The organism is Streptomyces sp. NPDC060232 (assembly GCF_042726555.1).
In the GTDB taxonomy this organism is placed as follows: Bacteria; Actinomycetota; Actinomycetes; order Streptomycetales; family Streptomycetaceae; genus Streptomyces.
In genome coordinates this window covers 113776-228884 of sequence record NZ_JBHXAG010000001.1, presented here as the reverse complement: position 1 = coordinate 228884, position 115109 = coordinate 113776, and the positions used below count along the sequence as shown (strand labels likewise).

The window sequence follows — 115109 nt, the reverse complement described above, 5'->3', positions numbered from 1 at the left end:
CGCCGCGGAGGCGTCGGCGCCGCCCGAGGCCGTCTACCGGGCGCTCGCCGATGAAGTGGAGGGCTGGCCGCGCTGGTTCAGGGCGGTGACGCTGGCCCGCCCGACATACGGCGGGGCGGGGCGCGAGGTCAAGCTGCTGGGCGGGGTGCGCATGCAGGAGACGATCATGGCGTCGGATCCCGAACGGCGTTACGCGTACCGGGTCGACACGACCAACGCGCCAGGAGTGCGGGCCCTGTTGGAGGAGTGGAGGCTGACTCCGGCCGGCTCGGGCACGCGCGTCGGCTGGACGTTCGCGGCGGACGGCCCGGCCGTGTTCCGCCTGGCCCTGACCCTCGCCCGGCCGGGCCTGGGGCACTCCTTCCGCACGGCGGTCCGCACCCTGGACGCCCGCCTCGCGGGCGTCAGCGGCCCCGACCGCTGAGCTGCGGTCGGGCGCGGACGGCCCGGAACCCGTCGGGGTGCGCCGGACGGGCCGGTTGACCCGGGCGGGCGTCGTCGACGCCACCGCACTCCCGGCCGGCCTCCCCGGTCCACTGCGTCCTGACGCGGCCGGGGCCGCGCACTGGAACCGGTGGTGCGCGGCATGCGGGTGGGGAGTGGGGCGGCGCCTGAAGGGCGTCCGGCCGGCTCAGACGGTCGGTTCGCGCCAGACGCCGGTCGTCAGCAGAGTGTCGAGGGTCTTGGCATACGGGGCGATGTCGAGGCCCTGCGCCGCCAGCCACTCGTCGGAGTAGTACTTGTCCAGGTAGCGGTCGCCCGGGTCGCACAGCAGGGTGACGACGCTACCGGTGCGGCCCTCACCCACCATCTCCGAGACGATCTTCAGGGCGCTCCACAGGCCGGTGCCGGTCGAGCCGCCCGCCTTGCGCCCTATGGCCGTCTCCAGGGCGCGGCAGGCGGCGACGCTCGCCGCGTCCGGGACCTTCATCATCCGGTCGATGGCACCGGGCACGAAGCTCGGCTCCATGCGCGGGCGGCCGATGCCCTCGATGCGCGAGCCGCAATCGCTGCTCGCGTCCGGGTCGTTGTGGGTCCAGCCCTCGAAGAAGCAGGAGTTCTCCGGGTCCGGGACGCAGACGCGGGTGTCGTGCTGCATGTAGTGCACGTACCGCGCGATGGTCGCCGAGGTGCCACCGGTGCCGGCGGTCGCCACGATCCAGGCGGGCTCGGGGAACCGCTCCAGGCGCAGCTGCTGGTACATCGATTCGGCGATGTTGTTGTTGCCGCGCCAGTCCGTAGCCCGCTCCGCGTACGTGAACTGGTCCATGTAGTGCCCGCCGGTGCGGGCGGCGAGGTCCGCCGACTCCTCGTACATCTTCATCGGGTCGTCCACGAAGTGGCATTCGCCGCCGTGGAATTCGATGAGGCGGCACTTCTCCGGGCTGGTCGTGCGCGGCATGACGGCGATGAACGGGACACCGATCAGCTTGGCGAAGTACGCCTCGGAGACGGCGGTCGAGCCGGAGGAGGCCTCGATGACGGGGCGGCCGGGCCGGACCCAGCCGTTGCAGAGGGCGTAGAGGAACAGCGAGCGGGCGAGGCGGTGCTTGAGGGAGCCCGTCGGGTGCGTGGACTCGTCCTTGAGGTAGAGGTCGATACCCCATGCCTCGGGGAGCGGGAACTTCAGCAGGTGGGTGTCCGCGGAGCGGTTGGCGTCGGCCTGGACCTTGCGCACGGCCTCTTTCAGCCAGGCGCGGTAGTCCGGGTCGCTGCGGTCGACGTCGACGGTCGTGGCGGTCGTCCCGGTGGTGGTTCCGGTGCCGTTGGTGCCGGGTGTGCCGGTGGTGCTCATGCGCCGCGCTCCTTCATGGGTCTACTTCGCCCCTCCTTTCGCAATGTACCTCTCTCACCTGCACAAACAGTCACTTTGGGTATCCATGCGGATCGCTTTCGATCGCGTTCGGTTGCACTGTGCGGCACCGTGGGTGACCCTGGTGGAGCATTACCGAGGGTGCAGCACCCGTAACACTCATGTCGGGGAGTCGCAGCCGTGATCAGTCATTCCCGCAGGCACTGCGTCGTCGAACTGCAGGCCTTGCCGTCGCGGATCGGCCAAATCCGCAGAATCGTCTCGGCCCAACTGCGCCACTGGCAGCTCGATCCGCTCATAGACCGGGCCGCCCTCGGCGTGACGGAGCTGCTGAGCAACGTCCACCGCCACGCGCAACCGGACAAGACCTGCGTCGTCGAGATCGAGCTCCGGCTCGGGCGGCTGACGGTCTCGGTCATCGACAGCGATCCGCGGCTTCCGGTGCTGCGCGGGGCGCCGGCCGGGCCGCTGGAGACCAGCGGTCGCGGGCTCGCCCTCGTGGAGGCGCTCAGCGAGGCCTGGGGGGTGCGCGAACGGCCCGACGGGCCGGGCAAGGTGGTCTGGTTCTCCCTGACGGCCTCGCCCGCGCCGGTGGCGCCGCCGCTCCCGGTCTCGATCGTGGCCAGGCCCGCGCGGGAACCCGCGCGCACGGTGGTCGTGGCCGTCGATCCGGCCACCGTCGCCGCGGCGCTGCCCCTGCCTTCACCGGTGGCCGTCCGCCCCGGCTGACCCCTGGAAGGACACGGTCTGGACGCGGTCCAGTGGCCGGAGAGGTGTACCCGGTCGCGGTGTCCTGCACGGTGCACCGCGAGGCGGAGGGCCGCTGCCCGTACCGGACGACGTGGTGCGTGGTCCGACGACGCGGCGGGGCGCCGTCGCCTGCGTCGCGTGGTGCCCGCCGGGGATCACGGGACAGCCCTCAGGCGAGGGCGGCCAGCGGGTCGTCGAGCACGGGCTGCCAGGCCAGTTCCGCCGCGCCGACCAGGCTGTTGTGGTCCAGGGTGCACGGCAGGATGGGCACGCCGCCGCTGCGGCCCCACAGGCTGCGGTCCGCGACGACCGCCCGGAGCCGTTCCGGGTCGGCGTAGAGCAGTTCCCGGTGCAGCCCGCCCAGGATGATCCGGTCCGGGTTCAGGATGTTGACCAGGCCCGCGAGGCCCAGGCCGAGCCGGTCGATCAGCTCCTCCGTGGCCGCCCGTACCGCCGGCTCGTCGGGTTCCTCGCGCAGCAGGTCACGGGCCTGCTGGAGCAGCGACACCTCGGGGCCGGGGCTGCGGCCCGCCGCGGTGAGGAAGGCCAGCGGGTCCGCCTCCACGTCCAGGCACCCGCGGCCGCCGCAGTGGCAGGCCCGCCCCTCGGGGTTCACGGTGAGGTGGCCGACCTCCAGGGCGAGGCCGGAACTGCCGCTGTGCAGACGGCCGTCCAGCACCAGGGCCCCGCCGACCCCGCGGTGCCCGGTGGCGACGCACAGCAGGTGCTGCGCGCTGCGGCCCGCGCCGTGCCGGTGCTCGGCGAGCGCCGCGAGGTTGACGTCGTTCCCGGTCAGGGCCGGTCCGTCGATCCCGGCGGCCTTCACGCACTCCGCGAAGATGTCCCGTACGGGCGAGCCGGCCGGCCAGGCCAGGTGCAGCGGGTTGAGGGCCGTACCGTCCGGCTCGGCGACCGCCGAGGGGACCGCGAGACCGGCGCCGACGCAGCGGCGGCCGCTGTCCGCGAGCAGCTCCGCGCCCGCCCGCACGACCGCGCCGAGCACCTGTGCCGGGTCGGCGGAGACGGTGACCTTGCCGGGGGCGGTGGCTACGATCCGGCCGCCGAGCCCTACCAGGGCGGCCCGGAAGCCGTCCGAGTGCACCTGGGCGGCGAGCGCCACCGGCCCGTCCTCGGCCACCGAGAGGCGGTGCGAGGGGCGGCCCTGGGCTCCCCCGGTACCTCCGGTGCCGCCCGAGGCGCCGGGGCGGGAGTCGACACGGATCAGTCCGAGCGCCTCCAGCTCGGCCGCGACGGCGCCGGCGGTGGCACGGGTGACCCCCAGCTCGGCCGTCAGCACCGCACGGGTCGGGGCGCGGCCGGTGTGGACGAGCTCCAGCGCCGGACCGAGCGCGCCGCGACCGCGTTCCAGTTTGGTCCGCGTGCCGGTGCTCGACACCGATGGCGTGGTCGCATCCCCCATCCGCGGTGGGGCCCCGTTGCCGTTCATGGCATCGATCCTCGCATGGTCGGAGGGCGCCGGACGCCGCCCCCAGGGTGACTGCGCACCGTAGTGCCGGCCGACGGCGGGGCAGCCAGGACCTAGGGTGCGGACACCTGGTCCAGCCCGCTGACCCGGAGTGTGATGTTGAGCCGCCCGGTCAGCCCGAGCGCCCGCGGACCGGTGCCCGGCAGGACCTTCGGCACACCGTGGTAGGCCTGCCGACTGGGGCCGCCGAAGACGAAGAGGTCCCCGCTGCGCAGCTCGACGTCCCGGTAGGGGCGTCCGCGCGAGGAGGTGTTCCCGAAGCGGAAGAGGCAGCTGTCGCCGAGGCTGAGCGAGACCACCGGCGCCGGGGACTTCTCCTCCGCGTCGCGGTGCATGCCCATGCGGGAGTCCCCGTCGTAGAAGTTGATCAGCGCGATGTCGTAGGCGGCCGCGCCGGGCTCCGGCGGCACCCCGTAAGCGGCGGCGATCGCGTCCCGGCCCAGCTCGGCCAGCCAGTCCGGCATCGGCTTGACCGGTTCCCCGTCCCCGTCGACGGCGGTGCGGGCGTAGCCGTACGGGTACCAGTGCAGGCCCAGGCACACCTGCCGGGCGGTCATCACCCCGCCGCCCGGGGTGCGCACGGTGCGCAGGCCGGCCGGCGGGCGGGCCCACACGCGGCAGGCCGCCAGCAACTCGCCCTGCCGGCGCTCCCCGAGCCAGTCGGGCACGTGCACCGCGCCGGGGGCGATCACGGTCCGCTCGCGCGGGAAGAGTTCCCCGTCCATCCCTCCATTGTCGGCGCCGCGGCTGCAAGACTCCCGGTATGGAGATCACCGAGTACGTGAAGACCCTCGCCCGGGAAGGCGAGCTGCTCGCCGACGTGGCCGAACGAGCCGGTACGGATGCCTTCGTCCCGTCCTGTCCGGGCTGGCACGTCACCGACCTGCTGCGGCACACCGGGTCGGTGCACCGCTGGGCCGCCGCCTACGTCGCGGAGGGGCGGCTGGAGCCGACGGGTTTCCCCCAGGCGCCGGAACTGGTCGACGGCGAGCTCCTGGCGTGGTTCCGGGAGGGCCATGCGGATCTGGTGCGGACGCTGACGCAGGCACCGGACGACGTGCAGTGCTGGACCTTCCTCCCGACGGCCCCGCCGTCGCCGGTCGCGTTCTGGGCCCGGCGGCAGGCCCATGAGACCACCGTGCACCGGATGGACGCGGAGACCGCGCTGGGGATCCTCTTCTCGCCGGTGACGCCGGAGTTCGCGGAGGACGGGGTGGACGAGCTGCTCACCGGGTTCCACGCCCGGCCGCGCAGCCGTGTGCGTACGCCGGAGCCGCGGACGATGCGGATCCGCGCCTCCGACACGGGCGCGGTGTGGACCGTGCACCTGTCGCCGACGCCGCCGCGCACGGTGCTGGGGGATCTGGGCGACGCGGTCGACTGCGAGGTCACCGGCGAGGCGGCCTGGCTGTACGCGGCACTGTGGAACCGGGCGCCGCTGGCGGGTCCTGGGGTGACGGGCGACCTGTCGCTGGCGGCGCTGTGGATGGATACGGCCGGAATCTGACCCTTACGGCGAGGGCGGGCGCCGTGGGACACCGTAGTCGGCGCCGGCCACCCGCCCCCGGCCGCAGACCCGCGTGGACCAGCGGTTATGGTCGCCTCCTCAGGCGATCACGGGGGTAGCGGATGTTCGGTTCCACGGTGCGCGGTGCGGCGTTGGCCTCGGTGGTCCTGGCGGGGTTCGCGGTCTCCTGCGCTGCGGATCCGGCCACGCCGGCCGCCGCGTCCTCGGCATCCTCCGCGCCCTCTGTGCCTTCTGCGGCCTCTGTGGCCTCCACACCGCCGGCGTCCTCGCTGCCGGGGCCGTCGGAAGCGAGCCCGGCCGCGCCCCCGGCATCCCGCGGCCCGTCCTCCTCCGCCCTGCCCGGCACCCCGCCGGAGAAGGTCCGGGACGCCTTCGCGGGGCTGCAGGCGACGCTGGACGGTTCGTGCACGCCCGCCGAATGCGCCTACTTCCTCGGCCGGGTCTACGACGAACTCCAGGGCCTGGACGCGGCGATGAAGGCGGACCCGAAGGGGCCCGGGCACTTCCCGGAACCGATCGCGCTGGTCGCGCAGCTCGACGCGGAGCTGGGCGGCGACCGGAGCTTCAAGAACCTGAAGGAGCACCCGAGACAAGATCAACACCTGGATGCAGGGCCACCCGGACGACTACCGCTGACCCCGGCCGGACCGTCCCGCACGGCGAAAGGCCCGCGTGGCTGGTCATCGCGGCGACGGCAGGCGGACGGGCCGTCGCCCGGGCCGGTGGCCGGGCAGGCGGACGGGCCGGTGGCCGGGCAGGCGGACGGGCCGGTGGCGGCCTCCTCCACCCGGCCTGCTGCTGTCCCCACGGGCCGGCCGCGCCCGGAGCCCGGCCGGCTCTCCTCGTGGTCGCGCTCAACGGTGTCGCCGCGCCATAGGCGTACGCGGCCGACGACGACCGCGCGCAGCGCGGCGCGGCGGTCCTCCGGGAGCTGGTGCACCTCGAAGACCGTCTTCGACATGGCGTCCGATGCCGAACAGTTCACCGCGGATGCCGTTCTCCTGCTGGCCGGGCGGCGTCAACTCTCGCTGGACGAGCCCCTGTCCGCGTTCCTCGACGACCCGCCCGCCTGAACCCGGGAGGTCACGCCGGGAACGCGCCGCACCAACGGTATTCCCGACTGCCAGGACCTGTTGGAGGCCAAGGACGTGGGGGCACGACCCGGCTGGCCGACCCGGCCGGAAGCGATCACGGCTGCCCCGCCTCGCGGCCGGAGGATCCGCCGGGCAAGCGGTCTCGTACTCCGCCGCCCCTCACGCGGGTGCGGTCGGCGTGGGCGGCGTGCTGCGCGGGCGCGGCATCGAGGCAGGGCGGTACGGGGCCGGCATGCTCCTCCTCCCCGACAACAGCCTGGTGCACCGCGGCGACGGGGAGCAGTCCACGGGCCCTGCACCGGACCGAAGGGCGACGGGCTGGGAGAATGGGGGGTATGAACCCGGCTCCGGAGCCGCGGTCCGCCGAGGAGGCGTGGGCGCGGCATGCCTGGGGGGACGTGTTCGAGATCCTGTCGGAGGCCGACCGTCACGGGCCCCTCCCGCCCGACGGCCTTGAGAGGCTCGCCCTCGCCGCGCACCTGACCGGCCGGCGGCCCGAGAGCGGCGACCTGTGGACCAGGGCACACCACGCCTGGCTGACGCGCGGCGATGTGCAGCGGGCCGTGCACTGCGTGTTCTGGCTGGGGCTGGACCTGGTCCTCTCCGGCGAGTGGTCGCGCGCCGCCGGCTGGATGGCGCGGGCGCGCCGGCTTCTCGACGCCGAACGGACGGACTGCGTGGAGGAGGGCTACCTCCTGGCGCTCCAGGGCCTGCAGAGCTACTTCGCCGGGGACTCGGCGCACGCCGAGGACCTGTCCGGGCAGGCCTTGGCCTTCGCGACGCGGTTCGGGGATGCGGACCTGATGAACTTCTCGATGGTCTCCGTCGGGGAGTGCCTGATCCGCCTGGGGCGGCCCTCGGAGGGGATCCGGCTGCTCGACGAGGCCATGGTCGCGGTGACGGCCGGCGAGGTGTCCCCGATCGTGTCCGGACTCGCCTACTGCGCGGTCATCGCGGCCTGCCACGAGGTGTTCGACCTGCGCCGGGCCCGCGAGTGGACGGCCGAGCTGTCCCGGTGGTGCTCGGCCCAGCAGCAGCTGGTGCCGTACCGCGGGATCTGCCTGGCCCATCGCGTCGAGATCATGCGGCTGCACGGGGACTGGGCGGACGCACTGGACGAGGCCGACCGGGCGTGCCGGTGGATGCGGTCGGCGCCGGCCGCCGAGTCCGCCGACGCCGCGTACTACCAGCTCGGCGAGCTCCACCGGGTGCGCGGGGAGTACGAGGAGGCGCAGCGGGCCTACGGCGAGGCCAGCCGGCTGGGCCACACCGCGCAGCCCGGAATCGCCCTGTCGCTGCTGGCGACCGGGGAGGTGGAGGCGGCCGAAGCGGCGATCCGCACCGCCCTCGACGCCGCCGGCGACCGCAACGCGCGCTGCCGGATCCTGCCGGCCTACGTGGAGGTCATGCTGGCCGCGGCCAAGGTCGAGGACGCGCGGACCGCCGCGCAGGAACTGGCCGGGGCGGCCGAGGCCCTGGACTCCCCGCTGCTGGGCGCGGTCGCCGGTCGGGCGCGCGGCGCCGTGCTCGCGGCGTCCGGTGAGGCGCGCGGTGCGCAGGCGCTGCTCGGGCGTGCGGTGGCGACGTTCCGCGAGCTCGACGCCCCGTACGAGGCCGCCCGGACCCGGCTGCTGATCGGCCTGTCCTGCCGGGAGAGCGGCGACGAGGTCACGGCACGGCTGGAGATCGAGGCCGCCACGGCGGTGTTCCGGGCGCTGGGGGCGGCCCCGGACCTGGTGCGGGCCGAGGAGCTCGCGCTCAAGGCCGCCGGCCGGGCGGCGGGGCTGCTCACGGCCCGTGAGCGGGAGGTGCTGCGGCACGTCGCGGTGGGCAAGTCGAACCGGGCCGTGGCTGACGACCTGTTCCTGAGCGAGAAGACGGTCGCCCGTCACCTCGGCAACATCTTCACCAAGCTCGGGGTGGCGTCACGGTCCGCGGCCACGGCGTACGCCCACCGGCACGGCCTCGTCTGACGCCGGCCCGGGCCGACCCGGACGGGACAGGAAAGGGGCATGGGTGGAATTGCCCAGCTCCGGGAGTGGTCGTTCTGCGGACGCGGCGGACCGGGCCCGACGCCTAGCGTTTGACCGTACGGACACGAGCACCAACACGACCAAGCACACGCACACACACGCATGAGGCCTCGCTCACGGAGAGGCGGATCGTCATGACGAACCGGACCTACGACGCCATCGTGGTCGGGGCACGCTGCGCCGGCGCGCCCACCGCGATGCTGCTGGCCCGCCAGGGCTACCGGGTGCTGCTGGTCGACCGGGCGACGTTCCCCAGCGACACGGTCTCCACCCATCTCGTCCACCCGCCCGGCCTGGCCGCCCTCGACCGGTGGGGACTGCTCTCCCGGATCGTCGGCAGCGGCTGCCCCGCGATCGACACGTACCGCTTCGACTTCGGGCCCTTCACCATCGAGGGCTCCCCCGCCGGCGCCGGATTCGACGCGTCCTACGCCCCGCGGCGCACGGTCTTGGACCAGGTCCTGGTCGACGCCGCGCGGGAGTCAGGGGCGGAGGTGCGCGAGGGGTTCGGCGTGGAGGACCTCGTGATCGAGGGCGACACGGTGACGGGGATCCGCGGACACCGGCCGGGCGGCGGTGCCCACGTCACCGAGTACGCCCGTGTCGTCGTCGGCGCGGACGGGATCCACTCGCTCGTCGCCAAGGCCGTCGGCGCCGCCCGTTACGCGCAGAAGCCGAAGCTCCAGTGCAGTTACTACGCCTACTGGAGCGGGCTGCCGATGCACGGCCGCTTCGAGACGTACGTCCGGCCGGACCGCGCCTTCGCCGCGTGGCCCACGAACGACGACCGGACGGTGGTCATCTGCGGGCTCCCGATGCGTGACTTCGCGGCCAACCGGGCGGACATCGAGGCGGGTTACCTGGCCACGATCGCCCTGGTCCCGTCCTTCGCGGAACGGGCCGCGTCCGCCACCCGCGAGACACGCCTGGTGGGGGCGGCGGTACCGAACTTCTTCCGCAGGCCGTACGGCCCGGGCTGGGCGCTGGTCGGCGACGCCGGCTACGTCAAGGACTTCATCACCGCCCAGGGCATCCAGGACGCCTTCCGCGACGCGGAGTTGTGCGTACGGGCGCTCGACGAGACCTTCACCGGCCGGCGGAGCTTCGACACGGCCATGAAGGAGTACCAGGCGAGCAGGGACGAACAGGTCATGCCGATGTACGAGTTCACCACCGAGCTGGCCGCACTGGACCCTCCGCCGCCGGAACTGGGGCAGCTGCTCTCCGCGGTCTCCGGGAGTGGACCGGCCATGGACGCCTTCGCCCGGGTCTCGGCGGGCGTCACCTCGCCCGCCCAGTTCTTCGCACCCGACAACGTGGCCCGGATTCTGGCGCACGCGCCCTCGGCGCCGGCAGCGGCACCGGCGCCGTGACCGTCGCCGTCACACCGCCGTCAGGCGGGCCGCCGACCGCGCCCGGCCCCGGGCGGCGTGGTGTGGTGTGGTGTGGTGTGGCCACAGCACTAGCCGATGGTGGCCGCGTGGGCGGTCTGGGAGGTGTACTTCCATGTCGGGCCTGCGTTCCACGGGTTCGGCATGACCGTGTCGGTGGCGTAGGCGTAGCCCGCGCCGCGGTCGAAGGCGGTGCGGAGGGTGGCGCGCATCGCATCGTCGCCGGGGACGTCGTGGACCAGGTGCCAGAAGGCCGTGCCGCTCGGGTCGAGTTCGGCGCCGGGGCGGTAGCCGGAGTCGTGGTCGAAGACGTTGCCGCCGAGCCAGCCCGCGCCGGTGTACGCCGCGTGGGTGTCCTCGTAGGTGACGAAGACGTCCGCGGTCCGGCGGCCGGGCTCCAGGTAGCAGTCGGCTATGGCGGTGCCGGGGTTGTTGACGACGAGGTCGGGGACGGCGGGGTCGGCTGCGTTCATGGTGTCCTGGACGTAGCGGCGCAGCTCGGCGTAGTGGTCGCGGGTGGCGTCGGCGGGGCCGCAGTCGCGGCTGACGACGTCGAAGAAGATGCCGTCGACGTGGAGGCGGCCGTCGGGGGTCTTGAGGTAGTTGTCGACGGAGGCCTTGACGGCGGCGATGTCGCGGTTGCCGTGGTCGGTGTGCACGTACCCGAGGACTTTGGTCCGCTCGCCGGTGGAGGTGGTGCGGGCGCGGAGGGCGTCGGCGCGGGCCCGCCAGGGGGCGTCGAAGGGGGCGTCGCCGTTCCCCGGGTTCAGCACGACCACCGAGGGCGCCGGGGCGGTCGTGGTGAGATCGGTCAGCATGCGGTCGTTCGCCATCACATAGGCGGGGACGCCGATCTCCAGGCCCCGTACGCCGGGTATCCGGGGGGTGGGGGGCGGGGCGGCGGCCGGAGCGGACCCGGTGGACGCTTCGCGCTGCGGCGTCGCGACGGACGGCGCCGGCGCGGCCAGTAAGACGGTGGCCAGGACGGCGTACAAGGCCTTCTCGGCGCGAGGCATGAACGTTTCCTCCGGTGGAGGCGGGCGGGCGGGGGCTCCCGAGGAACACTAGGGCCTGTGTCGATTTGCCCCGCGGCGTCGCGACGCCCGGCACGCACCCTCGGCGCACGAGCCACATGCCCTAGTAGCTCCGCTACGAGGACATTCGTCCCGCACGCCGAGGCCACGCACCGAACGCCGCTCCTTGCTCCACGGGGCAACTCGATACAGACCCTAGACGGACGGCCCGTCGTTCAAGGCTGAACCTCCTGTTTCGGCGTGAGGAACAGCAGAGCGAGCCATCACCCCATCACGTGAATTCCCGCAGGGAGGCCCCCTTCCGCCGCCCTCCTGTCATACGGCGGGCAGTCCGACCCCGTGTGCCAGCTGCCCCGCCGCATGGGTGAAGAAGGCGGACCGCTCCTCGACGACTCCCTGGAACTGGCCGAACAGTTCGAAGGAGACGAGCCCGGCCAGCTGAGCCCAGGCCGCGACGAGGGCGGCGGCGACCGCCGGGGGCAGGCCCTCGGCGAACTCCGAGGCCATCCGGCCGGCCTCGGCGCCCAGGGCGGGCGGCAGCGGCGGGAGGGCGAGGCCGCGCCCCTCGTACGCGGCGCGGGCGATGCCGATGAGGACGTTGCCGACCCGGGAGGCGGGGCCGATGGTGTCGGCGGGGGCGCTGTAGCCGGGGACCGGGGAGCCGTAGACGAGGGCGTATTCGTGCGGGTGCTCCAGTGCCCAGGCGCGGACGGCCTCGCAGGCGGCGATCCAGCGGTCCCGGGGCGGGGCGCCTTCGGCGAGGGCCTGGGCGTCGGCCCGCTCGGCGGCGGCACCGAGGCTGTCGTACGCGTCGATGATGAGCGCGGTCAGCAGCTCGTCGCGGCTCGGGAAGTAGCGGTAGAGGGCGGAGGAGACCATGCCCAGCTCGCGGGCGACGGCGCGCAGGGAGAGCTTGGCGGCACCCTCGGCAGCGAGCCGGCGGCGGGCCTCGTCCTTGATGGCGGCGGTGACCTCGATGCGGGCCCGTTCCCTGGCCCCTCGCACGGTGTTCATGCGGGCCAGTGTGCCACGCGGGCGGAGCACTGCCCAGAAAGCGGATCGCCGATCCATTTCGAGAGCACTGCTCTTGCTTTGGGGCACCGACCGGTGCACACTGATCTCAAGTGAGAGCACTGCTCTCCCAATGCAGAAGAAGGCCCGGAGGTCCTCGTGAACGCGCCCACCCCGTACTACGTCCAGGCCGGCCCGCTCGCCACCCGCTTCAACTCGCTCTTCGGCAAGCTGGCCCGTGCCGGCATCAGTCTGGCCGGCAGCGCCGAGCTCTCGGTACGCGGACGCACGTCCGGCAAGATGCAGCGCATCCCGGTCAACCCGCACAGGTACCAGGGCGCGGAGTACCTCGTCTCGGCCCGCGGCCACTCCCAGTGGGTCCGCAACATGCGGGTGGCGGGCGGCGGCGAGCTGCGCGTGGGGCGGAAGGTGCGCGCGTTCACCGTTGTCGAGATCACCGATCCGGTCGAGAAGTCCGCGATCCTGCGCACCTACCTGGAGAAGTGGGGCTGGGAGGTCAACCAGTTCTTCCGGGGCGTCGACGCGAAGGCCTCGGACGCGGAGATCCAGGCCGTCGCCGGCGACCACCCCGTCTTCCGGATCGTCCCCGCGTCGCGGTGACACGGCGCGGACGCCCCCGAAAAGCCTCCCACCGCACGCCCGCAAGCCCGCAGGCGCCGCGGGTCGGCCGCGCACTCGCCCAGCCGATTGCCCCACCCGGCCAGGCGGGGCAATCGGCGGTAGGGACGACCACGGGTCCTCGCCGGCCGCCCGGCCGCGCGGGCGGACGCGCGGGACAGCTCCCGGCGACGCCTGTCCGGCGTGCGCCGGAGCCGTGCGAGGTGCGACGTGCGACGCGGGCCGGTGTGAGGTCCCCTTGCCTGCGAACCTCGCGATCCGGTGACTCGGCGCCCTGGCCACCACAGGCAGCGCCGCCGCCGGGTCTCGGGGGGATTCAGCGCGAGCGCCGTCACACGCCACCCATGGGGGATCGGGCGGCCCCACATCCGCTTGAGCTCCAGGGTTGTCGGCGGCAACAGCGCGTGCAGTGACAACCTGCGCGCACGCGCCGACCGGGGATCAGAAAGGCACCCCCCCTCGGTCAGCCGTCGACGTCCGCACAAATGGCATAGGCGTCAAAGGCGCTGTTGGACTGCCCGTTGTTCTGGACGTCTACGATCCATGCCTCGGAGTCGGGTCCCTGAGGGAACGATCTGAAGGGCACCACCTGAGGAGAGAACCCGAAGAAGCCGCCGCCAATCGCCTTCTTACCCGTCGGACACTCCACGACTGCCTGTGCAGCGCCCCCGGCTGCGACCGGAAGGTTTGATTCGATGACTACTTCATAGCCGCTGAGCCCAGCCGGTCCCGTGGGACCAGTGGGCCCGGTAGCCCCCGGCTCGCCCGGGATGCCTTGCGGTCCGGTGGGACCCTGCGGGCCTGCTTCCCCCTGCGGCCCCGTCGGCCCGGTGGCACCCGCCGGTCCAGTGGGGCCGGTCGGGCCTGCCGGGCCCCTCTTGCAATGTTTGTCGTGGGTGTCGCTGCGCGGCCCCTTCTTGCACCTGTCGTCCGTGCTGCTCGACGCGGTCGTGCCTTCGCCCACGACGTGCCCCGCTGCTGCGGCCGGGCCGGCCACCCCGGTCGTCAGGACCAGCGCGAGTGAGGCCATGGCGCCTCCGGCCAGCCTTCTGTTCCGTCTGGGAAGCGGTTCCGACGAGGGCGGCTTTCTCAAAGCGGGGCTCATACTCTGCTCCTTGCTGCACTGGAACGAGGGACTGCCGCGAGGCGGGGACTTCCGCCAAGCCAGAGCAAGCCTTATGCACATCGTCAAAACGCTGCGCATCGCCTCGGGCGCTCGCGGAAGTCGAACCCGGATGCCCTACCCGAATCCACCACCTGGACGCGCGACGGATACCAGACCCGGCGCAAGGGCTGCTGTCGGCTCCGAGCCACCGACGTGGTCGGGCTGCTCGTCGTTCCAGAACCGAGGGGCACGAGCGTCGTACGTCCGGCCCCGCTCTGCGCACCGGATTCCTGGCGGTTCAGCATGGTCCGGCGCGGAACCCCGGCCATCCCTCGACTCCCCTGACCCACCGGTAGGAACGGCGGTGAGCCTACCCGTGGCCGCCGGTCACCCACCGAGTACGTGCCGACGAAGCGCACGACTCGCGCAGCAACCGTTCCTACCTGCGCAAACACGGGATCAAGGCAACGATCCCGGTGCCTGCCGACCGCGTCCGCAACCGGCTGAAGCGCGGATCGCGGCGCGGGCGGCCGCCGAAGCTCGACACAGACGGCTACAAGCAGCGGCACGCGGTCGCGTGCGGGATCAACCGCCCTAGGGTCTGTATCGAGTTGCCCCGCGGGGCAACTCGATACAGACCCTAGCGCCACCGTGCGTGCCGTCGCCGCGAGATACGACAAGCCCGCTGTTCGCCACGCAGCGACAGTGCTGGTCGCAGCCATCACCCCATGGCCGTGACCAGCACTTCCACCACGGAGCCTAGCCCCGGTCGCCGTTTCGCGCCGCCGCCTGCCGTGCGTCCAGCGCGTGCAGCGCCTTGCGCGCCAGCGGGTACGTACGCACCATGTCGGCCAGTGTCGTCGCGCCCCGCGTGATGCGGGCGAAGGCCCGCCACGCCGGACGGAACCCGGTGATCGCCGCGTGCAGCAGCCCCGGCCGGGCCTCGAAGACGGTCAGCATCCGCTTGCCGACGCCCATCTCCACGCCCAGCCCGGCCTTCACCGCGAAGGCGTAGTTGAGGGCCTGGCGGCGCGCGTCCACCGCGTCCTGCGCCTCGGCGATCTTCACCGCCCACTCCCCCGCGAGCCGCCCCGAGCGCAGCGCGAAGGAGATGCCCTCCCGGGTCCACGGCTCCAGCAGTCCGGCCGCGTCGCCCGCGACCAGGACCCGGCCGCGTGAGAGCGGCGAGTCGGGCTTGCGGCACCGCGTGAGGTGCCCGGAGGAGACGGCCGGTTCGAAGCCGGCGAGTCCGAGCCGGGCGATGAAGTCGTCCAGGTACCGCTTGGTCGCGGCTCCCTCGCCCCTGGCCGAGATCACCCCGACCGTGAGGGTGTCGCCCTTGGGGAAGACCCATCCGTAACTGCCGGGCAGCGGACCCCAGTCGATCAGCACCCGCCCCTTCCAGTCCTCCGCCACCGTCGCGGGGACGGGGATCTCCGCCTCCAGGCCGAGGTCCACCTGGTCCATCTCGACGCCCACGTGCGCGCCGATCCGGCTCGCGCTGCCGTCCGCGCCGACCACGGCGCGCGCCAGGACGGTCTCCCCGTCGGCGAGCACCACGGCGACGGTGCGCCGGTCGGGCACGGCCGCCCCGTGCTGCTCCACGCGGGCCACGGCCGTGCCCGTACGGACGGTGGCGCCCGCCTTCTCCGCCTCCGCGACCAGACCGGCGTCGAATTCCGGCCGATTGATGAGCCCGAACAGCATGTGCTTCGAGCGGCGGGTACGGGTCAGCTTGCCGTCCATGGAGAAGGTGACCGCGTGGATGCGGTCTTTGAGGGGCAGGACGAAGCCCGGCGGGAGGGCGTCGCGCGAGGGGCCGATGATGCCGCCGCCGCACGTCTTGTACCGGGGCAGTTCGGCCTTCTCCAGCAGCAGGACGCGCCGCCCCGCCGTGGCCGCCGCGTGCGCGGCCGAGGACCCGGCCGGTCCGGCTCCGACCACGACCACGTCCCACACCTCGTCGACGGCTCCCCCGGCCGCCTCGTCGCCCGCCCCCTGCTCGGCCGGGCCCGCGCCCGGGCCCGCGCCTGCGTCCGCTCCGGCCGCGGCGTCCATGCCCGCGCCTTCGCCTGCATCCGCGCCTTCGCCTGCATCCGCACCTGCGTCGCGTACGTCGTCGTCGCTGCTCACGATGTGTTGCTGCTCCTGATCACCCGGTTGCTCCGATGCCGGGGAAATCCTACGGCGAGACGCCGCCCCACCCTGCTGTGCGAAGATCGGACCGTCTTTCCGCCGCACCCGGCATACGCACATCCCGCGCATGCGCGGGCCGCGTACACGGATACAACGTCGCACCCAAAAGGAGCGTGCCCATGTCCCAGAATCCGATCGCCGAGACCATCGCCTCGCTGATGCCCCGCGCCAAGCAGGAGCTGACCGAGCTGGTGGCCTTCCAGTCGGTGGCGGACTGGGCGCAGTTCCCGAAGAGCGAGAGCGAGGCCGCGGCGAACTGGGTGGCCGACGCCCTGCGCGTCGAGGGTTTCCAGGACGTGGCGCTGCTCGACACCCCCGACGGCACACAGTCCGTGTACGGCTTCCTGCCCGGCCCCGAGGGCGCGCCGACCGTGCTGCTGTACGCGCACTACGACGTGCAGCCGCCGCTGGACAACGCCGCCTGGATCTCCCCGGCCTTCGAGCTGACCGAGCGCGACGGCCGCTGGTACGGGCGCGGGGCGGCCGACTGCAAGGGCGGGTTCATCATGCACCTGCTGGCGCTGCGCGCGCTGAAGGCCAACGGCGGCGTGCCGGTGAGCGTGAAGGTGATCGTCGAGGGCTCGGAGGAGCAGGGCACGGGCGGCCTCCAGAGTTACGCGGAGGCGCACCCGGAGCTGCTGACCGCCGACACCATCGTCATCGGCGACGCGGGCAACTTCCGTCTCGGCCTGCCGACGGTGACCGCCACCCTGCGCGGCATGTGCCTGCTCAAGGTGAAGATCGACACGCTGGGCGGCAACCTGCACTCTGGCGTGTTCGGCGGTGCCGCGCCCGACGCGCTGGCCGCGCTGATCCGCGTGCTCGACTCGCTGCGCGCCGCCGACGGTTCCACGACCGTCGACGGGCTCGCCTCGGACGAGGTGTGGGAGGGCCTGCAGTACCCGGAGGCGGACTTCCGCTCCGACGCGAAGGTGCTGGACGGGGTCGAGCTGATCGGCGAGGGCACCATCGCCGACCGGCTGTGGGCGCGTCCGGCCGTCACCGTGCTCGGCATCGACTGCCCGCCGGTCGTCGGCGCTACGCCGTCGGTGCACGCGAGCGCGGGCGCGCTGATCAGCCTGCGCGTGCCGCCGGGCGTGGACACCAGCCAGGCCGTCAAGCTGCTCCAGGCCCACCTGGAAGCGCACACGCCGTGGAAGGCGCGTCTCGAACTGGAGGTCGTCGGCCAGGGCCAGCCGTTCCAGGCGGACACCGACAGCCCTGCGTACGCGTCGATGCGCACGGCCCTGGAGGCCGCCTACCCGGGCCAGGAGATGCAGATCACCGGCATGGGCGGGTCGATCCCGCTGTGCAACACGCTGACGTCGCTGTACCCGCAGGCGGAGATGCTGCTGATCGGGCTCAGCGAGCCGGAGGCGCAGATCCACGCGGTCAACGAGAGCGTCTCGCCGGAGGAGCTGGAGCGCCTGTCGGTGGCCGAGGCCCTCTTCCTCGTCAACTACGCGGAGTCCAAGCGCGCCTGATCCGGCCGGCCCGGTAGCCGCCGGCCCGGTGGCCGCCGCTCCGTTTACGCCCAGGGCGCAGTGTGCCCTGGGCGTACTGCGCTCACGGTGAAGTCACGTGCCCAGGGCGGCGGGCCGTCCCTACGTTCGCCGTATGGACCTTGTCGAAGTACTCCCGAACCGGCTCCACATGCTCCGCTTCCCCATCGGCCAGGCGTACCTCTGGCAGGACGGCGGAGCGCTCACCCTCATCGACGCGGGCCACGCCGAATCCGCGGCGGCGATCGAAGGGGCGATACGTTCCCTCGGGCTGCTCCCCGAGCGGCTGGAGCGGATCGTCCTGACGCACTGCCACCGCGACCACGTGGGCGCGGCCGGTGAACTCGCCGCCCGCTGGGGGGCGCAGGTGCTCGCGCACCGGCTGGACGCGCCCGTGATCCGGGGCGAGCGGCCCGTTCCCGAACCGGTGCTCCTGGACTGGGAGATCCCGCTGTACGCGCACGGCCTGACCCTTCCCGAGGCCCCGCCCACCCTGGTCGACCGCGAGCTGGAGGACGGGGACGCGCTGGGCTTCGGGGACGGGGCGTACGCCGTCCACGCCCCGGGCCACACCGACGGCAGCATCGGCATCCACCTGCCGCGACACGGCGTGCTGTTCGCGGGGGACTGCATCGCCGCCGTCGGCCCGCTGATGCTGGGCGTCTTCAACGTCGACCGCGGCCGGGCGGCCGAATCCTTCCGGCGGCTGGCCGGGCTCGCGCCGTCGGTCGCCTGCTTCGGCCACGGCGACCCGCTGACGGTGGACGCCGCCTCCGCCCTGGCCCGGGCCGCCGCCGAAACCCCCGCCTGACGCCGGGCGAGTGAGCCGAAGGGGCGCGCCGGCACCAGGCGCCCCGGAGGCGAACCGAGCCGGCAAAAAGAGGGGAGCCGAAGGGGCGCGCCGGGGAGTGAGGGCGAGCGCGCGGAGGAAACCGCGAGGCACGAGCGGTTTACGAGCACGCACGCCGTCACGAGCCGGCACCAGGCGCCCCGGAGGCGAACCGAGCCCGCAAAAAAGGGGACCCTCAGCCGACTGGGACGCCCGCCTCCAGGTAGAGGGGACGGCCGCGTTCCCGGGCGCGCAGCGCCCAGCGCAGGCGTTCGTACCGGTGCTGCGGCAGCAGTTCCGCGGCCTCGGCCTCCGCCACGAAGCGCCAGGCCCGCAGCTCGGGGCCCGGCAGCCGGAGACGGGCCGCCGCCTCTTCCGTGAGGCGGCCGCCGTCGAAGAGCAGGCGCAGCCCTCCGAAGCCGGGGTGCTGTGGGCGTTCCCAGTCGACCACGAGGAGCCCGGGCGTCAGGCCCAGTACGAGTCCTAGTTCCTCCGCGACCTCGCGTACGCCGGCGCGGGCCGGTGCCTCGCCGGCTTCGACGACGCCTCCCGGGAACTCCCAGCCCGCTTTGTACGTCGGATCCACCAGCAGCACCCGGTCCTGCTCGTCGAAGAGCAGCACCCCGGCCGCCACCGTCTCCCGCGTGGGCTCGGGGGTCTGCACGATGTCGCAGACCCGGGCGGTCTCCGAGCGGACGGCTTCGGCGATCCTCTCGGCGGTCTCCCGCACCGTCAGGGTCCCGTTGTCGATGACGTGCGCGTCGCCGGTGAGCCAGCCGAGTGCCTCCTGGTAGGCCGGGATGTGGTCGTAGGCCCACTGCCGGACCCGCAGGTCCACGTCCGCGGGCTCCCCGGGCTCGGTGCGGGTCGCGATCCGCTCCCGAAGGATCGTTTCCGCAGGGGCAAGCAGCACGTGCCGCACCGGGATGCGCCGCGCCGCCAGCCCGCCGAAGATCTCGTCCCGGTAGTCCTGGCGCAGCACCGTCATCGGCACGACGAGCACCCCGCCCACTTCCGCGAGCATCGCCGCGGCCGTGTCCACGACCAGCCGCCGCCAACTCGGCAGGTCCTGGTAGTCGGTGACCTCCGCCAGCCGTTTGGGCGGCAGCAGCACCCGGAGCGCGTCGCCGATGAACTCCGGGTCGAACAGGGTGCTGTCCGGGAGGATTGCGGTCAGTTCACGGGCCGTGCTGGTCTTCCCGGCGCTGAACGTGCCGTTGATCCAGACAATCACGTCTACCCCTCTCCCCATGGCTCGTCCGGAGCCCCCAGTGGCTTGCCCGCCCCACCCTGCCACGGAAACCTCACTATCGGCCGAGTGCTTATCCTCAAGGTCACGAGCCCGCACGCTCGCCCGAGTACCAGGGAGGATTCACGACTGTGCCCCACAACCGCCGCACGTCCGACCCCCGCTACGGCAGCCGGCCGACCATGAAGGACGTGGCGGCCCAGGCGGGCGTCGGCCTCAAGACGGTGTCCCGGGTGGTCAATGGCGAGCCGGCCGTCACCCCCGAGACGGAGAAGCGGGTCCTGGAGGCCATCAAGGCCCTGGGCTTCCGCCGCAACGACAGCGCGCGCGTGCTGCGCAAGGGCCGTACCGCCACGGTCGGCCTGGTCCTGGAGGACCTCGCCGACCCCTTCTACGGTCCGCTGAACCGGGCGGTGGAGGAGGTGGCCCGCGCGCACGGGGCGCTGCTCATCAACGGCTCCAGTGCCGAGGACCCGGACAGGGAAAGGGAGTTGGCGCTCGCGCTGTGCGCCCGCCGGGTGGACGGCCTGATCGTGATCCCCGCCGGGAACGACCACCGCTACCTGGAGCCGGAGATACGGGCGGGCGTGGCCACGGTGTTCGTGGACCGGCCGGCCGGCGGGATCGACGCCGACGTGGTGCTTTCGGACAACTTCGGCGGAGCCCGCGGCGGCGTCGCCCACCTGATCGCGGGCGGCCACCGCCGGATCGGCTTCATCGGGGACCACCCCCGCATCCACACGGCGACGGAACGCCTGCGCGGCTACCACGCGGCCATGGCGGAGGCGGGCCTCACGGTGGCCGGATCCTGGGTCTCGCTCGGCTCGACGGACCCCGACCGGGTCGCGGCGGCGGCGAGGTCGATGCTCGCGGGCCCGGAGCCGGTGACCGCCGTCTTCGCCGGGAACAACCGGGTGACGGTCACGGTGGTCCGGGTGCTGGCCTCCCTGGAGCGCCCGGTGGCCCTGGTCGGCTTCGACGACTTCGAGCTGGCGGACCTGCTGCGGCCGGGCGTCACAGTGGTCGCCCAGGACCCGGCGGCGATGGGCCGGGTGGCCACGGACCTCCTCTTCCAGCGCCTGGCCGGAGCCGGGCTCGCCCCGTCCCGCACCGAACTCCCCACCCGCCTCGTCCCCCGCGGCTCGGGCGAACTCCCGCCGGCGGGCTGACTCCCGCCCGCGCCGACACCCGGCCCCGGTGGAACGGGGCCGGGCCGATGGAGTGCCGGGTCAGGCGGTCGCCGTCAGGGTCGCGGAGCGGCGGGGGATGGCGAAGGCGTCGAGCTCGGCGCGGGTCAGACCGGTCAGGGCGGTGACCTCGTCGGCGCCCACCGCGCCGCAGTCGAGGCCGCGGACCAGGTACCCGGCCAGGGCCTTGGCGGTCGCCGGCTCGTCCATCACGTCACCCTCGATCTTGGCCACGTACGCCTTCAGGCGCGCGGCGGCGGCCTGAAGGCCCTCGCGGTAGAAGGTGAAAACGGCCGCGTAGCGGGTGGGAAGGTGCGCCGGGTGCATGTCCCAGCCCTGGTAGTAGGCGCGGGCCAGGGCGCGGCGGGTGAGGCCGTAGTGCAGCTTCCAGCCCTCGTGGACCTTCTCGGTGGTGCCGATCGGCAGCACGTTGGTGGAGCCGTCGGAGACGCGTACGCCGGTTCCGGCGGCCGCGACCTGCATGATCGCCTTCGCGTGGTCGGCGGCGGGGTGGTCGCTTGCCTGGTACGCGGCGGAGACGCCGACGCAGGCGCTGTAGTCGAACGTGCCGTAGTGCAGGCCGGTGGCGCGGCCCTTGGAGGCCTCGATCATCCGGGCGACGGTGGCGGTGCCGTCGGAGGCCAGGATGGACTGGCTGGTCTCGATCTGGATCTCGAAGCCGATCCGGCCCGGGCGCAGGCCTCGGGCGCCCTCGAAGGCCTCCAGCAGCTTGACGAAGGCGCTGACCTGCTCGGCGTACGTGACCTTCGGGAGCGTGAGGACGAGGCCCTCGGGCAGGCCGCCGTGCTCCAGGAGGCCGGAGAGGAAGATGTCCGTGGTGCGGATACCGCGGTCGCGGACGTTGGCCTCCATGCATTTCATGCGGATGCCCATGTACGGCGCGTTGGTGCCGTTGGAGAAGGCTTCCGAGACGAGGCGGGCGGCGCGGGCGGCGGCCTGGTCCTCCTCCTCGTCGGAGCGGACGCCGAAGCCGTCCTCGAAGTCGACGCGCAGGTCCTCGACGGGCTCGCGCCGCAGCTTGGCGCGTACGCGGTCGTAGACCGGTACGGCCAGTGCGTCGGAGATGCCGAGGACCTCGGCGAAGGTGGCGGCGTCCGGGGCGTGCTCGTCGAGCGCGGCCAGGGCCTGGTCGCCCCATGAGCGGATGGTGTCCGCGGCGAAGACGTCACCGGGCACGTAGACGGTGTGGACGGGCTGCCGGGTGCCGGGGTCGCCCGGGTAGTGGCGCGCGAGCTCCGCGTCCACCGGCGCGAGGGAGGCGCTGATGCCCTCGCTGACCGCGCCTGCGAGGCTCGTCGCCACCTTCTCCTGCTGACCCATCGTCCACTCTCCTCTTTTCCGCTTCACGGAAGCTTAGATCCGCATAGCAGAATTTAGTCACGTGGTTCCGCTCCGTCAATGGTCCCCCGACCGCCTGGGGCAAACGACTCGGGGCCGCGCGGTGAGAATCACCACACGGCCCCAAAGAAGCGGTGTTACGAAGAGAAGCGCAGGTCAGGCGGTCAGCCCTTGCGCGCCTTGATCTCGTCGGTCAGCTGCGGGACGACCGTGAAGAGGTCGCCGACCACGCCGTAGTCGACGAGGTCGAAGATCGGGGCCTCGGCGTCCTTGTTGATGGCCACGATGGTCTTCGAGGTCTGCATGCCGGCCCGGTGCTGGATCGCGCCCGAGATGCCGGAGGCGATGTAGAGCTGCGGGGAGACCGACTTGCCGGTCTGGCCGACCTGGTTGGTGTGCGGGTACCAGCCGGCGTCGACGGCGGCACGCGAGGCGCCGACGGCCGCGCCGAGGGAGTCCGCGAGGGCCTCGATGATGCCGAAGTTCTCGGCACCGTTGACGCCACGGCCGCCGGAGACCACGATCGCGGCCTCGGTCAACTCGGGACGGCCGGTCGACTCGCGCGGGGTGCGGCCGGTGACCTTGGTGCCGGTGGCCAGGGCGCCGAAGGTGACGGCGAGGGCCTCGACGGCGCCGGCGGCCGGAGCGGCCTCGACCGGGGCCGAGTTCGGCTTGACGGTGATGACCGGGGTGCCCTTGGAGACGCGGGACTTGGTGGTGAACGACGCGGCGAAGGCGGACTGCGTCGCGACCGGACCCTCGTCACCCGCCTCCAGGTCGACGGCGTCGGTGATGATGCCGGAGCCGATGCGGACCGCCAGGCGCGCGGCGATCTCCTTGCCCTCGGCGGAGGACGGGACGAGCACGGCGGCGAGGGAGCCTGCGGCGGACACGGAGTCGTACGCGGCCTGCAGCGCGTCCACCTTGGGTACGACGAGGTACTCGGCGAACTCGGGGGCGTCGGCGGTGAGGACCTTGACCGCGCCGTGCTCGGCGAGCACCGCGGCGGTGGCGTCGGCGCCGGCGCCCAGGGCGACGGCGACGGGCTCGCCGATGCGGCGGGCCAGCGTCATCAGCTCAAGGGTGGGCTTGCGGACGGCGCCGTCCACGTGGTCGACGTAGACGAGAACTTCAGCCATGGGACTGCTCTCCTGCTATTGCGAAGTGTCTGGGGGCTTTGAAGGGGATGGCCGAAGCTCTTAGATGAACTTCTGGCCGGCCAGGAACTCGGCCAGCTGCTTGCCGCCCTCGCCCTCGTCCTTGACGATCGTGCCGGCGGTGCGCGCCGGGCGCTGCGCCGCGGAGTCCACCGCGGTCCAGGAGCCTTCCAGACCGACCTCGTCGGCCTCGATCTCCAGGTCCTCCAGGTCCCAGGACTCGACCGGCTTCTTCTTCGCGGCCATGATTCCCTTGAAGGACGGGTAGCGGGCCTCGCCCGACTGGTCCGTCACCGAGACGAGCGCGGGGAGGGAGGCCTCCAGCTGCTCGCTCGCGGTGTCGCCGTCGCGGCGGCCGGTCACGGTGCCGTCCTCGACCTTGACCTCGGAGAGCAGGGTGACCTGCGGGACGCCCAGGCGCTCGGCGAGGATCGCCGGGAGGACGCCCATGGTGCCGTCGGTGGACGCCATGCCCGTGATGACCAGGTCGTAGCCGGCCTTCTCGATGGCCTTGGCGAGCACCAGCGAGGTGCCCATGACGTCCGTGCCGTGGAGGTCGTCGTCCTCGACGTGGATGGCCTTGTCGGCGCCCATCGACAGCGCCTTGCGCAGCGCGTCCTTGGCGTCCTCGGGGCCCACCGTCAGAACGGTGATCTCGGCATCGTCGGCATCGTCGGCGATCTGCAGCGCCTGCTCGACGGCGTATTCGTCGAGCTCCGACAGCAGGCCGTCGACGTCGTCACGGTTGACGGTCAGGTCCTCGGTGAACTGCCGGTCGCCGGTGGCGTCGGGCACGTACTTCACACAGACAACGATCCTCAGGCTCACGCCGGCTCTCCTACCGCATCGTCTTTTCGTGTACCGCCTTATGCAGGCAGCATAGGCGCCTTGTCGGGCGGATCCCGATCGGGGCGGCCCGCGCCCCGAAGGGAATGTTACTCGTCAGTACACCGTGGGTCCCACCAAGTCGCAAGGTCGGCGAACTGTGATCTGCCCAACGCCGCCCGACCCGCCCCAGCAGGGACGATTCAGTCGCGCAGCGCGTTGAAGCGCCCCTGGTGGTACAGCAGCGGACGGCCCTCTCCAGCCCGGTCCCCCACGACCGCCTGAGCGATGATCACACGGTGCTCGCCGGCGGGCACCCTCGCCACCACCCGGCACACCAGCCACGCCAGCACGCCGTCGAGCACCGGAACCCCGTGCGGGCCGGCGGCCCAGCCGGTGCCCGGTCCGAAACGGTCGGCTCCGCTCCGCGCGAACAGGCCCGCCAGCTCCCGTTGGTGCTCGCCGAGTATGTGGACGCCGAGGTACTCGCTGTCGCGCACCGCGGGCCAGCTGGAGGCCCCGGTGCCGATCGTGAAGGAGAGCAGCGGCGGGTCGGCGGAGACGGAGTTGAGCGAGGTGGCGGTGAAACCCACCGGCCGTCCGCCGTCCTGGGAGGTGATCACGGCGACTCCGGCGGCGTGCTGCCGGAAGACGGAGCGCAGGAGGTCGGGCGAGCCGGGACGGCCTGCGCCGGAGAGAGGGGAAGCGGCCGTCGGGACCGTCGGGACCGTCGGAGCACTCATCAGGGTTCTGCCTTCTGCCGCAGGACGCGCGGCCACAGTCGGGATCACGGGCGGGTCGTTCAGTGATCCTGACAGCGCGCGCTCGCGTGGCGGACGAGGTCCACATGAGGCCGTCCGTAGAGCAGGAGTTCATAGCGCATACGGTCAGCCTGGCGATCTCCCGTGGACGCAGTCAAGCGGGATCGGGCAGATGTCAGGCGCGTCACGCGGTGAGCGGGCGCGCGCACCGGCGCGCCCGGGCCCCCGGTTCCGGGCACTGCGCCGACGGCACCGCTCGCCGTCCCGTCACACGGCGGCGCCGAGCGCGGCGATCACGTCGGCCTTGCGCGGCATGCCGGCGGCCCGCCGCACGATCCGGCCCGCGCGGTCCAGTACGAGCACGGTCGGGGTCTTCTCGATCCCCAGGGCCCGCACCAGGTCGAGCCGCTCCTCGGCGTCGATCTCGATGTGCGCGACTCCCTCGACCATGGCCGCGACCTCGGCGAGGATCCGCCGCGTGGCCCGGCAGGGCTGGCAGAAGGCGCTGGAGAACTGCACCAGGGTGGCCCGCCGGCCCGGCTCCGCGCCCAGTTCCGCGGCGCCCAGGAGCGCCGGCACCCCGCCGGCCGGGCCGTCTGCCCGGCTGCCGGCCCGGCTGCCGGACCGGCTGCCGGACCGGCTGTCGGACCCGTCGTCCCGTCCGTGTTCCCGCCCGCGCACCGGCACTCCCGTCACCACCATCGCCTTCGCGTATGTACATGATCGTCGTACGCTCGTACGTGGATGGACACCCGGCGGGCCCCGGGCATTCCCGGCGTGACGAGAATCTCCCCGGGCACGGGCGTCTGGACTGGCCAGCGGCCCGCGTTTGGGGCACCATCCCCAAGGGTCGCGTACCTACGCTTCCGTAACTTCCGGCCGGGAGCACCTCCCCAGGCAGAAAGCGGGTCTCCCCCCATGGCTGAGTTCGTCTACCCTCCGGTGATCGGCGCCGCGCACGGACTGTTCCGCGCGCTCGACATCCGCATCGACATGAAGGGCACCGAGAACATCCCCCGCAAGGGCGGTGCGGTCCTGGTGTCGAACCACATCGGCTATCTCGACTTCATCTTCGCCGGCCTGACGGCGCGGCCGCAGAAGCGCCTGGTGCGCTTCATGGCGAAGGAGTCGGTGTTCCGGCACAGGGTGTCCGGCCCGCTGATGCGCGCGATGAAGCACATCCCGGTGGACCGCAAGCAGGGCGAGACCGCCTACCAGCACGCGCTGGAGTCGCTGCGCTCCGGTGAGATCATCGGGGTGTTCCCCGAGGCGACGATCTCCCAGTCCTTCACCCTGAAGAGCTTCAAGTCGGGTGCGGCCCGCATGGCGCAGGAGGCCGGCGTCCCGCTGATCCCGGTGGCGCTGTGGGGCACGCAGCGGCTGTGGACCAAGGGCCGTCCCAAGAACCTCAAGCGCAGCCACATCCCCGTGACGATGCGGGTGGGCGAGCCGATCGAGGCACCCACCGACCAGTACGCCGGGGCGATCACGCGCCGGCTGCGCGAGCGCGTGCAGGAGCTGCTGGACGCGGCCCAGCGCGCCTACCCGGAGAAGCCGCGCGGTACCGAGGACTCCTGGTGGCTGCCGGCCCACCTGGGCGGTACGGCGCCGACGGCGGCCCAGGTGCGCGAAGCGGGCTGACCCCCTCCGCCGACGATGCGGCTCCGCCCCGCGAGGGAGCGCCAGCCACGGCTGATGCTGTGACCGCAAAGGTCTGCCGGGTCGCGGCCCAGGCCGCGTGGATCCGGCCGTCGTCTGTGGTGGCGGGTGGGCCTCAGGGGGCGGTGATGCACTGCCCTTCTGGGGTCTTCGGGACGCACACCCCGCCGTCGGAGCCGCCCTTGCCTGCGACGACACGGTACGGGCGTTCCCGCCCGCCATGATCGCCCGCAGATCGCCCTCCTCCGGCAGGCACAGAGCTGAGGCACCCCGCCAGGACACCCCTAGAGTCGGGTCGGCAGCCTCCGCCACAGCTCGTGCCGGTCGGCGGATTCACGGAGGGCCGTGAGCACGGCCGGGTGCGGGGCCGCGTACAGCCCGGGGTAGTCGGCCTCGCCCAGCTCCGGGCGGACGGGGAAGGCCAGGCGTTCCTCGGCGAGATCGAACCGTGCGTCCACTCCGGGCTTGTTGCCGCGCGGGTCGAGCCGGCTCCAGCGGTCCACGCCGGGCAGGCGCAGGGCGATCAGCCCGTGGACGAGCGGGTTCGAGCCGTCGTCGTCGGCGAGGCGCTGATAGCACAGCCCGGCCGGGATCCCCTGGGCGCGCAGCAGGGCGACGAGGGCGTGGGACTTGGCATGGCAGATGCCATTGCGCGTGCCCAGCACGCCGGAGGCGCGCCAGGCGACCCGCGGATCCCCGGAGTCGGCCGAGTGCGGGATGGTGTCGCGAACGAACTCGAACGCGGCTTCGGCGTATGAGTATGCATCGCCGGTGGCGGACCAGAGGGCGTCCGCCGTTTCCTGCACGAGGGGATGCCAGTGGTCGATGGCTTCATCCGAGGCCAAGTATGCGAAGACGTCAGGGTTCTGCCGGATCAGCTGCATGGCCCGGAGCATAGGTATGCCACCCACCGTCAATCAATAGATTTACACTGGGTGGCATACCTATGTGGCCGTGTGGAAGGGTCGACCGGCTAGCGGGCGAGTTCCTCCTTGAGGGCCTGGAGGAAGCCGTCCACGTCCTCGACCTGGGTGTCGAAGCCGCACATCCAGCGGACGTCACCCGCGGCCTCGTCCCAGAAGTAGAAGCGGTAACGCTCCTGCAGACGCCGCGACACCTCGTGCGGCAGCCGGGCGAACACCGCGTTCGCCTGCACCGGGTAGAGGATCTCCACGCCGTCGGTCTCGCGGACCCCGGCGGCGAGCCGCTGCGCCATCTCGTTGGCGTGGCGGGCGTTGCGCAGCCACAGGTCCTTGGCGAGCAGCGCTTCGAGCTGCACCGACACGAAGCGCATCTTCGAGGCGAGCTGCATCGACATCTTGCGGATGTGCTTCATCTGCCGGACCGCGTCCGGGTTGAGCACGACGATGGCCTCGCCGAACATCATGCCGTTCTTGGTGCCGCCGTAGGACAGCACGTCGACGCCGACCGTGTTGGTGAAGGTGCGCATCGGCACGTCGAGCGAGGCCGCGGCGTTGGCTATCCGGGCGCCGTCGAGGTGGACCTTCATGCCGAGCCCGTGGGCGTGGTCGCAGATGGCCTTGATCTCGTCCGGCGTGTAGACCGTGCCGAGCTCGGTGTTCTGGGTGATCGAGACGACCTGCGGCATCGCGCGGTGCTCGTCCTCGAAGCCCCAGGCCTCCTGGTCGATCAGCTCGGGCGTGAGCTTGCCGTCCGGCGTGGGCACGGCGAGCAGCTTGAGCCCGGCCATCCGCTCCGGCGCGCCGCCCTCGTCCACGTTGATGTGGGCGCTCTTGGCGCAGATCACGGCGCCCCAGCGGTCCGTCATCGCCTGGAGGGCGGTGACGTTCGCGCCGGTGCCGTTGAAGACCGGGAAGGCCTCCGCGTACGGTCCGAAGTGGCTGCGGATGATCTTCTGCAGGTGTTCGGTGTACTCGTCCTCGCCGTAGGAGATCTGGTGACCTCCGTTGGCGAGGGCGAGGGCCTCCAGGATCTCCGGATGGACCCCCGCGTAGTTGTCGCTGGCGAAGCCGCGCACTGCCGGATCGTGGTGCCGGCGGGCATCGGTCTTCACGGTTGCGGAGTGAGCCACAGACGCTGTCCGTTCACATCGATGGCGGGCCGCTCCCACACGCCGGCGATGGCCTCGGCCAGCTCCTTCACGTCGGTGAAGCCCGCGAACTTCGCATTGGGACGCTCGGCGCGCATCGCGTCGTGCACCAGTGCCTTGATGACCAGGATCGCAGCTGCCGCGCCGGGACCCTCGTCACCCCCCGCCTTGCGGAAGGAGTCCGCCATGGCGAGGGTCCAGGCCTCGGCGGCCGCCTTGCCCGCGTTGTACGCGGCGTTGTTGGCGACCGGCTTGTGCGCGCCGGACTGGCTCACCAGGACGTAGCGCCCGCGGTCGCTGCGCAGCAGCCCGTCGTGGAAGGCCAGCGAGGTGTGCTGGACGGTGCGGACGAGGAGCTTCTCCAGGAAGGTCCAGTCGGCGAGGTCGACGTCGGTGAACGTCTTGCTGCCGCGCCAGCCGCCGACGAGGTGGACCAGTCCGTCGACCCGCCCGAACTCCTTCTCGGTCTGCTCGGCCCAGGCCTTGGTGGCGTCCAGGTCGAGCAGGTCCACGGTGTCGCCGGTGATCGTGGCGCCGCCGTGGGCGTAGCGAGCCGCGTCCACGGCTTCCGCGAGGCGCGCCGGATCGGCGTCGGACGCGACGACGGTCGCGCCCGCCTCGGCGAGGCGGAGCAGTGCGGCGCGGCCTGCGGGCCCGCCGGCCCCGGCCACCGCCACCACCGCTCCGCTCAGCTTTCCATTGCCGTTCCCGGAGCCGTTCATCTGTGCAGCCTCCTGTGGGCGAGTGCTCACGCGGCGACCCGCTCGGCGTGCTCTGCGTTCAGAGCGGTGATGCCCTTGGTCGAGGCGATGGTGCCCTTGAGCTTCTTGGCGAGCGCCTCAAAGAACATGCTGAGCGGAAACTCGTCCGGAAGCACGTCGTCGACCAGCTTGCGCGGCGGCTGCGTCAGGTCGAGCGCGTCGGCGCCCTTGGCCCACTTGGAGCCCGGGTGCGGGGCGAGGTAGGTCGAGACGAGCTCGTAGGCCTTGAACCAGTGGACCAGCTTCGGGCGGTCGATGCCGGCCCGGTAGAGGTCCTCGATCTCGGCGCACAGCTGGTTGGTGACCTGCGGGGCACGCATCCAGTCGATCTTCAGCTTGTTGTCCGTCCAGCGCACGACGTCGTGCTTGTGGAGGTAGGCGAAGAGGAGCTGGCCGCCGAGCCCGTCGTAGTTGCGGTTGCGGTCGCCGGAGACGGGGAAGCGGAACATCCGGTCGAAGAGCACGGCGTACTGCACGTCACGGCCGTGCTCGTTGCCCTCGGACTCCAGCTTCACGGCCTCCTTGAAGGCGGTGAGGTCGCAGCGCAGCTCCTCCAGGCCGTACATCCAGAACGGCTGGCGCTGCTTGATCATGAAGGGGTCGAACGGCAGGTCGCCGTGGCTGTGGGTGCGGTCGTGGACCATGTCCCACAGGACGAAGGCCTTCTCGCAGCGCTCCTGGTCGTCGACCATGCGCGCGATGTCCTCGGGCAGGTCGATGCCCAGGATGTCCACGGCGGCCGCGGTCACCTTGCGGTAGCGGGCGGCCTCGCGGTCGCAGAAGATGCCGCCCCAGGTGAAGCGCTCGGGGGCCTCGCGCACGGCGATGGTCTCCGGGAACAGCACGGCGGAGTGCGTGTCGTAGCCGGGGGTGAAGTCCTCGAAGGTGATGCCGAGGAAGAGCGGGTTGTCGTAGCGGGTGCGCTCCAGCTCGGAGAGCCACTCGGGCCACACCATCTTCAGCACGACGGCCTCGAGGTTGCGGTCCGGGTTGCCGTTCTGCGTGTACATCGGGAAGACGACGAGGTGCTGCAGGCCGTCGGCGCGCTCGGCGGCCGGGTGGAAGGCCAGCAGGGAGTCGAGGAAGTCCGGCACGCGGAAGTCGTCGGCGGCCCACTTGCGCAGGTCGCCGATGAGCGCCCGGTGGTACGCGGCGGCGTGCGGGAGCAGCGGGGACAGCGTCTCGACGGCGCCGATCACGCGCTCGACCGCGGCCAGGACGGTGGCGCGGCCGTGCTCGCCCTCGGCCTCGAAGTCGATGGAACCGTCGGCCGCCTGCCAGGGCCGGATCTCCTCCACGGCGGCCTTGAGCTCGGGCCACGCAGGGTGGTCCACCACCCGCGCCCCAGCGGATATCACGGCACCGCCGACGCCCGGCACAAGAGTTTCCGTCATGTCACTTCCTCCACAGGAGAACCTCACGTCCGCACAGCGTATGCGTGCGAGGCTCTCCTCCTCAAGAGGCAATTCGGGAAAATATCCTGCGCCACCCCCTCTTTCACCGAAAGTCTTCCCGTTTGTCGGTGCGGAACTGATAGCTCCGCCCAGTCACGCCAAGGCTTCACATGCCTGGGGCAATACCCCGGCATGTCCCTGGGGGCCGTGGAACATGCCAGGGCGGATGTCCAGAACTGACCGGATCCCGCTCCGCGCCAGCCGGCGGTGGTGCGCGTCAAGCCGGTGGGGACGCGCCCACGCCCGGGTGACGCGGCAGAGCCGCGGGAGGCCCGCCGGGGGCGCACAACCCTGGCGGGAAGCGGTCGGTGGCGCTTCCGCGGGGCCGTGCACGCACGGTCCCTATCCACGACGGGCGCACTAGCATGCGACCTCATCGCGCGCGGCCGGTAAGGGACACCGCGACCGCGCGGGGAGCCGCCGTCGACGGAAGCGAGAGAACCTTGACTTTCCTCACCATCGGTCACCGCGGGGTCATGGGTGTCGAACCGGAGAACACCCTGCGGTCGTACCTCCGAGCGGAACGCTCCGGCATGGACGCCATCGCCCTGGACCTCCGGCTGAGCAAGGATGGCGTCCTCGTCGCCGTGCACGACCCCGAGGTGGACCGGACCACCGACGGCTCCGGGGCCGTCGCCGACCTGACCCTGGACGAGTTGCGCGGGCTGGACGCCGGTCAGGGCGAGCGCGTGCCGGTGTTCGAGGAGGTGCTGGACGCGGTCCGGTCGCCGCTGCAGGCGTCCGTCGGGGACCAGGCGGCGGCCTCGGCGCTCGCGGAGCTGGTCCTCCGCCGCGACCTGGTCTCCCGGGTGGAGATCGCCTCCGCCGACGGGGCGCTGCTCGCCGAGGCGGCCCGGCGGGTGCCGGGCGTACGGACCACGCTGTTCGCGGAGCCCCTCGGCGGCGACACGGAGGCCCTCGTGAACCGGGCGCGGGCCGCGAGCGCGGCGACGATCGCCCTGGACATCCACCGCATCGCCCTGGAACTGGTGGAGGCGGCCCACGCGGCGGACCTGCGGGTGACCGGCCTGGCGGTCGACACCCTGGACCAGCTGCGGCTGGCGCGGGCGCTCGGACTGGACGGTGTGACCACCGGCTTCCCGGAGATCCGCAGCACGGGCCGTTTCACCGCCTGAGCGGCCGGGACGCTGCGGCTCAGCAGACCTGGAGCGTCTTGACCAGCAGTTCGAAGGCGAGGTCGTCGCGCAGCGGGATGCCGAAGCGCTCGTCGCCGTACGGGAAGGGGCTCAGCTCGCCGGTGCGCCGGTAGCCGCGGCGCACGTAGTAGGCGATGAGCTCCTCCCGTACGTTCACCACCGTCATCCGCATCTCGCCCGCGCCCCACGTGTCGCGGGCGCGGCGCTCCGCCTCGGCGAGGATCTCCTTGCCGAGGCCGCCGCCCTGGAGCCCGGGGCGGACGGCGAACATGCCGAAGTAGGCGTGGTCGCCGCGGTGTTCGATGTGGCAGCAGGCCACGAGCTCGCCCGCGCGCTCGACGACGAGCAGGACCCCGTCCGGGTTGCCGATGACGGCCCGGACCCCGTCCGGGTCGGTGCGCTGTCCGTCCAGGTAGTCGGCCTCGGTGGTCCACCCGGCCCGGCTGGCGTCCCCGCGGTAGGCGGACTCCACGAGCGCCACCAGTTCCGGTACGTCCGCCTCGACGGCGCTGCGGAAGCTGAGGGCTGCGGGCTGGGCGGTCGACATGGACGCTCCGTTCGGTGCGATGGCATATGACATGCCTGGGACGGCAGGGAGAGCCTATCCCGGAGCCGCGTGAGCCCCGCGGGAGAAGGGCATCTCTCCCCGTGACGCCGACGAACCGGGAGGTTCCGCCGTGCACGGATCCGCCTCGTCCCTGTCCGCCTCCCTCTCCTCCTGGCTGCTGGTGCTCCTGTGTGCGGTGAGCGGTGCGTACTGCCTGCGGAGGGTACGCGGGTGGGGCGGGGCCGCCGCCGGTGAGGCGGTGATGGGGTTCGGCATGGCGGTGATGGCGGTGCCCCTCGGGGCCGGAGGCGGGTGGCGGCAGCCCGTGCTCGGGGTGGTCTTCTGCGCGGCGGCCCTGCACGCCCTGTGGCTGCTGCGGGGCGGGGCGCACCACGCGCACCACCTGGTGGGGTCGCTGACGATGGTCTACATGGCCGCCGCGGCGGGATCCGGGCACGGGCACGGGGCGGGGACGCCGCTGCTGACCGGGGCGCTCCTGCTGTACTACGCCGGCTACGTGGTGCTCGGCGGATCGCGGCTGGTCACCGCGGGCGCCCCGACCCCCGCGCCCGCCACGCCCGCCCCGCCCACGGAGCTGATCAGGGCCTGCCGACTCGCCATGGGGATGGGGATGTTGGCGATGCTGCTGTCGATGTGACGGCCACGGGGGACGTGTCCTGCGTCACCAATGCCGTCGTCTCATACCCGCAGGTAGCCCCTCGCTCATAGGCTGGTGGCCATGATGGTCCCCGCCGCTCTCCTGATGCTCGGCGCCCTGACCGCGGTGCTCGCTCCCCGTCTGCTGGGCCGGGCCCGATGGCCCGAGCGTGAACCGGTCGTGGCCCTGTGGGTGTGGCAGTGCGTCGTCGGGGCGGTGCTGCTGTGCTTCGCGCTGTCCATGCTGCTGAGCGCCGCCGCGGCCTGGCAGGCGGTCCGGGGCCGGCTCTTCGCCGTCGCCCCGCACGGGGTGGTCGACGCCTACGCCCTGGGCGCGTCCGGCGGCCCCTGGGCCGCCGGGACCGCCCTCGTCCTCGCGGGCGGCGGCCTGTGGACCGCCGCGATGCTGACCGGGGAGGTCCTGCGGGCCCGGGCCCGACGGCGCGCCCAGGGCAGCGAACTGCTGGAGCGGGCCCCGCTGCTGCCCGGGGAGGACCCCGCGGGTGTACGGCTCGTCGTACTGGAGGGTCCGCGGCCGGACGCGTGGTGGCTGCCGGGAGCGGCCCCGCAGCTGGTGGTCACGACGGCGGCGCTGGGCCGGTTGAAGGGCAGTCAGCTCGACGCCGTCATGGCGCACGAGCAGGGGCACGCGGCGGCGCGGCACGACTGGCTGCTGCACTGTTCGCGGGCGCTGGCCCGGGGCTTTCCGCAGGTGCCGGTGTTCGCGGCCTTCGAGGCGGAGATGCACCGGCTGGTGGAACTGGCCGCCGACGACATGGCCTCGCGGCGGTTCGGGCGGCTGACGGTCGCGCTGGCGCTCGTCGGACTCAACGAGGACCGCGGGGTGTTCGCTGCCTCCTCGGCACCGGAGGCGCACGTCCCGCAGCGGGTGCGCAGGCTGCTGACGGCCGCACCCCGGCTCTCGCCGGGCCGCCGGCTGCGGCTGACGGCGCTGGCCACCCTGGTACCGGCGATCCCCCTGCTGGTGGCCTTCGTACCGGGGCTGAGTGCGCTGGCGTAGCGGGTGTCCGGCCTCGCACCGATGCTGCCGGTGCAAGGATCCCCGTATGCGGAACGATCGCTTTCGGTGGGTGGGAATCGGGTGCGCACTGCTCGGGACGGTACTGACCGCTCTGGTGGTGGCGGGCTGGCAGCCGCTCCTGGCCTGGGACGACCGGATCGCGCGGGACCTGCACGCCCACGCCGTCCTCAACTCCGGGGTCACGCGGTCCATGCGGGTGCTGTCCGACTGGGTCTGGGACCCGTGGGCCATGCGGGCGCTGGCCGCGGTCGCCTGCTTCCTGTTGTGGTGGCGCGGCGACCAAGAGCGGGCCCTGCGGGTGGCGCTGGCCACGGTGGCGGCGTCCGTGGTGCAGCAGGGATTGAAGGCGGCGGTGGGGCGGGAGCGTCCGGTGTGGTCGGACCCGGTGGACTCGGCGCACTACGCGGCCTATCCGTCCGGCCACGCCCTGACGGCGGCCGTGGTGTGCGGGATGATGCTGTGGCTGATCCCCCGCCCGTCCCCGGGGTGGGCCGCGGCCGCCTGGGCCGCGGCGGCCGTCTCGGTGCTCGGCGTCGGCTTCACCCGGCTCTACCTGGGTGTGCACTGGTTCTCGGACGTGCTGGCGGGCTGGCTGCTGGGCGCGGTCCTGGTGGTCCTGGCGACGTCGGTGTGCGTACGTCGCTGGCGCGGCGGCGAGCGGCCGGAGCGCTGAGGATGCGGCGCGCCTGCCCTGGATGATCCCCCGTGTCACCCAGAGCAGGCGACCCCGTGCGCTGAGTACATTGGCTGTGAGCCAGTCAACGCAGGAGTAAGCATGTCCCCGCGCAGCGCATCGGTCAATGAAGAATTGCGCAGACGTTCCCGGGAGCGGCTGCTGCAGTCCACGGTGGAGCTCGTGGCCGAGCACGGCTACGAGGCAACGACGCTCGGCGACATCGCCGACCGGGCCGGCGCGGCGCGCGGCCTGGTCTCGTACTACTTCCCGGGCAAACGGCAGTTGCTGCAGTCGGCCGTGCACCGGCTGATGCACCTCACCCTGCACGCCGCGCTGGAACGGGAGCCCCGCAGCGGGGACGGGCGCGAGCGGCTGGCGCGTGCCATCGACGCGATCCTGGGGCTCGCCCGGGACGAACCGCTGCTGATGCGGACGCACATGGCGGGCATCCTCACGGCCGACGGCTTCGTGCAGTGTCCGGAGCAGCGGCGGCTGGCCGAACTGCTGCGGGACACCGTGGCCCGGTACGGCTCGGCCGACGTGGACGCGGACTATCCGCTGCTGCGCGCCCTGCTGATGGGTGCGGTCGTGGCGGTGCTGCTGCCCGGGGCCCCGATGCCGGCGGCCCGGCTGAGGGCGGAACTGTTCCAACGCTACGGGCTGGACTGGGAGCTGGGTGTCCCGCCGGACGGCGGACCGCCCGGCGGAACGTTTCCCTCACACCCCTGACCTCAGGCGGTTCAGTGGTACTCGGGCTGGGTCTGCACGTTGAGCCGGTCCATGCGGACCCGCTTGGCGCTGTCGGTGCGCCGGTCGTCGAGCCGCAGCACGTCGAGGCCCTTGGCGATGTCGTTCGAGTAGATGTGCCCGTTGTAGTAGTAGGCCGACCAGGACCCGCCGAGGCCGAGCCGGTCCGTGGTCAGCGGTCCGCGCTCGAAGTAGGCGATCTCCCTGGGCCGGTCGGAGTCGGTGAACTCCCACACGGAGACGCCGCCCTGGTACCAGGCCTGCACCATGATGTCGCGGCCGCCGCCGACCGGGACCAGCGAGCCGTTGTGGGCCACGCAGTTCTCGGTGTCGGCCTGGTGGCGCGGGATCTTGAAGTAGCTGCGGAAGGCGAGTTTGCGCTGGTCTCCGCGGCCGGTGATGTCGTAGATCCCGTCGGCGCCCCGGTCGGGGCCGGTGGCCTCGTTGCAGGTGGCGCCGCCACCGCCGCCGAGTTCGTCGGTGAACACCACCTTGTTCGCCCGTTCGTTGAAGGTCGCCGAGTGCCAGAACGCGAAGTTCACGTTGTCCTGGACCCGGTCGATGACCCGCGGCTGCTCGGGCCTGCTGATGTCGAAGAGGATGCCGTCGCCCATGCAGGCGCCGGCGGCCAGGTCCTTCGACGGCAGCACGGTGATGTCGTGGCAGCCCGTCGTCTTGGAGACGCCGGGGTTGGTGGGCGCGCCCGGATTGCCGCCGTCGGGGAAGAGCACCGGGAAGGCCACGACCGCGGCCTTCGTCGGCGCCTTCTTCGGGACCTTCACCACCGAGATGCCGTCGTGCGGCGGCTTGCAGTCGGGGAAGGCCTCGTTCGGGGAGTAGGAGGAGACGTAGAGGTAGAGGTCCTTGCGGCCCGGTACCAGGGTGTGGGTGTGGGAGCCGCAGGCCGTCTCGACGGACTTGATGTACCGGGGGTTCTTCTTGTCCTTGATGTCGAAGATCTTGATGCCCTCCCACGAGGACTTCTCCGTCGCGGGCTGCGAGACGCTGTTGCAGGAGTCGTCGCTGCGGGAGGAGTCGGTGGAGAGGAAGAGCAGGTCGCCGTCGACGGAGATGTCGTTCTGGCCGCCGGGGCAGAGCACCTCGGTGACCTTCTTCGGCGCCTTGGGGTTGGCGATGTCGTAGATCGTGAAGCCGTTGTAGTTGCCCGCGTAGGCGTACCTGCCCTGGAAGGCGATGTCCGAGTTGATCGCGGTGGGGTCGGTGGAGGGGATGTTGGCCAGGGGTTTGATGTTGGCGCTGTGCACGATCTCGTCCTGGCCGGGGATGCCGCCCGGGGCGAGTTCTCCGTCGTCCGAGGGGGCCGCGCTCTGATGGTTTCCGTGGCCGGGTGCCAAGTCGCCAGGGTCCGGGGTGGCCGCCGCCGGTCCGGCCGCCAGGAGGGTGGTCAGCAGTCCGGCCGCCGCAGCGACCACCCCCACCCTCCTCTGGTGCGCTCTCCTGGTGTGTCGCGAGGTCACTGTGCCTCCCATGGGAGCCCGATCGGTTCCTTCCGCAGGGGAACGGAACCAGGACCCCGGCAGTATCTTCCCTTCATGGACATGGCAAAAGACCTCCGGGGTCGCGAGGCCCTGACCGTGCGGCCCCTCCGGCTCGCCGCGGCGATGGCGACCGCCGGCCTCCTGCTGACGCTCACCGCCTGCCAGGACGACGGGGCGGACCGGGCCGACGACGGGCGGGCCTCGATCGTCGCGCCGGGCCGTCCCGGCGAGAAGTCACGCACGCTCACCCCCGAACAGGCCGCCAGGGCGAAACCCGACGACAGCCCGAACGCCGCCGACCACGCCTATGTGCGGCGGATGATCGAACACCACCGGCAGGCGCTGACGATGAGCGCGCTGGCACCCGATCGGGCCTCGGCCGATCGGGTCAAGCGGCTCGCCGAGCGGATCCTGGCTGCCCAGAAGCCCGAGATCGGCGCGATGGAGAAGTGGTCGGCCCGCCATCCGGAAGCGCCGGCGGGTTCCGGCGGCCCCTCCGCCGGTCACGGCCACGGCCACGCCCAGGACCACGCTGCGATGCCGGGCATGGCGACCGAGCAGCAGCTCAAGGCGCTGACCGATGCCAGGGGCGCCGACTTCGACCGCCTCTTCCTCACGCTGATGACCGCCCACCACGAGGGGGCCGTGACGATGGCGGGCGAGGTGCTGGCCGGCGGGAACAACTTGGCCGTCGAGGAGATGGCCAACGAGGTGGTGGCCACGCAGAGCGCCGAGATCCACCGGATGCGCGCGATGGGCTGACTGACCCGGGCGGCGGTGTCATGCTGGGACCACCTGCGGGAGGAGCTCCGCCGTGCTTCGTGTCGCCGTCGTCGGATCGGGCCCCAGCGGGGTCTACGCGGCCCAGACGCTGGTCCAGCAGCGCGAGGTGCCGGGGGTGCGGGTCGACGTACTGGACCGGCTGCCGGCCCCGTACGGGCTCGTACGGTACGGGGTCGCGCCGGACCACGAGAAGATCAAGTCGCTGCAGGGCAGCCTGCGCACCGTGCTGGAGGACGAGCGGATCCGCTTCCTCGGGAACGTCGAGGTCGGCGGGCCGGCCCTGCCCGTGGAGCGGCTGCTGGAGCTGTACCACGCGGTCGTGTACTGCGTGGGCGCGGCGCGGGACCGGATGCTGGGCATCCCCGGCGAGGACCTGGCCGGGGTGCACTCCGCGACGGCCTTCGTGTCCTGGTACAGCGGCCACCCGGACGCCGCCGCCGAGGTCTTCGACCTGCCCGGGGTCGACGCGGCGGTGGTGGTCGGGGCGGGCAACGTCGCGGTGGACGTGACCCGGATCCTGGCCCGCGGCACTGCCGAGCTGGCCCCGACGGACATGCCGCAGCCGGCGCTCGGAGCACTCGCGGACAGCGGGGTGCGCAGGGTGTCGATGGTGGCCCGACGCGGGCCCTCGCAGGGCAGGTTCACCACCAAGGAGCTGCGGGAACTGGGCACACTGCCGGGGGTGGACGCCTGGGCGGACCCGGCCGAGCTGGCGCTGGACCCCCTGTACGCCGATCCGGGCGCGGCCGCCGCGCTGCCGGCGGTGGCGCGGCGCAATCTGGAGGTGCTGCGCGGCTGGGCCGGGGAGGTGCCGTCCGAGGGGCCGCGCCGGATCGAGCTGCGGTTCTACCTGCGGCCGGTGGAGATCCTGGGCGGGCCCGACGGGCGGGTCACCGCGATGCGCTTCGAGCGGACCGCCCCCGACGGCCGCGGCGGGGTGACCGGTACGGGTGTCCACGAGGACATCGAGGCGCAGCTGGTGCTGCGTTCGGTGGGGTACATGGGCGTACCCCTGGCCGGGCTGCCCTTCGACGCGGCGAAGGGCACGGTTCCGCACGCGGCGGGACGGGTGCTGCGCGCGGGCCGTGCCTCGGTCGGCGAGTACGTGGCGGGCTGGATCAAGCGGGGCCCGACCGGGGTGATCGGCACGAACCGGCCGTGCGCGAAGGAGACCGCGTCCTCGCTGCTCCAGGACGCGGGAGCGCTGGCCCGGCGTGAGCTGCCCGGAGACCCGCTGAGCGCACTGCGCGCGGCGGGCCTGAGCCCGGTGGAGTGGCCGGGCTGGCTGGCCATCGAGTCGGCCGAGGCGGACCTGGGGCGCTCCTTGGGCCGTCGCTCGGTCAAGATCCCGGACTGGCCGGGCCTGTTGGCCGCCGCCGGGGTGCCGGGTCCGAGCTAGTGCCGTGCCAGGCAGCGTTTGCCCGTCAGGAGCGGCGTCCGGTGCGTGCTCTCGGCGTGCCGGCCGGAAGCGCTCGTACGGGACGTACGTGGCTTTCGGCCGGTGCGGCGAGAGTGCGTGCCGGACGCCGCGACGGGGCGAACGTCGCCTGACGCGGCACTAGCCAGTGCTGTGGCCGCAAAGGTTTGCCGGGTCGCGGTGTCCGGTGCATGGGGTCTCCCCAGGCCCACAGGGCCGAGGGGAAGCACCGCAAGGCGGAGGGTCCCGGCGCGTACCGGACGTATGTGTGTGGCCCGACAACGCGGCGAGGCGCCGTGCCGGGCGCCGGTCACCGCACCAGGCCTGCGGGATTCGCGTTCCGGAACTCGCCGGCCGCCGGTGGGGCGTCAGGCGCCGGTCGCCACGCGGGTGAGCCGGGATGCCTCGGCGGCGGCCGCCGTCAGGACGCTGTCGAGGAGGCCGGGGAAGAGCGCCTCCAGGTCGTCCCGCCGCAGGGCGTTGAGCTTGGTGGTGCCCCGGTAGGCCTGGCGTACGACACCGCTCTCCCGTAGGACGCGGAAGTGGTGGGTGGTCGTGGACTTGGTGACCGGCAGGTCGAAGTGCGAGCAGGCCAGGTCGTCCGCCGAGCCGGCCAGGTCCAGGACGATGGAGAGCCGCACCGGGTCGGAGAGGGCGTGCAGGACGCCCTCCAGGCGGATCTCGGCCGCCTCCGGGTGGGCCAGGGTGCGGGAGGTGTCCCGATCCGTCATGTCCCTGCTCCGCTCACTCGGCTTGGTCCGGGCCCCCATGGTACGAGAGCCGTCGAAGGAAGCGTGGAGCCGGGGAATTCGGCGGGTACCGGTGGGTGCGGCCGCGTCCCGCGCCGCGGCCGCACCGCCGTCACCAGGACCGGTGGTACTGCTCGGGCGTACGGATCTCCGCGCCCAGTTCGTCGGCCGCGCGGCGGGCCCAGTACGGGTCGCGCAGCAGCTCGCGGCCCAGCAGGACCGCGTCCGCCTCGCCGTTGGCCAGGATCTTCTCGGCCTGACCGGGCTCGGTGATCAGGCCGACTGCGGCCACGGGAAGGGACGTCTCGGCCTTCACCCGGGCGGCGAACGGCACCTGGTAGCCGGGGCCGAGGGGGATACTCACGCCGGGGGCGAGGCCGCCGGTGGAGACGTCGAGGAGGTCCACGCCGTGTTCCTGGAGGAGCCGGGCCAGACGCACGGTCTCGTCGGCGGTCCAGCCCTCCTCCTCCAGCCAGTCGGTGGCGGAGATCCGGAAGAACAGCGGGAGCTCCTCGGGCCACACCGCCCGCACGGCGTCCACGACCTCCAGGGCGAAGCGGGTCCGGTTCTCGAAGGAGCCGCCGTAGGCGTCGGTGCGCTTGTTGCTGTGCGGGGAGAGGAACTCCCCGATGAGGTAGCCGTGGGCGCCGTGGATCTCGACGACCTCGTAGCCGGCGGCGAGCGCCCGCTCCGCCGCGGCCGCGAACTGGCCGGTGATCTCCGCGATCTCATCGGCCGTCAGCTCGCGCGGCACCGGGTGGCTCTCGGCGAACGGCACGGCGCTGGGGGCGACCGGCTGCCAGCCGTGCGCGTCGGCGCCGACGGGTGCGCCGCCCTTCCAGGTCCGGTCGGTGGACGCCTTGCGGCCGGCGTGGGCGATCTGGATGCCCGGGACGGTCCCCTGGGCCTTGAGGAAGCCGGTGATCCGGCGCAGGGCCTCGACCTGGGTGTCGTTCCAGATGCCGAGGTCGTACGGGGAGATCCGGCCCTCCGGGGAGACCGCGGTGGCCTCCTGGATGACCAGGCCGGTGCCGCCGACCGCGCGGGCGGCGTAGTGGGAGAAGTGCCAGTCGTGGGCCACGCCGGCGTTCGGCCCGAAGGCCTCGGCGCTGTACTGGCACATCGCGGCCATCCACACCCGGTTGGGGACGGTGACCGATCGCAGGGCGTAGGGCTCGAACAGGGCAGCGAAAGCGGCAGGTACGGCGGGGGCAGCACTCATCGGGGCTCTCCAGAGGTCACCGGGCGCGCCGGGATCGGCGGCTAAGTACGAGGATCACCATACTACGAACCCCCTCGTACTACGAGACTTCTCGTACAAGCGCGTCGAGTTCCGCACGCAGCGCCCCGGCCAGCGCCGCCAGGTCCGCAACGGCGGCCGCGTCGGCGACCAGCCCGTAGTACACCGTCCCCTTGTAGGTGGAGACCGCGACCGCAAGGGACTGGCCGCGGGCCAGCGGGGCGAGCGGGTAGACCTCGTGGACCCTGCTGCCGCCGAGGGAGAAGGTGAGGCCGGGCAGCGGGACGCTCGTGACGAGGATGTCGTAGAGCAGCCGGGCCGCCTGGGCGACGAGGGGGCCGCCGAGCCGGTGGCCGAGCGGGTGGACGTGGTCCGCGAGGAGCGCGACGGCCCCCGCGCCCCGGGCGGGCCCCGCGTCCTTGTTGCGGTCCATGCCGGCGCGTACGCGGTCCAGTCGGCGCAGCGCGTCGGGCTCGGCCAGCGGCAGCCGGAGCAGGTAGCCCGAGAGCCGGTTCCCGGCGCCTTCGAAGCCGCGGGGGCCGCGGCGGCGGGAGACGGGGATCAGGGCCCGCGGCCCGGCCCCCAGGGGTTCGGGGTCGCCGCGTTCCGCCAGCCAGCGCCTCAGGGCGCCCGCGACCAGGGTGATCAGCACGTCGTTGACGGTGCCGCCGGCCCCCTTGCGGATCAGGTTGACCTCGTCCAGATCGAGGGCGAGGCCGACGACGGTACGGGTGCCCGCGCCGGCGGGGTCTGCCGTCAGCGCGGCCGGGACCCCGAGCGGCAGGCCGCCGCGGGCCATGGCGGCGCCGATCTCCAGGGCTTGGCCGACGCCCTGGACGCGGGCGGCCAGGACTCCGGGGAGCCGGCTCAGGACGGAGCCAGCCCGCTGTCCGGGGACGGGGACCGGGCGCACGGGTGTCCGCGGCCCGGGGACCTCGTCGAACAGTGCGGCCGCGAGGGCGAGTGCGCCCAGGCCGTCGGCGAGGGCGTGGTGGAACTTGAAGAGCACGGCGAAGGTGTCCGGATCCGGCCCGGCCAGCACGTGCGCCTCCCACGGCGGCAGCTCCCGGTCCAGCGGGCGGGCCATCAGCGGTCCGGCGGCCTCGTGCACGCGGGTGCGGTCCGTGCGGACGAGGAAGACGTGCCGCGCCGGGTCGAAGCCGGGGTCCGGCGACCAGGCGGCGGCGCCGAGCGGCAGCAGCACGTCCCGGATCCGGCGGCGCAGGCCGGGCACGGCGGCGCAGCGTGCCGCCAGGAGCGCGGCGGCGCGCTCGGCGGCGTGCCCGTCGCCGGAACCGGGGTGTCCGGCGGCGCGGAAGACGGCGAGGGCGCCCAGGTGCATGGGATGGTCGGCGGATTCCATCCGCCAGAAGGCGAGATCGAGTGGGGACAGGTGCTCGGTGGCCACATACGTCCTCTCACGGGCTGCAGCAGTGGCTTGAAGTCAACCCATCGCGAGCACCCCTATGCAAGGCGCAATCATTTTCGGGCGGTAAATGATCGGTATAGATCATCCGATGTGAGCTGCGCTGCGCCCACCGGGCTCCTGTCGGTGGGCGGGTGCAGACTGGCCGGAAAGACGCTTCGCGAAGAAGGCGACGAGGTCCGGAGGTGCCGGCCATGGCCGACGTACTGCTGCTCGTGGGAACCCGCAAGGGGCTGTTCATCGGCCGTCGCCGGGGCGACGGACCGTGGGAGTTCGGCGGTCCCCACTTCAACGCCCAGGCGGTCTACGCGGTCGCCGTCGACCGGCGGGGGCCGGCCCCGCGGCTGCTGGTCGGCGGGGACAGCACCCACTGGGGGCCGTCCGTCTTCAGCTCCGACGACCTGGGGGCGACCTGGCGGGAACCGGCCCGTGCGGCGGTGAAGTTCCCCCAGGACACCGGCGCCTCGCTGGAGCGGGTCTGGCAGCTCCAGCCGGCCGGGGCCGAGGCCCCCGACGTGGTGTACGCGGGGACGGAGCCGGCCGCACTGTTCCGTTCGACGGACCGGGGCGAGTCCTTCGAGCTGGTCCGCCCCCTGTGGGAGCATCCGAGCCGCGGCAAGTGGGTCCCGGGCGGCGGCGGCGAGGGCCTGCACACGGTGATCACTGACCCCCGCGACCCGGACTCGGTGACCGTGGCCGTCTCCACCGCCGGGGTGTTCCGGACCAGGGACGGCGGGGCCAGCTGGGAGCCGTCCAACCGGGGGGTCTCGGCGGTGTTCCTGCCGGATCCGAACCCCGAGTTCGGCCAGTGCGTGCACAAGATCGCCCAGGACGCCCGCGACACGGACCGGCTGTACCTGCAGAACCACTGGGGCGTCTACCGCAGCGACGACGCGGGGGCCCGCTGGCTGGACATCGGCGGCGGGCTGCCCTCCGACTTCGGCTTCGCGGTGGCGGCCCATCCGCACCGGCCGGACACCGCCTACGTCTTCCCGCTCAACGCCGACTCGGACCGGGTCCCCGCCGAGCACCGGTGCCGGGTCTTCCGTACCGAGGACGCGGGCGCCACCTGGGAGCCGCTGACACGCGGGCTGCCGGACTCCGACCACTACGGCACGGTGCTCCGGGACGCGCTCTGCACGGACGACGCGGACCCGGCGGGCATTTACTTCGGCAACCGCAACGGCGAGCTGTACGCCAGCCACGACGACGGCGACAGCTGGCAGTTGCTCGCAGAACACCTGCCGGACGTCCTGTGCGTGCGGGCGGCGACGATCGGCCAGTAGAGTGATCCACCGTGGCAGCACGACCGTTGAACGAGATCGTCGAGCCGGGCTGGGCCCGCGCTCTGGAGCCGGTGGCGACGCAGATCGCCGCGATGGGCGACTTCCTGCGAGCCGAGATCGCGGCGGGGAGGACGTACGTCCCCGCCGGGGCCAACGTGCTGCGCGCCTTCCAGCAGCCCTTCGACGAGGTCAAGGTCCTCATCGTCGGCCAGGACCCGTATCCGACGCCGGGGCACGCGGTGGGCCTGTCCTTCTCGGTGGCTCCCGACGTTCGGCCGGTGCCGCCGAGCCTGGACAACATCTTCCTGGAGATGCACCGGGACATAGGGACCGGCCGGCCCGCGAACGGCGACCTCACCCCGTGGACCCGGCAGGGCGTGCTGCTGCTCAACCGTTCACTCACGACGGCGCCCCGCCGGTCGAACGCGCACCAGGGCAAGGGCTGGGAGGCGGTCACCGACCAGGCGATCCGGGCCCTGGCCGCGCGGGGCAAGCCGCTGGTCTCCATCCTGTGGGGCCGGGCGGCCCGCAACCTGCGGCCGCTCCTCGGCGACCTGCCGGTGGTGGAGTCCTCGCACCCCTCCCCCAAGTCGGCGGATTACGGCTTCTTCGGGTCGCGGCCGTTCAGCAGGACGAACGAGCTGCTGGTGGGCCAGGGTTCACAGCCTGTGGACTGGCGCTTGCCGTCCGTCAGTTGATCGTATCTGCAATTCAGCGGATAAATACGGACAGATACGGCGCGGGAAGGCCCTGCCCGAACACCTTGTTCCGATAAGCCAGTAGCATGCGGCGCCATGAGCTCCCCCACTGGCCCCGCAAATGGCCTGCCCGTACGAATGCCGCGACCCCGCCCGACCGGACGGCACCGCCGGCCCGAGCCCGCGGCGGCGCCCGAGGGCGCGCCCGCGCTGGTGCTCGCCGTGCCCGGTGTGCCTTCGGCCGCCTCGCGGGGGCTGGCGGAAGAGATCATCAGCATCGGCCGCTCCGAGCTGCCGGGCCTCGACGCCCGCATCGGATTCCTCGAAGGTGACGACGCCTCCGAGTTCCCGTCCCTGTCCGGCGTGTTGAGCGCCGTCGCGGCCGACCGGACCGCGCGTGCGGAGTTCGCGCGCGCCGCCGGCCACGAGGTGCCCGAGCAGACCGGCCCGGACGCCGTGGTCGTCCCGCTGCTGGCCGGACCGGACAGCGACCTGCTGCGCCGGATGCGCCAGGCGCTGATGGACTCCTCCGCCGCCGCCGAACTGGCCGACGTCCTCGGCCCGCACCCGCTGCTGGCCGAGGGCCTGCACGTACGCCTCTCCGAGGCCGGCCTGGCCCGCGCCGACCGCGCCCGCCTCTTCACCGTGACCACCGCCGCCGACGGCATCGTCCTGGCCACCACCGGTGGCGAGGAGGCCGTACAGGCCGCCGGGATCACGGGCATGCTGCTCGCCGCCCGGCTCGCCGTGCCCGTCCAGGCCGCCGCGCTGGACCAGGAGGGCTCGGTGGCCGCGGTCGCCGAGCAGCTGCGCCGCGAGGGCTCCACGCAGCTCGCGCTCGCCCCGTACCTGATCGGCCCGGAGGCCGCGGACGGGTTGCTGGACACCGCCTGCAAGGAGGCGGACTGCGCCACCGCCGAGGTGCTCGGCGCCTACCCGGCGCTCGGCAAGCTGGCCGTCGCGCAGTACACGGCGGCTCTGGGCATCCCCCAGGGCTCCCCTGCGCACTGATCCGCCGCCCGACACGACGCGAAGGCCCCCGCAGCCCCGGTTTCCCCGGGGGCGGGGGCTTCGCGCCGTCCGGACCCGGGCCGCAGGGCGCTGGTTCAGGTGGCGGACACTCCCAGGACCACGCAGGTGGCCGCGGGTACGGGCAGCGAGCCCGCCCGATGCGGCCGGCCGGTCAGCGGCTCCACGTCGAAGCAGGTGACGTCGCCCGAGTGCTCGTTGGCCACGTAGAGGCGGCTCCCCGCGGCGTCCACGGCGAGGTCCCGGGGCCACGCGCCGCCGCAGTCCACCGTGCCGGCCAGCCGCGGTTTGAGGGACCCGTCGGCGAGCGACAGTGTGACGATCACGTCGGCCCCGCGGACGGCCGCCCAGAGGAACCGCCCGTCGGGCGAGGCCACGACCGCCGACGGATACGCCCGTACGGCACCTGACGCCCCCGAGGAGGCGAGCGGAACCTCGCGGACCGGTTCCAGGTGCCCCGAGACGCCGTTCCACCGGCAGACGGTCACCTGCGGCTCCAGCTCGTGCAGGACGTAGACGGTCTCGCCCTCCGGGTGGAAGACCAGGTGGCGCGGCCCGGTCCCGGCGCGCAGCGGCGTCTCGGCGTGCACCCGTAGCCCGCCCGTGACCGCGTCCGGCACGCAGACGCGGACCGAGTCGGTGCCGAGGTCCACGCTGAGGACCCAGCGGCCGGTCGGGGCGGGCAGCACCTGGTGGGCGTGCGGCCCCGCCTGCCGTGCGATGTCGGGGCCGGAGCCCCGGTGCGGGAGGACGCGGGCCGGGCCGTCCGGGCTGCCGTCGGCGGCCAGCACGAGGCTGCTGACGCTGCCCGAGGCGTAGTTGGCGGTGAACAGGCGTCGTCCTACGACGCTGACGTGGGTGGGTCCGGAGCCGCCGACGCGCACGGGGGCGCCCAGCGGGGCGAGGCCCCCGGCGGTGGGCCGGAAGGCCGTGACCTCGCCCCGCTCGGTCTCGCTCACCGCGTAGAGGACGCCGGTGTCCCGGTCGAGGGCGAGGTACGACGGATCCTCGGCGGTGGCGACCGAGAGCGGGGTCAGCGCCCCGGTCGTCGGATCCACGGCCGCGATGGTCACACCGCGGCCGCCCCCCGAGGTGAAGGAGCCGATGTAGGCCCGGTGTTCGCCGCTCCGGTCCGTGCTGTCAGCGCCGCCCACAGGAACCCCTCTCACCGCCGTCGGATCCGTCCGGAGCAGACGGTAACAGAAGGTCTAGACCAAATCTCGTCCCTGGGCCCGGTCCTGTGCGCCGGGGTGGTGGACGTAGGCCGTACTGCTGGGCCGGTCCTCGTAGGTGCGGTGGAAGACGGGGGTGGCGGAACCGGAGATCGGCGGCACGATCCAGGACCAGTCCGCGCCCACCTCGCGCCCCTTGCGCTCCTCCCGTTCCAGGTGGGAGAGGAAGCGCCGGGATTCGCTGTGGTGGTCGGCGATGGTGACCCCGGCGCGGTCGAAGGAGTGCAGGACCGCCCGGTTGAGCTCGACGAGGGCGCGGTCCTTCCACAGGGAGCGGTCACTGGAGGTGTCCAGGCCCAGACGGCGGGCGACGGCCGGCAGGAGGTTGTAGCGGTCGGTGTCGGCGAGGTTGCGCGCGCCTATCTCGGTACCCATGTACCAGCCGTTGAAGGGGGCGGCCGGGTAGTGGATGCCGCCGATCTCCAGGCACATGTTGGAGATGGCGGGTACGGCGTGCCAGCGCAGGCCCCAGTCGGACCAGCCGTCGCCGTCGGGGTGGTCGATGGGCACCTCCAGGACGGCGTCCGCGGGGGTGTCGAACCAGCGTGGTTTGTCGTCGACTCCCTGGACCACCAGGGGGAGGAGGTCGAAGGGGGTGCCGGCGCCGCCGGACCAGCCGAGCTGGAGCAGGGCCTCGGTCAGCGGGGCGTTGCGGGCGTCGCCGACGGTTATGGAGGGGTGGTCGCCGTAGCCCGCGTACCTGACGAGCTGCTCGCTCCAGATCACCGGCCCCGCCCGGTCCGGGGTGTCGGGGGCGAAGACCGTGATGGTGGGTCTGACGCGGCCGCCGTTCGTCGCCTCGCGCAGGTGGTCGAAGCACTCGGCGGCGATCGCGTCGGCGTCGGTGAGCCCGCGGCGGTCGCGGACCCGCAGCGAGTTCCAGTAGAGCCTGCCTATGCAGCGGTTGCTGTTGCGCCAGGCCACGCGCGCTCCGTGGACCAGCTCAGCGGGCGTGTGCACGTAGGTGCCGGTGTCCGCGAGCTCCGCCCGCACGGCGGCGAGCCGGGCGCTCGGATCACCCGCGTCGGCGTTCTCCCTGTGGAAGAGTCGGATGAACTCCTCGGCCGCCTGCCACACCTGCTCGGTGGTGGAGCGCTGTTGAAGAATTTCCATTCCGGCGGGTTACCCCCTGTCCGACCAGATCCACCCTGTACGTGCCGCATGAATGTGCAGTAAACAATTACCCGTTGTACCTGCCGCAGGTCAGCGGCGTGCGGCACGAACTCCTAGAACACTCCTCCGGGTGATCCTCATGGATCGGGCTGCGGACAGGGGGCGTGCAGGCGTACGATCCGGCGCGTTCGGAGAACTGACGGAGTGCCGGGCGCTCCGCGCACGGCTGCACGTGCGCGCGGGGGTGCCCGAGGGTCAGCGGCAGGGGCGGCTCATGAACAGCGCCTGCTCGCCCGCGGCGGGCGTGCCGGCGTAGAGGGCGGTGTCGAGGCCGCAGAAGGTGAACCCCATGCGCCGGTAGGCGTGCACGGCGGGGGCGTTGACCGAGCTGACCTCCAACCAGAGGTGTTCCGCGCCCCGTTCGCGGGCGAACGCGGCGGCGCGCTCCATCAGGGCGCTGCCGACCCCGCGGCGCCGGTGGCCGGGCGCGACCTCGATGTCCTCGATGGTCAGTCGCCGGTTCCACGCGGCGTAGCCGACGGCGGCGAACCCGCACAGCTCGCCGCCGTCGAGGGCCACGAAGGTGCGCGCGTCCGCGTCCACGTCGGGGCCGCGGGCGCCGGCGAACCCCTGCTCGTCGTGCTCCTCGGGCGGGAACACCTTGTGCACGGGGGGGTCCACGGGGACCTCGCGGAGCAGGAAGCCCCAGCCGTCGCCGGAGGCGGTCACCTCGAAGACGGTGGGGGTGGTGAAGGAGCTGTCCAGGGCCTCGATGGCGCCCGCGTCCTCGGGGCGGGCGACGCGGTAGACGATTTCGCCGGCCGGGCCGTGTGGGGTGGTCATGAGATCCACCGTACGCAAAAAAATCCCCCGGCCGAATTCGCTGCCGAGGGAGGAGAAGGCGTATATTGAATGATTCGCGACTTCCTCTTGAACGAAGGCGCGAAAAGCTCACGAGGACACTTTATCGCGGCTGGAGTGGAATTGTCAACCGAGGAATTCCGGAAAGAGCAGCAATTCATCACCGATCTCTATCGGCGCCTCGACGACCTGCGCGACCAGGCCGAACAAGCGGTCGAAGGGGCGTTGCGGGACGTCGGAACCGGCTTTCAGGCGCGCCTGGAGCGCGATGTCCTGGTGGCCGAGCAGTCCGGTCTGCTGTCCGCCCTGAATGCCGGTGAGAACGGCCTCTGTTTCGGGCGTCTGGAGTTCTCCGACGGCGGCGACCACCACATCGGCCGCATCGGGATCCGCGCCGACGACACCGACCGCACCCCGCTGGTCCTGGACTGGCGGGCCGAGGTCGCCCGCCCCTTCTACCTCGCCACCGGCCACACCCCCATGGGGCTGCGCCGCCGCCGGCACATCAGCAGCCGGGGCCGGGTGGTCACCGCCCTGCACGACGAGATCCTCGACCTGGCCGACGCGGAGCGCACGGGCCACGAGGGGGCCGACGCGGACGCGGTGCTGCTGGCCGCGCTGGACGCCGCCCGGACCGGCCGCATGCACGACATCGTGCGGACCATCCAGGCCGAGCAGGACCGGGTCATCCGCTCCACGCACCGCGGGGTGCTGGTCGTCGAGGGCGGGCCCGGCACCGGCAAGACCGCGGTCGCGCTGCACCGTGCCGCGTACCTGCTGTACGCCCACCGCGAGCTGCTCGCCAAGCGCGGGGTGCTGATCGTGGGACCGGGTCCGGCCTTCCTGGGCTACATCGGCGGGGTGCTCCCGGCGCTCGGCGAGACGGGCGTGCTGCTGTCCACGCCCGGCGAGCTGTTCCCCGGGGTCCACGCCACCGCCGCCGAGCGCCCCGGGGCCGCCGCGGTCAAGGGCCGCGCCTCCATGGCGCGGGTCCTCGCCCGGGTCGTGGCCGACCGGCAGCGGTTGCCGGAACACGTGCCGGCGGACACCGGCGAGGAGTACGACACCGTCCCCGAGGCGGGAGCAAGCCAAGCAGCCGCTTCTCGACCTGACTGTTGTCATAAGCGGTGACCGGTTCGGCGGACGCCTGCGGATCCTGCCCGCCGCGTTCGCGCATTCCTCCTCGACTCAGGGCTCACTATGTTCCGCGGTCCACGCGAGGCCACCCTCGAGCGGGCGCTCGCCCCGCTTGAAGAGCACGTCGACGTCATCGTCGTGGACTCACCGCCCAGCCTTGGACTCGCCATGGACGCGGCCCTCAACTACGGCCGCCAGCGCGACGACGAGAAGCCAGGCTCATCCGGTCTCGTCATTCCCGTAGAAGCAGAGGACACCTCAGCGCAGGCTTACGGCATGCTGATCCAGCAGATCGACTCCCTCTCCAGGGACTAATGTTTTCCGGCCCGGCTCTGGCCCACGGTCTACCGCCGATGTCCAGCGGAGCAGGGCCCGGGTACGGGCCGGGCTCCGAGGACGTCGACGACGGCCGAGGTGCTCTCCTAACCATGCAGGACACCGTCCCAGCGATGACTCCGCGCGCTCGGCCATACGGGTCGAATTCAGTCGGCTGCGTAGACGCGGTTTGCCGGCGGTGCCTTACTGCTGTGAGTGAATTCCGGCGGGCCGCCCATCCCTCACCGGGGGTGGACGGCCGTGCCGAGGAAGAACATGTGACCTCGGTATGGCTGCAGTGTGAGCACCCCCGCTGAGGAGACTTCACCACCCCCCAGGTGGGTGGTTGACGGCCCCTGAATCGAAGGAGGCTGTCATGGATACGATAGGCACGTGGACCACCGCGCAATCGCTCCCGCTGCACATGGCCGGGGTGAAGGCGACGTCGATGAGCCCCACGGGGCGAGAGATGTCGGCGGCAGCTGTCGCCGCCATGCTGTCGCAGGGGGGCGTCCTGCCCGGCGCAACGCTTACGTTTGAAGGCGGACTTGCAGCGATGACGGCGCCGGCCGTGGCGATGCTGCTCGCCAATGCGCTGGTACCCGTCGGGACCGGGCCGATCGGTGTGGCGATCACGCCGAACGGCAGCTTCGCCTACGTGGCGAACAACGGTGACTCCACGGTCAGCGTCATCGACACCGCCACGAACCTGGTGACCGCCACCGTCACGGGCCTGAACGGACCGATCGATGTGGCGATCACCCCGAACGGCAACTTCGCCTATGTCACCAACGGCAGCGGCAACACCGTCAGCGTCATCGACACCAGCACAAACACGATCACCGGTCTTCCGATCACCGTCGGTGCCAACCCGTTCGAGATCGACATCACCCCGGACGGTGCATTCGCCTACGTCGCGAATCACGGCAGCGGCACGGTCAGCGTCATCGACACCAGCACAAACCTGTCGACGGCCACCATCACCGTCGGCAGCCTGCCGAACGGCGTGGCAGTGAGCCCCGACGGCCTGACCGTCTACGTCACCAACTCCGGCAGCGGCACGGTCAGCGTCATCGACACCGGCACGAACCTGGTGACGGCCACCGTCGCCGTCGGCAGCACCCCGATCGGCGTGGCGTTCACCCCTGACGGCAACTTCGCCTACGTGGCGAACAACGGCTCCAGCACCGTCAGTGTCATCGACACCACCACCGGCCCCCCGAGCGTCGTCACCACCATCAGCGGCTTCGGGACCCCGGCCGGTGTGGCGGTGAGCCCTGACGGCACCCGGGTGTTCGTGGTGAACTTCGGCACGAACAACGTCAGCGTGATCGACACCGGTACCAATACGATCCTCACCACCCTGACCGTGGGCACCCAGCCCTCCCGGGACGCGGTGACGCCGGACGGCAACTTCCTCTACGTCACCAACAACGGAAGCAACAACGTCAGCGTCCTGCAGATCCGACCGATCGTCACCAGCATCACCCCGGCATCCGGCTCGACGCTCGGCGGGGAACCGATCACGATCAGCGGCAGCGGCTTCACCGGCGCGACCGCCGTCACGCTCAACTCCACCCCCGTCGCCGGTTTCGTCGTGGTCGACGACAACACCATCACGGCGATCACACCGGCACACGCCGCCGGAACCGTCCAGGCGAGCGTGACCGTGCCCCTGGGCACCGGAACGGGCGGCAGTTTCACCTTCGTCGTCCCCGCGCCAGTGATCACCAGCATCAGCCCGGCCTCGGGCACCACCTCCGGCGGCACCCTGGTCACCATCACCGGCACCAACTCCACCGGCGCGACCGCCGTGAGCATCGCCGGAACCCCGGTCACCAGCTTCCAGGTGGTCGACGACACCCACATCTCCGCGATCACCGCGCCGCACGCACCCGGTACCGGCCTGGTGTCCGTCACCACTCCCGGAGGCACCGCCACCGGACCGGTGACCTACACCTATGTCACCCCGGCCCCGACGATCAGCGGCTTCACCCCCGCCTCCGGCAGCACCGCGGGCGGCACCCAAGTCACCATCACCGGCACCGGGTTCACCGGCACCACTGCGGTCAGCCTCGCCGGGGCTCCCGCCGCCAGCTTCCAGGTGCTGAACGACACGACCATCGTCGCCATCACCGCGCCACACGCCCCCGCGAGCGGCCCGGTCACCGTCACCACCCCCGGTGGAACGGCCATCAGCGCCACCAACTACACCTACGTCACGCAGGCTCCGACCGTCACCGCGATCTTCCCCACCAGCGGCCCGGCCGGCGCCAGCACCCAGGTCGCGATCAGCGGCACGGGCCTGAGCGGCGCGACCAGCGTCACCGTCAACGGCACCCCGGTGCCTTTCACCGTCATCTCCGACAACCAGATCACCGCGACCCTGCCCCCGCACGCGGCCGGAACCGTCGCCGTCACCGTCACCACCCCCGGAGGCAGCGCCAGCATCCCGTTCACCTACACCGGTGACCGCACCCGACTGACCGCCACCCCCGCGATCGTGCAGATCTTCCCGCCCCACCCCTACGCCGGGATTCTGACCGCGACGCTGACCGACCTCGACACCGGACAGCCCCTCGCCGGACAGCCCGTCACCTTCACCACCGGCAGCACCACCCTCTGCACCTCGGTCACCGACGCCCAAGGCGTAGCGGTCTGTCCCGCCACCCTGGCGTTGCCGCTGATCATCCTCAACGGGGGATACACCGCCACCTACGCGGGGAACGCCAGCCACCAGCCCGCCACCGCCCACGGCGCCGTCATCACCGTCTGACAGGCCCAACGGCACTTCCGAGCCCGCGCCGACGAGCATGGCTCCTGGCGCTGCCGGGCCGCCGGCCCTCAACAGTCGGACAGCGCTCCGGTCAAGAGGCGCAAGAGAACCTGAAATGTGACGCCAACCCGGCCCACCTGAAGGTCAATTCATTCGACTGGCGCTACCGGCCCTCATAGCCCGCTCCGGCGAAATCTGGCCGGACGCCGACCCATGCCATGACCGCAATTCGACAAGGCGGCACAAGGCGCCGAATCGAACCGCAACCGTTCCCGGGCGCACCGCGAAAGCCCGTGAACTCTCCGTTTCCACCTATCCTAGGAGCAGCAATGAAGCACAACCGAACGGCAATCTGCACACTCGCCACCGTGGCCGGCGCAACGCTCGTGGCCACCGGCCTCGCCATCACACCGGCAGCCGCACAGACTTTGGTCCCGTGCTCCCCCGCCGCACTGGCGAGCGCCATCACCACGGCAAACACCTCAGGTGGCACGCTCATCCTGGCACCGGGCTGCATCTACGCCCTGCCCAGCCCCCTGCCGCCCGTCCAGAACACGATCAACATCCTGGGCAACGGCGCCACCATCACCCGCGCAGGATCGGCCCCCGCCTTCCGTATCCTCAAGGTGGACGCCTCAGGAAAACTGAGCTTGGCTCACACCACCATCAGCAACGGTGACGCGACAGGAGACTTCGGCGGCGGCATCCGCAACGACGGAACCCTCAACGTCGTGCAATCCGTCATCCGCAACAATCGCGCCGACTTCTCCGGTGGAATCGGCGGCAACACCGGTTCCACCACCCGCGTCGCGCAGAGCAGCATCTCAGGCAACACCGCGATCCATAACGGCGGCGGTCTGGCCAACGACGGCGATATGACCATCGCCCAGAGTTCCATCACCCAGAACACGGCGCTGGAGAAGGGTGGCGGAGTGGCCAACGACGCGACGCTCAAGATCCTGCAAAGCGACATCCGACACAACGAGGCTCCCGGGCCGACGGGTGTCGGGGGTGGAGTCGCCAACTTCGGCGGGGCCGGAGCCACGACCACTCTCGTCCAGAGCCGTGTCGCTGACAACACCGCCACGAACGCTCCCGGCGGTATCTACAACGACAGCGGAGGCGTCGCACTCCTCCTCAGCTCCGTCCACAACAACCACCCGACCAACTGCACCGGCAGCCCCACCGCGGTGCCTGGCTGCCTGGGCTGACTCGCAACCGCACCCTCGCGAGAGCTCGACGGCGGCCGGACACCGGCCGCCGTCACCTCTGACACCTCGCGGTGGTGGAGACGGGAAGAGCTGTCTGCCAGTCCTCATCGGAATGTCGGGAGTGCGCAACGGGCTGACCAGCAGTGAGCGCGAGGAACTGGCCGCGTTGCGGCGGGAGAACCGCCGGCTGCGCGAGGATGTGGACATCCTCAAGCGGGCCACGGCTTTCTTCGCGAAGGAGACCCGGTGACGGTGCACCCGTTCACCGAGGCGGAGAAGCAGGCAGGTCACAGCGTCAAACGGGCGTGTGAGCTGATGAAGGTCTCCAGGACCGCCTTCTATGCCCGTCGCTCCGGCCTGCCCGGCCCCCGTGCGGTGCGGGATGCCGAACTGACCGAGCAGATCACCGAGGTCCATGCGAGATCGCGCGGAACCCACAGGGCCCCGCGCGTGCATGCCGTGCTCAAGCGCGAGGGCGCCGGGTGCGGCCGCCGTTGTGTCGCACGACTGATGCAGGCCGCCGGTCTGCAGGGCCGACACCGCGGACGACGGCATGTGACCACGGTCCCCGATCCCGGGGCGGCCTTCCGCCCCGACCTCATCGTCCGGGACTTCCAGCCCGACCGCGACGGGCTCGACGCCCGCTGGTGCGGCAACATCACGTATATCCCAACCGACGAGGGCTGGCTCTATCTGGCCGCGGTCCGACATCGCCTCCCGGCGCGTGGTCGGCTGGGCGACCGCCGATCACCTGCGAACCGAGCTGGTGGCCGACGCACTGACAGCCGCCTGCCGACAGCGTCGCCCCACCCATCCCGTGATCTTCCATTCGGATCGCGGGTGCCAGTACACCCGTCAGCAATTTGCTTCCGTGGAAACGAGGTTCGGGTTCGGCTGTCGGTCGGCCGCACCGGCCAGTGCTGGAACAACGCGCTCGCAGAGTCGTTCTTCTCGACCATCAAACGCGAACTGCTCGGCACCTCCGCCTGGCCCAGCCGGGCCGCCGCTCGCACCGCGATCTTCGATTGCATCGAAGGCTGGCACAACTTGCACCGACTGCACAGCAGCCTCGGCTACCTCAGCCCCGCCGAGTACGAGACCACACGCGCAGCCTGACCACCACACCAAACCCAAAGCGGAACAAGCTCACTCCGACTGGGCCGACCGCTGGTACGCGTCGGCAAGTGCGGAACTCAAGCCGAAGACACGGGCGCTGTACGAGGGACTGATCCGCCTGTGGATCAAGCCGCAGCTCGGGGCGTATCCCCTCAAATCGGTTCGGCCGATCACGGTGGCTGAATGGATAGCCAGCCTGCGCAAGAAGGGCCTGAGCCCGTCGCGGATTCGTTCCGCCTACGCTGGAGATCGACCACGACGACTACGGGACCCTGCTGCTGGACCGCACGATGGCCCACGAGGCGCGGGACCGGGCCCGGGCCACCGGGCTGCCGCACAACCAGGCGCGTCCTGTCTTCGCCTTCCGGATCATCGACGCGCTCACCGCGCAGCTCGCCGACCGGCTGGGCGCCGACCCGTACGGCGGTCCGAACCTGCTGGGCCCGGACGACGTGGCCCAGCTCGGCAAGGAGATCGCGGCGAGCCGCGCCGTGCACGCGGCCATCGACTCGCTGTGGCCCTCCCTCACCCCGCAGCGGCTGGTCGCCGACTTCCTGGCGGACCCCACGCACCTGCCCGCGGACGAGGCCCGGCTGATCCGGCGCACGCCCTCGGCCCGGCCCGACTGGACGCCGGCGGACGTACCGCTCCTGGACGAGGCTGCCGAGCTGCTCGGCGAGGACGACAGCGCGCTGCGCGCCGCCGAGGAGCGGCAGCGGAAGCGGCGGATCGCGTACGCGCAGGGGGTGCTGGACGTGTCCGCGGGTTCGCAGTCGTACGAGTTCGAGGACGAGGAGAGCGAGTACCTCGCGGCGCACGACATCATCGACGCCGAGCGGATGGCGGAGCGCCACGAGGAGGCCGACCACCGCAGCACCGCCGAGCGTGCCGCGGCCGACCGCGCCTGGGCCTTCGGGCACGTCATCGTGGACGAGGCGCAGGAGCTGTCGGAGATGGCGTGGCGGCTGCTGATGCGGCGCTGCCCGACCCGTTCGATGACGCTGGTCGGGGATCCGGCGCAGACCGGCGACGAGGCGGGCTGCGGGTCCTGGGAGCGGATCCTGGCGCCGTACGTCGGCGGGCGCTGGGAGCTGGTCCGGCTGGGGGTCAACTACCGCACTCCGGCCGAGATCATGGAGGTGGCGGCGGCCGTGCTGCGTGAACGCGATCCCGGATTCGAGCCGCCGCGTTCGGTACGGTCCACCGGGGTGCGGCCGTGGGCGCGGGAGGCCGGGGATCTCGCCGGGGCGGTCGCGCAGGCCGTGGAGCGGGACCGGCCGGCCGAGGGGCGGCTCGCGGTGATCGCGCCGCGGGAGCGGCACGCGGCGCTGGCGGCCGTGCTGCCGGGGGTACGGGAGGGCGCGGAGCCCGATCTGGCCCAGGAGGTCGTCCTGCTGGATCCGCGGCAGGCCAAGGGGCTGGAGTTCGACACGGTGATCGTGGTGGAGCCGGCGGAGTTCGAGCCGAGCGACCTGTACGTGGCGCTGACCCGGGCCACCCAGGCCCTGGGGGTGGTGCACAGCCCCGGCCGGCCGCCCGCGGGGCGGGCGGCGGCCTGGGGAGGGCTGCTCAGGCGCTGATGGCGTAGGGCGCCTTCGGGTCGCTGCCCAGCGGGGCGGCCAGTTCGGTGAGGGCCCGCTCCAGGCCCTGGAGGTGGGCGAGCGCGGGCTCGGCGGTTGCGGCGGGCGAGTCGGTGGTGCCGGCCGCCGCGGGTCCTTCGAGCTCCCGCTCGCCCGCGGTCAGCGCCTGTACCGCCGCCTCGACGCGCCAGCAGGCCGCGGCGAGGCGGGCGTCGTGGCCGGCGTCCGGGTCGGCGGCCACGGCGACCAGGCCGCGCACCTCGCGGGCGCAGTCGTCCAGCAGGGCGATGACCTGGCCGGCGCGGGCCTTGCGCGCGCGGAACGGGCTGAGCGGGTGGACCAGCGGCGCGAGCGCCATCCGGACCCGGGCCAGCAGGGTCTCCAGTTCCGCGGCGTGCGGGGCGGGATCGGCCGTCGGGGAGCCGGCGAGGCGGGCGGTGGCCTGAGCGGTGGCCGCGTGCACGCAGTGCAGGGCGCGCTGGATCCAGGCGTCGTTCGTGGCGTGGGTGGTGACCGGCAGGACGAGGACGACGGCCAGCGCGGCGCACGCGGCGCCCACGGCCGTCTCCTCCAGGCGCAGCACGAGCAGGCCGGGGTCCAGCACGCCGAGGAGGCCGTAGAGCAGCCCGGCCATGAGGGTGACCGCCAGGATCATCCAGCTGTAGGAGACGGCGGCGGTGTAGAAGATCCCGAAGACGCAGGCGGCGACGAGGAGGGCGGTGGGCAGGGGCGCGCCGTCGAGGGGGATGGCGATCAGTACGCCGGCGGCCACGCCGACGACGGTGCCCAGCACCCGGCGGAAGCCGCGGACCAGCGTCTCGCCGCGGGAGGCGGTGTTGACGAAGATCCACCACGCGGTGCCGACGGCCCAGTACCAGCGGTCCTCGGAGAGCACCTGGCCGACGGTGAGGGCGACGGCGCAGGCGGCGGTCGCCTGGAAGGCCTGGCGGGTGGTGTGCCGGGCCAGGCCGCGGCCGGGCAGTGGCGCGGGGGCGGCGGGAGGCGGGGTGCGCCGCTCGATGGGCCAGAGCAGGAACCGCACGGCGGCGGACGCGGCCAGGGCCAGGGCGACGGCAGCGTACAGCTCGGGGAGCTGGGCGGGTAGTGCGTGCAGGAACTGCGTGATGAAGAAGTTCATGAACGCGAAGATCCCGAGCGCGTGTCCGCGCGGGCCCCAGCGGCGGGCGTAGACCCCGCAGAAGACGACGAGGACGAAGGCGGCGTCCCGGAGCGGGGTCGCCCCGTGCAGGGCGGTGGCCAGGGCCAGGACCGGAAATCCGGCGGCGGGCAGCAAGGCGGTGGTGACGGCCTGGCGGCGCACGGTCGCGTCGGTGACGGTGAAGAGCGCGAGCAGGGCCGCGAGTCCGCCGGTGATGGAGGCGGTCAGGGAGAGACCGCACAGTTCGGCGAGGGCGACGGCGGTGCCGACGCCGATCACCGCGCGGGCCGAGGTCCTGAGCCTCAGACGCCCCGGATCCGGAGCTACGAACATCCTCTTCACAGCGGTGTGCCGCCCCCCTGCAGTGGTGCACGCCGGGCCGGCGCCGCCCGGGGGTGGTGGGCGGCGGACGGGCACGGCGAAGGCGCCGCGCTCCGGGACCGGCCTCGTTGCCGTCCGGCGCTGCGCGGCGCCGTAAGTACATGGATACGACACAGATAAGCACCTGGGGGCCCACTGGCTCAACTCGACCCCGTCGACCAGGGCCATTGGCGCAGCTACCGGAGAGTTCTGTCTGCCATGGGTCTGCCAACGGACCAGTCCGGCCCGGCACCTGCGCTCCGAGGCCGCACGCCTCTCGTCCGCGTGACCACGCGCTGTTATCGTGCAGCGACCCGGAGGGCGTACGGAAGGGGACCGGCGTTGACGCGTACAGCGGAGTCCGGGGAGGCCGAGGCGTTCAGCCGGGCCGCCGTGGCCGTCTTCCGGCTGAACGGCCGGTTCACCGCGGCCGTCGACCGGATGGCGCTGTCGTTCGGCCTGAGCGCGGCGCGCTGGCAGGTCCTGAGCGCGGTGACGGACGAGTCCCTGTCGGTCTCCGAGGCGGCCCGGCGGGTGGGGACCACCCGGCAGAGCGTCCAGCGCATAGCCGACCTGCTCGTTCGGCAGGGGCTGGCGGTCTACCTGGACAATCCGGCGCACCGGCGGGCGAAACTGCTCGCCGCCACCGAGCGGGGCGCGGCCGCGAAGCGGGAGATCGACTCCTGCCTGGCCGAACTGGCGCGGCAGCTGTGCGAGAGCCTGGGCGGCGAGGAGGAGGTGCGGCGAACGGCTGAGATCATTCGGGGGCTGTCGGCCGCGCTGCCCTCGGCCGGCACCGGCGACTCTCCGTGAGGAGCCCGCTCACCCCCACCGCCATACGGACAAGATGGCCTGAAACAGTCGCTGTTTTTCCCATGAGTTGACTGCACCGAGGAATCGTCTTTGCGGTACCGTTCGCGCCTGACGCGGGGTTTCAAAGGCGGGGGACCTGTTGAATCGGTTTGTCTTCAGACTGCTGGGGCCACTGCTCGTCCAGGCCGACGACGGCCCCTTGCGCATCAACGGCCGGCGCCAGGCGACGGTCCTCGCGATGCTGGTGCTCTATGCCGACCGCGTCGTCTCGGTGGACACTCTGGTGGACGCCGTCTGGCCGGATTCGCCTCCCGCGACGGCGCGCAACCAGATCGCCATCTGCGTGGCCACCCTGCGCAAGACCTTCAAGCAGGCCGGGGTGACCGATCTGCTGATCACCTCTCCCCCGGGCTACCTGCTGGCCAAGGGTGAGCACCGCGTCGACGTCCAGGAGTTCCTGGAGCGCGCCGAGCAGGGCCGCGACGCCGCCCGGCACGGCCGCACCGAAGAGGCCTGCACGCTGTTCGAGGAGGCGCTGAGCATCTGGCGGGGCTCGGCCCTCGACGAGACGCCCGGTTCCCGTCTGGAGGCCGAGGCGACGCGGCTGGAGCAGATGAGGCTCACGCTCATGGAGGAGCGTGCCGGTCTGATGCTCCAGCTGGGCCGCCACCGCGCGCTCATCGGGGAGCTCACCGAGCTGGTGGCGCGGCACCCGCTGCGCGAGCAGTGCCGCGAGCACCTCATGCTGGCCCTGTACCGGTCGGGTCAGCGGGCCGAGGCCCTCGACGTGTTCCTGACCGGCCGCCGGTTACTGACCGAGCAGCTCGGGATCGAACCCGGGCCGGGTCTGAGGCAGTTGCACGACCTGATCCTGCGGGACTCGCCGGAACTGACCCGGCCCCCGGCCGTGGTCGCCCCCGCGCCGGCCGCCGTGCACACGATCCCTGCGCAACTTCCCGCGGGGGTCATGGCGTTCACCGGGCGGCAGCGGGAGATGGCCTCGCTGGACCGGCTGCTGAAGGAGCCGTACAACCCCCACACCCCGGCGCTGGCGACGATCGTGGGCGTGGGCGGGGTGGGCAAGACGGCGCTGGCGGTGCACTGGGCGAGCCAGGTCGCCGACCAGTTCCCCGACGGCCAGCTCTTCGCCGATCTGCGCGGCTACGACGAGGAACAGGCGCCGGTCTCCCCCGCCGCCGTGCTCGACCGCTTCCTGCGCGCCCTCGGGATAGCCGCGCCCCAGGTCCCGGTCGATCCCGACGAGCGGGCCTCGCTGCTGCGGAGTCTGCTCAGCACCCGCAAGACGCTGATCGTCCTGGACAACGTACGCTCCTTCCACCAGCTCAGACCCCTGCTGCCCGGCGGCGGACGCAGCGTGGTGCTGGCCACCAGCCGGGAGAACCTGGGCGATCTGACCGGGGACTACACGGCGCTCAGCATCCGGCTGCGGATGCTGGAGCCGACCGAGGCGACGGCCCTGCTGATCAAACTCGCCGGGGCGGACCGGTTCGGCAGCGACCCGGTGGCGGTGGAGCAGCTCGGCGCGCTGTGCGACTGCCTGCCGTTGGCGCTGCGGATCGCCGGCGCCCGGCTGGCGGCCAAGCCCAACCTGAGCGTGCGGAGCCTGGTGGAGCGGCTGCGCGACCACCGGTCCCGGCTCGACGTGCTGAGCCCGGGCGAGGGCGGGGTGCGGGCCGGCTTCCGGCTCACCTACCGGGACCTGCCCGCGGAGGCGGCCCGGATGTACCGGCGCCTCGGGCTGCTGCGCACGGCGGACTTCGCCGCGTGGGCGGGGGCGGCCGTACTGGACACCACCGTGTGGCACGCGGAGGAGCTGATCGACCAACTCGTCGACGCCCAGCTGCTGGAGGTGGCCGAGGCGGCGCCGGACCGGGCGGCCCGCTACCGCTTCCAGGACCTGCTGCGGCTCTTCGCCCGGGAGCGGGCCGAGTCGGACGAGCCGGAGGGGGAGAGCGACGCGGCGCTGGAGCGGGCCTTCGGCGCCTGGCTCTGGCTGGCCGAGGAGGCGCACCGGCGGATCGACGGACGGGACTTCCCGGTGGGCCGGCCGGCCGCGCCCGCCCCCGGGTTCCTGGCGGAGCTCGCCGACGAGCTGCTGGGCTCGCCGATGGACTGGTTCGAGTCGGAGCGCACCGCGGTGACCGACGTGGTGGCTCAGGCGGCGGAGACGGGCCGGGCCGGCTACGCCTGGATGCTGACCGAGAGCGCGGTGCCGCACTTCGAGACGAAGAACTACCTGGAGGACTGGCAGCGCAGCGCCGAGCAGGCCCTGGCCTCGGCGCGGCGGGCCGGCGACGAACCGGGCGAGGCCACGATGCTGCGGCTCCTCGGGTCGCTGGCGATCTACCAGCGGCGCTACGAACAGGCCGAGGGCTGGAACATGGCCGCGCTGCGGCTGCTGCGCAACACCGGTGACCTGGGCGGGGCGGCGCTGGCCCAGCGGAACCTGGCGATGTGCGCGCGGTTCCAGGGGGACTGGGAGCGGGCGCTGGAGTACTGCGAGGCGGCGCTCAGCGGTTTCCACGCGTCCGGGGACATCGGGAACGAGGCCCATCTGCTCGGTTTCCAGGCGCAGATCGAGCTGGACCGGGGCAACGTCGGCGGCGCGCTGCCGTTGGCGCGGGAGGCGGTGGCGCTCAGCCGGGGTACCGGATCGGTGCGGGCGGAGGCCCAGAGCGTGTACCGGCTGGCCGAGGTGCGGCTGCGCGCAGGGGATCTCGGCGAGGCGGCCGAGGCGTTCGGTGCGGTGCTGCGGCTGACCCGCGGTGAGGGCGACCGGGTCGGCGAGGCCCACGCGCTTCGGGGCCTCGGGCAGACGCAGTGGAGCCAGGGCCTGCTGCAGGCGGCGGGGGAGACGCTGCGGCAGGCCCTGGAGATCACTGATGAGCTGGCGGACCGGTTCCTGTACGCCCGGGTGGAGACGGACCTCGGGTGCGTGGACGCGCTCGGGGGCCGCTGTGCGGAGGCGGCGGAGAGGTTCCGGCGAGCCTGTGCCGGGTTCGGCGAGGTCGGCGCGCAGCCCTGGCGGGTGCAGGCGGGCCGGCTGCTGGCGGCGGTGCGTGATGCGGGGGGCGGGGAAGCACCGGGCGGTGGGGGGCCCGGAGGGCTGCCGCATCGTTCCTTCACTCCGGAGGAGCTGACGGAGCTGCTGGCGCATCCGGCGGACTGACGCCCGTCCGGTACGGATCGGGCCGCGGCGGCGGAATGCGCGGACGTGCGGTTCTGCGGCGGTGCGGGTTTGCGGCGGTGCGGGTTTGCGGCGGTGCGGATCCGCAGTGGCGCGGTCGTCCCGGGCTGCGGTGGTGCGGGAGCGGCGCGGCACGTAGGCGGCGGGGCGCCGGCGGGCGGTCAGCCCCAGGGCATGTCGCCGTTCGTGCCGGCGGAGCCCGGGTACGAGGGGTGCAGCGGCTTGACGACTCCCCAGGGCATGTCGTCGTCCGCCTGGACGCTGCTGTTCGCCTGCGCCGTGACGGCCGTGGCGGCCCCCGTGCCCACGAACACTCCCGCAAGAACGACCAGGCAAGCGGCCGTCGTCTTCGCCGTCCGGGTGCTGCGCATCTCGGATTCCCCTCTCGGTGGATCGTCACTGCCGCTCGCTGCGGCACGAATGGAACAGTAGGGACGGCTCCTTTCTCTTCCGTGTTCCATCGATTTCGTGACCCCGGCCCCCTCGAAATCGCCACGATATCGAGGGGACAACGGGCTCCTCTAGCTTCGTTCGAAGATTCTTCTCAGGAATCACGGATGGGGCGGTACATGGAATTCCGAGTGCTCGGGCCAGTAGAGGTACGGCGGGACGGCCACCGGGTCGCGTTCTCCGGGGCGAAGCTGCACACCGTGCTCGCGGCGCTCCTCCTGGCCCGCGAAGAGGTGGTGTCGGACGAGCGGCTGTGCCGGCTGCTGTGGGGCTGGGCGCCCCCGGCCACCGTCAGCGCACAGCTCTACACCTACATTTCGCGCCTGCGCAAGATTCTCGGCGCCGACGTGGTGATCGATCGCAGACCACCGGGATATGCCATGAGCATCGGTAATGCGACCCTCGACCTGAACGAATTCGAGAAGCTGGCGCTCGGCGGCCGCGAGGCACTGGTCAAAGAGGACTTCGAAACGGCCGGTGAGCTGCTGCGCGACGCCCTGGCCCGGTGGAACGGGCAGCCCTTCGCGAACGCCACGGAATACCTCGCCGACGCCGAGGCGCCTCGGCTGACGGAGGCGCGGGCCGTCACCCTGGAGCACCGCATCTCCGCGGACCTCGCCCTCGGCCGGCACGAGCAGATCACCGGCGAACTCACCGGGCTCGTCGCCGAGTTCCCGCTGCGCGAGCGCATCCGGTGCCAGCTGATGACGGCCCTGTGCCGGTCCGGGCGGCAGGCGGACGCCATCCACCTGTACCACCACGGCCGGGCGGTGCTCGCGGACGAGCTCGGGGTCAATCCCGGCGAGGAACTCCAGGCCACCTACCGGGCACTGCTGGACGGCACGCTCGACCGGTGGCCGGGCTCCGCCCCCGCCGTACGGGCCGCAGCCCGGCCGCGGGCCGCCGGCCCGTCGGCCGGGACTCCGGCCATGCTGCCCCCGGACACCGTCGACTTCACCGGGCGGGGGCCGGAGCTGGAGCTGGTCTGCCGCGCCCTGACCCCCGACGGGCAGGGCTCCGGACGGCCCCGCCGGGTCCTGGTCACCGGCATGGCGGGGCTGGGCAAGACCGCGCTGGCCGTCCACGCGGCCCACCGCTGCCAGCGGCACTTCCCCGACGGGCAGCTGTACGCCGACCTGCGCGCCGCGGACGGCACCCCGCGGCACCCCGCCCGGGTGCTGCGCCGGCTGCTGCGGGCGCTGGGCCCGGCGGACGACGTACCGGTCACCGACGACCAGGACCAGCTGGTGCGCCTCTACCGGGAGCGGACCCGGGGCAGGCAGCTGCTCATCGTGCTCGACAACGCCTCGGGGGCCGCGCAGCTCGGTCCGCTGCTGCCCAACACCCCGGAGCCTGCCGTGCTGGTGACGGGGCGTACGGCTCTGCCGACCGTGGCCGGAGCGCACACCGTGGCCCTCGCGCCGCTGGAGCCGCGGGACTCGCTGGAGCTGCTCGCCGCGGCGGCCGGTCCGGCACGGGTGGCGGGCGCGCCGCGCGCCGCGTCCGCGATCGTCGAGCACTGCGCGGGCCTGCCGCTGGCACTGCGGATCGTCGGGACCCGGATCGCGGCCCGGCCGCACTGCACCCCCGACCGGCTCGCCCGCAGGCTGGCCGATCCGGTCACCCGCCTGCGGGAGCTGCACTCGGGCGACATGGACGTGCAGACCTCCCTGCTGCCGTCCTGGCGTGCGCTGGAGCCCGAGGTGCGGGCGGTGTTCCCGGCGCTGGCCGCGCTGGGCCCGGAGCCGTTCCCGGCCGCGGAGGCGGCGACGGCGCTGGACCTGCCGGAGGCCGAGGCCGAGCGGCTGCTGGAGGCGCTCGCCGACGCGGCCCTGCTGGAGGTCAGCGGCGCGGACGAGTGGGGGCAGCCCTGCTATCTCTTCCACCCGCTCGTGCGGCTCTTCGCGCTCTCCCTGGGGGAGGGGCGGGCGCCGGTGCCCGCCGACCGGGCAGGCCGCACGGAGCATAACCGGCGGCTAACTCACCGCCCCTAGCCTCGCCCTGCCCGGCAGCAGGGCGTCCCGGCCCGTATCCACCCCGAGCACGCACAAGCCAACGGCCCGTAACACCGAATGGAGTTGGACCATGACCGAGCTCCTGCCCGCTCGCGCGGACAGTGCCGCGTCCTTCCCGATGACCGAGACGCAGCAGGCACTGATGATCGGGCGAGGCGAAGCCGTCGAGATGGGCGGCATCGGCTGCTACGGATACTTCGAGTGGGAGCGCGCCGACCTCGACCCGGAGCGGTTCGCCACCGCCTGGCGCAAGGTGGTCGCCCGACACGACATGCTCCGCGCGATCGGCAGCACGGACGGCACCCAGTGGGTGCCGTCGGACCCGCTGCCCTTCGACATACCGGTCGTCGACCTGCGCCACCTCTCCGCCGACGCCGCGCGCGAGCACCTCGCCGCGCTGCGCGAGGAGATGAGCCACGTGGTCTTCCCGGTCGGCAGCTGGCCGCTGTTCGACCTGCGGATCATCCGGCTGGGCGGTCCGGAGGACCTCGGCCGGGTGCACCTGGGGATCGACCTGCAGGTGCTGGACGCCTCCAGCGCCTTCCAGGTGCTCTTCCCCGAGCTGGTCGACCTGTACGAGGACCCGGACGCGGAACTCCCCGAGCCCGGCATCGGCTTCGCCGAGTACGCCCGCTGGCGCGCCGACGCCCTGCCGCACACCGAGGCGTTCCGGGCCGCCCGCGACTACTGGGTGCAGCGCGTACCCACCCTGCCTCCGGCCCCGTCGCTGCCCACGGGCGGCTCCGGCGGGGAGACCGGCGAGGTCCGCTTCGACCGGCGCGAGCACCGCCTCTCCCCCGCCGACTGGCAGCGGTTCACCGAGCGGGCGCACGGGGCGGGCCTGACCCCGTCGGTGCTGCTCACCGCGGCCTTCGCCGAGGTCGTGCGGGCCTGGGCCGAGGAGTCCGACTTCACGATCAACTACCCGGTCTTCCAGCGCCCGGCGGTGCACCCGGACATCACCGGGGTGCTCGGCGATTTCACCAACGCGGTGATGCTCGCCGCCGACGGTTCGGGGGCGACGTTCCTGGATCGTGCGCACGCCCTGCGCGACCAGCTGGCCCGCGACGTGGAACACGGCTCCTTCAACGGTGTGCGCGTGCTGCGGGAGCTGACCCGCCTGCACGGCGTGGGTGCCCAGGCCGGGATGCCCGTGGTCGTCACCAGCCTGCTCGACTACCCGGTGCGCCGGCCCGTCACGGACCTGGGCCGGGAGGTGTACTCGATCTCGCAGACCCCGCAGGTGACCCTCGACGTGCAGCTGCGCGAGCTGGCCGGCGAGCTCCGCGTCATCTGGGACTTCGTCGACGGCGCGTTCGCGCCCGGCTTCGTCGACGCGGCCTTCGGCGTGTACGTGGACCTGCTGACGCGGCTCACCGACGACCCGGACAGCCTGCACACCGCGCGCTTCGACCTGATCCCGCCCGCCGAGCGGGAGCTGCGCCGGCAGGTCAACGACACCTCCGGGCAGATCCCGTACACCACCCTGCACGAGCTGTTCGCCCGGCAGGCCGAACTCACGCCCGACGCCGAGGCCGTGGTGGACTCCGGTCGGCGGCTCAGCTACGCCGAACTGGCCGCGTACGCCTGGCGGATCGGGCACACGCTGCGCGAGCACGGGGCGGCCCCGGGCGAGCTGGTCGCCGTGGTGATGGAGAAGGGCTGGGAGCAGTACGCCGCGGTGTACGGGATCCTCGCCTCCGGCGCCGCCTACCTGCCGCTGGACGCCTCCGTGCCGCCGGAGCGGCTGCGCCGGCTGCTCGCCGAGGCCAAGGTCGACCGGATCCTCACGCAGTCCTCGCTGGACTCGCGGATCAGCTGGCCGCCCACGGCCCGCCGCTACCGGGTGGACAAGGACTTCGAGACCGGCACCGCCACCCGGCCGGACACCGCGCAGACCCCGGCGGACCTCGCGTACACGATCTTCACCTCGGGTTCGACGGGCGAGCCCAAGGGCGTGATGGTCGACCACATCGGTGTGGTCAACCTGGTCCGCGACGTCGCGACGCGCTTCGAGGTCGGCGCCCGGGACCGGCTGCTGGCCATCTCGGGGCTGCACTTCGACGCCTCGGTCTACGACGTCTTCGGGGTGCTCACGCAGGGCGGGACCGTGGTGGTGCCGCCGCCGTTCGACCACGCCGAGCCCGACGTGTGGGCCGATCTGGTGCAGGCGGAGCGGGTCACGCTGTGGAACTCCGTGCCCGTCCTGATGGAGCTCCTCGTCGGCGAGGCGGAGGTCCGCGAGCGGCGCGGGGCCGGCCGGCCGCTGGAGTCCCTGCGGCTGTCGGTCCTCTCCGGCGACTGGATCCCGCTGACGCTGCCGGACCGGCTGCGGGCGCAGAGCCCGCGGATCCAGGTCGTCGGTTCCGGCGGTCCCACCGAGACGATCTGCTGGTCGCTGTTCCAGCCGATCGGCGAGGTCGACCCGTCCTGGACGAGCATCCCGTACGGCAAGCCGATCACCAACCAGCGCTACTACATCGTCGACCGCGCGGCGTACGAGCGCCCCCTCGGCGTCGTCGGCGAGATGGCCGTGGCCAGCGACGTGGGCCTCGCGCTCGGCTACTGGAACGACGCCGAGCGCACGGCGAGCCGCTTCGTGCGCCTCCCGGAGACCGGCGAACGCGCCTATCTGACCGGTGACCTGGGCCGGTACCTGCCGGACGGCAGCATCGAGATCCTGGGCCGGGACGACTTCCAGGTGAAGATCCAGGGGCACCGGATCGAGCTGGGCGAGATCGAGGCGGTGCTGCGCCAGGACGCCGAGGTGGAGGCGGCCGTGGTCGTGGCGCCCGCCAGCGCCCACGGGGTGCGGCGGCTGCACGCCTTCGTCGTGGCCGGTGCCGGCTCCGGCGCCGGCACGGCGGACCGGGTGCTGGAGCGGCTCGCCGCCCAGCTTCCCGGCTACATGGTGCCGGCCGCGATCACCGCGCTGGACGAGCTGCCGCTGACCCGCAACGGCAAGGTCGACCGGCTGCTGCTGGCCTCCTCCGCCGGGAGCCGGCAGTCCGCCGACGACGCGGCCGTGCGGGACGGCGGTGACGGGCCGGGCAGCGCGCTGGAGCTGGTGCTGTGCGCGGCGGTCGCCGACATCCTCGGCCTGGACGGGGTGGCGCCCGGCGACAACTTCTTCACCCTGGGCGGCGACTCGCTCAGCGGGACCCGGCTCGCGGGGCTGCTGGGGGAGCTCCTCGGGGTGCCGGTGCCCGTCAAGACCGTGTTCCAGAACCCGGTCGTCCGCGAGCTGGCCGCGAAGATCGCCGCGGACGAGCAGCACGGCGCGGAAGCGGCCCTGGCCGCTGAGGCCTTCGGCGAGCTGGAGGCCGACGAGACGGACACCGCCGATGCGAACGGCTGAGCACACGAGCCGGTTCGGACCGGCCATCACGGACGATTCCGAGAGGGGACAGTCATGAGTCTCACCCTGCCCGCGCCCGTCACCGGTCCACTGGACGAGGACGGGCTCCGGGGCGGCGCGCCGCGGGTGCCGGCGCCGGACCTGGTGGATTTCGCCGCACATGCCAACACCCGACTGAGAGAACGCGATGGTGTCCTCTACGACCTGCTGGCCCGGGAGTCGGCGCGCCAGCGCGACACCCTGATGATGGTCGCGGCCTCCAGCGTCGCGGACCCGTCCGTGCTGGCCTGCGAGGGCAGCACGCTCGGGAACCTGACCGCCGAGGGCTTTCCCGGCAACCGCTACCACGCGGGCTGCGGCGTCGCCGACGAGATCGAGCGCCTGGCGATCGAGCGGGCGTGCGCGGCCTTCGGGGCGCAGGACGCGATCGTGCAGCCGCACTCCGGGTCGTCCGCGAACCTCGCCGTGATCACGGCGCTGCTGAGCCCGGGCGACAGCCTGCTCGGCCTCGACCTGGACTGCGGCGGCCACCTCACCCACGGCTCCCCCGCCTCGGTGACCGGCCGGTACTACCGCGCCCACGGCTACCGGGTGACGCCGGAGGGGCTGCTCGACTACGAACAGATCCGCGAACTGGCCCTGGAACACCGGCCGAAGCTGATCGTGTGCGGGGCGAGCGCCTACCCCCGCAGCATCGACTTCGCCCGGTTCCGGGAGATCGCCGACGAGGCCAACGCCTATCTCCTGGCCGACATCTCGCACATCGCGGGACTGGTCGCGGCCGGCCTCCACCAGAGCCCCGTCGACCACGCCCACGTGACCACCACCAGCACCTACAAGCAGCTCTACGGGCCGCGCGGCGGGCTGATCCTGCTGGGCCGCGAGGCCCGAAGGGCGGGGCCGGAGCGCGGCACCCTGGCCGCGACCCTGCGCCGGGCCGTCTTCCCCTTCACCCAGGGCACCCCCGACCTGGCGTCGGTGGCGGCGAAGGCCCGCGCGCTGGACTTCGTGGCCAGCCCGGACTTCGCCGAGGTCGCCAAGCGGCTGGCCGACGGCGCGCAGGCGATCGCCGAGCGGCTCCTGGACCGGGGCTTCCGGCTGGTCACGGGCGGTACGGACACCCACATGGTGCTGCTCGACCTGCGCGGCACCGGCGTCACCGGGGACGTCGCCGAGGAGGCCCTGGAGTCCTGCGGGATCGTCGTCAACCGCAACCGCGTTCCCGGGGACACCACACCGGTCCGGGTGACGGGGGGCTTGCGGCTGGGGACCAACACGCTGGCCGCGCGCGGGATGGACCGGACGGTGGCCGCCGAGTGCGCCGACCTGGTCGCGGACGTCCTCGCGGCGCTCGCCGCGCCCGGCGGCGTGCTGCCGGACGCGCTGCGCGACCGGGTCCGCTCCCGGGTGTCCGAGCTGTGCGCCGCCCACCCCCTGCCGGGGTATCTGCCGTGACCTTCAGCGGCTTCCCGCCCTCGGCACTGCGCCTGTACGAGGACCTCGCGGCCGACAACAGCAAGGAGGCGTGGCGGCTGCGCCACCGCGAGCGGTACGAGCGCGACGTACGTGCGCCGATGGACGAGCTGGCCGCTGAACTGGGCACGTTCTTCGCGGAGTGGGCCGGGCCGGCCGGGGTGCAGGTGCTCGGCCCGGTCCGGGACACCCGGATGTCCCACGACAAGTCCCCGTACAAGACCTACCAGGGCGCCTATCTGGACCTGCTGCCCTGCCTGGGCCTGTGGGTGCACCTGGACCGGGAGGGGCTGTACGCCTCCGGCCGCTGGTACCCGTACGCCGGGTCCGAGGTCGCCCGCTACCGCGCCGCCGTCGAGGAGGAGGACGGCGGCGCGGAGCTGGCGCGGATCACGGGCCGGCTGGCGGACGCGGGCTTCGTGCTCGGAGGGGACCGCCTCAAGTCCCGGCCGCGGGGGGTGCCCGCGGACCATCCGCGGCTGGACCTGCTGCGCCACCGCAAGATCGACGCGGGGCGCCGCTACGGTCCGGCCGCGGGCCTGCACACGGCGCGCGCCGGGGAACTCGTACGGGAGACCTGGCTGCTGGTACGGCCGCTGCTGGACTGGATGGCGGCCCGTGAGCTCACCCCACCGCCCCGCGAACGAGGAGTTGACGACCCGTCATGACCACAGGTGGTTCCTGCATCGCCGATCTGCGCAGTGACACGGTGACCCGGCCGGGTCCCGGGATGCGGGCCGCGATGGCCGGCGCAGAGGTCGGCGACGACCTCTTCGGGGAGGATCGGACCGTCCGCGCCCTGGAGGAGCGCCTGGCCGGGCTCTTCGGCTTCCCGGCGGCGCTGTTCACACCGTCGGGGGTGATGGCCAACCAGATCGCGCTCCAGCTCCTCGTCGCTCCCGGCGAGGAGCTGGTGTGCGACGCCGAGGCGCACGTCCTGGCCCACGAGGAGGCCTCCCCGGCCCGCTACGGCGGGATCCAGACCCGTACGGTGACGGCCGAGCGGGGGGTGGTCACCCCGGACCTGCTGGCGGGGGTGCTCCGGCGGGGGAACGCGTACACCCTGGGCACGCGCGCCGTGGAGGTGGAGCAGACCCACACCCGGGCCGGCGGCACCGTCCATCCGCTGCGGACGCTGCGGGCGGTGCGCGAGCTGACGTCCGGTGCGGGCGTGGCGGTCCACATGGACGGCGCCCGGATCTGGAACGCGATGGCCGCGACCGGGACGCCGGCGGCACGGTACGGGGAGACGGCCGATTCCCTGTCCGTGTGCCTGTCGAAGGGGCTGGGGGCGCCGGTCGGTTCGGTGCTGCTGCTGTGCGCCGAACACCTGCCGCGGGCGCGGAAGCTGCGGCACGGGCTGGGCGGCGGCATGCGGCAGTCGGGCATCCTGGCGGCTGCGGGACTGTACGCCCTGGACCATCATGTGGAGCGGATCGCCGAGGACCACGAACACGCCGGGCTGCTGGCGGGGGGACTGCGGGACGCGGGTTTCGCCGTGCGCCCGCCCGAGACCAACATCGTCCTCGTCGGGGTGCCGGGCGCCGACGAGGTCGTCGTGCGGGCCGCGCAGGAAGGAGTGCTGGTGACCGCCCCGGACCCGGACACCGTCCGGCTGGTCACCCATCTGGACGCAGGACGCAAGGCGTGTCGGCGCGCCCTTGAGGTGCTGACCGCCGTTATGACCGATGTCGTCGCCGGAGCGCGTGAGAGCGCGCCCGCGGGACGTTCGTAAGAAGCGGAAGAGAGCGAAGTAGCAGCATGAGTTTAGAAGTCCGGCCCGCCACGGCGGATCTGTGGGACGACGTCCGCAAGGTGCTCCAGCCGAAGAAGAGCGCGCACACGTGCTGGTGCATGGCGTGGCGGCTGACCACCGGCGACTACGGGCGGATGACCGCGGAGGAGCGGGGCGAGCACCTGCGCACCCTCACGGAGAAGGCCGATCCGCCGCCCGGGGTCCTCGGGTTCCTGGACGGCGAGGTGGCCGGCTGGTGCAACGTGGCGCCGCGCCGCCAGCTCGACCGGCTCACCTCCTCGAAGACGATCACGCCGGTGGACGACGTGCCCGTGTGGTCGGTGACCTGTTTCGTCGTGCGCAAGGAGTTCCGCGGCAAGGGGGTCGCCTCGGGTCTGCTGGAGGGGGCCGTCGAGCACGCGCGGGCGAACGGCGCGCCCGCCGTCGAGGGTTATCCGGTGGATCCCGAGGGCGGCCGGGTGAACCCGACCCTCGCCTACGTCGGGACGATGGACATGTTCGAGCGGGCCGGCTTCCGCCGGATCCAGCGCACCGAGGCCAAGAGCGACAAGCGGCACCGCTGGATCGTGCGCCGCGACCTGGTCTGACCGTCGGCACCATCACGATGCCCGGGGAAGGGGCTCCCGCCGTGCGGGGGCCCCTTCCCTCGTGCCCGGTGCGCGCCGGTCAGGGGGTGTGCGCCGCGGTGTCCCACAGCTGGGCGGGACGCCCGCAGCGCAGGGCCTCCCATGCCGCGCGCCGGTAGCAGCCGGCCACCAGGCCGTCCCGTACGAGACCGGAGGCACCGTGCAGGTGCACCGCGTCACGTGTCACGTCGAGGGTGGTCTCGGCCGTGAGGGCGATCAGTCCGGCGGCCTCCCCCGGGGTGAGCCGGCCCTCGTCGAGGTCGCGGGCGGCGTCGCCGACGGCCCAGCGGACGGCGTCGAGCCGGGCCAGGAGCCCGGCCACCCGCAGCCGGGGTCCCTGGTGCTTGACCAGGGCCTGGCCGAACTGCTGCCGTCCGCGGATCCGGGAGACGACGGCGGTCAGGGCGGCCGCGGTGATGCCGGCCAGCAGCGACGCCTGGTGTACGGCGGCGCGCAGGCCGACGCGGGCGAGGGCGTGTTCGGCGGCGAGCCCTCGTAGCAGCACCGATCCGGCCGGGATCCGCGCCTCGTCGAAGACGGCTCCGGCGACGGCTCCGCCGCCGTGGTCGCGCAGCGGGCGTACGGTGATGCCCGCCGTGGGCAGGTCGACGAGGGCGACGCAGGGGCCGTCGGGGCCGCTCGCCAGGATCAGCAGGACGTCCGGCCCGACGCCGGCGGCGAACGGGCCGCCGGTGCCGGTGAGGACGACGCCCGCGCCGTCGCCGTCCGGTTTCCAGGCGATGCCCGGCGGCACGGCACCGCGCGGGTCGGGCAGCCGGCCGGGGACGGCGAGCTGGAGCTCCCCGGCGCGCACCCGGTCGAGCCGGTCGTCGGTGCCCTCGGGGGCGAGGGGGCCGAGGGCGGAGAGCAGGTCGAGCGCGAGGAGGGTGTCGGCGAGCGGGACGGGCTGCATCGCGTTGCCGGCCTCCTCGCAGACCATGGCGAGGACGGCCTGGCCGAGGTCGAGGCCCTCCTTGTCGATGGGGAGGGCGAACTCCCAGGCCCCGACCTGGGTCAGCGCCTCCCAGGCGCCCGCGGGGGTGTCCCCGTCGACCTCCAGGCCCTGCCGTACGGTGAGCCGGAGCTGCCGGAAGAGCGAATCCTCGTCCTCCCGCTCCCGCCACCGCTCGGGCGCCGCGCCGGCCGCCCCGTCCGTACCGCTGCCGTTGACCGCCTGGGTCGTCATGGCCGTACCTCCGCCCCTGAGTCGAGACGCAGCCGGGCCAGCGTCTCCAGCATCATTTCGGCGGTGCCGCCGGATATCCGCATCCCCGGGGCTTCACGCATCGCCGAATCGAGTGGGTGTGGCACCCCGTCGACCTCCGGGTCGTCGAGGGTCATGCTGGTGTCGCCGTCGAGTTCGGCGGCCCACCAGGCCACCTCCGCGGCGAGTTCGGTGGTGTACCACTTCGCGGCGGCGGCCTCGTCCTCGTTGAGCTCGCCCCGGTCGAGGCGGGTGAGGACGCGGCGGACCAGGGTGCCCGCCGCGAGCAGCCGGGCGTTGAGTTTGGCCAGGCCGATCTGGTCGTGCTGGCCGGCCTCCAGCCGGTCGGTGTGGGCCTCCAGCCGTTCGACCGCGGCCCGGTACCAGCGCAGCGCCTTGACGTAGTAGTCGAGGCCGGTGCGTTCGAAGGCCAGTGTCTTGACGACGATCGCCCAGCCCTGGCCGATGCCGCCGACGACGTCGTCGGCGGTGACGGCCACGCCGTCGAGGGCGACCTCGTGGAAGGCGTCGTCGCCGATGCCGGGGATCTGCCGGATGGTGACGCCGGGCTGGGCGAGGGGCACGAGGAAGAGGCTGAAGGCGTCGTCCTCGCCGCGGGCCAGGCACAGCCCGTAGTCGGCGAAGCGGGCGAAGAGGGAGTGGACCTTGGTGCCGTAGAGCTTGTAGCCGCCCTTGCCGTCGCAGACGGCGCGGGTGGAGAGGATGTTGAGGTCGGAGCCGGCCTGCGGTTCGCTGAAGAGCACGCAGCCGAAGGAGGTGCCGTCGGCGAAGCCCGGCAGGTGGCGCGCCTTCATCTGCGGGCTCGCGACATTGAGCAGGGTGGAGCCGACGATCTGCACGGTGAGCGTGTGCAGCAGGTCGGGGACGTCGTGCATGGCGAGTTCCTCGACCAGTACGGCGGCCGCGACCTGGCTGACGCCGCGGCCTCCGTACTCCTCGGGCCACTGGGGTGCGAGGAGGCCTCGTTCGCCCAGGGCCCGGTGGATGGGCCGGGGGTCGCGGGTGCGCCGGGCCTCGGCGACGGGGGCGGACACCAGGATGTCGTGGATGTCCTCGCGCAGGGCCCGCATGGGGGTGCGGGGCACGTCGGCCCCGCTCCGTACGAGCCCGCAGTCCGCGGGCGCGCGGTAGAACTCGGTGGTGAGCACGGGCAACTCCCTTGGCGGGTCTGGGTGGGTCGGTGTGGATCGCTCAGAGGGGGCCGGGGCGCGGGGCCCCGGCCCCGCTCAGTGCCGGGTGGCGGTGACCGGGGAGGCGGGCGCGGCGACCACCCGGTCCAGTACCTCCTCGATCCCGGTGAGCAGGCCCCGCACGTCCTCGGGCGTGGCCGCGTGCCGGTTGTACTCGGCGGTGCCGCCGATCTCGCCGTCCCGTTCCACCAGGCCCACGCAGGCGAGGGCGGCGGCCGGGTCGGGGCTGTAGAGCTCCAGGTGGCGTGCGGGCGGTCCGGGCAGCTGGCCGACCTCGATGCCCGGCAGGTCCAGCGGTACGGCCGGGTAGTTGTGGAGGGCGAACAGGACGTTGTACGGCGGGGGCGTGCCGTCGCCGAACAGCACGTCCACGGGCAGGCGCTGGTGGGCCAGGGCCTCGGCCACCGCGGTGCGGGTGCGGTGCAGGAGCTCGCGGAAGGAGGGCCCGCCCGCGAGGTCGAGCCGGATCGGCACGACGGTGGTGTACTGCCCGACGGCGCCTTCGAGGGGGCCGGCGAACCGGCCGGCGGCCGGGGTGCCGATCACCACGGAGGTACGGCCGTCCTTGCGGGCCAGTACGACGGCGAGCGCGGCGAGCAGGGTCATGAACGGGGTGGCCCCTTCGGCCGCGCCCAGTTCCAGCCCGGCGTCGACGGGGCCGCGGGCCAGCCGTACGGGCAGGTGTCCGCGCTCGAAGCCGCCGGGGGCCCGGGGTGCGGGCGGGTCCGCCGCGAACACCGCACGGCGGCGGGTGAGTTCGGCGGCGCCGTCCGGTCCGGCGAGCCAGCGGTGCTGCCAGTCGGCATAGTCAGGGAACTGCAGTTCGGGCGGGGTGAGGCCGTCCGGGCCCTCGCGGTAGCCGGCGGCGAGGTCGGCGAGGAACACCCCGGAGGACCAGCCGTCGAAGACCGCGAGGTGGGAGGCGAGGATCAGGACGTGCTCGTCGGGCGCGGTACGCAGGAGCCGGAAGGCGCTGGTGCGGCCGCTCTCCAGGTCCAGGACGGTGGAGGCGCTCTCGGTGGTCTGCAGGGCGACCCGCTCGGCTGCGGCCTGCGGGGTGAAGCCGGTCAGGTCGGCCCGGGTGAGCCGCAGGACCGGTTCCGCGTCCACGTGCAGCCGCGGCTGGTCGGCGCTGGAGCGGACCAGCCGGGTGCGCAGCGCCTCGTGGCGGCGCAGCACCCCGGTGAGGGCCTCTTCCAGCCGCCGGGGGTCGAGGGGGCCCGTCAGCCGGAGCGCGTGGGAGCCGGTGGCGACGGCCGGGTGGGTGCGCTCCCGTCGCCACAGCCGGGTCTGGAGGGCGGTCGGCGGGACCGGCCCCGCGCCGGAGCGCGGGGCCGGGTGGGCGGGTACGGGCCGGCGGGCGGCCAGCATCAGGCGGGCGAGCTCGCGCTTGCCCTCGGGGAGCGCGGCGAGCGCTCCCTCCAGCCCGGCCGGTCCGGCCATCAGGGTCCCTCCGGCTGCTGGAGGGAGCCGAGGAGGGCGGCGGCCTCTTCGTCGCTCATGTTCTCGATCTGCTCGAAGACCGCGAGCAGCCGGTCCTGCTCGCCGGCGGCCTCGGCCTTCGCGGCGCGGACGAGGTCGGCCAGGCCGGAGACGGTCGGGCGGCCGAAGAAGTCGGCGAGGGCGATGTCGATGCCGAAGAGGGCCCGGACCCGGGAGACCACGATGGTGGCCTGGAGGGAGCTGCCGCCCAGGGCGAAGAAGTCGCCTTCGACGTCCGGGTTCTGCCATTCCAGGAGCGGGGTGAGGATGTCGCGGCAGATCTGCTCCTCGACGGCGTCGCGCGGCGGGGTCCCGCCCTGTGCCGACTGCTCGGTGGGCAGCGGCAGGGCGGCGGTGTCGACCTTGCCGTGGGGGGTCAGCGGCAGCTCGTCCAGGACGACGACCACGGGGACCATGTAGCCGGGGAGCCGCACGGCCGTGTAGGCGCGCAGGCCTTCGGCGTCGGCGACCTCCGAGGCGTAGGCGCCCACCTGCTCGACGGTGACGTAGGCGGCCAGCATGCGCTCGCCGCCGGCGGCGGGCTGGGCCACCACGACGGCCTGCTGGACGGAGGGGTGCCCGGTCAGGACGGCCTCGACCTCGCCGGGCTCGATGCGGTGGCCGCGCACCTTGAGCTGGCGGTCGGTGCGGCCGAGGAAGTCCAGGTTGCCGCCGGGGAGCCAGCGGACCAGGTCGCCCGTGCGGTAGAGGCGTGCGGTCTCGGGGCCGTCGGCGTAGGGGTTGTCCGCGAAGCGTTCGGCGGTGAGGTCGGGGCGGCCCAGGTAGCCGCGGGCCACGCCGGGGCCTGCCACGCAGAGTTCGCCGGGGACGCCGGGCGGGACCGGGCGCAGCCGCTCGTCGAGCACGAAGGCCTGGTGGCCCGGCATGGGGCGGCCGATCGGCGGGTTGCGGTCGTAGCTGCCGGTGCAGTCCATCAGGGTGACGGCGACGGTCGCCTCGGTGGGCCCGTAGCCGTTGACGAACCTCCGCTCCCCCGCGGTCCATTCGGCGACGAGCCGGCCGGGGAAGGCCTCGCCGCCCACCGAGACCAGGCGCAGGTCGGGCAGGGCCGCCTGGTCGAGGAGCGGCAGGAGGGCGGGCGGCAGTTCGGCGACGGTGACCGCGTCCTCGCGCATCCGGGCCTGGAGCAGGGCGGGGTCGCGGCGTTCGTCGTCGGTGGCGATGACGAGGGAGCCGCCGGCGAGCAGGGTGGTGAAGATCTCGAAGACGGAGACGTCGAAGGTGAGGGGGGCGAACTGCAGGACCCGGTCCTCGGCCTTGATCTCGTAGGCCTTGGCGATGGTGCGGGAGAAGTGGGTGACCGAGCGGTGCTCGATCATGACGCCCTTGGGGGTGCCGCTGCTGCCGGAGGTGTAGAGCACGTAGGCCAGGTCGGCGGGGGTGGAGCTGAGGGCGAGGGAGGGGACCTCCCGGACGGGGGCCGCGGTCCCGGTGTTGACGAGTTCCAGCGGTACGGGCAGCTGCGCGCTCTCGTCGACGAGGGCGTGGCGGACCTTGGCGTCGGCCAGGACCGTACGGGTCCGCTCGGCCGGGGCCGCGGGGTCGACCGGGATGTAGTGGGCGCCCGCCTTGAGGACGCCGAGGACGCCGGCGACGGCGGCGGGGCCGCGGGCCACGCACACGGCGACGGGGTCCCCGTGTCCGACGCCGCGGTCGCGCAGCCGGTGCGCGATGGCCTCGGACCAGCGGTCGAGGGCGGCGTAGTCCAGCCGTGTGGCGCCGTGCCGGACGGCGACGGCGTCGGGGTGGATGGTGGCCCGCTCGCGGAAGGCGCGGTCCAGGGTGGTGGTCCAGGCGGCCTCGTCGACGGGGCCGCCGCGGGACAGCTCGCGGGCGTGCCGGGAGGCGGCCGGCTCCTCGACCAGGCTGATGTCGCCGACCCGGAGGTCGGGGTTCTCGGCGACCTGCTCCAGGACCTGCCGGAAGGCGGCGAGGAGGGCACTGGCCGTGCCGTGCCGGTAGAGGGAGGTGTTGTATTCGAGGGAGAGTTCCAGGCCGTCGTTCTCGCCGACGAGGAAGCTCATGTCGAACTTGGCGGCGCCGTCGTGCAGTTGGTCCATGGCGAACTCGACGTCCGCGGCCTGCGCCCGGTGGGTGCCCCAGCGGCCGAGCGAGGTGAACTCGATCTGGAAGAGCGGGTGGCGCAGCGGGTCGCGGACGGGGCGGACGGCCTCGACGACCTGCTCGAAGGGCAGTTCGCTGCTGGTGAAGGAGTCCATCACGGAGGCCGCCGTGCGGGTGACGAGCTCGCGGAAGGTGAGCCCGTCGGTGACCTCGGTCCGCAAGGTGATCATCTGGACGAAGCAGCCGATGACCTGTTCCAGGTCGGGGTGCGGGCGGGAGGCGCTCGCGGTGCCGACGACGACGTCCTCGGTGCGGGTCCAGTGGCGCAGCAGCGCGTTGAAGGCGGCCAGCAGGGTGGTGAAGACGGTGGTGCTGCCCGCGTCGGCGAGTTCGGTGAGCCGGTCCAGCAGCTTCTGGTCGAGGGTCAGTTTCAGGCCGCGGCCGTCGCCCTTCGTCTCGGGACCGCGGGGGTGGTCGGGCATGACCTCGGTGGCGACGGCGCCGGCGAGGATCTGGCGCCATTTGGCGGCGAGGGCCCGGCCGTGCTCGTCGTTCTCCAGTTTGGCCCGCTGCCAGGCCGCGAAGTCGGCGTACTCGACGGCGAGTCTGGGGGCTTCGGGGCGCCTGCCCGCGGCGGCCGCGGCGTAGCTGCTGGTCAGCTCCTCGGTGAAGATGCGGGTCGAGCCCGGGTCCCAGGCGATGTGGTGGACGACCCAGAGCAGGACGTGCCGGTCCGCGGCGAGGCGTACGAGGTGGGCGCGGACGGGCGGGGCGGCGGCCAGGTCGAAGGGGGCGGCGGCGCAGCCGGCGGTGAGCTCGGCGAGTTCGCGGTCGGCGTCCTCGCTGCCGGACAGGTCGGTGCTCTGGATGCCGAGGACGAAGGAGGGGACCGGTTCCTGCCAGGGGACCCCGTCGATCTCGACGAGTTTGCTGTGGAGGACCTGGTGGCGGGCGACGACGGCGTTGAGCGCCTCGTGCAGGGCGGCCCGGTCGAGCGGACCGCCGAGGGTTATGGAGAGGGCTATGTTGTTGCGGGCCTTGCCGGCGCCGAGCTTGTCGACGAACCACATCTGCTCCTGCTGGAAGGAGGAGCGGGAGCGCGGTCCGTGGTCGGCACGCTTGAGTTCGATGCGGCGGCCCACGCCGGCCGTCATCTGGTTGCGCATCCGGCCCAGCAGCCGGGAGCGCTGTCCCTGGGGCAGGCGGCCGAGCCGTTCGGCGAGATCAGACATGGTTTCCTCCGTTGCGGTGCAGGTCGGCGAGCAGGGCGGCGAGCCGGTCGGGGAGGTGCTTGGCGAAGTAGTGGCGGCCGCCGGGGATCACGGCGAGCGTCACGTCGGCCGCGTAGCGGCCCCAGGCGCGGTAGCCGTCCTCGTAGCCGTCGGTGGCGTCGTCGGCGTCGCCGATGATGCAGGTGAGCGGGGTGGCCAGGGGCCGGTCGTAGCCGGCCGGGGTGCGGGCGAAGAAGCGGGCGGCCTCGGTCATGTCGTGCCGCACCATCCGCAGGACGGCGGTGAGGTCGCGGTCGTCGAGGACGCCGTCGAAGCCGTCCATGGTGGTCAGGTAGGCGACGAGGTCGTCGTCGCCGGAGACGCGTTCCATCTCCAGGGCGTACTCGGGGTCCTCCTCGGGGAGGGCCGCGGCGAGGTCCAGGGCGATCGGGCGCTGCCCGAGCCGTTCGAGGACGTGGGTGGTCTCCAGCGCGGTGACGACTCCGGCGCAGTGGCCGTAGACCGCGTACGGGCCCTGTACGGTGCGGGCGATCTCCTCGGCGGCGATCTCCGCGAACTCGGGGACCGGCAGCATCGGCCCCGGGCGCAGCGGGTCGTGGCCGGGCGGGGAGACGGCCAGCAGCTCGATGTGCGGCGGGAGCTGAGCCGCGAGGGGCTGGTAGGCGATGGCGTCGCCGCCGCCGTGCGGGAAGCAGACCAGGGTCAGGGCGGTGGTGCCGGGCGGCCGTTCGGGGGTGAGTCGGTGGAGCAGGCGGTGCGCCTGCGTTCCGGCCGCGCCGAGTTCGGCGGTGCGGGCGGCGAGACCGGCCGGGGTCGGGTTGCTGAAGAGGTCGACCACGCGCAGGGCGGCGGCCCCGCCGTCGGGCAGGGCGGCGGCGACGGCCCGTACGGCGCGCACGGCGGCGAAGGAGTCCCCGCCCAGGGCGAAGAAGTCGTCGTCGGGGGCCACCTCGGTCACGCCGAGCACTTCGGCCCAGACGGCGGCGATGCGCAGGGCGACGGGGTCGCCGTCCGCCGGTACGGCGGCGGGCCGGTCGGCGGCGGGTGCGGCGGGGCGCGGGTCGGGCAGGGCGCCGCGGTCCACCTTGCCGTTGGGGCTGAGCGGCAGCCGCTCCAGCAGCACCAGTTCGGCGGGGACGCAGTGCGGGGGCAGGACCGCGCCGAGTGCGGTGCGCAGGGCGGCGGTGTCGAGGTCGGCGCCGTCCTCGGGGACGACGTAGCCCACGAGGCGGTCGGAGCCGGCGGCGGTGCGGCGGGCGGTGACGACGGCTGCGCGGACGCCGGGGCGGCCCTGCAGCGCGCTCTCCACCTCGCCCGGTTCGATACGGAGCCCGTTGAGCTTGATCCGGAAGTCGGTGCGGCCGAGGAGTTCGATGGTGCCGTCCGCGCCGTAGCGGGCCAGGTCGCCGGTGCGGTAGAGGCGTTCGGTGCGGCCCGGTTCCAGTTCGACGTGGACGAACTTCTCCTCGGTGAGCTCGGGCCGGTTCAGGTAGCCGCGGGCCAGTCCGACGCCGCCGAGGTGGAGTTCGCCGGGTACGCCGACGGGGACGAGGCGGTCGTGCGGGTCGAGGATGTAGGTGCGCTGGTTGGCCATGGGGCGGCCGTACGGGAGCTTCGTCCACCCCGGATCGACGCGGCCGACGCGGTACTCCACCGAGTGGATGGACGCCTCGGTCGCCCCGCCGAGTGCCGCGAAGGACAGGTCCGGCGCGAAGGCGCGGATCCGGTCGGGCTGGGTGACGGGGATCCAGTCGCCGCCGAGGAACGCGGTGCGCAGCGTCGGCAGTCGGGGGCCGTCGGCGTGTTCGAGCTGGTCGACGAGGAGGCCGAGGAGCGCGGGGGCGGAGTTCCAGACGGTGACGCCGTGCCGCTCGACGAGGTCGGCCCAGTGGGCGGGGTCCTTGGCGGCGGCCGGGTCGGGCAGGACGAGGGTGCCGCCCGCCGCCAGGATGCCGAGGGTCTCGTAGACGCTCATGTCGAAGCTGGGCGAGGACAGCGCGAGCACCGAGTCGTCGGGGCCGATGCCGTACGAGCGGTTGAGGTCGAGCAGGTTGTTGACCACGCCGCGGTGCTCCAGGGCGATCCCCTTGGGGGTGCCGGTGGAGCCCGAGGTGAAGATGACGTAGGCGAGGTCCCGGGCGGTGACGGGCACGTCGGGCCGGGTCGCGGGGAGTTCGGCGAGCGCGGCCCGGTCGGCGTCCAGGAGCACCTGTGCGGTGCCGGCGGGGACGGGCAGCCGGCCGATGAGCTCGGCGTCGGAGACGACGATGGGCGGCGCGGCGTCCTTGAGCAGCAGCGCGAGGCGCTCGGCGGGGTAGTCGGGGTCGAGGGGTACGTAGGCGCCGCCGGCCTTGAGGACGGCGAGGATCGCGGTGACCAGGCCGGGGCCGCGGCGCAGGCACAGTGCCACGGTCCGGCCGGGGCCCGCCCCGGCCTCGGCGAGCCGGTGCGCCAGCCGGTTGGCGCGCTCCTCCAGCTCCCGGTAGGTGACGCTCCAGCCGCCGAGTCCGCCGAGGACCACGGCGGGCGCGTCGGGCCGGCGGTCGGCGTGCTGCTCGAAGAGGTGGTGCAGGCAGGCGTCCTGGGGGAAGGGAGCGCGGGTGGCGTTCCAGCCGTCCAGGGCGGCGTGCCGCTCGGCGTCGGTGAGCAGCGGCAGGGCGGACAGCGGGGCGTCGGGGCGGTCGACGGCGCCTTCGAGGGTGGTGAGGAAGTGGCCGAGCAGCCGGTCCACGGTCGAGGCGTCGAACAGGGCGGTGGGGTACTCCACGAGGGCGCGGACCGCGGTGCCGGTGTCGTGGACGCTGATCATGAGGTCGTACTTGGTGGCGTGCGAGGAGAAGTCGATGGGCTCGGTGGCGAGGCCGGACAGGCCGGGGGCCGTGTCCGGGGTCTCGTCGAGGAGGAACATCACGGAGGTGAGCGGGGGCCGGCTCGGGTCGCGGGGCAGCCCGAGCGTGTCGACGATGAGGTCGAAGGGCAGTTCCTGGTGCGCGTACGCCTGCAGGGTGGTGTGGCGGGTGGCGCGGACCAGCTCGGCGAAACCGGGGTCGCCGCCGGTTCTGATGCGCAGCGGCAGGGTGTTGACGAAGAAGCCGATGAGCTCGCTGAAGGCGGGGTGGTCGCGGCCGGAGACGGACGTGCCGACGACGATGTCCTCCTGGCCGGTCCAGCGGCGCAGGGTGGCGGCGAAGCCGGCCAGCATCGTCATGTAGAGGGTGGCGCCCTCGGACTTGCCGAACTCGCGCAGCCGGGCGATGAGGTGGGGCGGGAGGTCGATGTAGCGGGAGGCTCCCTCGTGCCCGAAGACGGGGGGCCGGGGCCGGTCGGTGGGCAGGTCCACGGGTGCGGCGCCGCCCAGTTCCTCCCGCCAGAAGGAGGTCAGGTCCTCCAGCCGGTCGCCGCTGACGCGGCGGCGCTGCCAGGTGGCGAAGTCGGCGTACTGGAGGGCGAGCGGGGCGTTCGCCTCGGCGGGGGCGCCGGTGCGGGCGGCGTAGGCGCGTTCCAGTTCCGTGTAGAGGATCCGCATCGACCAGCCGTCGGTGACGATGTGGTGGAGGTTGAGGACGAGGACGTGGTCCTCGGCGCCGAGGCGGCCGAGCCGGGCCCGCAGCGGGACGGCGCCGGCCAGGTCGAAGGGGGCGCTCGCGTCCGCGTCGTAGAAGGGCCGGACGGCTTCCTCGTCGGGCAGTTCGGTCAGCGGCAGGGGCAGCCGGAAGCCGTCCACCACGCGGGGCAGGGCCTCACAGGCGCCCTCCTGGTAGGTGTAGACGGTGCGCAGCACCTCGTGGCGGTCGACGATGTCCTGGAGCGCCGCGTGCAGGGCGGGGACGTCGAGCGGGCCGCGGATGCGGGTGGCGACGGGTACGTTGTAGGCGGGGCTGCCGGGCTGGAGCTGGTCGATGAACCAGAGCCGGCGCTGCGCGAAGGAGAGCACCGGGGGGTCCGCGGGGTCACGGGGTGCCGGCTCAGGGTCCTCCCGTACGGCGGCGCGCCCGCCGGTGCGGCCCGTCAGGGCCTGGAACAGTGCCCTGCGGGACTTCGGCAGTGCGGCTATGCGTTCGGCGAGGGACTCGCTCACCTTGAGCCTCCGTGCGTCTTCGGGAGAGGGAGTACGGCAGGGCGCGCCGCGGGAGCGCGGCGCGGGCGTGCGGGATGCGCGGGGTGCGGGGTGCGGCATGTGCGGGGTGCGGGTGCCGGCATGGGGGCGGGTGTCGGGAGCGGGTGCCGTCGGCGGGCACCCGCTCCCGTGGGGCCGGACCGTCAGGCGATGACCTTGGTCTCGTCCGCGGTCGGAGATCCCTCCTCGGCGGCGTCGTCACCGCCCGGCATTTCCTTGATCTTGGCGACCGGCCCGCCGAGCAGGGTCAGGCCGCCGATGATGGTGACGGCTCCGGCCACCGCGAGGCCGCCGGTCAGGCCGATCGCCTCGCCGAGCGCGCCGCCGGCGAAGTAGCCGAGGGACAGGGCGCCGTACACCGCGGAGAGCGCGGTGCCGCTGACACGGCCCATCTGCTCGTTCGGGGTGACACCCTGCACGAGGCTGAGGACGTGGATGTCGAACATCGGGGAGACGAAGCCGATGACGGCCTGGACGACGATCAGTCCGACGAAGCCGCCGATCGCGCCGCCCGTCGGGACCAGGATGTAGCCGGCGCCGAGCACGACCGCGGTGATGACCAGGAGGCGGCCGACCGAAAGGCTCTTGGAGACGACCTCGGAGAGCACCGCGCCGACGATGACGAAGACCGACATGACGGCGAAGGCGGCGCCGACCTGGCCGGGGCTGAGGTCCAGCACCTTGTAGGCGTAGACGATCAGGATGGCGTCGCCCATCGCCGCGCCGAGGTTGACCACGACGTTGGCGGTGAACAGGCCGCGCAGGACCGGGTTGCCGAAGAGGGTCTTCATGCCCTCCTTCATCTCCGCCTTGGCGGAGGCCTTCCGCTCCTCGGTCCGCTCGCGCACGTCCCGGTGGCGGATGACCAGCAGGGCGACGAGCGAGATGAGGAAGGTGAACGCGTCCGCGGTGATGGCGCGTGCGGCACCGAGCAGCTGGATGAGTGCGCCACCGGCGCCCGCGCCGACCGCCTCGGCGACGCTGCGGCTGATCTGGAGTTTGGTGTTGCCCTCGATGAGGTTCTCGGTGCCGATGAGCTGGGGCAGCCAGGACTGGTAGGAGACCTCGAAGAAGGTGGTGAGGCAGCCGGTGATGCCGGCCACGATGAAGAGGTGGGTCATGCTGACGGAGTCGAGCGCGAACGCCAGCGGAATCGTGGCCAGGGCCAGGAAGCGGCCCAGGTCGGCGACGATCATGACGGTGCGCCTCGAAACCCGGTCGGCCACGAGCCCGGCGAACGGGGCGAGCAGCAGGAAGGGGAGGAAGCGCAGCGCGCCGAGCACGCCGACCTCCAAGGCTCCGCCGTCCAGCACCACGACCGCGAGGGTCGGTAGTGCCAGAAGGGAGATCTTGTCGCCGAAGTTGCTGACGGTCTGCCCGAACCACAGGCGATTGAAATCGGAATGCCGACCGAGTGCCATGTCGACGCCCTTTTCTGATTGGGTACGGAATTGTCGGACGGCACTGACGCTATGGACCCCGAGTTAGACCACGGTTATGAATTCCGGGACTATAGAACGCTTGTAGACATGCGATGAGCTCAGCTGGAGAAGCGTGCGATGTCGGCGCTCTCGCGGGCGATTCCGGCGGCGATGGCGGGGCTCGGGGGCTCGGTTCCGGGGAAGGGTTCGACCCTGACCGGTGCCCCGCGGCGGCCGCCCGACCAGGTGCCGACGGCCAGGCCGTCGACGACCACGGTGGCCCGGATCTGCCCGCCGCCGGGCCACACGCGGCGTTCGTGCTCGGCGGGCACCGACAGGTCCCGGCTGCGGTAGCCGACGAGGTAGTTGTCGTAGGCCGGCAGCAGCCGTACGTCGGGTTCGCCGGGGGCGGGCGGGGCTTCGGGGCCGGTGTCCCGGACCGCGGCCCAGGCGTTCTTGCCCGTCGTGGTCTTCAGTCCCGACCAGTGGACGAAGTCCAGGGCGTCGCAGGGTCCGTGGGCGGCGCGGTAGCGGCGTGCGAGCTCCCGTACGGCCGCCTCCCCCGTGTACGGCAGGGGTCCGGTGGCGGGCAGCCAGTCGTCGAGGAGGACGAAGGTGGCCTCGCCGCCCTGCTGCGGTCCGTGGCAGATGCGGCCCGCGAGGGCGGCACGGCGGATGAGATGGAAGGCCGACTGGCCCTTCGGCTCGACCCCGAGCGTGGTGAGCCGGTCGGTGAGCTGGGCGCGGGTGAGCGGGCCCTCCGCGCCGATCGCGTCGGCGATGAGCCGCTCCGAGCGCACGCACAGGGAGTCGTCGAGGCCCAGTTCGCGCAGGCGCCGGCCGGCGAGCGCAAGGTAGACGGGGCCGAAGAGGGCCAGCAGCCAGCGGGCGTCGGCGGCGGGCACCAGTTGGAGGGTGCCGCGCATGAACCAGCCGCGTACGGCGGTGCGTTCGGTGTCGGTGGCCCGGCGCACGGCCTCCTGCGTCAGTCCGCGGGCCCGTACCCGCAGTCCGAGCTCCGCCGCGGGCAGGTCCTGGGCCTGGACGGCCAGCACCCGGCCCAGGACGGCGGCGACGGAGTCCTCACGGACCTCGCCCCCGATCGCCTGTGCGCGCGCCCTGAGCAGCCGTTCGGTCGTACGTCGTTCCACGTGTCCAGTCTTTCAGCCGAGCAGCCGCAGCCGCATCTCCTCGCGGGCCGCCACACATCCGACGGCCTGCGCACCGCCCCAGTCCAGCAGCCGCCAGCCGTGCCAGCGCGGCGGCTCCTGCCCGTACACGGGAAGGTCGAGGCGGGCCGGCTCGTCGAGCGTGCCCGCCCCGACCTTGACCAGGGACTCCTTTCGTACCCACTGGCGCAGGAAGGCGCGCCTCGGGTGGGTGTCCGACCGCAGGGCGGCCAGTTCCTTCTCTGTGCAGACCGCACCGGCCGTCCGCCAGTCCAGGTCCCCGTCGCCGACGGCCTCCACGTCCACGCCGACCGGTCCGCCGGCGGCGGCGGCCGCGACCCAGCCCCGGGTGTGCGCGAGGCTGACGCCGGTGGCGGGCGCCTCGACGAGCCGCGGCCTGCCGTGCGGCCGGTCGCACGAACCGCAGCTCTGAACGACGGTGAGGCTCTGCGCCGGGCGGCCCAGGAGCCGCCCGGCGCAGAGCCGGACCAGTGCGTGCGCGGCCAGGAAGTCGTCCCGGTCGCCGGCCGACCGGAGGGCGCCGGCGCGGTCCAGTTCGGTACGGGTCAGCAGCTCCCGTACGTCGCCGGCCGCCGCCAGCACCGCTCCGGTCGGCCCGGCCAGTGCGAGACCGGCCATCAGCGCCTGCGGCGCAGCACCGCGTAGTAGCCGGGCAGCCGCAGGGCGTCGCAGTCCGACCGGGGGTCGATGGCGTGCAGTTCTATCGCCTCGTCCTCGACGATCTCCCAGCCCTCGGCCCCGAACGCCTCGGCCAGCTCGGGCCGGGTGAAGCGGTGCGAGTGCCGGACGCCGGCCGCCTCCAGCGGGCCGACCAGGTCCTCGGCGCGGCCTCGCTTGCCGCCCACGAAGCCCAGGTAGCCGAAGGAGTTGCTGGAGTAGTCGGGCTCGTGCACGATCAGCGTCCCCTCATCGCCCAGCAGCCGGTCGGCGACGGCGGCGAGCCGGGCCCGGGCCTCGGTGTCCAGGACGTGGAAGACACCGCGGACGAAGATGTTGTAGGGCCCCTCCCCCAAGGCCGCGGCCTGTTCGGCGTCGGTCATGTCGATCGCCAGGTAGTCGACGTTCGCCACCCCCTCCGCCTCGCGCCTGGCGTGGTCGATGGCGCTGGCGGAGACGTCGACGCCGACGACCGACGGGTAGTGCGGGGCGAGTTCGCGGCTGTAGCGGCCGTTGCCGCAGCCGAGGTCGATGAGCGGCAGGTCGGCGCGGAAGTGGCGCTGCGCCTGGTCGAGCAGCCACTGGAACTCCTCGCCGCTGTCGGCGTCCCAGATGACGTCGCCGCCGCGGCCGGTGCGCCGGATCCCGGCCCAGTAGCGCTCCCAGGCGTCGCCGGTGTCGCGTTCCTCGGCCTTGCCCGCGTCCGCGCCCTCCTCGCCGGGCGGCGGGGAGTACCGCTCCCAGGCCTCGTCCTCGCCGAGGGCCTCCAGCAGGGCCGTGAACTCCTCGAACATGGAGTCGATGAGCCCGTCGGGGTAGACGGCGGGCAGGAAGTCCCAGTTGAAGGTGAGTCCTTCGGGCTTCTCGAAGACCTGGAAGTCCAGGGAGACCTGGGGGGTCTGGGAGATCCCGTAGACGGGGGCGCCCAGTTCGGTCTCCTCGTACTGCGGCGGGTGGCCCGCCAGGCTGGTCATGACCACGGGCATCGCCGGGGCCAGGGAGCCGCGCAGCTTGGTGAGCTCGCGCAGGACCTGCACCCCGCTGAAGTAGCGGTGTTCCAGGTCGGCCCAGAGGCGGCGCTGGACGCCCTGCGCGCGCCCGGCGAAGGTGGAGTCCTGCTGTTCGACGGCGAGCAGCAAGGTGGTGGTGGTGTCCGCGAGCAGCGCGTTGACCTGCGGGTGCAGCGGGAGCCGGTTGAAGAGCGGGAAGTTGATGGTGAAGCGGGCCTGCCCGGAGGCCTTCCCGAGGATCTCGGCGTAGGCGGCGGCCAGCACCCCGGAGGGGGTCACCTCGCGGGCGTGCGCCCGCTCCTGGATCCGGGTCCACAGCTCCGGGGAGACGACGTGGCTGCGCCGCTCGAAGCGGACCGGCAGCTCGGGGGCGTCGGCCGGGCGCCGGGGCAGCTCGGGGGCGGGCGGGAGGGTCGCGAGGCGGTCGCGCCAGTACCACTCGGAGCGCCGGTAGATCTCGCTGTCGCGCAGGGAGTTGCCGACGGCGAGCACGTAGTCGCGGAAGGTCAGCTCCAGCGGTGCGAGTGCGGCGTCCGGGTCCACGTAGTAGGTGACGAGGTCGGGGATGAGGACCTGGAAGTAGCTCCAGGCGTCGGCGACGAGGAAGTCCAGCGAGAGGTGGATCCGGGCCCGGCCGCCGCCGAGGAGGCTGATCCGCACGTCGAACAGCGGCCAGGCGTCGGCGTCGAGGACCTGGTGGGACAGCTTCTCGCGCAGGGCGGCCAGTTCGGCGGTGCGGCGCTCCTCGTCGAGGCCGCCGAAGTCGGTGACGGGGATCTCGTACGCCGGGATCTCCTCGAAGACCTGCTGGGTGCCATCGGGCAGGACCCGGGTGCGCAGGGCGTCGTGGCGTTCGACGAGCCGGCGCCAGGCGCCCTCGAAGCGGGGTACGTCGAGCTTCTCGCTCTCCCACTCGAAGTAGCCGTGGCAGCCGACGTTGCCGAGTTCGACCAGCCCGCCGCGGCCGATCCACAGCGCCTGCTGGCTCTCGGTCAGTGGGAACGGCTCGAAGCGTGCGGCCGGGTCGGGGACGATCGCCGGGAGGCCGCCGAAGGAGCCACGGCCTCCGGCGCGTTCGGTGGTGACCAGGGTGGCGAGCTCGGCGACGGTGGGGCAGGTGGACAGGTCGGAGAGGCTCAGCTCGACGCCGTAGCGGCGGCGGATCTCGTCGATGAGCTGGAAGGCCAGCAGCGAGTGCCCGCCCAGTTCGAAGAAGTTGTCGTGGATGCCGACGCCGTCGGTGCGGAACGCCTCGGCCCACAGGCGGCTCAGGCCGTCCTCGACCTCGTTGCGCGGAGCCTCGTAGCCGGCGCCGACGCCGTCGCGGCCCTCGGGGGGCTCGGGCAGGCTGCGGCGGTCGACCTTGCCGTTGGGCAGCCGCGGGAGGGAGGGCAGCACGACGACGGAGGCGGGGACCATGTAGTAGGGCAGGGTACGGGCGACCTCGGCGCGGACCGTGGCCGAGTCGGGTTCGGCCCCGCCGGCCGGGGACACGTAGGCGATGAGGCGCTTGTCGCCCGGGCCGCGCTCCTGGGTGACGACGACAGCCTCGGCGACGCCGTCGAGGCGCGCGATGTGCGTCTCGACCTCACCGAGCTCGACGCGGAAGCCGCGGATCTTGACCTGGGAGTCGGAGCGGCCGAGGAGCTCGACGGCGCCGTCCTCGCGGCGGCGGGCGAGGTCGCCGGTGTCGTAGAGCACCGGGTGCGGGTCGTCGGGCAGGAAGTTGGGGATGAACTTGGCGGCGGTGAGCTCGGGACGGCCGTGGTAGCCGGCCGCGACTCCGGCCCCGGAGACGTGCAGCCGGCCGACCTCGCCCTCGGGGACCGGGCGGCCGTCCTCGTCCAGGAGGTGGACGCGCAGGTTGGCGATGGGTACGCCGACCGGGACCTGGCGGGTGGCGCGGACCTCGTCGGAGGTGGCCTGGCTGGTGAAGTCGGTGCCGGCGCCGAGGTCGAGGCAGGACAGGACGTTGGTGGTCTCGGTGGTGCCGTAGGTCATCACCACGCGGAAGGGGGTGTCGACGGGCGGCCAGCTGTGGACGCGCTCGGCCGTGGTCACCAGGATCCGCAGCGCCGTGTCCGCCGGCCACTTCAGGCCCCACACGGGCTCGGCCAGCGCGGCCACCAGCATGGTGTGGGTGATGCCCTCGCCGGCCAGCCAGTCGCGGATCTGCTCGGGGGTCTGCGCCTGGCCCGCTTCGGGGATGTGGATCGCGGCGCCGGCCGGCAGGTAGGCGAGCCACTCCATGATCTGGACGGCGAAGCCGGGGGTGGACATCCAGGAGGCGCGGTCGCCGGGCCGGACCCCGTAGGCGCGGGTGGTCCAGTGGACCAGGTTGGTGAGCGCGCCGTGCCGCTCCAGGACGGCCTTGGGGGTGCCGGTGGAGCCGGAGGTGTAGATGAGGTGGCTGACGGTGTCGGGTCCGGTCACGGACGCGGGTGCGGTGTCCGGCATGCCCTGTCCGGCGGTGGCGACCTCGGCCCGCGGGACGTCCTCGGGTATCCGGCGGGCGAGTTCGGCCGGGGCGAGCACGAGCAGCGGGCCGGCGTCGCCGATCATCGCGGCCAGCCGGTCGTCGGGGTTGACCGGGTCGAGGGCGACGATCGCGGCGCCCGTCTTGAGGATCGCCAGGGAGCCGAGGACGTACTCGGCGCTGCGCGGGTAGCAGAGCCCGATCCGGGTGCCGGGCGCGGCGCCGCGGGCGATCAGGGCGTGCGCCAGGCGGTTGGTGGCGGCCTGGAGTTCGGCGTAGGTCCAGGTGCGGTCGCCCTGTGCGAGGGCGGTGGCCGTGGGGGTGCGGGCGGCCTGTCCGGCCAGGAGTTCGGGGTACCCGGTCGCGGGGAACGCGGCGTCCGAACGGTTGAAGTCGACGAGTGCGGTGGTCACAGTACGGGCCCTTTCTTACTTCGCGAAGGCTCGGCTGCGCAGCAGCCGCACGGGGAGACTGTTGATCCCCCAGGTGAAGTTGGACGAGTTGAAGGTGGCGGGGCCGGTCAGTTCGAACCCGTCCAGGACGGCGAGCATCTCGGTGAGCAGGGCGCCGAGTTCGAAGCGGGCGAGGCGGGCGCCGAGGCAGAGGTGGCGGCCGTGGCCGAAGGCGACGTGCCGGTTGGGGCGGCGGTCGACCCGGAAGGAGTGCGGGTCGGCAAAGACGTCCTCGTCCCGGTTGGCCGAGACGTTCCACAGCGTGACGCGGGCGCCGGCGGCGATGGGCGTCCCGGCGATCTCGGTGTCGTGGGCGGCGGTGCGCAGGGCGTGCACCCCGGGTGTCGTCCAGCGCAGGATCTCCTCGACCGCGGGGGCGATGCCGTCCGGGCCGAGGCTGCGCAGCAGCCGCCACTGGTCGGGGTGTTCGGCGAACATGTGGACCGCGCCGGCCGCCGAGTAGCGGGTGGTCTCGTTGGCGCCGGAGAGGACGCCGTTGAGGTTGAAGACGATCTCGTGTTCGCTGAGCGGCCGTTCGCTGCCGTCGCCCTCGTCCACGAGGGTGTCGTGGGCGATCTGGCTGACCAGGTCCTCGCCGGGGCGGGCCCGGCGCTCGGCGAGCAGCTCGATGAAGTAGAGGAAGATCTCCGAGTGCGCGTTGCTGCGCACCGCCTCGTCCGGGGAGTCGAAGGCGTCGGTGGTCAGGGCGCCGATCCAGGCCCAGTCGGCGCGGGGGATGCCCAGGATGGCGCACACCACCCGGTTGGGCAGTTGTTTGGCCAGGTCGATGAAGTCCAGTTCGTCGGCTTCGGCGGCCTCGGTGACCAGGTCGGCGACGACCTGCTCGACGAGGGCTTCCAGGCGGGGCATCTGCTGGGGGCCGAAGGCCTGGCCCAGGGCCCGCTTGAGGCGGGTGTGGTGCGGGACGTCGGAGACGATGAGCATGCGCTGGGCGACGGCGGCGACGGCCGCCGGGTCGCTGCCCAGCCGCATCCCGCGGCCCGAGACGAAGGTGTCGCTGTCGGCGTACACCTTCATGATGTCGCGGTGCCGGCTCAGCGCCCAGAAGCCGCCGTCGTCGCTGCCGGGCTCGGGGTGCCAGTGGACCGGCGAGTTGGCGCGCAGCCAGGTGAACGTCGGCCAGAAGTCGTTGCGGCCGAAGGGGCCCGGGTCGAGCAGGTCGATCTCCATCTCAGGCTCCTCGCAGGCTGAGCGGGCGGATGTCGGGCCAGTGGGCGTCGACGAAGGCGGCGCATTCGTCCTCGGTGCCGTCGAAGCCGGCCGGCGTCCAGCCGTCGGGCGTCTCGCGCGTGGCGGGGTACAGCGCGTACTGCCCCTCGTGGTTCACGAGGACCTGGTGGGTGGTGGGCACGGTGTCCTCCGGGCTCGGGCCGATGGGTGCGGGCGGGCTGTCAGGCGGTCGGGGCGAGGGGGGCTCCCTCGCCGCGCAGCAGGGCGCTCAGGTGGTCCAGTACGGGCTGGGGGCGGCGCAGTACGGCGTGGTGGCCGCCGGTGGTGGTGTGCCGGGCGAAGCCGCCGGTGGTGACCGCGGCCCAGCCGTCCAGGTCGGCCGCGCTGACGGTCTCGTCGCCGTCGGCGCCCCAGGCGTGCACGGGTACGGAGAGGCGGACGCCGGGCCGGTGGACGTAGCTCAGGGACAGCTGGGCGTCCTTGCGGAGCATGGCGACCATCAGCGCCCGGGTGTCCTCGTCGAGCAGCCCGGGATCGAGGTCGGCGGTGTCGAAGAGCTTGTCCAGCTCCTCCCCGTCGTCGACGATGCCGCGGCCGGCTCCGGTCCAGTGGCCGGGGGCCCGGCAGCCGCTGACCACCAGGGCGCGCGGGGCGACCCGGCGGGAGACCTCGTAGCCGAGGAGGCCGCCGAAGCTGTGGCCGAAGACGATCAGCGGCCGGTTCCCGACGGTGGACACCAGTTCGGCCGCGATGGCGTCGACGGCCTCCTCGAAGGTGTCCGGCATGGGCTCCCGCCAGCGGTTCTCACGGCCCGGCAGCTGTACGCCGTACACCTGTGCGGTGCCGTCCAGCGCGGGCTGCCAGGCGCGGAACTGCTGGCAGCCGGCCCCGGCGGGGGGCAGGCACAGCAGCACGGGCAGGGCATGGTCGGCGGGGTCCGCCGACCAGGTGGAGATCCAGGTGCCCATGGTCTACGCCCCCTCGGCGGCGTCGGCCGCGCCGGTGGCGGGCGCGCCGGTGGCGGGCGCGCCGGTGGCGGGCGCGCCGGTGGCGGGCGCGCCGGTGGCGGGCGCGCCGGTGGCGGGCGCGCCCTGCTCGGCGGTGAGCCGGTCGATCTCCGCGGCCACGTCGGCGACCGTCGGCCGGGCCAGCAGCGCGCCGAGGCCGACGCGCAGACCGGTGGTGCGGCGCAGCTCCGACACCACGCGGGCGGCGGCCAGGGAGTGGCCGCCCAGGTCGAAGAAGTCCGCGTCGGGGCCGGGGACCTCGGTGGCGAGCACCTCGGCCCACACGGTCATCACGATGCGCTCGCTGGGGCTCACCGCGCCGCCCCCGGACGGGCCTGGTCCGGTGCCGCCCTCCGGCTCGGCCAGGGCCCGGGCCAGTGCCGCGCGGTCGGCCTTCCCGGTGGTCAGGGTCGGGATCCGGTCCAGTACGCGCACCGTGCCCGGTACCGCGGCCGCGGGCAGCTGCTTGCGGCAGCGCTCCACGACCCGGGTGGCGAGTCCGGCCGGGTCGCCGACGCCGGGTGCCGCGACGACGGCGAGGCCGAGGACCTGGCCCGGGGGCAGCGGGCAGCAGGCGGCGGCGACGACCTCGGGGAGTTCGGCGGCGATGCGCTCCACCTCGCCGAGTTCGATGCGGTGGCCGCGGATCTTCACCTGGTCGTCCCGGCGTCCCCGGTACTCCAGTTCGCCCCCGTCGCGGCGGATCACCACGTCGCCGGTGCGGTACATGCGGGTGCCGCCGCCCTGGAACGGGTCGGGCAGGAAGCGGCTCGCGGTGAGTCCGGGGCGGCCGCGGTAGCCGCGGGCGACGGCGGGCCCGCCGAGGTAGAGCTCGCCCTCGGTGCCCGCGGGCACCGGCCGCAGCTCCTCGTCCAGCACGTACGCCCGGTAGCCGGGCAGCGGTCGTCCGATGGTGGTCACGTCGTCCCCTCGTCGGCTGTCGGCCCAGGTGGCGGCGATGGTCACCTCCGTCGGCCCGTACACGTTGAGCAGCCTGCGGCCGTGGGCGAACCGCTCGGCGAGTGCGGCCGGGCAGGCCTCCCCCGCGACGACGACGACCTCGGCGGAGTCGAGTCCCGCGCCGTGGGCGGCGAGCAGCGACGGCGTGAGGGAGACCGTGCGCAGTCCGGCCGGCAGCGGTTCGCGGCCCTCTGCGGCGGCCTGCCGCAGTCCGTCGAGGGAGAGGTCGGTGAGGGCCACCCCCTGGCCGTGGACGAGGTAGAGCAGGGTGCACCAGAGCCAGCCGTCGAAGGCGGGCGAGACGGCGTTGAGCCCGAGTCCGCCGGGGGGCAGGCCAAGCCCGGCGAGGGCCTCGACGAAGGTGTCCAGGCCGCGGTAGGTGACCTCGACGCCCTTGGGGCGGCCGGTGGTTCCGGAGGTGTAGACGAGGTAGGCGCAGGTGTCGGCGGCGGGCAGGGTCACGGCGAGCGCCCCGGGGGCGCCGCGACGGACCTCGCGGGGGGTCAGCAGGACGGTCCCGCCGGCCTCCAGGCCGGCGGGCACACCGGTGGCGACGAGGACGGCGGCCCCGGCGTCGCGCAGGACGCCGCCGAGCCGCTCCACCGGGTGGCCGGGGTCCAGCGGTACGGCGGTCCCGCCCAGGCTCCAGACGGCGAGCAGGGCGGGCACGCTCTCGCGGGAGCGGCCCAGCAGGAGCCCGACCGAGGTCTCCGGGCCGACTCCGGCGCGGGCGAGGGCGGCGGCGTAGCGGGCGGTGCGGGCGGTCAGCGCCGCGTAGGTGAGGTTGCCGTCCACGGCCTTGACCGCGGTCTCGTCGGGCTGTTCGCGGGTCCACCGTTCCAGGCGGGCGAACAGCGGCGGGAGCGCGCCCGGGGCGCTCGCCCCGGCCGCCCCGGCATGGGGCTCGGTCATCCGTCGTTCCTCTCGGTGTCCGCGGGGCGGGCGGCCTCGGTGGCCCGCAGCCGCGGGCCGACCACCTGGCCCCCCGCGCCCTGCGGGAGCTGCATCGATTTGGTCTCCAGGAAGGCCTCCAGTCCGGCCGTGCCGCACTCGCGTCCGATCCCGGACTGCTTGAAGCCGCCGAACGGGGCGGCCGGGTTGAACTGGCCGCCGTTGACGTCGACCAGGCCGGAGCGGAAGCGGCGCGCCGTCCGCTCGGCGCGGCCGTCGTCGCCGGACCAGACCGCGCCGTGCAGCCCGTAGCGGGTGCCGTTGACGATCCGGACCGCCTGCTCCTCGTCGTCGTAGGGGATGACGGACAGCACCGGCCCGAAGATCTCCTCCTGGGCGATCGTGGTGAGCGGGTCGACGTCGGCGAAGACCGTCGGCTGGACGTAGTAGCCGGTGTCCAGGCCGGCGGGCCGGTCGGGGCCGCCGCGGACCAGGCGGGCGCCGCCCTCCTCGGCGCCGCGGCGGATGTAGCCGGTGACGCGGGCGTGGGCGGCCGCGGACACCAGCGGGCCGAGATCGGTCGCCGGATCGCGCGGATCGCCGGTGACATAGCCGTCCATGGCCCGGACGGCGAGGTCCACGGCCTCGTCCTGCCGGTCGCGGGGCACCAGCAGCCGGCTCCACTGCAGGCAGGTCTGGCCGGTGTTGAAGAGCATCTGGTCGACGGTGGCGGCCACGGCCGGGGCCAGGTCGGCGTCGTCGAGGACGAGGCTGGCGTTCTTGCCGCCGAGTTCGAGGTGGACGCGCTTGACGCGGTCGGCGCCGAGCGCGGAGACCTGGCGGCCGGCCCGGGTGGAGCCGGTCAGGGAGACCACGTCGACCAGCGGGTGGGTGACCAGGGCCGTGCCGACGGTGTCGCCGGTGCCGACGACCATGTTGAAGACGCCGGGCGGCAGGTCCGCCTCGGCGATGGCCTCGGCGAGGAGCCGGGCGTGCAGCGGGGTGATCTCGCTCGGCTTGTGCACGACGGTGCAGCCGGCCGCCAGCGCCGGGAGGATCTTCTGCACGGTGAGCAGCAGCGGAGTGTTCCAGGGGGTGATGCAGGCGGCCACGCCGGCGGCCTCGCGCACGACCAGCGAGTGTCCCACCCGCTCCTCGAAGGCGTAGGAGGCGGCGGTCTCGACGCAGTGCGCGGCCATACCGAGGGAGAGCCCGACATGGGTGTGGCGGGCCATCCTGGCGGGCGCCCCGACCTCGGCGGTGATGACCTCCGCGAAGCGGTCGGCGCGTACCTCCATGGCCTCGACGACCCTGCGCAGCAGGGCGGTCCGCTCGCGCAACGGGGTGGCGGCCCAGCCTTCGAAGGCACCCGCGGCGGCGCGCGCCGCGAGGTCGGCGTCCCGGGCGGTGCCGGCCGGGACGGTGGCCAGGGCGCGCTCGGTGGCGGGGTCGGTCACGACGAGGCGGCCGTCGGCTTCGGAGGCGACCCACGCGCCGCCGATCCACTGGTCGGTGTAACGGGGCGGCAGGCCCGCGTTCGGCTCGTCGCCGGGCGGTCTGGAGTCCTGCGGCACGGTCGGCACGGTCAGCACGGTCACGGTGGGGTCCTCACTCGGTCGCGGAATTCACGGGCTCGCTGAACAGCGGTGTCGGTCACGCGGTCGCAGGGTCGGCGGTGCGGGCCAGGACGGCCGGGGCCCTGTTGTCGGGCCTGGCCCTGCGCACGGACCGGGCCAGGGCGGGGGTGCGTACCTCCGCGCTCCACGCGGGTGTCCCGGGCTGGCGCCCGGCGGGCCGCAGCGCGCGGACCGTGGCGGGGGCGCCGCCGACGGAGGCGGGGGCGGACGCGGGGCCGGGAGCGGCGCCGCGGGCGGCGGCCGGGATCAGGGCGCGCAGCAGCCGCTGGGTCTCGTGGCCGGGTGCCACGGCCAGTTCGTCGCGCATCCGGCGGGCGCACAGCTCGTACCAGCGGCGTACGCAGGCCAGTTCGCCGCGTCGGCCGTGCGCGGCCATCAGCGCGCGGTAGGTCTCCTCGTGGTGGCGGTCGATCTCCAGCGTGCGCTTGCAGAGCTCGATCAGCTCCACGAAGTCCTCGCGGTCCTCGGCGTCGGCGCGCAGCACGCCCAGGGCCCGCAGGGCCAGCGCCCTGAGGTATTCGCGCTGTTCGACGACCCAGTCGGCGCTCTCGCCGCGCAGGAACTCGCCGCCGTACAGGGTGATCGCCGCCCGCAGCCGGGTCCGGGCGAGCGCGGTGTCGCCGGCGGTGGCGGCCCGCAGGCCGGCGTGCACGAGCTCCTGGAAGCGGTCGAGGTCGCACCACAGGCCGGTGACATTGAGGACGTATCCGAAGTCGCGGTAGACCAGTTGGATCCCGGAGTCGCCGGGGCGGTCGGGGTGGGCGTCCAGCACCCGGCGCAGCGCGTGGGCGGCGACCTTGAGCGAGCTGCCGGCGGTGCTGTCGGTGCCGGGCCACAGGGAGGCGTAGAGCCGGTCGCGGGTGAGCATCTGGCCGCGGTGGACCACGAGGTACTGGAAGAGGCCGCGGGCCTTGCCGGCCCGCCAGCGCCGTACGGGGGTCCCGTTCACGGTCAGCTCGAAATCGCCCAGGAAGCGGACGCGTACCGCCGGCCCCGCTGTCTCGGTCGCTGCGGTGGTCATCGCGTCCTCCCGGTCGTCGTCCGCCTGTCGCTGTGCCTGCGAGACGAGTGTGTTCGGGGGGCCTACAACGGGCCTACAACGGCTGGATTCTTTCGGTGTAGAGCGGTGATAGGGCGCTTTTCGACACTGATGAGCACGACCACCCGAACCGCCGACTCCGAAATGAGGGCTGTTTCATGACCAGCACCGACACCCGGCTTCAGAAGGTCGTCATCCTGGGAGGCGGCACGGCCGGCTGGATGACGGCCGCGTATCTCGGCAAGGCGCTCCAGGGAACGGTCGACATCACCGTGCTCGAGGCGCCGACGATCCCGCGCATCGGCGTCGGCGAGGCCACCGTGCCCAACCTGCAGCGCTCCTTCTTCGACTACCTGGGGATCGCCGAGGACGAGTGGATGCGGGAGTGCAACGCCAGCTTCAAGATGGCCGTGCGCTTCGTGAACTGGCGGACCGACGGCCAGGGCGAGTCGACGGCCCGCGAGCTGCCGGGCGGCGGTCCGGACCACTTCTACCACCCCTTCGGGCTCCTCCCGGACTACGACCAGACGCCGCTGTCGCACTACTGGTTCAAGCGCAAGTACGAGGGCCGCACCACCGAACCGTTCGACTACGCCTGCTTCCGCGAGCCTCCCGTGATGGACGCGATGAAGGCCCCGCGCTGGCTCGACGGCCGTCCGGCCACCCGGTACGCCTGGCACTTCGACGCCCAGCTGGTGGCGGACTTCCTGCGCCGCTTCGCCACCGAGAAGCAGGGCGTGAACCACCTCCAGGACGAGATGGTCCGGGTCGAGCAGGACTCCCGCGGGTACGTCACGACGCTGCACACCAAGGGCGGACTGGCCCTGGACGCCGACCTGTTCGTGGACTGCTCCGGCTTCCGCGGGCTGCTGATCAACCAGGCGATGCAGGAGCCCTTCATCGACATGAGCGACCACCTGCTGTGCGACAGCGCGGTGGCGACGGCCGTCCCGCACGACGACGAGGCGAACGGGGTGGAGCCGTACACGTCGGCGATCGCCATGTCCTCCGGCTGGGCCTGGAAGATCCCGATGCTGGGGCGTTTCGGCACCGGCTACGTGTACTCCAGCAAGTTCACCGACCAGGACACCGCCACCCGCGAGTTCGCGGACATGTGGGGCCTGGACGTGGAGGAGACGAAGTTCAACCACATCCGCTTCCGCGTCGGCCGCAACCGCCGCGCGTGGGTGAAGAACGTGGTCAGCATCGGCCTGTCGTCCTGCTTCCTGGAGCCGCTGGAGTCGACCGGCATCTACTTCATCACGGCCGCGATCTACCAGCTGGCGAAGCACTTCCCGGACAAGACCTTCAACGAGGGTCTGATCGACAGCTTCAACCACGAGATCGAGGTGATGTTCGACGACACCCGCGACTTCATCCAGGCGCACTTCTTCTACGCGCCGCGCAACGACACGCCGTTCTGGCAGGCCAACAAGAAGCTGGTCCTCCCCGACAACATCAAGCAGAAGATCTCCGCCTACAAGGCCGGCCTGCCCATCAACTCCCCGATCACCGACGAGTCCACGTACTACGGCAACTTCGAGGCGGAGTTCCGCAACTTCTGGACCAACGGCAGCTACTACTGCATCTTCGCCGGCCTCGGCCTGGAGCCGGACGCCCCGCTGCCCACCCTCGCGCACCGGCCCGAGTCGGTGGCCGGCGCCGAACCGCTCTTCGACACCGTCAAGCGCCAGCAGCAGAACCTGTTGGAGACCCTCCCCAGCGCCTACGACTACCTGCGCCAACTGCACGGCGCGTAAGGCCCTCCGCGTCCGCGGCCCGGCAGCACGGCTCTTGGCCGGCTGCCGGGCCGCTGTCGCTTCCAGCCACCTCAGGAGTCAGACATGCCCCACCGCTCCGCGCCCCACCCCGCCGCGCCGGACGAGTCGGCCAGAGACCGCCGCGCGGACCTCCGGCCCTTCATGGCCGCCTTCCCCACCGGGGTGTCCATCGTCACCACACTGGATCCGGACACCGTGCCCCATGGCCTGACCTGCAGTTCCGTCACGAGTGTCGCACTCGAACCGCCGACCGTCCTGGTGTGCGTACGCTCGGCGAGCCCGACCCTCGCGGTGGTGCTCCAGCAGGGGGCCTTCGCCCTCAACCTGCTGCACGAACGGGCCCGCGGCGCCTCCGACCTGTTCGCCTCGGGCGCGCCCGACCGCTTCGAGCGGATCGAGTGGCGGCTGCCGCTGGGAGCGGGCGGGCCGCACCTGATCGCCGACGCGCACGCCGTGGCGGACTGCGCCGTGGTGCGGACCGTCGGTTTCGGGGACCACACGGCCGTCTTCGCCGAGGTCCGCCGGGTGACCGTACGGGAGGATCCGCAGCCCCTGTTGTACGGCCTGCGCCGCTACGCCCAGTGGTCGCAGGCGGCCTCGGTCCCGCCGCCGGCCGTCCACCTCGACCCGGCCGCCGCTCTGCGCCCCGGCGCCCCCGAGGGAGGCACCCGTGTCGTCGGCTGACCCGCTGCCCGCACTGCTGGTCGCCGTCCCGGTGGTGATCCTCGCCTGCCAGGCGGGAGCCGCGGTCTGCCGCCGGTTCGGCCAGCCCCCGGTGGTGGGCGAGATAGCCACCGGCATCCTGCTGGGCCCGTCCCTGCTGGGCTGGATCTGGCCGCAGGCCCAGCACGCGCTGTTCCCTGCGTCCGTCCTGCCCTACACCGCGGTGCTCGGCCAACTCGGCCTGCTCGCCTTCATGTTCCTGGTCGGCCTGGAGCTCGACCTCAAGAACCTGCGCGGTCACACCCGCGTCGCGGTCGCCGTGAGCCAGGCGGGCATGCTCCTGCCGCTGACCCTGGGCGCGCTCCTCGCGCTCGCGATGTACGGCGGTTTCGCCCCGGACGGCGTGGACCGGATGCCGTTCACCCTGTTCATGGCCGTCGCCATGAGCATCACGGCTTTCCCCGTGCTGGCCCGGATACTCATCGACCGGGGCCTGTACGGGACCCCGCTCGGGGCGCTCGCCATGGCCTGCGCGGCCGTGGACGACGTCGTCGCGTGGTGCCTGCTGGCGCTCGTGGTGGCCCTCTCCTCGGCCGGATCCCCGATGGAGGCGGCCACCACGGCCGGCCTGGCCGTGGCCTTCACGCTGTTCATGCTGTACGCGGTACGGCCGCTGCTGGCCCGCTGGGCGGCCCGCGCCGACCGGGCCGGGGACGCGATGGTCCTGGTGGCGCTCTTCAGCGGGCTGAGCGTGTCCGCGCTGGCCACCGACCGGATCGGCGTGCACGCGCTGTTCGGCGCGTTCCTGTTCGGGGTGGTCACCCCGCGCGCCGGGGGACGCATCGAGGTGTCGGCGGCCCGGCTGCGCGCCTTCGCGGTGCCCGTGCTGCTGCCGTTGTTCTTCGTGCACACGGGGCTGCGCACCGACATCGGGGGCCTGACGGCCTCGCCCGAGCTGTGGCTGTGGACGGGTGCCATCCTGGCGGTCGCCTTCCTCGGCAAATGGGGCGGCGCGGCGGGCGCGGCCCGCATCTGCGGAAGACCCTGGCGGGAGGCCCTGTCGATCGGCGCTCTGCTGAACTGCCGGGGGCTGACCGAGCTGGTGGTGCTCAACGTCGGACTGGAACTGGGCGTGATCGGGCCGCAGTTGTTCACCATGCTCGTGCTGATGGCACTGGTGACGACGGCGATCACCAGCCCGGCGCTGACCCGGCTGCGCGCCGAGGAGGTGATCCCGCCGGACCGGGCGCCGTCCCCACCGCGCAGCGCGCTCTCCCGCCCCTGACGACCGGACCCGGCCGGCGGGTGCCTGACGGATGATCAGGTGCCCGTCGGCCGCTGCCTTTCCTCCGCCAGGTCCCGTACGTAGCGGACCGCGGGGCGGCCGTCCAGTACGGTCTCGCCCGCCGGCACGAACCCGGTGCGCTGCAGGACCGTGCGCGATCCGGTGTTGTCGACGGTCGCGGCAGCGCGCAGGGACCGCAGCCCGTACGTGTTCGCGGCGAGTACCAGCACCTGCCGGACGGCGCTGGTGGCCAGCCCCCGGCCGGCGGCGTCCTTCGCGACGCGGAAGCCCAGCTCGGCGGAGCCGTCCTCGACGTCGATCAGGTTGACCCGGCCCAGCACCTCCCCGTCCCCGCCGATGATCAGGTGCAGGTGGTCACGGCCGGCGGCCTGTCCGGCGAGGAGTTCGCCGTGGCGGGCGTCGAAGTCGGCGAAGTAGGCGTCGCCGCGGTCGGGCACCGACTCTGCGAAGTAGGCGCGGTTGGCGCGCTCGAACGCGAGCAGGGCCGGGGCGTGTTCGGCTCGGAGCCGCTGGATTTCCGTCATCGGGGCATCGTAGGCAGGCGGGCGGCCGCTGCGCGCCTTCACCGCGGCGGCGCGCTCTCGGTCGGTACGCAGAGCACGGGGATCGGCGAGAGGTGCAGGAGCTTGTGCGGGGTGGAGCCGAGCAGGGCGCCGCGCATAGGGCTGTCGCCCCAGCTGCCGACGATGATGACCCGGGCGGCGTGGCGTCGGGCGGCGTCGAGCAGGGCCTGGGCCGGCTTCTCGTCGACGACCTCGACCGTGGAGGGGACACCGGCGGCGTCGGCCTCCTCGACGGCGTGGGCCAGCGCGCTGCGGCCCGCCTGTCGGACGGCCTCGCGGTGGGCCCGGTACTCCTCGCCGGTGCTGCCCGGGGCGGCGGCTCCGTAGACGAGGACGAGCGGCTCGCCGAAGGCGGCGGCCACCTCCAGCGCCACGTGCAGGGCCCGTTCCGCGCCGGGCGACTCGTCGTATCCAAGGACCACGGACATCGGTGCCTCCTGCCTGCTCAGCGCTTCCTGGCGTGGACGAGGGCCGGGTCGACCACTCCGCGGCGCTCCTGCCAGAACCTGCCGTCGCGTACCCGCCAGAAGCCCATGACGAGCACGCCGGCGAGGGCGATCACGATCCCGATGACCAGCGGCGGGCCGAGCCCGAACCAGGAGACGCCGCTCGCCGAGTTCTCCGGGTCGGCCATGTCGCCGATCGACTCGACCAGCAGCCAGATCAGCAGGCCGGCGCCGACCACCGGGCCGACGCCGATCAGCAGGAGGTTGCGCGGACCCTCCAGCAGGTGGCGTCGGTAGTAGACGGCGCAGGCCAGGCCGGTGAGCGCGTAGTAGAAGGCGATGAGCAGGGACAGCGCGGTGAGCGAGTCCAGGAGCGCGTTCTCGCTGATCTGGTTGACGATCAGGTACCAGCTGATGGCGATGCCGGCCACCCACCACGTGCTCACGTCCGGGGTCCTGAACCGCGGATGGATGTGGGCGAGGGGCGGCGGCAGGGCGTGTCGGCGGGCCATGGACAGGGCGGTGCGGGAGGCGGGGATGATCGTGGTCTGTGTGGAGGCGAGCGCGGAGGTGCAGACGGCGAGGAGCACCATCCAGTCCCAGCCGCCCATGACCTCGTGGGCGAGCACGGCGAAGATGGCCTCCTCCTCGCCCGCGTTCTCGGCGAGGAAGGCGGTGCCGGCGTACCCGACGACCGCGAAGCCCACGGACAGGTAGGTGACCAGGAGGATCACCGTGGACCAGATCCCGGCCCGGCCGGGTGCGGTGGCGGAGTCCTCGACCTCTTCGGTGAGGTTGACCGCGGATTCCCAGCCCCAGTACATGAACACGCCGAGCAGCAGTCCGCCGGTGAGGGCGGCGCCGCCTGCGCCGAAGGGGTTGAGCCAGCTGACGGACGGCTCGATCTCCTCCAGGGCGCTGGTGCCGGCGTAGACGCGGTAGATGGCGACCACCGCGAACGCCAGGAGGAAGACGACCTGCGCGAGGATGAGGATGTCCTGGAGGTGGGCGGACAGTTCGGTGCCGATGACGCAGATCGCGGTCATGGCCAGGATCACCGCGACGGTGAGGCCCTGCCGGATCCAGGCGTTGGCGGCCCAGTCGTCCAGGCCGAAGGCGAGCAGCCCGAAGTTGACGGCGACGTCCGCGAGCGAGCCGATGACCAGCACGCCCGTCATGGCGATGGCCCAGCCGCCGAGCCAGCCCGCCCAGGGGCCCATGGCCCGGGTGACCCAGGAGAAGGTCGTGCCGCAGTCCTGGTCGACGTTGTTGAGGTAGTAGAAGGCGGCGGCGATGAGCAGCATCGGCACGAAGGAGGCCAGCATCACGCCCGGTGCGTAGATCCCGACCAGGGCCACGATCGGCCCGAGGACGGCGGCCAGGGAGTACGCGGGCGAGGTCGAGTTCAGGCCGATGACGAGCGCGTCGAGGAATCCGATCGCGTTGGCCTTGAGCCCCGCTTCCCGGGTGGGCGTCGCGGGGCCGTCGCCCGCACCGTCATGGCTCATGTACGCATGTTCACGCAGGCGGCCCCGGCGCGCGAGGCGAGAGGACCCGGGTCAGGTACGGGCGTTCCAACCCGCGATCACCGGGAGGCCGTGTTCCGTCGAGAGCGTGCCGACGGTGCCCGTGCGCAGCAGGAAGAGCCGGCCGTGCTCGGGCTCCAGGCGCAGGTAGCGGGCGGTCAGGACGCGCAGGAAGTGACCGTGGGCGACGAGCACCACGTCGCCGTCGTCCGCGCGCAGCACCGGGGCGACCCGGGCCAGGACCCGGTCCGCGCGGACGCCCACCTGGGCGGCGCTCTCGCCGGGGCGGTCGGCGTCGCCGGGCGGGACGCCGTGGGTCCACAGGGACCAGTCGGGCGTGGTCCGGTGGATCTCCACCGTGGTGATGCCCTCGTAGCCGCCGTAGTCCCACTCGTACAGGTCGGAGTCGATGCCCGCGCCGGGGAGCCCGGCGAGCTCGGCGGTGGCGACGGCCCGGCGCAGCGGGCTGGTCAGCACCAGCGCCGGGCGCCGGCCGTGGAAGTAGGGCGCCAGGGAGATGGCCTCCTCGACCCCGCGCGCGGTCAGCGGTACGTCGGTGCGCCCGGTGTGCCGCCCGGCGGCGCTCCAGGCGGTCTCACCGTGCCTCACCAGCAACAGGTCGCTCACCCTCCGGACCTTATGCCTTCCGGCATGTCGGCACCGCGGGACCCTCCGGGCGTGTCACTGTCGGGCGTCATGGACGAGAAGCGGAAGGCCGCTGCGACGGCCGGTTCGCGGCTCCCGCCGCACATGCCGGCGCTGCTGGTCGCGCTGACCGCGGTGACCGGGGTGGTCGAGGCGGTGAGCCTGCTCGGGCTCGGCCCCGCTTTCACGGCGATGCAGACCGGCAACGTGCTGTTCCTCGCCTTCGGCGCCGCGCATGCGGGCAACCTGCCGACGCTGCCCGCCGGGCTCTCGCTGGCCGCGTTCGTCCTCGGGGTGGTCTGCGGCTCCCACCTGGAGGCTGTGGCCCAGTCGCGCGGGCGGAGCTGGTTCGTGATGGGCCTGATCGTCGAGGCCGGGCTCATCCTGGCCGCCGCGGCCGCGGCCTGGGGGCTGGCGCCGCAGTACGGGTCGCCGACCGCGCGGCACCTGACGGTGATGGCGGTGCTGGCGCTGGCGATGGGCATGCGCAATACCACGATCATGCGCGCGAACCTGCCGGGTGTGCCGACGACGCTGGTCACCCGGTCCATGACGGCCTTCCTCGGCGGCTCGGCCATGGGGCGCGACGCCGTCTACGGGTACGGGACGGCGGGTTGGAAGTTACGCGGTCTGTCCGTTCTCGCCATGTTCGCCGGCGGGGCGCTCGGGGCGCTGCTGATCCGGGCCGGCTGCGCGGTGGGCTGGCTGCTGCTGCCGACCGCCGCCGCGGTGCTGGTGGCGGGCCTGGCCTACCGGGGGCAGCCGTCGCCGCACACGGGGCAGGCCCCTGGCCGGGAACGATCGCGCTGAACTATGCCGTTGGTAAAGTCCCAGCATGGCGGTGGACGAGCTCGACACAAGAATCCTGCGCCTGCTGATCGAGCAGCCGCGCACCAGCGTCCGTGAGTACGCCCGGATCCTCGGTGTCGCGCGCGGCACCCTCCAGGCCCGGCTGGACCGGCTGGAGCGCACGGGCGTGATCACCGGGAGCGGACCGGTGCTCTCCCCCGCGGCTCTGGGGCACCCGGTGCTGGCCTTCGTGCACATCGAGGTCACCCAGGGCCATCTGGACGACGTGGGCGACGCGCTGGCCGCCGTACCGGAGATCATCGAGGCCTTCTCGATCACCGGCGGCGGAGACCTGCTGACGCGCGTGGCGGCCCGGGACAACGCCCATCTGGAGGATGTGATCCAGCGGCTGATCCAGCTCCCCGGGGTGGTCCGCACCCGGACGGAGGTGGCACTGCGCGAGCGGGTCCCGCACCGGCTGCTGCCGCTGGTCGAAGCGGTGGGGAGGAACGCCCGCAAAACCTGACAGGATGGCCGGGACAGGACGCGACAGGCAGGACGGGCACATCTGATGATTTCCGTCATATTCGATCTCGACGGCACCCTCGTGGACAGTGAGCCGAACTACTTCGAGTCCGGGCGCCGCACTCTGGAGCGGCACGGCGTCCCCGATTTCACGTGGGAGCAGCACTCCCGCTTCATCGGCATCGGCACGCTGGAGACCTTGGAGATCCTCAAGGACCGGTACGGGATCGGGGCGCCCGTGGAGCAGCTGCTCGCCGAGCAGAACGCCGCCTACCTCGACCTCGCGCGCACCCGGACCGAGGTCTTCCCGAAGATGCGGGGGCTCGTCGAGCGGCTGCACGCCGAGGGGGTGCCGATGGCCGTGGCCTCCGGCTCCTCGCGCGAGGCGATCGACGCCGTACTGGCGGGCACCGGGCTGGACGCGCTGCTGACCAAGGTGGTGTCCGCCGAGGAGGTCGCGCAGGGCAAGCCCGCTCCGGACGTGTTCCTGGAGGCGGCGCGCCGGCTGGGCGCCGAGCCGGCCGACTGCGTGGTCGTGGAGGACGCGGCGCCGGGGGCGCGGGCAGCCCGCGCCGCGGGCATGGGGTGCGTCGTGGTGCCGTACTCGCCGGACATCGCGGACGACCCGGCCTTCGCGTCCGCCGGGCTCCTCTTCCGGGGCGGGCAGCCGGAGTTCAGCGCGGACGCCGCGTACGCATGGGTGACCGCACGCACCGTGCGCGCGGCACGCTGGACCGTCTGACGAGACGGCCGCATCCGGGTCGAGGGGACCCGGGCCGTCCGTGACGAGCGGATCCACCTGGTCGGCTACGGTCCGTCGGCGTCGACCGTCGGCGCCCACCGCGCCGGAGGGGCGGCGGTCCGCCAGGTCCGCCGCCTGCTGAGCCGCGAAACTCGCAGATCGACGTTTTCCCGACATCCGCCGCGTGGGCCGGTCATACGGTCACACTTTCACCGGAGTCAGCTGCGCGTCCCCGGGCGGCTCGGGGGCGAGCGCCGCGTCGCGGTCCCGGCGGACCAGGGCCGCGTACCGGCCGTCCGCCTGCAGGAGCTCCTCGTGGGTGCCGCGCTCGGCGATGCGGCCGCCGTCGAGGACCACGATCTGGTCGGCGTCGCGGACGGTGGACAGGCGGTGCGCGATGGTGATGGTGGTGCGGCCCGCGGACAGGCGGTCGATGGCCTGCTGGACGGCGTGCTCGGTGCGCGTGTCGAGAGCGCTGGTGGCCTCGTCGAGGATGAGCACCGGCGGGTCCCTCAGGATGGTGCGCGCGATGGCCAGGCGCTGCTTCTCGCCTCCGGAGAAGCGGTAGCCGCGCTCGCCGACCAGGGTGTCGTAGCCGTCGGGCAGGGACGCGATGTGGTCGTGGATCTGGGCGGCGCGGGCCGCCTCGGCGATCTCCTCGTCCGTGGCGTCCGGCTTGGCGAAGCGCAGGTTGTCCGCGACCGAGGCGTGGAAGAGGTAGGTCTCCTGGGAGACCACCCCGATGGAGCGGGCCAGCGAGTCGAAGTCGAGGTCGCGCACGTCCACCCCGTCGATGGCGACCCGGCCGCCGGTCACGTCGTAGAGCCGCGGCACGAGGTAGCTGAGGGTGCTCTTGCCGGAGCCCGTCGGGCCGACCACGGCGAGGGAGCCCCCGGCGGGGACGGTGATGTCGATCCCGGAGAGGGTGGGGCCGTTCTCGGAGTCGTAGGTGAAGTGCACGTCCTCCAGCGCGACCTCGCCCTTGGCGCGCTCCAGCCGGACCGGTTCCGCGCGCTCCGTGATGTCCACCGGCAGGTCGAGGTACTCGAAGATGCGGGCGAACAGCGCGAGCGAGGTCTGTATCTGCACGCCGGTCGACAGCAGGCTCACGGCGGGCCGGAAGAGTCCCTGCTGGAGGGTGACGAAGGCGACGAGGGTACCGACGGACAGCGAGGGGGCGCCGGTCTGGAGGGCGATGCCGGCCGCCCAGTAGATCAGCGCGGGCATGGCGGCCATGACGATGCCGATGGTGGACATCCGCCAGCGCCCGGCCATGCTGGAGCGCACCTCCAGGTCGACGAGCTTCTCGGACTCCGCGGAGAAGGCGGCGGTGAGCGACTCCGAACGGCCCATCGTGCGGCCGAGCAGGATGCCGCTGACCGAGAGCGACTCGGTGACCGTCGCGGCCATGGCGGCCATCTGCTTCTGCCGCTGCGTCGTGATCTTCTTGCGCTCGTGGCCAACCCGCCGGCTGATCCACACGAAGACGGGCAGCAGGAGCAGCGAGACCAGGGTCAGCCGCCAGTCGAGCGCGAGCATGGCGACCACGGTGGCGATGACGGCCGTCAGGTTCGAGACGAGCGAGGTCGCGGTGGAGGTGACGGTGGCCTGCATGCCGCCGATGTCGTTGGCGATGCGGGACTGCACCTCTCCGGTGCGGGTCCGGGTGAAGAAGGCGAGCGGCATCCGCTGGAGCTGGGCGTAGACGGCGGTGCGCAGGTCGTGCATGACGCGCTGGCCCACGGTGGTGGATATCAGCGTCTGGAGCACGCCGAAAACGCTCGTGACGACGGCGGTGAGGATCATGCCGAGCGCGAGCAGGCTGAGCAGCCCCGTACGGCCCTGCGGGATCGCGACGTCGAGGATCTCCTTGAGCAGGAACGGCGAGGCGACGCCGACCAGCGAGGAGGCGCAGACGAGCAGGCCGACGACGGCGAGCCGGCCGCGGTAGGGGCGGAAGAGCGCAACGATCCGGCGCAGCTCCCGGGGCTGCTCGGCCGGAGCGGGGCGGGTCGGATCGAGGGGGTCGTTCGATGGGGTCCACTTCGGTTCGTCGTGCGGCATGGGCACCCTCTCGGGGTCAGGAGGCGGGGGTCGAGGTCTTCGCGGAGCCGGCTCGGCGAAGAGCGGGCGCCATGAGAGCATAGGTCATTGTTACCTATACTCACAATGAACGGGGTCCTGATATCGTTCCCGCATGAGCTCCGCCTCCGACACCGATCGCCTCCTCGCCGAACAGCTCCTGCGCCTGACGCGCAGGCTCCACAGGATCCAGAAGCGCCACATGGTGCCGCTCGGGATCACTCCCGCCCAGAGTCGGCTGCTGCGCCTCGTCTCGCATTACGAGGGCGAGCAGCCACCCCGGATGGCGGACCTCGCCGCCCGGCTGGAGGTCGTCCCCCGTGCGGTGACCACCCTCGTCGACGGCCTGGAAGCGGCCGAGTGCGTACGGCGCGTGCCCGACACGGCGAACCGGCGCGTGATCAGGATCGAGCTCACCGACAGCGGACGCGCCACGCTGCGCCGTCTGCGCAACGCGCGTACCGACGCGGCGGAGGAGATCCTGGCTCCGTTGACCGCCGACCAGCGCGAGGTGCTCGGCGGCCTGCTGAACGCCCTGTCGGACGCCCCGGCGGAGCACACCTGCTGAACAGGCCACCCGCGGGCCGCGACGAGGCGAGGGGTCCCACATGCCGCTGCTGGAACCGGAACCGGGGGCCCTGCGCCCGCGCAGCGTCGGCGGCCCCTCCCCCGACCGGGTCCCCCCGTACCGGGCCGGCGGCACCCCGGAGCCCCTGCGCACCGAGCTGACCGAGCTGCTGGGCGCCGAGAAGGTGCTGTGGAAGGTCTCCGACCTGGTGCGCTACGCCTGTGATGCCTCCCCCTACCGCTTCGTGCCCCAGGTCGTGGTGATCGCCGAGGACGTCGACGACGTCTGCGCGGTCCTCTCCTACGCCCACGGCCGGCAGCGCGAGGTCGTCTTCCGGGCCGCCGGGACCTCGCTGAACGGCCAGGCCCAGGGCGAGGACATCCTGGTCGACGTACGCCGCCACTGGGCCGGCGTCGAGGTGCTGGAGGAGGCCCGGCGGGCCCGCGTCCGGCCCGGCACCACCGTCCAGCGGGCCAACGCCGCGCTGGCCCGCCACGGGCGCGTCCTCGGCCCCGACCCGGCCAGCGCCATCGCCTGCACCGTCGGCGGGGTCGTCGCCAACAACGCCTCCGGCATGACGGCGGGCACCACGCGCAACTCCTACCGCACGCTGTCCTCCCTCACCTTCGTGCTGCCCGGCGGCACCGTTGTGGACACCGCCGATCCGCTGGCCGACGAGGAACTGGCGCGCGCCGAACCGGCGCTGTGCCGCGGACTGATGGAGATCAAGCGGGAGATCGAGGCCGATCCCGCCCTGACGGCCCGGATCCGCGCCAAGTACGAGATCAAGAACACCACCGGCTACCGGCTCGACGCCTACCTGGACGGCAACACCCCCGTCGAGATCCTGCGGGGCCTCATGGTCGGGTCGGAGGGCACCCTCGGCTTCATCGCGGAGGTCGTCTTCGACACCCTCCCCCTGGACCGCGAACGGTGCACCGCTCTGCTGTTCTTCCCCTCGCTGCCCGCCGCGGCCGCGGCAGTGCCCCGCTTCAACGAGGCGGGCGCCCTGGCCGTCGAGCTGATGGACGCGAACACCCTGCGGGCCTCGGTGAGCGTCGAGGGGGTGCCCGCCGACTGGGCCGGCCTGCCCGGGACGACGACGGCCCTGCTCGTGGAGTTCCGGGCTCCGGACGCGGCCGGCCGGGACGACTGCGCGCGCCGCGCGGCGGCGGCCCTCGACGGACTCGACCTGGTCGCCCCGGTGCCCTCGATCACCAACCGCTTCACCAGCGACCCGCGGACCGTCAGCGGCTACTGGAAGGCCCGCAAGGCCTTCGTCACCGCCGTCGGAGGCGCCCGCGCCCGCGGCACCACCCTGATCACCGAGGACTTCGCGGTGCCGCCGTCCCGGCTGGCCGAGGCGTGCGCGGCGCTCCTCGAACTCCAGGCGCAGCACGGCTTCGACGCGGCGGTCGCCGGTCACGCCGCCCACGGGAACCTGCACTTCCTGCTCGCCTTCGACGCCGCGGACCCCGCCGACGTCGAGCGGTACGGCGCCTTCATGGAAGCCTTCTGCCGGCTCACCGTGGAACGCTTCGACGGTTCCCTGAAAGCCGAGCACTCCACCGGCCGCAACATGGCCCCCTTCCTGGAACTGGAATGGGGCCCCGAGGCCACCGCCCTGATGTGGCGCACCAAACGGCTCGTCGACCCGGACGGGGTGCTCGCCCCCCGCGTCCTCCTCGACCGCGACCCGCGGGCGCATCTGCGCGGCCTGAAGACCATCCCGCGGGTGGAGGCGGTGGCCGACCCCTGCATCGAGTGCGGGTTCTGCGAACCGGCCTGCCCGAGCGGGGACCTTACGACCACTCCGCGCCAGCGCATCGTGCTGCGCCGGGAGATGGTCCGCCAGCAGCCGGGCTCGCCCCTGCTGGACGAACTGCTCGGCGCCTACGGCTACGACGCGGTGGACACCTGCGCGGGCGATTCCGCGTGCCGGCTCGCCTGCCCGGTCGGGATCGACACCGGGGCGCTGATGAAGGACCTCCGCCACCGCCGGCACGGTCCGCGCGAGGAGGCGGCCGCCGCGCTGGCCGCCCGGCGCTTCCGGGCCGTCGAGGCCGCCGCCCGGATGGCCGTCGCCACCGCCGGCCGGATCCCCGACCGGGTCCGGGACCGGCTGCTGGGAGCGGTCACAGGGGCCGCGCGCAGGGCCGTACGACCGGACCTGGTTCCGCGGTGGCTGCCGCAGATCCCGGGCGCCGCCGCGGAACTGCCCACGACCTCGCGGCCGGGTGCGGCGGCCGTGTACTACCCGGCCTGCGTCAACCGGATCTTCGGCGGCCCGGAGGGCCGGCCCGGTCCGTCGCTGCCGCAGGCCCTGGTGGCCGTGTCGGAGCGGGCCGGCAAACCGGTCTGGATCCCCCGCGACGTGACCGGCACCTGCTGCGCGACGATCTGGCACTCCAAGGGCTACGACGACGGGAACCGGGTGATGGCCAACCGGATCGTCGAGGCGGCCTGGGGCTGGACGGCCGGCGGACGGCTGCCCCTGGTCGTCGACGCCTCCTCCTGCACCCTGGGCATCGCGCGGGAGGTGGTCCCGTACCTCACTGCGGACAACCGGGCGCTGCACGAGGAGTTGCGGATCGTCGACTCGGTCGTCTGGGCCGCGGAGGAACTGCTGCCGCACCTGCGGGTCCGGCGCACGGCGGGCTCGGCCGTCCTCCACCCCACCTGCTCGATGCGGCACCTGGGCGACGAGCCGCAGCTCCGGGCCGTCGCCGAGGCCTGCGCCGACGAGGTGGTCGTCCCGGACGACGCGGGCTGCTGCGCCTTCGCGGGCGACCGGGGCGTGCTGCACCCGGAGCTGACGGCCGCGGCGACGGCGCGGGAGGCCGCGGAGGTGACCGCGCGGCCCTTCGACGCGCACCTGTCGGCGAACCGGATGTGCGAGGTCGGCATGGACCGGGCCACAGGGCGCCGCTACTACTCCGCCCTGCTCGAACTGGAGCACGCCACCCGCCCGTGAGCGCCGGTGTGCGCGACCCCCGCGACCAGGCATCGCGCGGTCGTCCGCGAGCGCAAACCTCGCTCTCCCAGCCCCCGGCGGACGGAAAACCGATTGCCCGACGCCGTTACGGACGGCGAACCTTGCACGGTTTGGAACACTCGACCAGTCATGGGGCGTCATGCAGATCAGCGATCTTCCGTATCCGGATCCGGGGGTGCCCGACGCTCGGTCCGGCCCCCGTTTCCTCCTGTGGCTGGGACGTGGTCAGCTCGGCGGCCAGCTCAAGAGCCTGGGCTGGGGGATGCTGCACTTCGGCGGCGTCGCCGGACTGCCGTACGCCGTGGGCCTGGGCATCGACGCGGTCGTCGACCGCGAGCCGAACCGCCTGCTGCTCGTCGGCGGACTGCTCGTCCTGATCGGCGTCGCCATCTCCGTCGGCGACGCCATGCTCCACCGCACCGCCGTCACCAACTGGATCACTGCCGCGGCCCGCGTGCAGCAGCTCCTCGCCCGCAAGACCGCCGAGCTGGGATCCGCCCTGACCCGCCGGGTCGCCGCGGGCGAGGTCGTCGCGGTGTCCACCGGCGACGTCGAGAAGATCGGATGGTTCGTCGAAGCGGTCTCCCGCTTCCTCGCAGCCGTCTTCGCCATCGTCCTGGTCTGTGCCGGCCTGGTGTTCTACGCACCCGAGCTGGGCGTGGTCGTGGCCGTCGGCGTGCCGGTGGTCGCCCTCGCCGCGCTGCCGCTGCTGCCGCGGGCCACACGGCGCGCCGACATCCAGCGGGAGAAGGCCGGCAGGGCGACCGAGCTGGCCTCGGACACCGTCGCGGGCCTGCGCGTACTGCGCGGCATCGGCGGCGAGGAGCTGTTCCTCGGCCGGTACCGCGAGGCTTCGCAGGAGGTCCGCAAGGCCGCCGTACGCAGTGCCCGGATGTGGGCGCTGATCTCCGCGATCCAGGTGGTGCTTCCGGGCCTGCTGCTGATCACGGTCGTCTGGTACGGCGCCTCGCTGGCCCTGGACGGGCGCATCGCGGTGGGTGAACTCGTCGCGGCGTTCAGCGCGGTGGCGACGCTCCTCTACCCCCTGCGGCACTTCGAGGAGATCGCCATGGCGTACTCCTTCTCGCGTCCCTCCGCGAAGCGGGCGGCCCGGGTGCTGTCGCTGACCCGGACGGACGCGGCGGAGTGCCCCGCGCAGGCCGAGCCGGTCGGGCAACCGGCCGCGGGCGGGGACCTGTACGACCCGCGGACCGGACTGCTGGCGCCGGCCGGCCGGTTCACCGCCGTCGTCTGCGGGGACCCGGACCTGGCGGGCCGGCTGGCGGAGCGCCTCGGCGGCCATGCCGTGGAGGAGCAGAGCGACGGGGACAGGGGCGGCGCCGAAGGCGAAGGCGGAAGCGAAGGCGGCGGCGGAGGCGGAGGAGGCGGAGGCGACCGGGACATGAAGGACGGCCCTTCGGTGCTCCTGGGCGGGGTCGCCCTGGACGACCTCGACCTGGACACCGCCCGCAGGCTGGTCCTCGTACAGGACAAGGATCCGGTGCTGCTGTCGGGGACGCTGCGGGAGCTGCTCGACGTACCGGCCTCCGGGGCGGTCGATTCGGGCGCAGCTCTGGCGGCCGCGCAGTGCGCGGACGTACTGGACGCACTGCTGCAGTCGGCGCCGGACGGGGTCGACGACCCGATGGACGCCCGGATCACCGAGCGCGGCCGGTCCCTGTCCGGCGGCCAGCGCCAGCGTCTCGCACTGGCCCGGTCCCTGGTCACCGACCCGGAGGTGCTCGTGCTCGACGAGCCGACCTCGGCGGTCGACTCGCACACCGAGGCACGGATCGCGGACGGGATCGCGGCCCTGCGCGGCGGACGGACCACGGTCGTACTGGCGTCCTCGCCCCTGCTGCTGGACCGCGCGGACCGGGTCGTGCTGATCGACGGCGGCACGGTGGCGGCGGTCGGCACCCACCGCGAGCTGCTGCACCGCGAGCCGCTCTACCGGGCGGTGGTCACCCGCGAGACGGACGAGGAGCAGCGGCTCGCCGGGCTCGGACTGACAGAGCTGGAAGAAGCACTCACAGAGATCGAGGAATCCGCATGATCGGCGTGGCGCCGCCGGAATACGATCCGGCTGCCCCAGAAACGGCCGCGACCCTGCCCGTCGGCACGCAGGCGACCGTACGGGGCTATGTGCGCGACCTGTTCCGGCGCCACCGGCGGCCCTTCCTGGTGCTGGTGGGCGTCAACGCGGTCGCGGTGATCGCCTCCATGGTCGGCCCGTACCTGCTGGGCCGGGTCGTGGACGATCTCGCGGCGGGGGCGCGCGAGCTGCATCTGGAGCGCATGGCACTGCTGTTCGCGCTGGCGCTCGCCGTGCAGACCTTCTTCGTGCGGCTGGTACGGCTGCGCGGGGCGATGCTGGGCGAGGAGATGCTCGCCGATCTGCGCGAGGACTTCCTGGTGCGGTCGGTGGGGCTGCCGCCGGGCGTGCTGGAGCGGGCCGGTACCGGTGACCTGCTGTCGCGGATCACCACCGACATCGACCGGCTGGCCAACGCAATGCGTGAGGCGGTGCCGCAGCTGGCCATCGGCGTGGTGTGGGCGGGGCTGCTGTTCGGGGCCCTGGCCGTGACCGCGCCGCCGCTGGCGCTGGCCGCGCTCGTCGCGCTGCCGGTGCTGGTGATCGGCTGCCGCTGGTACTTCCGGCGGGCGCCTTCGGCGTACCGGTCGGAGGCGGCGGGCTACGCCGCGGTGTCGGCCGTGCTCACCGAGACGGTGGACGCGGGCCGCACGGTCGAGGCGCACCGCCTGGGGCCGGAGCGGATCGCCCGGTCGGAGCGGCGGATCAAGGAGTG

Annotated in this window: 90 protein-coding genes and 6 pseudogenes (2 of these 96 only partly in view); 50 read left to right on the top strand and 46 right to left on the bottom strand. The window is 73.0% G+C overall.

Annotation, left to right across the window (positions count from 1 at the left end; all coding sequences use genetic code 11):
• Positions 1-424 carry the 3' portion of an SRPBCC family protein gene (locus tag ACFWFZ_RS00970; protein ID WP_387114630.1) on the top strand. It extends 65 nt beyond the left edge of the window, so only the last 424 of its 489 coding nucleotides appear in the window; the start codon falls outside the window, past its left edge; it ends in the stop codon at positions 422-424.
• A 207-nt stretch (positions 425-631) separates the two neighbouring features.
• On the opposite strand, the gene ACFWFZ_RS00965 is transcribed toward ACFWFZ_RS00970, so the two are convergent.
• On the bottom strand, positions 632-1795 hold the full coding sequence (locus tag ACFWFZ_RS00965; RefSeq protein WP_387114627.1) for a PLP-dependent cysteine synthase family protein: 1164 nt from the start codon (positions 1793-1795) through the stop codon (positions 632-634).
• A 198-nt stretch (positions 1796-1993) separates the two neighbouring features.
• On the opposite strand from ACFWFZ_RS00965, the gene ACFWFZ_RS00960 reads away from it, so the two are divergent.
• Positions 1994-2542, top strand: a complete 549-nt coding sequence (locus ACFWFZ_RS00960; RefSeq protein ID WP_387114624.1) for an ATP-binding protein — start codon at positions 1994-1996, stop codon at positions 2540-2542.
• Positions 2543-2732: 190 nt separating this feature from the next.
• Here ACFWFZ_RS00960 and ACFWFZ_RS00955 read toward each other — a convergent pair whose 3' ends face one another.
• Both ACFWFZ_RS00955 and ACFWFZ_RS00950 read right to left on the bottom strand, forming a co-directional pair.
• Positions 2733-4010: an ROK family protein gene (locus ACFWFZ_RS00955; RefSeq protein ID WP_387114622.1), complete on the bottom strand. Its 1278-nt coding sequence runs from the start codon at positions 4008-4010 to the stop codon at positions 2733-2735.
• Positions 4011-4102: 92 nt separating this feature from the next.
• The gene (locus ACFWFZ_RS00950) at positions 4103-4774 is read right to left on the bottom strand and encodes an alpha-ketoglutarate-dependent dioxygenase AlkB family protein (protein ID WP_387114619.1); all 672 of its coding nucleotides are present in this window, start codon (positions 4772-4774) and stop codon (positions 4103-4105) included.
• A gap of 38 nt (positions 4775-4812) precedes the next feature.
• Between ACFWFZ_RS00950 and ACFWFZ_RS00945 the strand changes: the two genes are divergently transcribed.
• From ACFWFZ_RS00945 to ACFWFZ_RS00930, 4 genes are all read left to right on the top strand, one after another.
• Entirely contained in the window at positions 4813-5556 is a 744-nt protein-coding gene (locus ACFWFZ_RS00945) for a maleylpyruvate isomerase family mycothiol-dependent enzyme (protein ID WP_387114616.1), read from the top strand.
• Between the two features lie 263 nt (positions 5557-5819).
• Complete coding sequence (locus ACFWFZ_RS00940) at positions 5820-6650, top strand: hypothetical protein (RefSeq protein WP_387114613.1); 831 nt, start codon at positions 5820-5822, stop codon at positions 6648-6650.
• 356 nt (positions 6651-7006) lie between these two features.
• On the top strand, positions 7007-8644 hold the full coding sequence (locus tag ACFWFZ_RS00935; RefSeq protein ID WP_387114610.1) for a LuxR C-terminal-related transcriptional regulator: 1638 nt from the start codon (positions 7007-7009) through the stop codon (positions 8642-8644).
• Between the two features lie 194 nt (positions 8645-8838).
• Positions 8839-10077 (top strand): NAD(P)/FAD-dependent oxidoreductase, encoded by a 1239-nt coding sequence (locus ACFWFZ_RS00930; protein ID WP_387114607.1) that lies wholly within the window; start codon positions 8839-8841, stop codon positions 10075-10077.
• Between the two features lie 89 nt (positions 10078-10166).
• Here ACFWFZ_RS00930 and ACFWFZ_RS00925 read toward each other — a convergent pair whose 3' ends face one another.
• Both ACFWFZ_RS00925 and ACFWFZ_RS00920 read right to left on the bottom strand, forming a co-directional pair.
• Positions 10167-11111, bottom strand: coding sequence for a spherulation-specific family 4 protein (locus ACFWFZ_RS00925; protein ID WP_387114605.1), 945 nt, complete (start codon positions 11109-11111; stop codon positions 10167-10169).
• A 333-nt stretch (positions 11112-11444) separates the two neighbouring features.
• A complete protein-coding gene (locus ACFWFZ_RS00920; protein ID WP_387114603.1) occupies positions 11445-12143 on the bottom strand; it encodes a TetR/AcrR family transcriptional regulator in 699 nt (232 codons plus the stop codon).
• A gap of 156 nt (positions 12144-12299) precedes the next feature.
• Here ACFWFZ_RS00920 and ACFWFZ_RS00915 point away from each other — a divergent pair, with 156 nt between their 5' ends.
• Positions 12300-12761: a nitroreductase/quinone reductase family protein gene (locus tag ACFWFZ_RS00915; protein WP_387114600.1), complete on the top strand. Its 462-nt coding sequence runs from the start codon at positions 12300-12302 to the stop codon at positions 12759-12761.
• Positions 12762-14643: 1882 nt separating this feature from the next.
• On the opposite strand, the gene ACFWFZ_RS00910 is transcribed toward ACFWFZ_RS00915, so the two are convergent.
• A complete protein-coding gene (locus ACFWFZ_RS00910; protein WP_387116235.1) occupies positions 14644-15843 on the bottom strand; it encodes a geranylgeranyl reductase family protein in 1200 nt (399 codons plus the stop codon).
• 356 nt (positions 15844-16199) lie between these two features.
• Between ACFWFZ_RS00910 and ACFWFZ_RS00905 the strand changes: the two genes are divergently transcribed.
• Together ACFWFZ_RS00905 and ACFWFZ_RS00900 are read left to right on the top strand one after the other, a co-directional pair.
• Entirely contained in the window at positions 16200-17564 is a 1365-nt protein-coding gene (locus ACFWFZ_RS00905; RefSeq protein ID WP_387114596.1) for a dipeptidase, read from the top strand.
• A gap of 133 nt (positions 17565-17697) precedes the next feature.
• Entirely contained in the window at positions 17698-18393 is a 696-nt protein-coding gene (locus tag ACFWFZ_RS00900) for an MBL fold metallo-hydrolase (protein WP_387114593.1), read from the top strand.
• 214 nt (positions 18394-18607) lie between these two features.
• On the opposite strand, the gene ACFWFZ_RS00895 is transcribed toward ACFWFZ_RS00900, so the two are convergent.
• Complete coding sequence (locus tag ACFWFZ_RS00895) at positions 18608-19645, bottom strand: NUDIX domain-containing protein (RefSeq protein WP_387114590.1); 1038 nt, start codon at positions 19643-19645, stop codon at positions 18608-18610.
• Between the two features lie 197 nt (positions 19646-19842).
• On the opposite strand from ACFWFZ_RS00895, the gene ACFWFZ_RS00890 reads away from it, so the two are divergent.
• Positions 19843-20829: a LacI family DNA-binding transcriptional regulator gene (locus ACFWFZ_RS00890; RefSeq protein ID WP_387116232.1), complete on the top strand. Its 987-nt coding sequence runs from the start codon at positions 19843-19845 to the stop codon at positions 20827-20829.
• 60 nt (positions 20830-20889) lie between these two features.
• Here the strand turns inward: ACFWFZ_RS00890 and ACFWFZ_RS00885 are convergent, their stop codons facing one another.
• From ACFWFZ_RS00885 to ACFWFZ_RS00865, 5 genes are all read right to left on the bottom strand, one after another.
• The gene (locus ACFWFZ_RS00885; RefSeq protein WP_387114587.1) at positions 20890-22188 is read right to left on the bottom strand and encodes a DUF6986 family protein; all 1299 of its coding nucleotides are present in this window, start codon (positions 22186-22188) and stop codon (positions 20890-20892) included.
• 182 nt (positions 22189-22370) lie between these two features.
• Positions 22371-23345, bottom strand: a complete 975-nt coding sequence (locus ACFWFZ_RS00880; RefSeq protein WP_387114584.1) for an electron transfer flavoprotein subunit alpha/FixB family protein — start codon at positions 23343-23345, stop codon at positions 22371-22373.
• 60 nt (positions 23346-23405) lie between these two features.
• Positions 23406-24191 carry an electron transfer flavoprotein subunit beta/FixA family protein gene (locus ACFWFZ_RS00875; RefSeq protein ID WP_387114581.1) on the bottom strand — a complete coding sequence of 262 codons (786 nt, stop codon included), beginning with the start codon at positions 24189-24191 and terminating at the stop codon, positions 23406-23408.
• A 200-nt stretch (positions 24192-24391) separates the two neighbouring features.
• A complete protein-coding gene (locus ACFWFZ_RS00870; RefSeq protein ID WP_387114579.1) occupies positions 24392-24931 on the bottom strand; it encodes a flavin reductase family protein in 540 nt (179 codons plus the stop codon).
• A gap of 285 nt (positions 24932-25216) precedes the next feature.
• Positions 25217-25651: a TlpA family protein disulfide reductase gene (locus ACFWFZ_RS00865; protein WP_387114576.1), complete on the bottom strand. Its 435-nt coding sequence runs from the start codon at positions 25649-25651 to the stop codon at positions 25217-25219.
• A 216-nt stretch (positions 25652-25867) separates the two neighbouring features.
• Between ACFWFZ_RS00865 and ACFWFZ_RS00860 the strand changes: the two genes are divergently transcribed.
• On the top strand, positions 25868-26590 hold the full coding sequence (locus ACFWFZ_RS00860) for a lysophospholipid acyltransferase family protein (protein WP_387114573.1): 723 nt from the start codon (positions 25868-25870) through the stop codon (positions 26588-26590).
• 302 nt (positions 26591-26892) lie between these two features.
• On the opposite strand, the gene ACFWFZ_RS00855 is transcribed toward ACFWFZ_RS00860, so the two are convergent.
• The 4 genes from ACFWFZ_RS00855 to ACFWFZ_RS00840 all read right to left on the bottom strand — a co-directional run bounded on the left by ACFWFZ_RS00855 (position 26893) and on the right by ACFWFZ_RS00840 (position 30834).
• On the bottom strand, positions 26893-27492 hold the full coding sequence (locus tag ACFWFZ_RS00855) for a transglutaminase family protein (RefSeq protein WP_387114570.1): 600 nt from the start codon (positions 27490-27492) through the stop codon (positions 26893-26895).
• An 89-nt stretch (positions 27493-27581) separates the two neighbouring features.
• Complete coding sequence (locus ACFWFZ_RS00850; RefSeq protein WP_387114567.1) at positions 27582-28643, bottom strand: threonine aldolase family protein; 1062 nt, start codon at positions 28641-28643, stop codon at positions 27582-27584.
• On the bottom strand, positions 28640-29401 hold the full coding sequence (locus tag ACFWFZ_RS00845; protein WP_387114564.1) for an SDR family NAD(P)-dependent oxidoreductase: 762 nt from the start codon (positions 29399-29401) through the stop codon (positions 28640-28642). Before ACFWFZ_RS00845 ends, ACFWFZ_RS00850 begins: the two co-directional genes overlap by 4 nt.
• Before the next feature lie 26 nt (positions 29402-29427).
• Positions 29428-30834, bottom strand: a complete 1407-nt coding sequence (locus tag ACFWFZ_RS00840) for a DUF6421 family protein (RefSeq protein WP_387114561.1) — start codon at positions 30832-30834, stop codon at positions 29428-29430.
• Positions 30835-31337: 503 nt separating this feature from the next.
• Here ACFWFZ_RS00840 and ACFWFZ_RS00835 point away from each other — a divergent pair.
• A complete protein-coding gene (locus ACFWFZ_RS00835; protein ID WP_387114559.1) occupies positions 31338-32030 on the top strand; it encodes a glycerophosphodiester phosphodiesterase in 693 nt (230 codons plus the stop codon).
• Positions 32031-32049: 19 nt separating this feature from the next.
• On the opposite strand, the gene ACFWFZ_RS00830 is transcribed toward ACFWFZ_RS00835, so the two are convergent.
• Positions 32050-32598 (bottom strand): GNAT family N-acetyltransferase, encoded by a 549-nt coding sequence (locus ACFWFZ_RS00830; protein ID WP_387114556.1) that lies wholly within the window; start codon positions 32596-32598, stop codon positions 32050-32052.
• A gap of 130 nt (positions 32599-32728) precedes the next feature.
• Between ACFWFZ_RS00830 and ACFWFZ_RS00825 the strand changes: the two genes are divergently transcribed.
• The 4 genes from ACFWFZ_RS00825 to ACFWFZ_RS00810 all read left to right on the top strand — a co-directional run bounded on the left by ACFWFZ_RS00825 (position 32729) and on the right by ACFWFZ_RS00810 (position 35702).
• Positions 32729-33256 (top strand): DUF5134 domain-containing protein, encoded by a 528-nt coding sequence (locus ACFWFZ_RS00825; protein WP_387114553.1) that lies wholly within the window; start codon positions 32729-32731, stop codon positions 33254-33256.
• Positions 33257-33337: 81 nt separating this feature from the next.
• Positions 33338-34276, top strand: a complete 939-nt coding sequence (locus ACFWFZ_RS00820) for a M56 family metallopeptidase (protein ID WP_387114550.1) — start codon at positions 33338-33340, stop codon at positions 34274-34276.
• Between the two features lie 46 nt (positions 34277-34322).
• Complete coding sequence (locus ACFWFZ_RS00815) at positions 34323-34970, top strand: phosphatase PAP2 family protein (RefSeq protein ID WP_387114547.1); 648 nt, start codon at positions 34323-34325, stop codon at positions 34968-34970.
• Between the two features lie 102 nt (positions 34971-35072).
• Positions 35073-35702 carry a TetR/AcrR family transcriptional regulator gene (locus ACFWFZ_RS00810; protein WP_387114544.1) on the top strand — a complete coding sequence of 210 codons (630 nt, stop codon included), beginning with the start codon at positions 35073-35075 and terminating at the stop codon, positions 35700-35702.
• A gap of 11 nt (positions 35703-35713) precedes the next feature.
• Here the strand turns inward: ACFWFZ_RS00810 and ACFWFZ_RS00805 are convergent, their stop codons facing one another.
• A complete protein-coding gene (locus ACFWFZ_RS00805; protein WP_387114541.1) occupies positions 35714-37210 on the bottom strand; it encodes an LVIVD repeat-containing protein in 1497 nt (498 codons plus the stop codon).
• Between the two features lie 63 nt (positions 37211-37273).
• Here ACFWFZ_RS00805 and ACFWFZ_RS00800 point away from each other — a divergent pair, with 63 nt between their 5' ends.
• Both ACFWFZ_RS00800 and ACFWFZ_RS00795 read left to right on the top strand, forming a co-directional pair.
• The gene (locus tag ACFWFZ_RS00800; protein ID WP_387114539.1) at positions 37274-37981 is read left to right on the top strand and encodes a DUF305 domain-containing protein; all 708 of its coding nucleotides are present in this window, start codon (positions 37274-37276) and stop codon (positions 37979-37981) included.
• 52 nt (positions 37982-38033) lie between these two features.
• Positions 38034-39401: an FAD-dependent oxidoreductase gene (locus ACFWFZ_RS00795; protein ID WP_387114536.1), complete on the top strand. Its 1368-nt coding sequence runs from the start codon at positions 38034-38036 to the stop codon at positions 39399-39401.
• 386 nt (positions 39402-39787) lie between these two features.
• On the opposite strand, the gene ACFWFZ_RS00790 is transcribed toward ACFWFZ_RS00795, so the two are convergent.
• From ACFWFZ_RS00790 to ACFWFZ_RS00780, 3 genes are all read right to left on the bottom strand, one after another.
• Complete coding sequence (locus tag ACFWFZ_RS00790; RefSeq protein WP_387114533.1) at positions 39788-40150, bottom strand: ArsR/SmtB family transcription factor; 363 nt, start codon at positions 40148-40150, stop codon at positions 39788-39790.
• Positions 40151-40280: 130 nt separating this feature from the next.
• The gene (locus ACFWFZ_RS00785; protein WP_387114530.1) at positions 40281-41390 is read right to left on the bottom strand and encodes an NADH:flavin oxidoreductase/NADH oxidase; all 1110 of its coding nucleotides are present in this window, start codon (positions 41388-41390) and stop codon (positions 40281-40283) included.
• Between the two features lie 79 nt (positions 41391-41469).
• Positions 41470-42816, bottom strand: a complete 1347-nt coding sequence (locus tag ACFWFZ_RS00780) for a wax ester/triacylglycerol synthase family O-acyltransferase (protein ID WP_387114527.1) — start codon at positions 42814-42816, stop codon at positions 41470-41472.
• 212 nt (positions 42817-43028) lie between these two features.
• Between ACFWFZ_RS00780 and ACFWFZ_RS00775 the strand changes: the two genes are divergently transcribed.
• From ACFWFZ_RS00775 to ACFWFZ_RS00765, 3 genes are all read left to right on the top strand, one after another.
• Positions 43029-44120, top strand: a complete 1092-nt coding sequence (locus ACFWFZ_RS00775) for a WD40/YVTN/BNR-like repeat-containing protein (protein ID WP_387114524.1) — start codon at positions 43029-43031, stop codon at positions 44118-44120.
• Positions 44121-44131: 11 nt separating this feature from the next.
• The gene (locus tag ACFWFZ_RS00770) at positions 44132-44818 is read left to right on the top strand and encodes a uracil-DNA glycosylase (RefSeq protein WP_030657563.1); all 687 of its coding nucleotides are present in this window, start codon (positions 44132-44134) and stop codon (positions 44816-44818) included.
• A 96-nt stretch (positions 44819-44914) separates the two neighbouring features.
• Positions 44915-45829 (top strand): sirohydrochlorin chelatase, encoded by a 915-nt coding sequence (locus ACFWFZ_RS00765; RefSeq protein WP_387114521.1) that lies wholly within the window; start codon positions 44915-44917, stop codon positions 45827-45829.
• A 95-nt stretch (positions 45830-45924) separates the two neighbouring features.
• Here ACFWFZ_RS00765 and ACFWFZ_RS00760 read toward each other — a convergent pair whose 3' ends face one another.
• The 3 genes from ACFWFZ_RS00760 to ACFWFZ_RS00750 form a co-directional block, all read right to left on the bottom strand.
• Positions 45925-47001: a lactonase family protein gene (locus ACFWFZ_RS00760; RefSeq protein WP_387114518.1), complete on the bottom strand. Its 1077-nt coding sequence runs from the start codon at positions 46999-47001 to the stop codon at positions 45925-45927.
• A gap of 54 nt (positions 47002-47055) precedes the next feature.
• On the bottom strand, positions 47056-48192 hold the full coding sequence (locus ACFWFZ_RS00755) for a nitric oxide synthase oxygenase (RefSeq protein ID WP_387114515.1): 1137 nt from the start codon (positions 48190-48192) through the stop codon (positions 47056-47058).
• Positions 48193-48447: 255 nt separating this feature from the next.
• Positions 48448-49035 (bottom strand): GNAT family N-acetyltransferase, encoded by a 588-nt coding sequence (locus ACFWFZ_RS00750; RefSeq protein ID WP_387114512.1) that lies wholly within the window; start codon positions 49033-49035, stop codon positions 48448-48450.
• Between the two features lie 141 nt (positions 49036-49176).
• On the opposite strand from ACFWFZ_RS00750, the pseudogene ACFWFZ_RS00745 reads away from it, so the two are divergent.
• The 10 genes and pseudogenes from ACFWFZ_RS00745 to ACFWFZ_RS00700 all read left to right on the top strand — a co-directional run.
• Positions 49177-50133 (top strand): annotated as a pseudogene (locus ACFWFZ_RS00745) (UvrD-helicase domain-containing protein); the annotation flags it as partial.
• A gap of 120 nt (positions 50134-50253) precedes the next feature.
• Complete coding sequence (locus ACFWFZ_RS00740) at positions 50254-50505, top strand: ParA family protein (protein ID WP_387114509.1); 252 nt, start codon at positions 50254-50256, stop codon at positions 50503-50505.
• A 376-nt stretch (positions 50506-50881) separates the two neighbouring features.
• On the top strand, positions 50882-53281 hold the full coding sequence (locus ACFWFZ_RS00735) for an IPT/TIG domain-containing protein (RefSeq protein ID WP_387114506.1): 2400 nt from the start codon (positions 50882-50884) through the stop codon (positions 53279-53281).
• Between the two features lie 329 nt (positions 53282-53610).
• Complete coding sequence (locus ACFWFZ_RS00730) at positions 53611-54492, top strand: hypothetical protein (RefSeq protein ID WP_387114504.1); 882 nt, start codon at positions 53611-53613, stop codon at positions 54490-54492.
• Positions 54493-54604: 112 nt separating this feature from the next.
• Positions 54605-54742: a hypothetical protein gene (locus ACFWFZ_RS00725; RefSeq protein WP_387114502.1), complete on the top strand. Its 138-nt coding sequence runs from the start codon at positions 54605-54607 to the stop codon at positions 54740-54742.
• A gap of 65 nt (positions 54743-54807) precedes the next feature.
• Positions 54808-55032: pseudogene (locus ACFWFZ_RS00720) on the top strand (IS3 family transposase); the annotation flags it as partial.
• A gap of 184 nt (positions 55033-55216) precedes the next feature.
• Positions 55217-55333, top strand: a pseudogene (locus ACFWFZ_RS00715) (IS3 family transposase); the annotation flags it as partial.
• Positions 55333-55608, top strand: a complete 276-nt coding sequence (locus ACFWFZ_RS00710; RefSeq protein WP_387116229.1) for an integrase core domain-containing protein — start codon at positions 55333-55335, stop codon at positions 55606-55608. The pseudogene ACFWFZ_RS00715 and the gene ACFWFZ_RS00710, both read left to right, overlap by 1 nt.
• Positions 55517-55795, top strand: a pseudogene (locus ACFWFZ_RS00705) (N-terminal phage integrase SAM-like domain-containing protein); the annotation flags it as partial. The gene ACFWFZ_RS00710 and the pseudogene ACFWFZ_RS00705, both read left to right, overlap by 92 nt.
• Before the next feature lie 55 nt (positions 55796-55850).
• Positions 55851-57188, top strand: a pseudogene (locus tag ACFWFZ_RS00700) (ATP-binding domain-containing protein); the annotation flags it as partial.
• Here the strand turns inward: ACFWFZ_RS00700 and ACFWFZ_RS00695 are convergent.
• Positions 57178-58680: an FUSC family protein gene (locus ACFWFZ_RS00695; RefSeq protein ID WP_387114499.1), complete on the bottom strand. Its 1503-nt coding sequence runs from the start codon at positions 58678-58680 to the stop codon at positions 57178-57180. The pseudogene ACFWFZ_RS00700 and the gene ACFWFZ_RS00695 sit on opposite strands and share 11 nt — an antisense overlap.
• A 369-nt stretch (positions 58681-59049) precedes the next feature.
• On the opposite strand from ACFWFZ_RS00695, the gene ACFWFZ_RS00690 reads away from it, so the two are divergent.
• Positions 59050-59520: a MarR family winged helix-turn-helix transcriptional regulator gene (locus ACFWFZ_RS00690; RefSeq protein ID WP_387114496.1), complete on the top strand. Its 471-nt coding sequence runs from the start codon at positions 59050-59052 to the stop codon at positions 59518-59520.
• A gap of 139 nt (positions 59521-59659) precedes the next feature.
• Positions 59660-62710 (top strand): BTAD domain-containing putative transcriptional regulator, encoded by a 3051-nt coding sequence (locus tag ACFWFZ_RS00685; protein WP_387114493.1) that lies wholly within the window; start codon positions 59660-59662, stop codon positions 62708-62710.
• 179 nt (positions 62711-62889) lie between these two features.
• Here ACFWFZ_RS00685 and ACFWFZ_RS00680 read toward each other — a convergent pair whose 3' ends face one another.
• The gene (locus tag ACFWFZ_RS00680; RefSeq protein ID WP_387114490.1) at positions 62890-63099 is read right to left on the bottom strand and encodes a hypothetical protein; all 210 of its coding nucleotides are present in this window, start codon (positions 63097-63099) and stop codon (positions 62890-62892) included.
• A 198-nt stretch (positions 63100-63297) separates the two neighbouring features.
• Here ACFWFZ_RS00680 and ACFWFZ_RS00675 point away from each other — a divergent pair, with 198 nt between their 5' ends.
• From ACFWFZ_RS00675 to ACFWFZ_RS00650, 6 genes are all read left to right on the top strand, one after another.
• Entirely contained in the window at positions 63298-65172 is a 1875-nt protein-coding gene (locus ACFWFZ_RS00675; protein WP_387114487.1) for a BTAD domain-containing putative transcriptional regulator, read from the top strand.
• Positions 65173-65263: 91 nt separating this feature from the next.
• Entirely contained in the window at positions 65264-68551 is a 3288-nt protein-coding gene (locus ACFWFZ_RS00670; protein WP_387114484.1) for an amino acid adenylation domain-containing protein, read from the top strand.
• Positions 68552-68605: 54 nt separating this feature from the next.
• Positions 68606-70006: a serine hydroxymethyltransferase gene (gene glyA, locus ACFWFZ_RS00665; RefSeq protein ID WP_387114481.1), complete on the top strand. Its 1401-nt coding sequence runs from the start codon at positions 68606-68608 to the stop codon at positions 70004-70006.
• Positions 70003-70692 (top strand): DUF2461 domain-containing protein, encoded by a 690-nt coding sequence (locus ACFWFZ_RS00660; protein WP_387114479.1) that lies wholly within the window; start codon positions 70003-70005, stop codon positions 70690-70692. Before glyA ends, ACFWFZ_RS00660 begins: the two co-directional genes overlap by 4 nt.
• Positions 70689-71759 carry a threonine aldolase family protein gene (locus tag ACFWFZ_RS00655; RefSeq protein ID WP_387114477.1) on the top strand — a complete coding sequence of 357 codons (1071 nt, stop codon included), beginning with the start codon at positions 70689-70691 and terminating at the stop codon, positions 71757-71759. The genes ACFWFZ_RS00660 and ACFWFZ_RS00655 overlap by 4 nt, the downstream gene beginning before the upstream one ends.
• A gap of 26 nt (positions 71760-71785) precedes the next feature.
• A complete protein-coding gene (locus ACFWFZ_RS00650; RefSeq protein WP_387114474.1) occupies positions 71786-72367 on the top strand; it encodes a GNAT family N-acetyltransferase in 582 nt (193 codons plus the stop codon).
• A 79-nt stretch (positions 72368-72446) separates the two neighbouring features.
• Here ACFWFZ_RS00650 and ACFWFZ_RS00645 read toward each other — a convergent pair whose 3' ends face one another.
• The 15 genes from ACFWFZ_RS00645 to ACFWFZ_RS00575 form a co-directional block, all read right to left on the bottom strand.
• The gene (locus ACFWFZ_RS00645) at positions 72447-73592 is read right to left on the bottom strand and encodes an acyl-CoA dehydrogenase family protein (protein ID WP_387114471.1); all 1146 of its coding nucleotides are present in this window, start codon (positions 73590-73592) and stop codon (positions 72447-72449) included.
• Positions 73589-74779 carry an acyl-CoA dehydrogenase family protein gene (locus ACFWFZ_RS00640; RefSeq protein WP_387114468.1) on the bottom strand — a complete coding sequence of 397 codons (1191 nt, stop codon included), beginning with the start codon at positions 74777-74779 and terminating at the stop codon, positions 73589-73591. Before ACFWFZ_RS00640 ends, ACFWFZ_RS00645 begins: the two co-directional genes overlap by 4 nt.
• Positions 74780-74857: 78 nt before the next feature.
• Complete coding sequence (locus ACFWFZ_RS00635; RefSeq protein WP_387114465.1) at positions 74858-76264, bottom strand: condensation domain-containing protein; 1407 nt, start codon at positions 76262-76264, stop codon at positions 74858-74860.
• Positions 76264-79620 (bottom strand): amino acid adenylation domain-containing protein, encoded by a 3357-nt coding sequence (locus ACFWFZ_RS00630; protein WP_387114463.1) that lies wholly within the window; start codon positions 79618-79620, stop codon positions 76264-76266. The genes ACFWFZ_RS00635 and ACFWFZ_RS00630 overlap by 1 nt, the downstream gene beginning before the upstream one ends.
• Entirely contained in the window at positions 79613-83698 is a 4086-nt protein-coding gene (locus ACFWFZ_RS00625) for an amino acid adenylation domain-containing protein (RefSeq protein WP_387114460.1), read from the bottom strand. Before ACFWFZ_RS00625 ends, ACFWFZ_RS00630 begins: the two co-directional genes overlap by 8 nt.
• Positions 83699-83880: 182 nt before the next feature.
• A complete protein-coding gene (locus ACFWFZ_RS00620) occupies positions 83881-85158 on the bottom strand; it encodes an MFS transporter (protein ID WP_387114458.1) in 1278 nt (425 codons plus the stop codon).
• A 119-nt stretch (positions 85159-85277) separates the two neighbouring features.
• Complete coding sequence (locus ACFWFZ_RS00615) at positions 85278-86309, bottom strand: winged helix DNA-binding domain-containing protein (RefSeq protein WP_387114455.1); 1032 nt, start codon at positions 86307-86309, stop codon at positions 85278-85280.
• Between the two features lie 12 nt (positions 86310-86321).
• Entirely contained in the window at positions 86322-86966 is a 645-nt protein-coding gene (locus ACFWFZ_RS00610; protein WP_387114452.1) for a 4'-phosphopantetheinyl transferase family protein, read from the bottom strand.
• Positions 86966-90904, bottom strand: coding sequence for an amino acid adenylation domain-containing protein (locus ACFWFZ_RS00605; protein WP_387114449.1), 3939 nt, complete (start codon positions 90902-90904; stop codon positions 86966-86968). The genes ACFWFZ_RS00610 and ACFWFZ_RS00605 overlap by 1 nt, the downstream gene beginning before the upstream one ends.
• Before the next feature lie 15 nt (positions 90905-90919).
• Positions 90920-92134 carry a cytochrome P450 gene (locus tag ACFWFZ_RS00600; RefSeq protein ID WP_387114446.1) on the bottom strand — a complete coding sequence of 405 codons (1215 nt, stop codon included), beginning with the start codon at positions 92132-92134 and terminating at the stop codon, positions 90920-90922.
• A 1-nt stretch (position 92135) separates the two neighbouring features.
• The gene (locus ACFWFZ_RS00595; RefSeq protein WP_076043097.1) at positions 92136-92339 is read right to left on the bottom strand and encodes an MbtH family NRPS accessory protein; all 204 of its coding nucleotides are present in this window, start codon (positions 92337-92339) and stop codon (positions 92136-92138) included.
• Positions 92340-92355: 16 nt separating this feature from the next.
• A complete protein-coding gene (locus ACFWFZ_RS00590; protein ID WP_387114443.1) occupies positions 92356-93102 on the bottom strand; it encodes a thioesterase II family protein in 747 nt (248 codons plus the stop codon).
• 3 nt (positions 93103-93105) lie between these two features.
• Entirely contained in the window at positions 93106-95013 is a 1908-nt protein-coding gene (locus ACFWFZ_RS00585; protein ID WP_387114440.1) for a non-ribosomal peptide synthetase, read from the bottom strand.
• Positions 95010-96521, bottom strand: coding sequence for an aldehyde dehydrogenase family protein (locus tag ACFWFZ_RS00580; RefSeq protein ID WP_387116226.1), 1512 nt, complete (start codon positions 96519-96521; stop codon positions 95010-95012). The genes ACFWFZ_RS00585 and ACFWFZ_RS00580 overlap by 4 nt, the downstream gene beginning before the upstream one ends.
• 124 nt (positions 96522-96645) lie before the next feature.
• The gene (locus tag ACFWFZ_RS00575) at positions 96646-97650 is read right to left on the bottom strand and encodes a BTAD domain-containing putative transcriptional regulator (RefSeq protein WP_387114437.1); all 1005 of its coding nucleotides are present in this window, start codon (positions 97648-97650) and stop codon (positions 96646-96648) included.
• Between the two features lie 176 nt (positions 97651-97826).
• On the opposite strand from ACFWFZ_RS00575, the gene ACFWFZ_RS00570 reads away from it, so the two are divergent.
• The 3 genes from ACFWFZ_RS00570 (at position 97827) to ACFWFZ_RS00560 (ending at position 101397) form a co-directional block, all read left to right on the top strand.
• Complete coding sequence (locus tag ACFWFZ_RS00570) at positions 97827-99428, top strand: tryptophan halogenase family protein (RefSeq protein WP_387114434.1); 1602 nt, start codon at positions 97827-97829, stop codon at positions 99426-99428.
• 84 nt (positions 99429-99512) lie between these two features.
• A complete protein-coding gene (locus ACFWFZ_RS00565; protein WP_387114431.1) occupies positions 99513-100133 on the top strand; it encodes a flavin reductase family protein in 621 nt (206 codons plus the stop codon).
• A complete protein-coding gene (locus ACFWFZ_RS00560) occupies positions 100120-101397 on the top strand; it encodes a cation:proton antiporter (protein WP_387114428.1) in 1278 nt (425 codons plus the stop codon). The genes ACFWFZ_RS00565 and ACFWFZ_RS00560 overlap by 14 nt, the downstream gene beginning before the upstream one ends.
• 35 nt (positions 101398-101432) lie before the next feature.
• Here ACFWFZ_RS00560 and ACFWFZ_RS00555 read toward each other — a convergent pair whose 3' ends face one another.
• From ACFWFZ_RS00555 to ACFWFZ_RS00540, 4 genes are read right to left on the bottom strand one after another with little or no spacing between them, the layout of a single operon-like run.
• Positions 101433-101942 (bottom strand): GNAT family N-acetyltransferase, encoded by a 510-nt coding sequence (locus ACFWFZ_RS00555; RefSeq protein ID WP_387114425.1) that lies wholly within the window; start codon positions 101940-101942, stop codon positions 101433-101435.
• 38 nt (positions 101943-101980) lie between these two features.
• On the bottom strand, positions 101981-102409 hold the full coding sequence (locus ACFWFZ_RS00550; RefSeq protein ID WP_387114422.1) for a universal stress protein: 429 nt from the start codon (positions 102407-102409) through the stop codon (positions 101981-101983).
• A 17-nt stretch (positions 102410-102426) separates the two neighbouring features.
• Positions 102427-103935 carry an APC family permease gene (locus tag ACFWFZ_RS00545; RefSeq protein ID WP_387114420.1) on the bottom strand — a complete coding sequence of 503 codons (1509 nt, stop codon included), beginning with the start codon at positions 103933-103935 and terminating at the stop codon, positions 102427-102429.
• Positions 103936-103986: 51 nt separating this feature from the next.
• Positions 103987-104580 (bottom strand): histidine phosphatase family protein, encoded by a 594-nt coding sequence (locus tag ACFWFZ_RS00540; RefSeq protein WP_387114419.1) that lies wholly within the window; start codon positions 104578-104580, stop codon positions 103987-103989.
• 51 nt (positions 104581-104631) lie between these two features.
• Between ACFWFZ_RS00540 and ACFWFZ_RS00535 the strand changes: the two genes are divergently transcribed.
• The 4 genes and pseudogenes from ACFWFZ_RS00535 to ACFWFZ_RS00520 all read left to right on the top strand — a co-directional run.
• A complete protein-coding gene (locus ACFWFZ_RS00535) occupies positions 104632-105408 on the top strand; it encodes a YoaK family protein (protein ID WP_387114417.1) in 777 nt (258 codons plus the stop codon).
• Between the two features lie 25 nt (positions 105409-105433).
• Positions 105434-105913 carry an Lrp/AsnC family transcriptional regulator gene (locus ACFWFZ_RS00530; RefSeq protein ID WP_030027502.1) on the top strand — a complete coding sequence of 160 codons (480 nt, stop codon included), beginning with the start codon at positions 105434-105436 and terminating at the stop codon, positions 105911-105913.
• A 45-nt stretch (positions 105914-105958) separates the two neighbouring features.
• Complete coding sequence (locus tag ACFWFZ_RS00525) at positions 105959-106654, top strand: HAD family hydrolase (RefSeq protein ID WP_387114415.1); 696 nt, start codon at positions 105959-105961, stop codon at positions 106652-106654.
• Positions 106655-106660: 6 nt separating this feature from the next.
• A pseudogene (locus tag ACFWFZ_RS00520) lies at positions 106661-106804 on the top strand (pyridine nucleotide-disulfide oxidoreductase); the annotation flags it as partial.
• 51 nt (positions 106805-106855) lie between these two features.
• On the opposite strand, the gene ACFWFZ_RS00515 reads toward ACFWFZ_RS00520, so the two are convergent.
• On the bottom strand, positions 106856-108718 hold the full coding sequence (locus ACFWFZ_RS00515) for an ABC transporter ATP-binding protein (protein WP_387114413.1): 1863 nt from the start codon (positions 108716-108718) through the stop codon (positions 106856-106858).
• A 133-nt stretch (positions 108719-108851) separates the two neighbouring features.
• Here ACFWFZ_RS00515 and ACFWFZ_RS00510 point away from each other — a divergent pair, with 133 nt between their 5' ends.
• From ACFWFZ_RS00510 to ACFWFZ_RS00495, 4 genes are all read left to right on the top strand, one after another.
• The gene (locus tag ACFWFZ_RS00510; protein ID WP_387114411.1) at positions 108852-109304 is read left to right on the top strand and encodes a MarR family winged helix-turn-helix transcriptional regulator; all 453 of its coding nucleotides are present in this window, start codon (positions 108852-108854) and stop codon (positions 109302-109304) included.
• A 40-nt stretch (positions 109305-109344) separates the two neighbouring features.
• Complete coding sequence (locus ACFWFZ_RS00505) at positions 109345-112278, top strand: FAD-binding and (Fe-S)-binding domain-containing protein (protein WP_387114408.1); 2934 nt, start codon at positions 109345-109347, stop codon at positions 112276-112278.
• Between the two features lie 160 nt (positions 112279-112438).
• A complete protein-coding gene (locus tag ACFWFZ_RS00500) occupies positions 112439-114355 on the top strand; it encodes an ABC transporter transmembrane domain-containing protein (RefSeq protein ID WP_387114405.1) in 1917 nt (638 codons plus the stop codon).
• On the top strand, positions 114352-115109 hold the beginning of the coding sequence (locus ACFWFZ_RS00495; protein WP_387114402.1) for an ABC transporter ATP-binding protein. The gene runs 1024 nt beyond the window's last position; the window shows 758 of its 1782 coding nt (coding positions 1-758); it begins with the start codon at positions 114352-114354; the stop codon falls past the right edge of the window. Before ACFWFZ_RS00500 ends, ACFWFZ_RS00495 begins: the two co-directional genes overlap by 4 nt.

Bases quoted from the DNA above. Each gene is read 5' to 3' on its own strand.
- ACFWFZ_RS00820 (WP_387114550.1), top strand. From the start codon at position 33,338: ATGATGGTCCCCGCCGCTCTCCTGATGCTCGGCGCCCTGACCGCGGTG.
- ACFWFZ_RS00840 (WP_387114561.1), bottom strand. From the start codon at position 30,834: ATGACGGAAACTCTTGTGCCGGGCGTCGGCGGTGCCGTGATATCCGCT.
- ACFWFZ_RS00930 (WP_387114607.1), top strand. From the start codon at position 8,839: ATGACGAACCGGACCTACGACGCCATCGTGGTCGGGGCACGCTGCGCC.
- ACFWFZ_RS00870 (WP_387114579.1), bottom strand. From the start codon at position 24,931: ATGAGTGCTCCGACGGTCCCGACGGTCCCGACGGCCGCTTCCCCTCTC.
- ACFWFZ_RS00965 (WP_387114627.1), bottom strand. From the start codon at position 1,795: ATGAGCACCACCGGCACACCCGGCACCAACGGCACCGGAACCACCACC.
- ACFWFZ_RS00815 (WP_387114547.1), top strand. From the start codon at position 34,323: ATGCGGAACGATCGCTTTCGGTGGGTGGGAATCGGGTGCGCACTGCTC.
- ACFWFZ_RS00505 (WP_387114408.1), top strand. From the start codon at position 109,345: ATGCCGCTGCTGGAACCGGAACCGGGGGCCCTGCGCCCGCGCAGCGTC.
- ACFWFZ_RS00590 (WP_387114443.1), bottom strand. From the start codon at position 93,102: ATGGGCACCTGGATCTCCACCTGGTCGGCGGACCCCGCCGACCATGCC.
- ACFWFZ_RS00630 (WP_387114463.1), bottom strand. From the start codon at position 79,620: ATGTCTGATCTCGCCGAACGGCTCGGCCGCCTGCCCCAGGGACAGCGC.
- ACFWFZ_RS00865 (WP_387114576.1), bottom strand. From the start codon at position 25,651: ATGGTGGTGACGGGAGTGCCGGTGCGCGGGCGGGAACACGGACGGGAC.
- ACFWFZ_RS00650 (WP_387114474.1), top strand. From the start codon at position 71,786: ATGAGTTTAGAAGTCCGGCCCGCCACGGCGGATCTGTGGGACGACGTC.
- ACFWFZ_RS00845 (WP_387114564.1), bottom strand. From the start codon at position 29,401: ATGAACGGCTCCGGGAACGGCAATGGAAAGCTGAGCGGAGCGGTGGTG.
- ACFWFZ_RS00855 (WP_387114570.1), bottom strand. From the start codon at position 27,492: ATGCAGCTGATCCGGCAGAACCCTGACGTCTTCGCATACTTGGCCTCG.
- ACFWFZ_RS00610 (WP_387114452.1), bottom strand. From the start codon at position 86,966: ATGGCCGGTCTCGCACTGGCCGGGCCGACCGGAGCGGTGCTGGCGGCG.
- ACFWFZ_RS00565 (WP_387114431.1), top strand. From the start codon at position 99,513: ATGCCCCACCGCTCCGCGCCCCACCCCGCCGCGCCGGACGAGTCGGCC.
- ACFWFZ_RS00725 (WP_387114502.1), top strand. From the start codon at position 54,605: ATGTCGGGAGTGCGCAACGGGCTGACCAGCAGTGAGCGCGAGGAACTG.
- ACFWFZ_RS00800 (WP_387114539.1), top strand. From the start codon at position 37,274: ATGGACATGGCAAAAGACCTCCGGGGTCGCGAGGCCCTGACCGTGCGG.
- ACFWFZ_RS00905 (WP_387114596.1), top strand. From the start codon at position 16,200: ATGTCCCAGAATCCGATCGCCGAGACCATCGCCTCGCTGATGCCCCGC.
- ACFWFZ_RS00730 (WP_387114504.1), top strand. From the start codon at position 53,611: ATGAAGCACAACCGAACGGCAATCTGCACACTCGCCACCGTGGCCGGC.
- ACFWFZ_RS00920 (WP_387114603.1), bottom strand. From the start codon at position 12,143: ATGAACACCGTGCGAGGGGCCAGGGAACGGGCCCGCATCGAGGTCACC.
- ACFWFZ_RS00945 (WP_387114616.1), top strand. From the start codon at position 4,813: ATGGAGATCACCGAGTACGTGAAGACCCTCGCCCGGGAAGGCGAGCTG.
- ACFWFZ_RS00695 (WP_387114499.1), bottom strand. From the start codon at position 58,680: ATGTTCGTAGCTCCGGATCCGGGGCGTCTGAGGCTCAGGACCTCGGCC.
- ACFWFZ_RS00550 (WP_387114422.1), bottom strand. From the start codon at position 102,409: ATGTCCGTGGTCCTTGGATACGACGAGTCGCCCGGCGCGGAACGGGCC.
- ACFWFZ_RS00670 (WP_387114484.1), top strand. From the start codon at position 65,264: ATGACCGAGCTCCTGCCCGCTCGCGCGGACAGTGCCGCGTCCTTCCCG.
- ACFWFZ_RS00575 (WP_387114437.1), bottom strand. From the start codon at position 97,650: ATGACCACCGCAGCGACCGAGACAGCGGGGCCGGCGGTACGCGTCCGC.
- ACFWFZ_RS00600 (WP_387114446.1), bottom strand. From the start codon at position 92,134: ATGGAGATCGACCTGCTCGACCCGGGCCCCTTCGGCCGCAACGACTTC.
- ACFWFZ_RS00570 (WP_387114434.1), top strand. From the start codon at position 97,827: ATGACCAGCACCGACACCCGGCTTCAGAAGGTCGTCATCCTGGGAGGC.
- ACFWFZ_RS00500 (WP_387114405.1), top strand. From the start codon at position 112,439: ATGCAGATCAGCGATCTTCCGTATCCGGATCCGGGGGTGCCCGACGCT.
- ACFWFZ_RS00885 (WP_387114587.1), bottom strand. From the start codon at position 22,188: ATGGGTCAGCAGGAGAAGGTGGCGACGAGCCTCGCAGGCGCGGTCAGC.
- ACFWFZ_RS00635 (WP_387114465.1), bottom strand. From the start codon at position 76,264: ATGGCCGGACCGGCCGGGCTGGAGGGAGCGCTCGCCGCGCTCCCCGAG.
- ACFWFZ_RS00645 (WP_387114471.1), bottom strand. From the start codon at position 73,592: ATGACGACCCAGGCGGTCAACGGCAGCGGTACGGACGGGGCGGCCGGC.
- ACFWFZ_RS00880 (WP_387114584.1), bottom strand. From the start codon at position 23,345: ATGGCTGAAGTTCTCGTCTACGTCGACCACGTGGACGGCGCCGTCCGC.
- ACFWFZ_RS00735 (WP_387114506.1), top strand. From the start codon at position 50,882: ATGGATACGATAGGCACGTGGACCACCGCGCAATCGCTCCCGCTGCAC.
- ACFWFZ_RS00510 (WP_387114411.1), top strand. From the start codon at position 108,852: ATGAGCTCCGCCTCCGACACCGATCGCCTCCTCGCCGAACAGCTCCTG.
- glyA (WP_387114481.1), top strand. From the start codon at position 68,606: ATGAGTCTCACCCTGCCCGCGCCCGTCACCGGTCCACTGGACGAGGAC.
- ACFWFZ_RS00925 (WP_387114605.1), bottom strand. From the start codon at position 11,111: ATGCCTCGCGCCGAGAAGGCCTTGTACGCCGTCCTGGCCACCGTCTTA.
- ACFWFZ_RS00530 (WP_030027502.1), top strand. From the start codon at position 105,434: ATGGCGGTGGACGAGCTCGACACAAGAATCCTGCGCCTGCTGATCGAG.
- ACFWFZ_RS00545 (WP_387114420.1), bottom strand. From the start codon at position 103,935: ATGAGCCATGACGGTGCGGGCGACGGCCCCGCGACGCCCACCCGGGAA.
- ACFWFZ_RS00955 (WP_387114622.1), bottom strand. From the start codon at position 4,010: ATGAACGGCAACGGGGCCCCACCGCGGATGGGGGATGCGACCACGCCA.
- ACFWFZ_RS00890 (WP_387116232.1), top strand. From the start codon at position 19,843: ATGAAGGACGTGGCGGCCCAGGCGGGCGTCGGCCTCAAGACGGTGTCC.
- ACFWFZ_RS00750 (WP_387114512.1), bottom strand. From the start codon at position 49,035: ATGACCACCCCACACGGCCCGGCCGGCGAAATCGTCTACCGCGTCGCC.
- ACFWFZ_RS00755 (WP_387114515.1), bottom strand. From the start codon at position 48,192: ATGGAAATTCTTCAACAGCGCTCCACCACCGAGCAGGTGTGGCAGGCG.
- ACFWFZ_RS00675 (WP_387114487.1), top strand. From the start codon at position 63,298: ATGGAATTCCGAGTGCTCGGGCCAGTAGAGGTACGGCGGGACGGCCAC.
- ACFWFZ_RS00775 (WP_387114524.1), top strand. From the start codon at position 43,029: ATGGCCGACGTACTGCTGCTCGTGGGAACCCGCAAGGGGCTGTTCATC.
- ACFWFZ_RS00555 (WP_387114425.1), bottom strand. From the start codon at position 101,942: ATGACGGAAATCCAGCGGCTCCGAGCCGAACACGCCCCGGCCCTGCTC.
- ACFWFZ_RS00805 (WP_387114541.1), bottom strand. From the start codon at position 37,210: ATGGGAGGCACAGTGACCTCGCGACACACCAGGAGAGCGCACCAGAGG.
- ACFWFZ_RS00810 (WP_387114544.1), top strand. From the start codon at position 35,073: ATGTCCCCGCGCAGCGCATCGGTCAATGAAGAATTGCGCAGACGTTCC.
- ACFWFZ_RS00950 (WP_387114619.1), bottom strand. From the start codon at position 4,774: ATGGACGGGGAACTCTTCCCGCGCGAGCGGACCGTGATCGCCCCCGGC.
- ACFWFZ_RS00790 (WP_387114533.1), bottom strand. From the start codon at position 40,150: ATGACGGATCGGGACACCTCCCGCACCCTGGCCCACCCGGAGGCGGCC.
- ACFWFZ_RS00620 (WP_387114458.1), bottom strand. From the start codon at position 85,158: ATGGCACTCGGTCGGCATTCCGATTTCAATCGCCTGTGGTTCGGGCAG.
- ACFWFZ_RS00900 (WP_387114593.1), top strand. From the start codon at position 17,698: ATGGACCTTGTCGAAGTACTCCCGAACCGGCTCCACATGCTCCGCTTC.
- ACFWFZ_RS00525 (WP_387114415.1), top strand. From the start codon at position 105,959: ATGATTTCCGTCATATTCGATCTCGACGGCACCCTCGTGGACAGTGAG.
- ACFWFZ_RS00860 (WP_387114573.1), top strand. From the start codon at position 25,868: ATGGCTGAGTTCGTCTACCCTCCGGTGATCGGCGCCGCGCACGGACTG.
- ACFWFZ_RS00585 (WP_387114440.1), bottom strand. From the start codon at position 95,013: ATGACCGAGCCCCATGCCGGGGCGGCCGGGGCGAGCGCCCCGGGCGCG.
- ACFWFZ_RS00765 (WP_387114521.1), top strand. From the start codon at position 44,915: ATGAGCTCCCCCACTGGCCCCGCAAATGGCCTGCCCGTACGAATGCCG.
- ACFWFZ_RS00655 (WP_387114477.1), top strand. From the start codon at position 70,689: ATGACCACAGGTGGTTCCTGCATCGCCGATCTGCGCAGTGACACGGTG.
- ACFWFZ_RS00935 (WP_387114610.1), top strand. From the start codon at position 7,007: ATGAACCCGGCTCCGGAGCCGCGGTCCGCCGAGGAGGCGTGGGCGCGG.
- ACFWFZ_RS00740 (WP_387114509.1), top strand. From the start codon at position 50,254: ATGTTCCGCGGTCCACGCGAGGCCACCCTCGAGCGGGCGCTCGCCCCG.
- ACFWFZ_RS00680 (WP_387114490.1), bottom strand. From the start codon at position 63,099: ATGCGCAGCACCCGGACGGCGAAGACGACGGCCGCTTGCCTGGTCGTT.
- ACFWFZ_RS00785 (WP_387114530.1), bottom strand. From the start codon at position 41,390: ATGAGTGCTGCCCCCGCCGTACCTGCCGCTTTCGCTGCCCTGTTCGAG.
- ACFWFZ_RS00515 (WP_387114413.1), bottom strand. From the start codon at position 108,718: ATGCCGCACGACGAACCGAAGTGGACCCCATCGAACGACCCCCTCGAT.
- ACFWFZ_RS00830 (WP_387114556.1), bottom strand. From the start codon at position 32,598: ATGTCGACCGCCCAGCCCGCAGCCCTCAGCTTCCGCAGCGCCGTCGAG.